This is a genomic window from Pedobacter xixiisoli (genome assembly GCF_900215335.1).
Taxonomy (GTDB): domain Bacteria; phylum Bacteroidota; class Bacteroidia; order Sphingobacteriales; family Sphingobacteriaceae; genus Pedobacter; species Pedobacter xixiisoli.
This window is the reverse complement of the sequence record NZ_OCMT01000002.1, coordinates 1-115,343: the sequence shown is the minus strand read 5'-3', so window position 1 is coordinate 115,343 and position 115,343 is coordinate 1. Positions and strand designations below refer to the sequence as shown.

The 115,343-nt window shown below is 41.8% G+C and carries 98 protein-coding genes, 4 pseudogenes and 1 riboswitch (1 of these 103 running past the window's edge); of the genes and pseudogenes, 72 read left to right on the top strand and 30 right to left on the bottom strand.

Annotated elements, in window-relative coordinates:
- Positions 1-312: the 5' portion of a DUF1810 domain-containing protein gene (locus CRO54_RS06510; RefSeq protein WP_097130144.1), read on the bottom strand. It extends 108 nt beyond the left edge of the window; the window shows 312 of its 420 coding nt (coding positions 1-312); the start codon lies at positions 310-312; its stop codon lies beyond the left edge, outside the window.
- A 48-nt stretch (positions 313-360) separates the two neighbouring features.
- Positions 361-657 carry a hypothetical protein gene (locus tag CRO54_RS21035; protein WP_138765769.1) on the bottom strand — a complete coding sequence of 99 codons (297 nt, stop codon included), beginning with the start codon at positions 655-657 and terminating at the stop codon, positions 361-363.
- A gap of 123 nt (positions 658-780) precedes the next feature.
- Between CRO54_RS21035 and CRO54_RS06500 the strand changes: the two genes are divergently transcribed.
- A complete protein-coding gene (locus CRO54_RS06500; RefSeq protein ID WP_097132291.1) occupies positions 781-1,182 on the top strand; it encodes a DUF4385 family protein in 402 nt (133 codons plus the stop codon).
- A gap of 599 nt (positions 1,183-1,781) precedes the next feature.
- On the opposite strand, the gene CRO54_RS06490 is transcribed toward CRO54_RS06500, so the two are convergent.
- The 7 genes from CRO54_RS06490 to CRO54_RS06460 all read right to left on the bottom strand — a co-directional run bounded on the left by CRO54_RS06490 (position 1,782) and on the right by CRO54_RS06460 (position 7,592).
- Positions 1,782-2,141, bottom strand: coding sequence for a response regulator transcription factor (locus CRO54_RS06490; protein WP_097130138.1), 360 nt, complete (start codon positions 2,139-2,141; stop codon positions 1,782-1,784).
- Between the two features lie 107 nt (positions 2,142-2,248).
- Positions 2,249-3,442 (bottom strand): sensor histidine kinase, encoded by a 1,194-nt coding sequence (locus tag CRO54_RS06485; RefSeq protein WP_097130134.1) that lies wholly within the window; start codon positions 3,440-3,442, stop codon positions 2,249-2,251.
- A gap of 2 nt (positions 3,443-3,444) precedes the next feature.
- On the bottom strand, positions 3,445-4,452 hold the full coding sequence (locus tag CRO54_RS06480; RefSeq protein WP_097130132.1) for an ATP-binding protein: 1,008 nt from the start codon (positions 4,450-4,452) through the stop codon (positions 3,445-3,447).
- Positions 4,445-4,858, bottom strand: a complete 414-nt coding sequence (locus CRO54_RS06475) for an anti-sigma regulatory factor (protein ID WP_097130130.1) — start codon at positions 4,856-4,858, stop codon at positions 4,445-4,447. Before CRO54_RS06475 ends, CRO54_RS06480 begins: the two co-directional genes overlap by 8 nt.
- Positions 4,839-5,249 carry an STAS domain-containing protein gene (locus CRO54_RS06470; protein ID WP_097130128.1) on the bottom strand — a complete coding sequence of 137 codons (411 nt, stop codon included), beginning with the start codon at positions 5,247-5,249 and terminating at the stop codon, positions 4,839-4,841. Before CRO54_RS06470 ends, CRO54_RS06475 begins: the two co-directional genes overlap by 20 nt.
- Positions 5,242-6,117 (bottom strand): STAS domain-containing protein, encoded by an 876-nt coding sequence (locus CRO54_RS06465; protein WP_097130126.1) that lies wholly within the window; start codon positions 6,115-6,117, stop codon positions 5,242-5,244. Before CRO54_RS06465 ends, CRO54_RS06470 begins: the two co-directional genes overlap by 8 nt.
- Before the next feature lie 779 nt (positions 6,118-6,896).
- Positions 6,897-7,592 (bottom strand): CPBP family intramembrane glutamic endopeptidase, encoded by a 696-nt coding sequence (locus CRO54_RS06460; protein ID WP_097130124.1) that lies wholly within the window; start codon positions 7,590-7,592, stop codon positions 6,897-6,899.
- Positions 7,593-7,685: 93 nt separating this feature from the next.
- On the opposite strand from CRO54_RS06460, the gene CRO54_RS06455 reads away from it, so the two are divergent.
- Positions 7,686-8,168 (top strand): helix-turn-helix domain-containing protein, encoded by a 483-nt coding sequence (locus CRO54_RS06455; protein WP_097130122.1) that lies wholly within the window; start codon positions 7,686-7,688, stop codon positions 8,166-8,168.
- A gap of 128 nt (positions 8,169-8,296) precedes the next feature.
- On the opposite strand, the gene CRO54_RS06450 is transcribed toward CRO54_RS06455, so the two are convergent.
- On the bottom strand, positions 8,297-8,611 hold the full coding sequence (locus tag CRO54_RS06450) for a hypothetical protein (protein WP_097130120.1): 315 nt from the start codon (positions 8,609-8,611) through the stop codon (positions 8,297-8,299).
- A 464-nt stretch (positions 8,612-9,075) separates the two neighbouring features.
- On the opposite strand from CRO54_RS06450, the gene CRO54_RS06445 reads away from it, so the two are divergent.
- Positions 9,076-9,645, top strand: coding sequence for an RNA polymerase sigma factor (locus CRO54_RS06445; protein ID WP_097132290.1), 570 nt, complete (start codon positions 9,076-9,078; stop codon positions 9,643-9,645).
- 26 nt (positions 9,646-9,671) lie between these two features.
- Here CRO54_RS06445 and CRO54_RS06440 read toward each other — a convergent pair whose 3' ends face one another.
- Complete coding sequence (locus tag CRO54_RS06440; protein ID WP_138765768.1) at positions 9,672-11,435, bottom strand: SEFIR domain-containing protein; 1,764 nt, start codon at positions 11,433-11,435, stop codon at positions 9,672-9,674.
- 141 nt (positions 11,436-11,576) lie between these two features.
- On the opposite strand from CRO54_RS06440, the gene CRO54_RS06435 reads away from it, so the two are divergent.
- The 4 genes from CRO54_RS06435 to CRO54_RS06420 all read left to right on the top strand — a co-directional run bounded on the left by CRO54_RS06435 (position 11,577) and on the right by CRO54_RS06420 (position 19,278).
- Positions 11,577-12,686, top strand: a complete 1,110-nt coding sequence (locus CRO54_RS06435; RefSeq protein WP_171047848.1) for a FecR family protein — start codon at positions 11,577-11,579, stop codon at positions 12,684-12,686.
- Positions 12,687-12,867: 181 nt separating this feature from the next.
- On the top strand, positions 12,868-16,422 hold the full coding sequence (locus tag CRO54_RS06430; protein WP_097130114.1) for a SusC/RagA family TonB-linked outer membrane protein: 3,555 nt from the start codon (positions 12,868-12,870) through the stop codon (positions 16,420-16,422).
- Positions 16,423-16,433: 11 nt separating this feature from the next.
- Positions 16,434-17,813, top strand: coding sequence for a RagB/SusD family nutrient uptake outer membrane protein (locus CRO54_RS06425; RefSeq protein WP_179747339.1), 1,380 nt, complete (start codon positions 16,434-16,436; stop codon positions 17,811-17,813).
- A gap of 43 nt (positions 17,814-17,856) precedes the next feature.
- Positions 17,857-19,278, top strand: a complete 1,422-nt coding sequence (locus CRO54_RS06420) for a TlpA family protein disulfide reductase (protein WP_171047847.1) — start codon at positions 17,857-17,859, stop codon at positions 19,276-19,278.
- Positions 19,279-19,321: 43 nt separating this feature from the next.
- On the opposite strand, the gene CRO54_RS06415 is transcribed toward CRO54_RS06420, so the two are convergent.
- The 5 genes from CRO54_RS06415 to CRO54_RS06395 all read right to left on the bottom strand — a co-directional run bounded on the left by CRO54_RS06415 (position 19,322) and on the right by CRO54_RS06395 (position 21,919).
- A complete protein-coding gene (locus CRO54_RS06415) occupies positions 19,322-19,627 on the bottom strand; it encodes a hypothetical protein (RefSeq protein WP_097130108.1) in 306 nt (101 codons plus the stop codon).
- 27 nt (positions 19,628-19,654) lie between these two features.
- Complete coding sequence (locus tag CRO54_RS21700; protein ID WP_420812675.1) at positions 19,655-20,122, bottom strand: MauE/DoxX family redox-associated membrane protein; 468 nt, start codon at positions 20,120-20,122, stop codon at positions 19,655-19,657.
- A gap of 189 nt (positions 20,123-20,311) precedes the next feature.
- Positions 20,312-20,803 carry a cyclic nucleotide-binding domain-containing protein gene (locus tag CRO54_RS06405; RefSeq protein WP_144371958.1) on the bottom strand — a complete coding sequence of 164 codons (492 nt, stop codon included), beginning with the start codon at positions 20,801-20,803 and terminating at the stop codon, positions 20,312-20,314.
- Positions 20,804-20,903: 100 nt separating this feature from the next.
- On the bottom strand, positions 20,904-21,527 hold the full coding sequence (locus CRO54_RS06400) for a Crp/Fnr family transcriptional regulator (protein ID WP_097130102.1): 624 nt from the start codon (positions 21,525-21,527) through the stop codon (positions 20,904-20,906).
- 8 nt (positions 21,528-21,535) lie between these two features.
- Positions 21,536-21,919, bottom strand: a complete 384-nt coding sequence (locus CRO54_RS06395; protein ID WP_097130100.1) for a hypothetical protein — start codon at positions 21,917-21,919, stop codon at positions 21,536-21,538.
- A 184-nt stretch (positions 21,920-22,103) separates the two neighbouring features.
- Here CRO54_RS06395 and CRO54_RS06390 point away from each other — a divergent pair, with 184 nt between their 5' ends.
- Positions 22,104-22,937 carry a hypothetical protein gene (locus tag CRO54_RS06390; protein ID WP_097130098.1) on the top strand — a complete coding sequence of 278 codons (834 nt, stop codon included), beginning with the start codon at positions 22,104-22,106 and terminating at the stop codon, positions 22,935-22,937.
- 23 nt (positions 22,938-22,960) lie between these two features.
- On the opposite strand, the gene CRO54_RS06385 is transcribed toward CRO54_RS06390, so the two are convergent.
- A complete protein-coding gene (locus CRO54_RS06385; RefSeq protein WP_171047846.1) occupies positions 22,961-23,644 on the bottom strand; it encodes a Crp/Fnr family transcriptional regulator in 684 nt (227 codons plus the stop codon).
- Between the two features lie 292 nt (positions 23,645-23,936).
- On the opposite strand from CRO54_RS06385, the gene CRO54_RS06380 reads away from it, so the two are divergent.
- From CRO54_RS06380 to CRO54_RS06290, 18 genes are all read left to right on the top strand, one after another.
- Positions 23,937-24,509: an RteC domain-containing protein gene (locus CRO54_RS06380; RefSeq protein WP_179747338.1), complete on the top strand. Its 573-nt coding sequence runs from the start codon at positions 23,937-23,939 to the stop codon at positions 24,507-24,509.
- 207 nt (positions 24,510-24,716) lie between these two features.
- Positions 24,717-25,577, top strand: a complete 861-nt coding sequence (locus CRO54_RS06375) for an RteC domain-containing protein (protein WP_171047844.1) — start codon at positions 24,717-24,719, stop codon at positions 25,575-25,577.
- Between the two features lie 166 nt (positions 25,578-25,743).
- On the top strand, positions 25,744-26,214 hold the full coding sequence (locus CRO54_RS06370; RefSeq protein WP_097130091.1) for a hypothetical protein: 471 nt from the start codon (positions 25,744-25,746) through the stop codon (positions 26,212-26,214).
- 134 nt (positions 26,215-26,348) lie between these two features.
- Positions 26,349-26,639 (top strand): DUF4134 domain-containing protein, encoded by a 291-nt coding sequence (locus tag CRO54_RS06365; protein WP_205943976.1) that lies wholly within the window; start codon positions 26,349-26,351, stop codon positions 26,637-26,639.
- 61 nt (positions 26,640-26,700) lie between these two features.
- Positions 26,701-27,060, top strand: coding sequence for a DUF4133 domain-containing protein (locus CRO54_RS06360; protein WP_097130089.1), 360 nt, complete (start codon positions 26,701-26,703; stop codon positions 27,058-27,060).
- Positions 27,053-29,542: a TraG family conjugative transposon ATPase gene (locus CRO54_RS06355; protein WP_097130087.1), complete on the top strand. Its 2,490-nt coding sequence runs from the start codon at positions 27,053-27,055 to the stop codon at positions 29,540-29,542. Before CRO54_RS06360 ends, CRO54_RS06355 begins: the two co-directional genes overlap by 8 nt.
- A 20-nt stretch (positions 29,543-29,562) precedes the next feature.
- Complete coding sequence (locus tag CRO54_RS06350; RefSeq protein ID WP_097130085.1) at positions 29,563-29,982, top strand: hypothetical protein; 420 nt, start codon at positions 29,563-29,565, stop codon at positions 29,980-29,982.
- A gap of 29 nt (positions 29,983-30,011) precedes the next feature.
- Complete coding sequence (locus tag CRO54_RS06345) at positions 30,012-30,701, top strand: conjugal transfer protein TraI (RefSeq protein ID WP_097130083.1); 690 nt, start codon at positions 30,012-30,014, stop codon at positions 30,699-30,701.
- Positions 30,688-31,338, top strand: coding sequence for a hypothetical protein (locus CRO54_RS06340; RefSeq protein ID WP_097130081.1), 651 nt, complete (start codon positions 30,688-30,690; stop codon positions 31,336-31,338). Before CRO54_RS06345 ends, CRO54_RS06340 begins: the two co-directional genes overlap by 14 nt.
- Before the next feature lie 22 nt (positions 31,339-31,360).
- On the top strand, positions 31,361-31,963 hold the full coding sequence (locus CRO54_RS06335; RefSeq protein ID WP_476704030.1) for a TerB family tellurite resistance protein: 603 nt from the start codon (positions 31,361-31,363) through the stop codon (positions 31,961-31,963).
- Between the two features lie 16 nt (positions 31,964-31,979).
- Positions 31,980-33,158 carry a conjugative transposon protein TraJ gene (gene traJ / locus CRO54_RS06330; RefSeq protein ID WP_097130078.1) on the top strand — a complete coding sequence of 393 codons (1,179 nt, stop codon included), beginning with the start codon at positions 31,980-31,982 and terminating at the stop codon, positions 33,156-33,158.
- A 5-nt stretch (positions 33,159-33,163) separates the two neighbouring features.
- Entirely contained in the window at positions 33,164-33,787 is a 624-nt protein-coding gene (gene traK, locus CRO54_RS06325) for a conjugative transposon protein TraK (RefSeq protein WP_097130076.1), read from the top strand.
- Positions 33,788-34,045: 258 nt separating this feature from the next.
- On the top strand, positions 34,046-35,095 hold the full coding sequence (gene traM / locus CRO54_RS06315) for a conjugative transposon protein TraM (protein ID WP_097130071.1): 1,050 nt from the start codon (positions 34,046-34,048) through the stop codon (positions 35,093-35,095).
- 1 nt (position 35,096) lies between these two features.
- Entirely contained in the window at positions 35,097-36,695 is a 1,599-nt protein-coding gene (locus CRO54_RS06310) for a hypothetical protein (RefSeq protein WP_097130070.1), read from the top strand.
- Between the two features lie 54 nt (positions 36,696-36,749).
- Positions 36,750-36,932 carry a histone H1 gene (locus tag CRO54_RS06305; RefSeq protein WP_097130069.1) on the top strand — a complete coding sequence of 61 codons (183 nt, stop codon included), beginning with the start codon at positions 36,750-36,752 and terminating at the stop codon, positions 36,930-36,932.
- A gap of 114 nt (positions 36,933-37,046) precedes the next feature.
- Positions 37,047-37,643 carry a hypothetical protein gene (locus CRO54_RS06300; protein ID WP_097130067.1) on the top strand — a complete coding sequence of 199 codons (597 nt, stop codon included), beginning with the start codon at positions 37,047-37,049 and terminating at the stop codon, positions 37,641-37,643.
- Positions 37,588-37,812 (top strand): hypothetical protein, encoded by a 225-nt coding sequence (locus CRO54_RS06295; protein ID WP_138765767.1) that lies wholly within the window; start codon positions 37,588-37,590, stop codon positions 37,810-37,812. The genes CRO54_RS06300 and CRO54_RS06295 overlap by 56 nt, the downstream gene beginning before the upstream one ends.
- Before the next feature lie 3 nt (positions 37,813-37,815).
- On the top strand, positions 37,816-38,121 hold the full coding sequence (locus tag CRO54_RS06290; protein ID WP_097130062.1) for a helix-turn-helix domain-containing protein: 306 nt from the start codon (positions 37,816-37,818) through the stop codon (positions 38,119-38,121).
- Between the two features lie 38 nt (positions 38,122-38,159).
- Here CRO54_RS06290 and CRO54_RS06285 read toward each other — a convergent pair whose 3' ends face one another.
- Complete coding sequence (locus CRO54_RS06285; protein ID WP_097130060.1) at positions 38,160-39,248, bottom strand: hypothetical protein; 1,089 nt, start codon at positions 39,246-39,248, stop codon at positions 38,160-38,162.
- On the bottom strand, positions 39,241-40,110 hold the full coding sequence (locus tag CRO54_RS06280; protein WP_097130058.1) for a toll/interleukin-1 receptor domain-containing protein: 870 nt from the start codon (positions 40,108-40,110) through the stop codon (positions 39,241-39,243). The genes CRO54_RS06285 and CRO54_RS06280 overlap by 8 nt, the downstream gene beginning before the upstream one ends.
- Positions 40,111-40,751: 641 nt before the next feature.
- Here CRO54_RS06280 and CRO54_RS06275 point away from each other — a divergent pair.
- The 23 genes from CRO54_RS06275 (at position 40,752) to CRO54_RS06160 (ending at position 75,341) form a co-directional block, all read left to right on the top strand.
- Positions 40,752-41,141: a DUF7829 domain-containing protein gene (locus CRO54_RS06275; RefSeq protein ID WP_476704029.1), complete on the top strand. Its 390-nt coding sequence runs from the start codon at positions 40,752-40,754 to the stop codon at positions 41,139-41,141.
- Positions 41,142-42,214: 1,073 nt separating this feature from the next.
- Entirely contained in the window at positions 42,215-44,947 is a 2,733-nt protein-coding gene (locus CRO54_RS06265) for a TonB-dependent receptor (RefSeq protein WP_097130050.1), read from the top strand.
- A 25-nt stretch (positions 44,948-44,972) separates the two neighbouring features.
- Positions 44,973-46,172 (top strand): DUF4876 domain-containing protein, encoded by a 1,200-nt coding sequence (locus tag CRO54_RS06260; RefSeq protein ID WP_097130048.1) that lies wholly within the window; start codon positions 44,973-44,975, stop codon positions 46,170-46,172.
- Positions 46,173-46,300: 128 nt separating this feature from the next.
- Positions 46,301-47,794 (top strand): DUF6850 family outer membrane beta-barrel protein, encoded by a 1,494-nt coding sequence (locus tag CRO54_RS06255; RefSeq protein ID WP_138765766.1) that lies wholly within the window; start codon positions 46,301-46,303, stop codon positions 47,792-47,794.
- Between the two features lie 14 nt (positions 47,795-47,808).
- Complete coding sequence (locus CRO54_RS06250) at positions 47,809-48,693, top strand: hypothetical protein (RefSeq protein WP_097130044.1); 885 nt, start codon at positions 47,809-47,811, stop codon at positions 48,691-48,693.
- Entirely contained in the window at positions 48,680-49,870 is a 1,191-nt protein-coding gene (locus CRO54_RS06245) for an APC family permease (RefSeq protein ID WP_097130042.1), read from the top strand. The genes CRO54_RS06250 and CRO54_RS06245 overlap by 14 nt, the downstream gene beginning before the upstream one ends.
- Positions 49,871-50,004: 134 nt before the next feature.
- Positions 50,005-51,201 carry a GTP-binding protein gene (locus tag CRO54_RS06240; RefSeq protein WP_097132288.1) on the top strand — a complete coding sequence of 399 codons (1,197 nt, stop codon included), beginning with the start codon at positions 50,005-50,007 and terminating at the stop codon, positions 51,199-51,201.
- 45 nt (positions 51,202-51,246) lie between these two features.
- On the top strand, positions 51,247-51,690 hold the full coding sequence (locus CRO54_RS06235; RefSeq protein ID WP_240775045.1) for a hypothetical protein: 444 nt from the start codon (positions 51,247-51,249) through the stop codon (positions 51,688-51,690).
- 615 nt (positions 51,691-52,305) lie between these two features.
- Positions 52,306-53,742, top strand: coding sequence for an ABC transporter permease (locus CRO54_RS06230; protein ID WP_171047843.1), 1,437 nt, complete (start codon positions 52,306-52,308; stop codon positions 53,740-53,742).
- Positions 53,742-55,088 carry a DUF3526 domain-containing protein gene (locus CRO54_RS06225; protein ID WP_097130038.1) on the top strand — a complete coding sequence of 449 codons (1,347 nt, stop codon included), beginning with the start codon at positions 53,742-53,744 and terminating at the stop codon, positions 55,086-55,088. The genes CRO54_RS06230 and CRO54_RS06225 overlap by 1 nt, the downstream gene beginning before the upstream one ends.
- A complete protein-coding gene (locus CRO54_RS06220) occupies positions 55,082-55,777 on the top strand; it encodes an ABC transporter ATP-binding protein (RefSeq protein ID WP_097130035.1) in 696 nt (231 codons plus the stop codon). The genes CRO54_RS06225 and CRO54_RS06220 overlap by 7 nt, the downstream gene beginning before the upstream one ends.
- Positions 55,778-56,704: 927 nt before the next feature.
- Entirely contained in the window at positions 56,705-58,075 is a 1,371-nt protein-coding gene (locus tag CRO54_RS06215) for a PAS domain-containing protein (RefSeq protein ID WP_138765765.1), read from the top strand.
- 203 nt (positions 58,076-58,278) lie between these two features.
- Complete coding sequence (locus tag CRO54_RS06210) at positions 58,279-58,866, top strand: RNA polymerase sigma factor (RefSeq protein ID WP_097130029.1); 588 nt, start codon at positions 58,279-58,281, stop codon at positions 58,864-58,866.
- A gap of 133 nt (positions 58,867-58,999) precedes the next feature.
- Positions 59,000-60,202, top strand: coding sequence for a FecR family protein (locus tag CRO54_RS06205; RefSeq protein WP_097130026.1), 1,203 nt, complete (start codon positions 59,000-59,002; stop codon positions 60,200-60,202).
- A 194-nt stretch (positions 60,203-60,396) separates the two neighbouring features.
- Complete coding sequence (locus CRO54_RS06200) at positions 60,397-63,786, top strand: SusC/RagA family TonB-linked outer membrane protein (protein WP_097132286.1); 3,390 nt, start codon at positions 60,397-60,399, stop codon at positions 63,784-63,786.
- A gap of 12 nt (positions 63,787-63,798) precedes the next feature.
- Positions 63,799-65,232: a SusD/RagB family nutrient-binding outer membrane lipoprotein gene (locus tag CRO54_RS06195; RefSeq protein WP_097130024.1), complete on the top strand. Its 1,434-nt coding sequence runs from the start codon at positions 63,799-63,801 to the stop codon at positions 65,230-65,232.
- 12 nt (positions 65,233-65,244) lie between these two features.
- Positions 65,245-66,543, top strand: a complete 1,299-nt coding sequence (locus CRO54_RS06190) for a DUF5689 domain-containing protein (RefSeq protein WP_097130023.1) — start codon at positions 65,245-65,247, stop codon at positions 66,541-66,543.
- 19 nt (positions 66,544-66,562) lie between these two features.
- On the top strand, positions 66,563-67,930 hold the full coding sequence (locus CRO54_RS06185; RefSeq protein WP_171047842.1) for an IPT/TIG domain-containing protein: 1,368 nt from the start codon (positions 66,563-66,565) through the stop codon (positions 67,928-67,930).
- 187 nt (positions 67,931-68,117) lie between these two features.
- A complete protein-coding gene (locus CRO54_RS06180) occupies positions 68,118-71,045 on the top strand; it encodes a phospholipase D-like domain-containing protein (RefSeq protein WP_097130019.1) in 2,928 nt (975 codons plus the stop codon).
- A gap of 8 nt (positions 71,046-71,053) precedes the next feature.
- Complete coding sequence (locus CRO54_RS06175) at positions 71,054-71,965, top strand: phosphodiester glycosidase family protein (RefSeq protein ID WP_171047841.1); 912 nt, start codon at positions 71,054-71,056, stop codon at positions 71,963-71,965.
- Positions 71,966-72,049: 84 nt separating this feature from the next.
- On the top strand, positions 72,050-73,447 hold the full coding sequence (locus CRO54_RS06170) for a Gfo/Idh/MocA family protein (protein ID WP_097130015.1): 1,398 nt from the start codon (positions 72,050-72,052) through the stop codon (positions 73,445-73,447).
- Positions 73,448-73,452: 5 nt separating this feature from the next.
- Positions 73,453-74,394, top strand: a complete 942-nt coding sequence (locus tag CRO54_RS06165) for a phosphodiester glycosidase family protein (RefSeq protein ID WP_097130013.1) — start codon at positions 73,453-73,455, stop codon at positions 74,392-74,394.
- A 23-nt stretch (positions 74,395-74,417) separates the two neighbouring features.
- Positions 74,418-75,341, top strand: a complete 924-nt coding sequence (locus tag CRO54_RS06160) for a sugar phosphate isomerase/epimerase family protein (protein ID WP_097130011.1) — start codon at positions 74,418-74,420, stop codon at positions 75,339-75,341.
- A gap of 748 nt (positions 75,342-76,089) precedes the next feature.
- Here CRO54_RS06160 and CRO54_RS06155 read toward each other — a convergent pair.
- Positions 76,090-76,764: pseudogene (locus tag CRO54_RS06155) on the bottom strand (arsenic resistance protein); the annotation flags it as partial.
- A 45-nt stretch (positions 76,765-76,809) separates the two neighbouring features.
- Here CRO54_RS06155 and CRO54_RS06150 point away from each other — a divergent pair.
- The 3 genes from CRO54_RS06150 (at position 76,810) to nhaA (ending at position 80,230) form a co-directional block, all read left to right on the top strand.
- The gene (locus CRO54_RS06150) at positions 76,810-77,241 is read left to right on the top strand and encodes a sensor histidine kinase (RefSeq protein WP_240775044.1); all 432 of its coding nucleotides are present in this window, start codon (positions 76,810-76,812) and stop codon (positions 77,239-77,241) included.
- Complete coding sequence (locus tag CRO54_RS06145; protein ID WP_097130009.1) at positions 77,238-77,933, top strand: LytR/AlgR family response regulator transcription factor; 696 nt, start codon at positions 77,238-77,240, stop codon at positions 77,931-77,933. Before CRO54_RS06150 ends, CRO54_RS06145 begins: the two co-directional genes overlap by 4 nt.
- A gap of 941 nt (positions 77,934-78,874) precedes the next feature.
- A complete protein-coding gene (nhaA, locus tag CRO54_RS06140; protein ID WP_097132285.1) occupies positions 78,875-80,230 on the top strand; it encodes a Na+/H+ antiporter NhaA in 1,356 nt (451 codons plus the stop codon).
- Between the two features lie 166 nt (positions 80,231-80,396).
- Here the strand turns inward: nhaA and CRO54_RS06135 are convergent, their stop codons facing one another.
- The gene (locus CRO54_RS06135) at positions 80,397-80,762 is read right to left on the bottom strand and encodes a response regulator transcription factor (RefSeq protein WP_097130006.1); all 366 of its coding nucleotides are present in this window, start codon (positions 80,760-80,762) and stop codon (positions 80,397-80,399) included.
- Between the two features lie 382 nt (positions 80,763-81,144).
- Positions 81,145-81,209, top strand: a riboswitch (Fluoride riboswitch).
- Between the two features lie 30 nt (positions 81,210-81,239).
- Here CRO54_RS06135 and CRO54_RS06130 point away from each other — a divergent pair.
- The 8 genes and pseudogenes from CRO54_RS06130 to CRO54_RS06105 all read left to right on the top strand — a co-directional run bounded on the left by CRO54_RS06130 (position 81,240) and on the right by CRO54_RS06105 (position 85,949).
- Positions 81,240-82,547, top strand: a complete 1,308-nt coding sequence (locus tag CRO54_RS06130; RefSeq protein ID WP_097130004.1) for a voltage-gated chloride channel family protein — start codon at positions 81,240-81,242, stop codon at positions 82,545-82,547.
- 188 nt (positions 82,548-82,735) lie between these two features.
- A complete protein-coding gene (locus CRO54_RS21795) occupies positions 82,736-82,969 on the top strand; it encodes a hypothetical protein (RefSeq protein WP_476704028.1) in 234 nt (77 codons plus the stop codon).
- A pseudogene (locus tag CRO54_RS21790) lies at positions 82,887-83,364 on the top strand (hypothetical protein). Before CRO54_RS21795 ends, CRO54_RS21790 begins: the two are co-directional and overlap by 83 nt.
- Positions 83,365-83,434: 70 nt before the next feature.
- Positions 83,435-83,698, top strand: a pseudogene (locus tag CRO54_RS21785) (hypothetical protein).
- A gap of 284 nt (positions 83,699-83,982) precedes the next feature.
- The gene (locus CRO54_RS06120) at positions 83,983-84,192 is read left to right on the top strand and encodes a hypothetical protein (RefSeq protein ID WP_097130001.1); all 210 of its coding nucleotides are present in this window, start codon (positions 83,983-83,985) and stop codon (positions 84,190-84,192) included.
- 146 nt (positions 84,193-84,338) lie between these two features.
- A complete protein-coding gene (locus tag CRO54_RS06115; RefSeq protein ID WP_097129999.1) occupies positions 84,339-84,704 on the top strand; it encodes a response regulator transcription factor in 366 nt (121 codons plus the stop codon).
- A 6-nt stretch (positions 84,705-84,710) separates the two neighbouring features.
- A complete protein-coding gene (locus tag CRO54_RS06110) occupies positions 84,711-85,241 on the top strand; it encodes a DUF892 family protein (RefSeq protein ID WP_097129997.1) in 531 nt (176 codons plus the stop codon).
- A gap of 516 nt (positions 85,242-85,757) precedes the next feature.
- A complete protein-coding gene (locus tag CRO54_RS06105) occupies positions 85,758-85,949 on the top strand; it encodes a cold-shock protein (RefSeq protein ID WP_097129995.1) in 192 nt (63 codons plus the stop codon).
- Between the two features lie 67 nt (positions 85,950-86,016).
- Here CRO54_RS06105 and CRO54_RS21780 read toward each other — a convergent pair whose 3' ends face one another.
- On the bottom strand, positions 86,017-86,778 hold the full coding sequence (locus CRO54_RS21780; RefSeq protein ID WP_476704026.1) for a hypothetical protein: 762 nt from the start codon (positions 86,776-86,778) through the stop codon (positions 86,017-86,019).
- A gap of 159 nt (positions 86,779-86,937) precedes the next feature.
- On the opposite strand from CRO54_RS21780, the pseudogene CRO54_RS21690 reads away from it, so the two are divergent.
- From CRO54_RS21690 to CRO54_RS06045, 11 genes and pseudogenes are all read left to right on the top strand, one after another.
- A pseudogene (locus CRO54_RS21690) lies at positions 86,938-87,246 on the top strand (sensor histidine kinase); the annotation flags it as partial.
- Positions 87,247-87,476: 230 nt separating this feature from the next.
- Positions 87,477-87,920: an Hsp20/alpha crystallin family protein gene (locus tag CRO54_RS06090; RefSeq protein WP_097129993.1), complete on the top strand. Its 444-nt coding sequence runs from the start codon at positions 87,477-87,479 to the stop codon at positions 87,918-87,920.
- A 57-nt stretch (positions 87,921-87,977) separates the two neighbouring features.
- The gene (locus tag CRO54_RS06085; RefSeq protein ID WP_097129991.1) at positions 87,978-88,265 is read left to right on the top strand and encodes a hypothetical protein; all 288 of its coding nucleotides are present in this window, start codon (positions 87,978-87,980) and stop codon (positions 88,263-88,265) included.
- A gap of 417 nt (positions 88,266-88,682) precedes the next feature.
- Positions 88,683-89,273, top strand: a complete 591-nt coding sequence (locus tag CRO54_RS06080; protein WP_097129989.1) for an RNA polymerase sigma-70 factor — start codon at positions 88,683-88,685, stop codon at positions 89,271-89,273.
- Positions 89,274-89,414: 141 nt separating this feature from the next.
- Positions 89,415-90,530: a FecR family protein gene (locus CRO54_RS06075; RefSeq protein ID WP_179747337.1), complete on the top strand. Its 1,116-nt coding sequence runs from the start codon at positions 89,415-89,417 to the stop codon at positions 90,528-90,530.
- 207 nt (positions 90,531-90,737) lie between these two features.
- Positions 90,738-93,920, top strand: coding sequence for a SusC/RagA family TonB-linked outer membrane protein (locus CRO54_RS06070; RefSeq protein ID WP_097129985.1), 3,183 nt, complete (start codon positions 90,738-90,740; stop codon positions 93,918-93,920).
- 10 nt (positions 93,921-93,930) lie between these two features.
- Entirely contained in the window at positions 93,931-95,409 is a 1,479-nt protein-coding gene (locus CRO54_RS06065; protein ID WP_240775042.1) for a RagB/SusD family nutrient uptake outer membrane protein, read from the top strand.
- A 23-nt stretch (positions 95,410-95,432) separates the two neighbouring features.
- A complete protein-coding gene (locus CRO54_RS06060) occupies positions 95,433-97,955 on the top strand; it encodes a family 20 glycosylhydrolase (protein WP_097129984.1) in 2,523 nt (840 codons plus the stop codon).
- A gap of 12 nt (positions 97,956-97,967) precedes the next feature.
- Positions 97,968-99,617, top strand: a complete 1,650-nt coding sequence (locus tag CRO54_RS06055) for a beta-N-acetylhexosaminidase (protein WP_097129982.1) — start codon at positions 97,968-97,970, stop codon at positions 99,615-99,617.
- Between the two features lie 82 nt (positions 99,618-99,699).
- Positions 99,700-100,458, top strand: a complete 759-nt coding sequence (locus tag CRO54_RS06050; protein ID WP_138765763.1) for a hypothetical protein — start codon at positions 99,700-99,702, stop codon at positions 100,456-100,458.
- 39 nt (positions 100,459-100,497) lie between these two features.
- A complete protein-coding gene (locus CRO54_RS06045; RefSeq protein ID WP_097129979.1) occupies positions 100,498-101,523 on the top strand; it encodes a TolB family protein in 1,026 nt (341 codons plus the stop codon).
- Between the two features lie 268 nt (positions 101,524-101,791).
- Here CRO54_RS06045 and CRO54_RS21135 read toward each other — a convergent pair whose 3' ends face one another.
- Both CRO54_RS21135 and CRO54_RS06040 read right to left on the bottom strand, forming a co-directional pair.
- Positions 101,792-101,941, bottom strand: a complete 150-nt coding sequence (locus tag CRO54_RS21135; RefSeq protein ID WP_171047839.1) for a hypothetical protein — start codon at positions 101,939-101,941, stop codon at positions 101,792-101,794.
- A 394-nt stretch (positions 101,942-102,335) separates the two neighbouring features.
- Positions 102,336-102,860 carry a hypothetical protein gene (locus tag CRO54_RS06040; RefSeq protein WP_138765762.1) on the bottom strand — a complete coding sequence of 175 codons (525 nt, stop codon included), beginning with the start codon at positions 102,858-102,860 and terminating at the stop codon, positions 102,336-102,338.
- A 153-nt stretch (positions 102,861-103,013) separates the two neighbouring features.
- Here CRO54_RS06040 and CRO54_RS06035 point away from each other — a divergent pair, with 153 nt between their 5' ends.
- A complete protein-coding gene (locus CRO54_RS06035) occupies positions 103,014-103,985 on the top strand; it encodes a type IV secretory system conjugative DNA transfer family protein (protein ID WP_338065623.1) in 972 nt (323 codons plus the stop codon).
- An 825-nt stretch (positions 103,986-104,810) separates the two neighbouring features.
- Here the strand turns inward: CRO54_RS06035 and CRO54_RS06030 are convergent.
- The 6 genes from CRO54_RS06030 to CRO54_RS06005 form a co-directional block, all read right to left on the bottom strand.
- Positions 104,811-107,738: an ATP-binding protein gene (locus CRO54_RS06030; protein WP_097129975.1), complete on the bottom strand. Its 2,928-nt coding sequence runs from the start codon at positions 107,736-107,738 to the stop codon at positions 104,811-104,813.
- 169 nt (positions 107,739-107,907) lie between these two features.
- The gene (locus tag CRO54_RS06025; protein WP_097129972.1) at positions 107,908-108,327 is read right to left on the bottom strand and encodes a lipocalin-like domain-containing protein; all 420 of its coding nucleotides are present in this window, start codon (positions 108,325-108,327) and stop codon (positions 107,908-107,910) included.
- A 503-nt stretch (positions 108,328-108,830) separates the two neighbouring features.
- Positions 108,831-109,214 carry an STAS domain-containing protein gene (locus CRO54_RS06020; RefSeq protein WP_240775040.1) on the bottom strand — a complete coding sequence of 128 codons (384 nt, stop codon included), beginning with the start codon at positions 109,212-109,214 and terminating at the stop codon, positions 108,831-108,833.
- 159 nt (positions 109,215-109,373) lie between these two features.
- Complete coding sequence (locus CRO54_RS06015; protein ID WP_097129971.1) at positions 109,374-111,539, bottom strand: OmpA family protein; 2,166 nt, start codon at positions 111,537-111,539, stop codon at positions 109,374-109,376.
- Between the two features lie 18 nt (positions 111,540-111,557).
- Positions 111,558-112,487 carry a PorP/SprF family type IX secretion system membrane protein gene (locus CRO54_RS06010; protein WP_097129968.1) on the bottom strand — a complete coding sequence of 310 codons (930 nt, stop codon included), beginning with the start codon at positions 112,485-112,487 and terminating at the stop codon, positions 111,558-111,560.
- A gap of 3 nt (positions 112,488-112,490) precedes the next feature.
- The coding region (locus tag CRO54_RS06005; RefSeq protein ID WP_144371956.1) for a DUF7507 domain-containing protein at positions 112,491-115,343 on the bottom strand (2,853 nt) is incomplete at its 5' end.

Genomic DNA, 115,343 nt, shown 5'->3' with positions numbered 1-115,343 from the left:
CATGCTCGAGCGTAGCTTGAGGTCGTCAGGGGTTCCGAAAATCTCTCGGGCTGTCTTCCGCTCTAGTTCAAATACCGCTTTGGAAATCCCGACCAGGTTTTTGCCAAGGATCGGGTGGTTGAGGTAAGCGGTGGCTTCGGCAAGGTCCTCAATGGCATAGTGTTTTGCGGTTTGACTGTAGCCCAATCCCTTGAGCTGTGGAAAGATGTACCACATCCAATGGGAATGTTTCCGTCCCGATCTGATTTCCGAAAGGGCGGTGTCATAGCTTTTGTTTTGCGCTGCAATAAATCTAACGAGGTCTTTATTCATGGCTCAAAATTTTCGTGTCAGGATCAGAAATTGCGGTGTGGGGACTATTTAAGATGCCTTTTCAATGGTGCCAAATGATGGGTGGGGTGCAATATTGATTTCACCTTTGCCCAGCTTGAGTTGGCAGGGGAGGTAAACCATGCTAGGGGTGTAAATACTTACAATGTAGCTGCAGTCTATTTCAGCAAGCTCACAGAGTGGCATAAGGATAAAACGGAGGGCGTCAGTGCCGTTTTCGATATTAAGTTCCTGGTCGAACCTGATCGAAACGTTTTGCCCTTCGGCACTGATCTGCGCTGAAGCGTAGCAATAGCGCAATTGATTTAAAAAAGGACATCTGTTCATATCTGGTAAGTTTTTATGCTAAACAAAAAATTTTGCGGGGTTGTTTGGTCTGGCTGGAATATTGGGTCAGAGGGATTGTGTACCGCAACAGAACATAATTCCTTTCCCAATTGTTCCAAACCCATGCGTTCAACTAGAAAACCGTCTTATCTAAACTTTGACCTGGAAAGCTATCCTTGGAAAGCGGGCGTTGATTATAAGAAGCATCCTGAGCAATACAGGGTCGGCAAGGTTGAGCAGGGCGTGCTGATTTGCGAACCCTACAAGTCCAAAATCGGCCGATACTGGCGGTTCAGGACAGAGGTGATCGCCAGGGAAAGCAGTGAGCGGATCTTTGGGATGTTCAAAAGCTATATCCGGCAGAACGATTTCGTCGGAGCGGACATGTCAAGGAAGTATCTTCAGATGGGCTATACCGTGCCAGGCGATATGCCAACTAAGGGCGGTAAGAAATTCGACAGGGAGGCAGGCTACAGTCCGCTGGAACGCGGGACTGGCGAAGAGGAAAAGCAACTGAACAAGTAGTGTGATATATTCCTTAAACTATGGATTTTATTAATGGAGATGAACAATAGTTGAAATATATTTTTGCTAATTTTTTTAGTATTTTAAGGTTTTGTTTTACCTTTATGCAAAATGTATAAAAATGAGTAGACGATCAAAGAGACATTTTAGTGATTTGGATAGCGCCGAGTTTCTGAAAGAAATAAAGGACTTTCGAGAAGTTTGTATAAGAGTTTGCACGAAAGCTCCGATTAGGAGTGAGGAATATAGATTAGCTGATAAATTCATTGACGAAATATTAAATGCTGGCGAGCGGTTGACTGGAGATCCTCGCTATTTTATATTGCGCTAGTGGGAGGGGGGGTAACACAATTTCCGCGATATTCCAAAACAAGATTTTGCATATCTAAGAATAAAATCAAGGACGATCGGGTGCTCATGGGAATGAGCTTCATTAGAACATGGTCTGATTTTCGCTTTCACTTGTAATGATGACATTTCAGGCAATTAACGAAATATTGGATATAAATCATTGGTCAGATTTGGCTGGACACATCGACCCTTAGCACTTCCTTTTAGCTAAAGCTTTGGTGTGCTCCCCTGGGTCGTTCATCGGGTACCTAACCTATATAGTGATTGATACGCTCTAACAGGTAATCTACGTCGAAAGGTTTGGCAATAAATTCTTCCGCAGGAGAATTGCCTTTGTCCTGGTTAAAATTACGATGTGCCGACATCATGATGATAGGGATACCGCTGGTTCTTTGGTCCGCTCTAATTGCTATCGACACTTCCAGGCCATTCCCGTCCGGTAGCATCACATCCATGATGATTAAGTCTGGCTGCTGCTGAGCTAGCCCAATTCTGAAACTTTCGACGGTAGGAAAGGTATCGACTTTGAATGATTCTGCTTCGAGCAATAGCGTAAAAAGCTCTCTTAGACCATCATCATCCTCAAGTACAAAAACATGTTTTTTCATAAGATAGGAATATAGGGGTACAACGGGTTGTGGTAGGCTTTGTTTGAGTCTGTCTAATTTCAGGTATTTTACCCGATACTTTGGAATCAATATACTGGCTTACCGTTCTAATCAACTACAAGTGGCAGGCTGACATAAAAAATAGAACCGATATTTCGCTGGCTTTCAGCCCAGATTTTGCCTCCATGGTCGACGACGATTTTGGAAGTGATATATAGACCCATTCCAAGACCGGGGTGAGTGGCTTCCACTTCCGCATTGCGATAGAACTTTTGAAAAATGGCTTCTAACGAATCTTTTTCCATGCCCTGCCCCTGATCTTTGATAGCGATGACCAGTTCGTGATCCATGACCTGATAAGAAACGGTGATTTGGGTGTCAATCGGGGAATATTTGGCCGCATTGCCTAATAAGTTGGTCAGTACCTGCTCAAGTCTCAAACGGTCTGCATGGACGAAATGCGGCTCAGCGAGTTCCAACTTGATATGGTAGTTGCTGTGCACATGGCTCAGCATAGCGACAACGTCGGTGAGAAATTCATGAATATTTAACTTTTTCATGCTGTACACTAGGGAGCCGTTCTCGATTTGGGAGACATCCATCAGCTGTTGGACAAGCGTGGATAATTTGGTTGTCTGTTGGTCAAGTTTATCCAGGATTGGGATTACCTTTGGGTCGCATTTGAATTTGAGCTTTTGTAGCATCTGGGTATAGGCCTTGATCACCGTGATGGGCGTTTTAATCTCATGACTGGCGATTGATATGAACTCGCTTTTCTTTTCATTGATCAATTTTTCCTGCCGGATTTCCATTTCCTGTTCGTTGGTTACCTTACTGAGGTAGTTATTACGGTTCTTTATCTCCTCATAAGCATTGATTGGGGGCTCGCTCTTAAAAAAATCCTGCAGGCTCCTGATCTTGGTTTGGTCTACCTTCAGTGAACGGGGCAAGCCCGTGGCTAATTCAATGATACATTTGCCCTGGGCAATATTGAAACTGAATTCTGGCACGAGTTTTTGCGCATAGAAAAAGCCTTCATGATTTCTTGATAGGTCTGTAATGCTCTCAAAAACAATGGAAGCCGAAAGACTGTATCTTGGGTTTTCGCCTCCAATGCCTACTTTCAGAACGCCTAGATGGGTATGTTCAATGACTATTCGGGCTACTTCTGATACCGCAGTGGCGAATACCGTTTGGGTAGCGGTAGTCAGTCCAATTTTTTCGGCGACTTTCATGGTCCGTTTATGGGCCAGGATGAGGTCCATTTCATTTTCCAGTGTGATACTTACAACATCTTTCATGCTCATCTATATTTGATAACTACTACAGACATATCATCTGTATGTCTGGCGTGGTCTTTATAAATTGCGGCAGCCAATATGGAAGGGTCGCATTTTTGTATCATAGGGTATTTGGCAATGTCCCACCTGGTTTTGATCCCATCGGAAGCCAGTACCACTTGATTGTATAATTCTGCGGGATACTGTTGTGTGTTCATCGTATTGGGGATATTGTGTCCAACGATACCGTTATAGGACATGTGGTTCTTAGAGACGTTTGGTCCGAGCCAGCGTACGCCAATATTGCCAATTCCAATGGCGCTCCACAGCTTGGATTTGAGGTTAAAACAGACAACATTGGCTACCATGCCTCTAGTGCGTTTGATCGATTGGTGCAAAAACCGTAAGGTCTCGACAGGGTCCTCATCTGGAAATGCCCTAAAATATTTCTCCGCCTCATTGATGGCGGCATTGGCTTCAGGGCCATGTCCAAGTCCATCAGCGAGCATAAATTTATAGCCAACTTTGGTTTCTTTCATCATGAAACCATCACCGGAGGTGGTTTCTCCTGGTTTGGCAATTACAATGGATTTGATATCCAAAGGTGAGGTGGGTTTGCCCGGTATCTTGAGATATACGCGACTCAACAAAACCGTGCCCCAGCCATTCAGGGAATAAATATCAAAAACATCTGAGAGCCTTTTAATGCTACCGAGGCCATGGCCTAAGGTGTTAGTGGTAGACAGTCCATCTTGCAGCATCCGGTTCGTGTTGATGATACCAGGACCACTGTCAATGCAGATAATCTCTATATATGGATTGCCAGCACCGTTGAATGTACCCACTAAGATTTCTCCATCGATGGCATATTTGTATAGATTACTGGTAATTTCTGCAACGATGAGATCTATTTCGGCGGTACGTTTTTCGCTGATGCCTATTTCAATAGCTTTACGGCGTATCTCTTTTTTTACCAGTGAAAAATAGCTACGGTCACTTGCCGCCAGCCTTATATGTGTTGAATCAACCATTTGCCCATTTTAAGATCATCACTGTTGTTCCTTCTCCCACTTTACTTTTAATGTCAAATTCATTAACCAAACGTTTGGAACCAGGCAGACCAAGACCTAAACTTTTCCCGGTAGAAAAGCCATCACGCATGGCTTGGCCAATGTCTGCTATTCCGGGACCTTGGTCGCTAAAGGTCAGGCGAACTCCGTTATCGCGGCCACGGGATACCACTTCTATAAGGCAGGTTCCGCCATTTCCGTAGCGTAGCATATTTCGAACAAGCTCGCTTGCAGCTGTGATGAGTTTTGTCTGGTTCAACAAGCCCATTTTAATCTTTACGGCCACCTCTTTCACGCGGTTGCGGAGCAGGACAACATCCTGTTCCCTGACCACTTCGATGTTATCCTTACTGAGCGAAAGGATCATCTTCTGGGTATTCCTGTTCGTCCTCTATTGGCGATTCATCAATCATTGTTTTCAGCAAATCCATCCCACGTTCTACATTTAATGCCGTTTGTACACCTTTCAATGGAAGGCCTAGTTCGATCAGGGTAATGGCAACAGCGGGCTGCATGCCTACCACAACGGTTTCAGCATCTAAAATTTTAGACATACTCGCGATATTTCCGATGATACGTCCCATAAAAGAGTCTACAATAGACACTGCCGAGATATCAATGAGTACTCCTTTTGCACCAGTTTTGTTCACCATTTGTACCAAGTCAGCTTCTAGATTCAGTGCTAAACGATCATACAGGTCAACTTGGATTGTAACCAGTAAAAAGTTTCCCATCCGAAGAATAGGAATTTTATCCATGTTGTCTATGATTGGTGTTTAACGATTGTTTTCTGACTTCTAATTTCAAGCTTTTAAAGGCATAGGCTAAAGCACTAGCTAAACTTGCTTTTGTAATGATACTCGAAAGATCAATGCCCAAATGTACAACGGTCTGCGCAATTTCTGGTCTGATGCCACTAATGATACATTCAGCCCCCATTAACCTAGTTGCACTTACCGTTTTAATAAGGTGTTGGGCAACGAGAGAATCTACTGCAGGTACGCCAGAAATATCGAGAATGGCAATACTAGACCCTGTTTCTACAATTTCCTGTAAAAGGTTTTCCATCACGATCTGTGTGCGTTGGCTGTCAAGCGTGCCGATGATCGGCAACGCCAGAATACCGTCCCAGACTCTGATGACTGGTGTAGAAATTTCAGCAATTTCGTCAGTCTGTCGTAGAATAACTTCCTCACGTCCTTTGATAAATGTTTCAAAAGTAACGATGGAAAGGTTGTCCATCAGCTTGTTTATTTTAACACTTTCTTGAAAAAGTAATGCGGGGTCATTCGTAATCTCCTTCTGGAGGACTTCTAATAAGGCTTCTTTTAAAGAAAACACGAACCTACCGGTTTCACGTGGGCTAAAGCCTTGGCGTGCTCTAGTGATAGCAATGCCGCCTAAAATCTCGATCACTGGACTCCAGCTTTCGTCATCAAGGTTGCTCACATCAGACTTGCCGAGGTTAGCTACAATTGAACTGACCAATTCCTCAGATTGACTACGGAGCTCTTCGTTGCTGATCAGGTCTTCGCGAAGACCTTCATCAGATAGTTGGTTTTTCATCCAAAGCTCTAGGATGTTTTTTTTTTGTTTTTCTAGCAATTTTGCAAGATTAAATGACATGTGGATTGATCAGTTTAAGTTTTTAGGTTATACCTATCAGATGTTTGAATTTGTGAATTAGCGGGGAAGTTACTAATGTTAATCTATAAACGGAAATCTTTAAGGTGTTCTTGAACTACTTCCTGAAATCTATTATGGAAACATCAATCGTTAAGTTTTGTTTTGGTAATAAAGTATTTTATTTTGAAAGATGTAATGTAGAAATTTTTCTAGGCTTGAAAGGTGTCGAGAACGACGGTAATTATGAAATAGCATCTTACAGCAATTTAGTGCTGGCATTTTAGCTACAAGTTTGTGGTTGGAGTGCTATTATGACGCCAATAAGCTGGTTGTCTGGTAGCCTTCGCAGGTAAATAGGGGTGAAGATCTCCATAAGATCATGGGTATCTTATAAGATGTTTATTCCTTTTGCCATGATGTTTTCTGGTGTGCCGATGGGGACGTATACCCATTACCATTTTCGAAAGTCTTTGGTTAATTAGCTAGTGCATGCCTAGCTCATTCGATGGTGTACAAATCCTAATTTAGTTATTGTTTATGCGAAGAAGATAATTGATCGGTATTTCAATCCTGTCGTATCTCCCAACCCTGCAACATATGAAGCAATTCGTAGGATATGGGAAAATGTGAGCGATGTGGGGCTTGACGAATAAACAATGGAGGTAGTAGGTTGCTATGTAGGGCAGCTATTCCTGAACTATGTAATCATGATATTTAACACAGGCTAAAGGGATTAAACACTTCACAACGCATTTGCCGGATTAATTGATCGGAATACTTTAAGGTTGCTTTCGATAGGTAAGCCACCGGGTCAATAAGAAAGTAAATATTTGATAGCCCGTAAAATGCAATGCGATCATGGCCAGTCCGATCATCGGGTGTGGGACCACTGGTTCGTTGGCAAATCTTTTGAACAGCAATTGTAGGCCAATGTGCTTATCTTTAGAAAATATCAGCATATTAGTGAAATTAGCTCCGAAATGTAGCGCGATCGGCAGGTACATGCCCTTCGTTCTGACAAAGGCGTAGGCATAGACCATGCCTACTGAACCTGTCATCAGGAAGATGGTTGCCATTTGCATAGGACTGCCAAATGCCTGCCAGGCGAACCAGTGATACACGCCAAAGCAGGACGAGGAAATCAAAATGGCTGGTCTAGATCCCAGCTTTTTCCAAACTGCCAAAAATATGGCGCCCCTAAAAATCAGCTCCTCATAAATTACCGAACGAAGGATATAGAGTACCGTTGCAATTCCCTGTGAGAGTGTGAATGTGCTGTTGAGTACGTACGGATTGGCTACCAGCCAGCCTAAAAGTAATTCATAGCTACAAAAATAGATTATGGGCCAGGCAAGTCCAATTGCCAATGTTGTGAATGTTTTGCTGGTATGAAGGAGTGTCGAAAGGCTCAGTTGCTTGTTGGTAAAGTGCAACAGTATATAGGACAGCGCCATCAGGATAAGGATTCCTAGCATGTTTTTTTTTTAAGGGTTTAAGCACCGAAAATATTATTTTTGCAATTACGAATTTGACGCAGATGGCAAATGGCGTAAGAATGTCGCATTGCAATGGAAGATCCTAAACAAAAAATAGCACACCTGATCAAGCAGGCCAGGCTTGCTAAGAACTACACACAGCTCGAACTGGCCGAACTTGCCCATTTGAGCCTACGCTCAGTCCAGCGTATCGAAAGCGGCGAGGTTTGCCCACGAGCCTTTACCCTACGATCTTTGGCCACTGCATTGGAATTCGAAATTCCACCGACGGACTTGAGGATGGAACCTTCCTTAATTATGGACCGACGTGCATTTCAAAATGGAAAGACGGGGACATCTAAATTCTTCGTGGTCGTGATTTTGCTTGGCATATGTGCTGTGCTTTTTGCCAGTGCGTTTTTGGCCCAAAGTCCCACCTTTCCGGAGACAACTTTTGAGCTATTGATGTTTTGGGCAGTGGTTACCTGTGTTTACACTTATTTAGTGTTGCGGTATATAAAAGTTAAAATAGTTCACAGGTTTGACCTGAAAATTGACAAAGAAGTCAGCGAATAGCAAGGGTCGCTTCAATGGGGTCAAAAAAACGTCTTTGATTATTGCTAAAGATAACAACGAAATCTATATTTGGAAAGAAATAATAATTGGTATCCTTTTGCTGAGCTTTTTAGGTTTTGGAATCAGCTTTATGCAGAGGTAGATTTTTGCTTTATCTTTTTACTTACCAGAGTTTCTGTTTCAATCTGAATTACATCTAGAATTAAATTAGGATCAAGTCCTAGAATATAAGCGAGCTTTAAGATTTCGAAAACAGAGAATTTCTCGGGATTAGATAATTTTACAGAATATCTATCTGAATTTATGCCTAGCAGTCGAGAAATCTTTGTGGGAAATAATCCAGCAATATCGTACATGCGTTTAACTTTTTTTGCTTCAAATAACAAAGCAATAGAAGCTAATTCAGTAGATATTTCAAAATCATTATTTTTCCAATTCCCCATGTATGTAATGCTGTACACCTAAGGTCGGGTTGAAATAACTTTTTTTAAACTAAAAAATACGATACGTAATTTTAAAAATACAAATCGTTTGTTTTTTGACCTGTTAATACTTATATTTGAATAACTCGTTGTCTCACAGGTGAGAAGAAATTGAGTTGTATTATATTGACAAATAGAGTAAAAAAATAAATAGATTTGTAATTCTTATCTAAACGTAAGGATTGCTTACGAGCCTCACACCGTAAATCTGGTAAATTTCCATGTGAGTGTAAGTAGAGTATCCGCACCCTATATAACTGTAGGGCCGGTGCTCGCTTATGCAAATGTATGGAAACCTCTTCGAAAGGAGAGGTGGCTTACCAGAGCCAACGGTACATTTTGACTTTGCGGGTTACCGGCCCTATTGTATTTACAATTGCTGTTTCCCTTTGTTTTTTGAGGCTCATTATAACCAGATAATGAGCATGCCTGTTTATCAAAACCTTTCGGATAATGAATTGATTGCCTTTTTAAGGGAAGGGGATGCTGCGGCGTATACCGAAATCTATGATCGGTATTTCCAATTGATGTTTGTGTTTGCCTATAAGAAGTTGCGGGATGAGGAGTTGGCGAAGGATTTTGTACAAGAGCAGTTTACTGGTATTTGGCATCGTAGGGAAAGCTTATCGGTTGAGGGCAATTTTTCATCGTTTATGTTTACATCAATGAGAAATAGGATGCTTGATTATTTTGCCCATCAAAAAGTGAGAAATAGGTATGTTGATTTTTTGGCAAGCTATAGCCTGCAAAGTTCAAAAAGCACTGATTTTTTAATTAGGGAGAAGCAGATGTCAGATTATATAGAAAGACAGATAGTGACTTTACCTTCAAAAATGAGGCATATTTTTGAGCTTTCAAGAAAGCAACATCTATCTCACAAGGAGATTGCGGCGGTACTGGAAACATCGGAACATAACGTCTCCAAACAAATTACAAATGCGCTTAGAATTTTGAAAGTCAAGCTTGGAAGATCTATTATCCTTATGTTTTTTTGATTTGTCAGATGCGTTAAACGCATCAATCATTCTTGGTCAGTTCTGTTCGAAGTATCGAATCTCATATAAGGCTTTTTGCTATTGATATAATAAATGTCTTTCCATGGTAGTCCATTAGTAAAATTGACATAAAAATGGGGGCAATTGTATATGCCGTCGCCTTCCATATCCCAAGCAATGATATCGTCGTAAACGATTGTTTTAATGACAGAAACATTGATCTCCTCAAAATTACTTGCTGGCTCTAAACGCCACTTATTTTTATCATTGACATAAATCTGAGTGTTTTCATTGCAGAATTCCATGCCCAGATGGCTTGCACCGTGTATCTCCGCACCAAACCAAGTAGGGGGAACATTTTCGATCATTGGCTGTTCAGGATAGGTATCATTCTCAGAAGAATGGATAATCATCCTAAAACGTCTCTTAACGTCTTCTTTTTTGTAATGTAACCATTTGGCGAAGTCCTTTTTGAGCTTGTTTTTCTTTTGTATACGCTCGGCAATCAAGCTGGATTTTTCAGCCTCTGAGCTTGGTTTTGAGGAAAATTGCTTTTGGAACTGTTCAAATGGGAGAATAGCTCTTTGAGTAAGAATAGGCTTCTGTTTAGACACTGATGAAAGTACAAACTCATGTTGATCTGTTAATTTCCGGAATAGGGGCTCCATGCCGTTGCTGTTGATGTCAATGATGTCTCTCCCGTCTAATCCCAATGGTATAATATCGGCATCCCGACCATTAAAACTAACTAGAATGTATTTCTTGGGATGTCTGTCGATTTCGCCAAGGATCAAACGGTATTCAATTCCGACCCCACCTTTGAAAGTATCCGCCTTTTCTTTATATCCTTTGGATAGGACAACAATGATAAATTCACTGGTGAGAAAAGCTTCATGCATCATCTGATTAAAATTTGTTGCAGTTTTCCTCTGGCTAATTATTTTATCGATATCTACATGGAACCCGTTCTTTCTAAGTTCGTTTGCAAAACTGATAACATGTTCTTCGTGGTTCCTAGAATCCCAGCTATAAGATATAAATATTGGATTATCGGTGCTAGCCTCAGTCTCGGCTTCTGAGTGGTTAGCAACTGGCAGTGTGCCCATGTCTAGCTGAACTGATGTGCTTCCTTTTTTTCTTCCCGATCCTGGTTGTGCATTCCCTATGACCGAATAGGTCAAATCTTCCCCAAACTCTTCAAGATCTTCTGAGTTAAAAAACCGGCCTCTAAATCCTTGTTTGCTACCATTGGTCAGTCCTATTTCCTTAAGCTCCCTTGTAGATTTACCTGAGTTGTTGGCAAATATTTTCAGGCTATGGAATTTTTTGGGGTGGTATGTCTGTCCAACAATCGTGAAGTCGGGTTTTGCCTCCAAATATGCGTCAACCACAATCTGGAGCTGCTGCGCATCCACATCTAGCAGGTTAAAACCTCCATTGCTTCCACCAATATAAACGTTGAATTTTTGTGGTTCGCTGTTTTCTTCTTCGGTTCTTTCGGTTCCCGAGAAATTGGATAAGGAGAAAAATCTTATTCCAGCGCTAGTAATTCCAACGTAGTGGTTGTCGGTGGGATACTCTAACGCACCTTTGTGTTCGATCTGTAAATAATCAAAGGCAAAGCCTATCTTGAAAAGGTGATCAGCACGGGCTTTGTCAAGTTTTAAGCTTGTATATATATTGTACCAAGCACTTGAGCTACCCTTATACAGGAAGCTCAATATACGGTCTAAATCTTTTTTGTCCTTTGCATCCATCTCAAAGCGTCTTTTGTTTTTAAAATTAAGCAAAACGTTTCATTTTTAAAGGGATTTCCCGAATACTGGATATTTAGCGGCTACGTGTTTTGTTAGATCTAAAATAAAATATTCAAATAAATCTTCCTGTATCTATTTAGGTGTTCGTGTATGTCGGTAGGTAATCCAAAAAGAATGACTACAGAGGAAGCAAATCAGCTCTTAAAAAAGTATCATGAAGGAAAATGCACTGAAGCTGAAAAAGCTTTGGTAGAAAGCTCGTTTTTAGATTATAATGAAAATGAAGCTGGCTTATCGAAGGAACTATTAGACCAGTTAAAAGCTGAAGTTTATGTTGCACTTCCAATTCATAAAAGAAACAAGTTGAGGATTTACGGATGGAGCAGTGCTGCGGCAGTTTTGGTGGTTTCTATTTTGGCAATTGCACATTGGCGATTGGAGGAAAATCTCCAACTTTTTAAACAGGCAAAAGTAATAGAAGATGTGGCGCCTATAGGAAATCAGGCTACGCTGACTTATGAGGATGGAGAGTCTGTTGCGTTAAATGGTAGCAAGGATGGACTTGTTATCAAAGGAAATACGATGAGATATCTGGACGGCTCAAGAATAGAAAATGAACTAACATCACAAATGACGCAGACGCTTTCGACCCCTAGGGGAGGGCAGTATCAAGTGGTATTGCAGGATGGAACAAAGGTTTGGTTAAATGCCGCTTCGTCCATTAGCTATCCGTCTTCCTTTGAGGGGGCGAAAGAGCGTCGGGTTTCGATTACAGGAGAGGTTTATTTTGAAGTGGCGAAGGATAGGTCAAAGCCTTTTTTAGTAGCATCTAAAGATCAATTGATCAGGGTGTTGGGTACCCATTTCAATGTAAATGCTTATGGAGATAATGGGGCTACTACTACCACTTTATTGGAGGGTATTGTTAGCGTTTCGTTAGCCGGTAAGAATGAGGGAGCTAAGCTATTGAAGCCGATGCAGCAATTGATTGCTGGAAATGGGAGGACTGTAATTCGGGCGGCTGATTTGGAACTGGCCATGGCCTGGAAAAACGGCGTGTTTGAATTCAGGGATGCCTCATTGAAAACTATTCTGAATGAAGTGGCACGGTGGTACGACCTTGAAGTCGAATATCGGGGGGAAGTCCCCAATCGTGTATTCAACGGTAGCGTTTCCCGTCATTCCAATTTGTCGGTACTATTAAAGATATTATCCTATTCCGATATCAGGTTCCGTATCGAAACGGATGGCTCTCCGACCAAAAAACTAATTGTTGAACCTTAAATATAGATGCATTTGCCAATGAAGTAAAAACGGAAAATTTAGTACTAGTTAATTAATTCCCCACTAAATAAAAAAGCCGGAGGTGTTCGAAGCACTTCCGGCGGTTTTAGGGGGATCAAAAGAAGGTGTCTAGGACACCGGTTCAACAATTCAATTAATCTTTAACCTAAACTACAAACTTATGATTTTTTTTGATAACTGCTGTTCCCATTCTGGGGATAAGCAGCCGCTGTCTATTTTTAGACAGTTAGGCCGTCTCTTTAGGCCACCTACATTATTCCGTATTTTATTACTTTTTACATTTCTGTTTATATCTATTGTTACTCATGCGGTACAAGTGACACTTAACCTCAAATCTGTTCCGTTAGAGACCGCTTTCGCCGAGATCAAAAAACAGAGTGGTTATGGCTTCTGGTATGAAAAGAAAGATATCGCTGATCTGCCTCGTGTAACCATCGATGTGAAGAATGTTGATTTGACGACAGTGCTGGAAGCTTGTCTGAAAGGCCAGCCTTTGACTTACCAGGTATTTGATAGAACTGTTGTCGTTAAAAGGAAATTGGCGACTCCGCCTGCTGTCGTTCCAGTTAGGAAAGCTCTACAGGAGAAGGTAAGGGGAAAGGTGGTGGATGCGCAGACCAAGGAGCCTCTTGCTGGTGTGCTGGTGAAAGTGAAATCTCCCCCTATGTCTGTCGTCACCAATGATAAAGGGGAGTTTGAGTTGAATTTGCCGAATGGTAGATATGAATTGACCATACAGTATCTTGGCTATGCTGTTCTTGAGGTTGACCTGGTTACTCCGTCAGCTGAAGAACGATTATTTACGCTCACTCCGAGCGAAAATACATTGGAAGAGGTACATTTTGTAAGTACGGGATATCAACAATTACAAAAGGAGCGAGTAACTGGGAGCTTTACACTAATTGATAGTACTTTAATTAATAGAAGTGTAGGAAGTAATATTATTGAACGTCTGGATGGAGTTACTAGTGGTTTGGTATTCAATAGAAATCGTACACAAAACTCCCAGAGCGAATTCAACATCAGGGGGAGAAGTACCATTTTCGGAGAAGATAAACCACTCGTCGTACTGGACAACTTTCCATTTGAAGGCGATCTCAATAGTATCAACCCTAATGATATAAAGAATATAGCCATATTAAGAGATGCCGCCGCCGCATCAATATGGGGTACACGAGCTGGTAATGGTGTAATAGTGATAACAACCTATTCTGGGAGTTTTAGTTCTAAACCGTCCGTTTCAATCAATGTGAACACAACCGTTTTTGGCAAACCTGATCTATACCAAGCTCCGTGGTTTTCCAATGAAGAGTGGCTGGATATAGAACAGTTTCTTTTTGGTAGGGGTGCCTATAATACAACATTGAACAATCGCTTTGGCTATGTTTCGGAAGGTGTAGCTATTATGGATAAGCGGAGGCGAAATTTAATTTCAAGTGCAGATTCATTGCGAATGATCAACGAGCTGAAGGGTAATGATATCCGATCACAGATGCTTGATCATTTATATCGTAATAATTTTAGTCAACAGTATGCGGTGAACATTAACGGTGGTGGCGAAAATCACAAATATGTGATCTCTGGCGGCTATGATGGAAATCTGGGATCGAGAACAACAGACTATAGTGACAGGATCACGCTGACGGTGAACAATATATTTCGGGCAATAAAGAATAAGCTTGAAATAACTTCTCGAATTAATTTCAGTACAATGAAAGCTGGAAATAATCCTAACGCCTATGTTAGCCCTGCTTCCCCGTACGAACGGCTTGTGGATGGCAGTGGTCATGTTTTGCCGGTTCAAAGAGATCTTAGGTTTTCATATATTGATACCATCGGTGGTGGAAAATTATTGGATTGGCGTTACTACCCGCTAGGGGAGAATATAACTTCAAGTAAGAGAGGACAACTAAATTACGTGGTAAACACAGGTGTCAATTATGCTTTTACTAACTGGTTTAAACTGAATATCCTTTACCAGCATCAGCGACAGAACAGCGAAAATATCGGTATCTATGGGGGTGAATCGTATTATGTACGGGATTTGATAAACCGCTATTCGGTGATCAATTATTCCGCTGGTACTGTAAACAGTCCAATACCTGTAGGAGAGATCCGATTGAATAATCAATCAAGCTATGTCGCCGACTATGGTCGTGCCCAACTTAATTTCAGTGAAAACTTTAACGAAGTGCACTCCTTATCTGTAATGGGCGGATTCGAAATAAGAAGTTCTCGAAATGAAACGGCAGCGAACAGACTGTATGGTTTTAACCCTGAAACATTTACTAATGGAAACGCGGGGATTGATTTTACCAGGAACTATCCTGTAATTTACAACGGGGGAACTGGGCGTATTGATATGGGGTTTGCCAATGGCTATCAGGTCGACCGTTATCTTTCATATTTCGGTAATCTATCCTATGAGTTTTCAGATAGGTATGTGTTGACACTTAGTGCCAGAAAAGATGAGTCAAATCTTTTTGGGGTAAAGTCTAATCAGAAAGGCGTTCCGCTTTGGTCTGCCGGTGCGTTATGGAATATCTCAAAAGAAAGTTTTTATAGGTCTGGGTGGCTTCCGTTTATTTCATTTAAGGCTAGTTATGGTTATTCTGGGAATGTAAGCAAAGATCTTTCCGCTTACCTTACCGCTTCGCCTCAGGTGACTAATAATTATGGGATTGTATACAGCGCCATAATCAATCCTCCAAACCCATCCCTCAGGTGGGAAAAAATAAAAATTATTAACCTTGGGCTGTCCTTCGCTACGATTGGAAATAGGGTTTCTGGTACTATCGAACCTTATTTAAAAGATGGTTTAGATCTTTTTGGAGAAAGTGCGCTTGCCCCGCAGACCGGTATGGCAACCTACTTTGGTAATACGGCAAGTACTAGAACAAAGGGGATAGATATCTCGCTTAACACTATAAATCTTAAGTCGCCGCTGCAATGGTCTACTAACCTTAATTTCAGTGTTACGAAAGATAAGGTTATTGAATACGATAGGGATCAAGGTGTAAATTCAAATTTCATCACTCAGACGTACAATAACCCAATGGTGGGCAATCCTTATTTTTCGATATATAGCTACCGTTGGGCGGGATTGGATAACATTGGCGATCCTCAGCTATACTTAAATGGTCAGGTTTCGAAATCCTACAGTGCAGTAGCTAATAGTACAAACCGTTCAAATATCAGGTATATAGGTTCTACGGTACCGACAACTTATGGTAACATCATTAATAATTTTAACTATAAGGAATTCGAAATATCATTCAATGTTACCTATCGACTAGGATATTACTTCCGTCGCAATTCCTTGAATAACGCACTAATATATTCCACAGGTGGTTTTGCCCAGAATATCGATTATGCGAACCGTTGGAAACAAGCTGGAGATGAGTTGATTACGAGCGTACCGGCATTAGTCTACCCCAATGTGACGCAACGTACCAACGCATATATGAATGCTGATGTTTTAATTGAAAAGGGAGATAATATAAGGTTGCAGGATATACGTCTTTTATGGAATGCCAATAAAATTGCCTTTCTTAAAAAACATGGCGTTCGTCTAAAATTGTATTCTAACATTTCAAACCTAGGATATTTATGGGTTGCAAATGATCTGGGGCTGGACCCCGACGTTCCAAGAAAAGCTCTTGGGACTGTGTCGCCCCGAACTAATTTTTCTTTTGGTTTAAAAGCTGATTTCTAAAGAAGATAATGATGAAAAAAATAACTGAATACCTACTTGTGGTTTTGACGATGCTTTCAGTGGGGGGTTGTAAGAAAGATTTTCTGGAAAAAAAACCATCCTCGAGCATTCTGTCCCCAACTTCCATACAGGAACTAAATGCACTTTTGGAGAACACGAATATCATGAACAAGACAGCGGCTCTGCCACAGATTTCGGCGGATGAATACAAGATAGTTTCTGAGCAAAACTATCTGGCGCTCCCTTCTGTCACAGAGCGTAATGCCTACATATGGGCAAAAGATATTTATGAGGGAGAAGTTAATGCGGATTGGAATAAGTTATATGCCCAGATCTTCTATTGTAATAATGTGCTGAAAACATTAAATGATCTACAGCTAGATTTACTTTCGGATGGAAAAAAAACAAAAGGTTGGGCACTTTTTGACAGGGCTTATACTTATTTCGACCTTATGCGAAACTTTTCTAGCGGGTTTCAAAAGTCAACAGCAGATGTTGTCCTTGGTGTGCCATTAAGACTTGGTCCAAACGTGGATGAGACTTTGCAAAGATCATCACTTAAAGAGACCTTGGAACAAATTATTTTGGACGTTGATGAAGCTGTAGGCCTTCTTGAGGCGAAGGTTCCAGAAAATAACCGTAACAGACCGTCTAAGGCAGCGGCATATGCGCTAAAAGCGAGAATTGGTATCTATATAAGAGATTACGATATGGCTGAGAGGTCTGCCGACAGTTCACTTAAATATCATGATAAAATTGTTGACTACAATTCTATAAGCAGAACATCGTCAACGCCATTTTCATATAATACTGCCGAAATAATATATCATTCTTCCCAGATTGTCAATTATTCCTCGTTGACATCCTACGATAATCTGCCAGCGATTGAAGTTAACCCTATTTTAATTCAAGAATACGCTGCGAATGATCTCCGTAAATCCATATTTTATCTGGTAAATTCCCAGGGAAGATATAATGTAAAGCGAGGATATGCTGGAGGTGGTTTTTATGCATTCACAGGATTGGCATGTGACGAAATATACTTGATAAAAGCCGAATGCCTAGCGAGGCGGGGGGAAAAGGATTTATCATTACAATTTTTAGATAGATTGTTGATCAATCGATATTTAAAGGGAAGTTACACGTCTTCCACAGCGAGCAGTGCAGAGAATGCGCTTGACATGATTCTAAAAGAACGCTGGAAAGAACTCGTTTGGAGGGGGATTAGATGGTCTGACTTAAAGCGTTTGAATATGGAAAGCCGAAATATAATGCTATCAAGACAGATAGGGCAGGCTACTTATACATTGCCTGCTAATGACTTACGATATGTATTTCCAATTCCAGACAACGAAATCGCTATGAGTGGAATCATACAGAATAATCGCTAAAATCTAATTAGTAAACAATATGAAATTGCTTAAAACATCCATAATGGCAATATTAATTGCCATTCCAATATATGCTGGATGCTCGTCCATTCCGACTATACCTGGAAAAAATGGGTTCGAGATATCCGTAACTAACCATGATTTGAACGCCACTGCATTAAAAGATTTTGTGCAGCTTACTGTTCATGAGTTTTTTTCTAATTTCGATTTTATTATTAATGCCCAAACAATTAAAATGTCATTGGGATATGAAAGCAAAGATAGCTGGAAGATCAAATTGCCCTCCAGATTTGCTTACCTAAATATTTCCTATCGTAAGTCGGGAAGGTCTCAATCATTCTTCAAGTATAGGTATACATATTTGATAGCTGAAGGTGATAGATTACAATGTGAAATTTTTAAAGATTTTGTTAGGTTTACTGGGGATGGTTCGGCAAAGATGAACTTGCAGGCTCAACTTTTTCATTTAATGGAAACGCCTATAGATTCCACAGTTCCTTTTGAAGAATATATCGTTGCAAGGAACGATATCTACCTTAGACAATTAGATTTATTAGACGACAACAAAAAGCTGATCTCAACGGATGAGCTCGCTTATCTGAGGGACCAGTGCTATGGACTCAGAAACTGGGACATACTTCGGCTACTTCGATTCAGGTTGAAATTCAGAAAAGACGACAAGTCATTTCAAACTAAAGATGTTTTAGCTTGGTTGGAAGCTGGGGATGCTAAATATATTTCTACACAGGATATTGTTGCGCCCTACCTGATGGATTATTTATATCAAAAAGAAAAATTTACTACAGAGTTAAGTGTTAATGGTAAACAACTGGCACGTAAACTTCTTGAAAATATTACTAGCAAGTTTGAACCCCGGATTTCCTATCATCTCAAAATGCTGATGCTTACACATTTTTATAGTTATAATGAAGAAGTTTTACAGGATTTTAAGGAGACGACCCCTGTAGTGGATGATAGACAATATGCTGCAATATTTAAGCATTTTGATTCATCCTTCAGTAAAGGTAAAAGGGCCTATGACTTCGCTTATCCAGATACTTCAGGTAGGATAAATAGATTAGATGATTTCAAGGGAAAAATCGTGGTGATCGATTTCTGGTTTGTAGGCTGCATTCCTTGTTTGGAATTGGCAAAACAAATGAAAAAGATTGGTCATGGGCTAAAGGGGCGGGACGTTGTATTCATCACAGCTAATGTAGATCAAAATCAGGCAAAATGGAAGAATGCAGTCAAAGAGGGAAACTACACGCATCAGGGCACAATTAATCTTTTCTTGGGGGGAATGAAATCTCCTATCCTTAGACACTACAACATTACTGCCTATCCTAGGTTGATCATTATTGATAAACATGGTTTAATAGTAACTTCGACACCTGTGGTGCCGATAGATGAAGCATCTCGGGCAAATTTTATAGACATTATTGAGCAACATTTGTCAAAATAATAAACTGGCTGGTTAGTGACCAGCCAGTTCAAATACTATAACATTAATCAAATCTGTATTGGCTATCTTCAGGCGTGTTCATTGGCGAAGGAAGGTTTTCTGCATCTTGTTGCGAAATCGTCGCTGGAGGAGTATCTGTATCTAGGATTTTTACACACAGTTCGTCTCCAGAAATACATCTTTCCGAGTCGTATGTAGTCCCTATCAACTGATATTCTGTACCATTCCATCCATAATAGTGATTTACAAATTTTGCTGTCGGTTCAGTTTCACTGTTTTTGAACGCTTGTGTTGAGATAGCAAGAACTGCAACTAGCAGTCCAAATGCTAAATTTTTTAAATTTTTCATTTCTTAATTCTTTAAGTTTTTTAATTTTTACGGCTTTCGGTTGCTGTTTTTGTGGAGGTAGATTCCGAAGATGGAAATCAAGATAAAACCGATGTTGAACACCAGATGCTGTCCCCAAGTGAGCGTTTCTATTGCTCCCCCGCAATGGCAGGGTTTGTTTTCTGCCCAAAGTAACATCGACGAGATGTGTAGCGTGAATATACTCATCATGATCGTGAAGAGATATAATCCTAATTTTTGGGTTTGTGGGATGATCAGTATTAATGCAATGGCCAGTTCACTGATGGGTACCAGCCAACTGATGGTAAGGGCACGGTCGTTCAGAAATTGAATTCTCTGTAAGCCTCTGAGAAATCTCTCGTGGTCAACTATCTTTTCCTTTGCAGTATAGATTAGGAGAAATATACATAGGGCCTTGATGCCGTATATCAGGATCTGCTTGATCTGGTATCTTTGTAAAAGTGGCTGTTTGCTTGAAATACTGGTGCTGTTCATGGTTCTATTTCTATTTTTGGTTCTTCGATTGGGTGGTGTCGGTCACCTTGGGCGCTTGGCCCAATTTCTTTAGTGTCTGATCGTTGTCACTGACCTCCTTTCTATTTGATTATGTTTTAGTTACCCAAAGTTCCGTAGCATTTTTCGTTTAAAAAATATCCGAAAGGATAATAATGCATTGGTTTTGAGTTACTTGTTCTTGTTGAACTGCAGTCTGGCGCCGCTGAAACGGGAAGGTGTCATTCGAAGGAAAGAGGAGCTGACCTTGGCAGGTAGGTCATTGATAGGATATTTTTGTGCATAATGGTTTACCTTCTGATAGTCAGAATAGGTCATCAGTTCCGAATGCCATTTGTCCAATTCCCATTGCTTTAGCATGTAATGCTCTAATAGAAGGGCCGTTTCCCTAAATTTACGTAGGATGTGAAAATTGTTTCGCTCAATACTTAACAGTCTCGAGCCACTGATGATCATGAATTTGTGATTAGAGGCCGTTTCTTTTAGAAAACTGTCTATGTCCGTAAAGATTTGTTTGGGTCCGTAAATGGCATAGACTTCCTCTTTTCCTGTGGTAAGTGTGCGATATTCTGCTATCCAGCAGTCAACACTGTACCAGGCATAATGGATGTCTTTAGAAAGGATGATCAATTCCTTTTTTGCACGGACGATTTGTAGATCCAAAGCCCGGGCAAGCGATTTTTCAAATTTGCTTGTTAGAGGTACATTACTTGCCAATATCGCGAGCAATTCATTGATGTTCTTTGTTTTGAATTCCATACGACTACTTAGTTTTTAACAATTGCCGGTTTAACCTTCCAAGGTGTTTTCTGCTGATGTGTAGGTAGCTGGCGATAAATTTCATGGGTATCTGGTTGGCACTTTGTTGCCGTTCCCTAAATTTTTGGTAGCGGAGCAACGCTGGTTCCTGATGCTGTAGGATAATTTCATCAGTTAGTCTTTTGGTCCAGTTATCCTGTAGGTGCAAGAAGAGTTCGGCAATGCTGTGATCGGTTTGATAGAGCTCGATAATGTTTTCGTAGTTACACTGGTAGATGGTACTGTCGCTGAGGGCACAGAGATGATAGGGTGAGAATTTGTTGTCATCGATGGGGTGTCTTTGGAAGAAGGAACCCGATTCATAGAACCTGATGGTGTTGCTGGACTGCTCTACTGGTGTTGCTGGACTGGGTTCAATGGAAGATAGGGGTTCTACAGATGCCTGATAGTATTTATGCAGCAGGCCCTGCGACAGAAAATAGAGCATTCTCTTTTTTCTCTCTTGAGGGACCAATTGTCCCTTTTTGATTTTTTGTAGGGTAAAGCAGCTGCCAAACAAAATTTTTGTGTCCGTTTGGCAGCTAGAGATCGGAGCCAATGCATCTATGATTTGCTTGATATCGATCATTTTTAAGATTAGGAATTTAAGTACGTGATGTCTATGGACATGCTTCCTCCTACGGAGATGTGCCCTTGGCTATCGGTTTCTATAGTCAAGTTGCTCTTTGGTTTAAAGAGTTTGTCTTCGTCTCCGGGGGTATCACCTTCTTTGTGCAACACTATTGGTAATCGGTTACCAATGGCAAAACTGCCCTGTTCGCCGAGAAAGTGGGAAATGGGAGCTGGCATCTGATCGAGATAGTCCAGCTGCTCGGAGGTCAGTTCGAAATGTCCGTTGATCCATAGCTTTGGTTGAAGTTTAAGCGCTGCCGCTTCTTCGTTAAGTTGTTGGTCAGTTAGTGCGTAAAGCGCTTGTAGGAGGGACTGAAGACCAGTTTCATCAAAAGGTTGTTTTTGCATTTTTTCAAAGTTTTAAATGAGACCATTTGTTGTTTTTAGCAAGATAGTGGCGCTTTTCTTAAGTTAAAAGCTTTTCGTTGGGACATTTGCTGAGTGGTACCCATAAATTTTGCTGAGTGGTCAGTTTCGGAAATTTTTGCTATCTTAGTTTTATTCAGCCATTGTTCACCTAACGCTTTGCTCTATGCTGAAGAGAATCCTCAAACATATTTGTACCAAATTTTTTCTGATCAATCTGTTATTGATAACTATAATTTCGCTACTGGCAGGACACTTTATTGTTACGCATGGGCGGAAGGAGACCTTAGCTCAATTATGGAAGATGCCTGCCTATTATCGGTCGGTAGGATATAGTGCGACGATTGCCTTGTTCCTTCAGTTAGCTGTTTACGCGGTAAGTTATAAGCTCTCCCGGAAACATCGTGGAAAGGGCTTGACGAAAAAGTGGGCAATGGACCAATTTACTTATGGTTTTGTAGTGGTTATTGTCTTGGAACTGCTGCTAGCTGCTGCCCTGTTCGGAATGCATGGACTATGGTTGCCAGAGACTGCTTTTTTTAGGAAGCTGTTTGGCCCTATCGTCCTTTTTATTTTGATCATTAACCTCTGTTACGTGATTTACTACATGAATAAAAATCCGGTAGTGAAACATACGGTGAAACGCCTGATCCCTAAAAAGGTGGAGCCGAGGATGATAGTTGTATCCGAGCCCGAATTGCCCGCCCTGGTTTATGCCACTGAGGCAGGGGTGTTAGCCTATGATTTTCTGGGCAAGCAAATGGTTTGGATGGAGCCGGTCAAAACCTCTATTGAAAGATTGGGAGACGAAGATTATTATAGCGGACAAAGACATTGGGTCATCCATCGCTTGGCTATTGCCGATCTGGAAAACATTTCTGGAAAGCGGATTTTGTTGAAGCTTCATTTCGACTTCGAGTATGAGATGATCGTTTCTCGTAGACGTTCACCAGAATTCAGAAAATGGTTTGATGAGGAGAAAGAGGAGTTGAACGGCTAAACGGTATTTTTAGGTAATCAAACTTATTTGTTGCGGATTAGCTCTGCCTTCAATCGGGATAACGTTTCCCTGGTGATTCCCAAGTACGAAGCGATATTTCCTTGCGTAGTCAATTGTTCTATATTTGGATGTTGTCTGAGCAGGTTGGCATATCTGCTCATGATCTTTGGTGTATTTCGTTGCATATTGATTGCTGCGATGATGACCAGATATTTTTCGGCCATCACTCTTCCGATGAGGTTAGCTTCGTTGAAATCAGCATAAAGAGCGTTCAACTGGTTCCAAGTGATGGAAACAAGCACGCTATCCTGTAACAATTCGATGTTTTCCAGAGAGGGTTTCTGCTCGAAGAAGCTGGTTGCGGCGCATGCCAGATCTCCTTCTCCCATGAACCAGTTCGTACATTCATTTCCATAATCGTCAATATGATAGGATCGTACGATTCCCGATTCTATGAAATATAACCTGCGGCAGATTTCGCCAGCCCGGGTCAGGTGGGATTTTGCAGGTAAGCTCTCTGTCAGTAGCTGATCAGCCAGTCGTTGTTGATATTCAGCAGAGGTGGGCACAACACTCCCCAACATTTGTAGCAGGGATGTCGTTTCAGTTTCATGGGTTTCCATAATATATTGCTTGTGCGTGATTTGATTATATTTTGGTAACGTCGAATTATTTAGGATGTTTTTTCTGAGGTCATTTTGGGACATTTGCTCCCTTTTTTTGGGAGTAGTGCTAACGTTTTGCATTTAGTGCTGAAATCGACACGTTTTGTGAGAATTATCACAGCAGTTTTCAAAACTTTATGTATTGTGCGCGTTGGAGCCGTATTTATCACTGGAATTATTTTAACAATTGTCAAAGGGTTTTTTAAAAACTTGAAAGAAATTTGTGTCTGCTAACCAATGAATTGGCTTATGGATAAATGTTACGTTTCAACATCCTGAGTATGAGTTAATGCCAGTCAACGGGCTAGGGATGTTATATTTAGTTTTCTCTATGATGTTAGATGCAATAAGGGATGGGCTGAAAGGTCTTGAAGGTGAACTAGGAAGGATAGCCTTTGAAGATTTTGGGCCCTTTGAAAAATTTGTGCAGACGATAGCAGCTGCAGAGTCTGCATTGAAACACTTGCGAAAGTTGGTAGGTGCTAATCAATTTGATAATGCCGCGGATGAAATCCTCTTTTTTAAAAAGATCAAGCCCCAATTTGAATGCTGGAAATTGTATGCCGTTGAACGCTATCGAATTGAGACCTGGTGCGTAGGTGGAGATTACCAAACCTCTTTTGATTACTTTTTCAACGAGATAAGGCGTATCGAACGCTTTTTCTGTAATTACGGTTTCTATTATCGATACTATAGGCAGGATGATTCGGCACTCGACGAGCTTTTGTTTCTCCGTGAATGTTTTACCAACGACCGAAGGCTAATTGCTTCCACTGAAGCAAGTCACCGAGATTTCTGCACCAATGGAGATCATCTTTTTACACGCTTCATAGCTTCAGAAAAGATGGTTTCCTTTCTCCAGCAACAAATCTTTGCGCTGGACGGATTGGTTCCGATCAATAGGTGATCATAAATTATTTGTCAGCAGCTTGTTGCTGAGCTTTTCCTGGGGATTTGATTCGCTGGGCTCCGCCTTGATAATTCATTAATTCCCTCATTCTAGATTTTAACAAGATGAATGCGTATGAATAAAATGCTACCCATTTTCCCGTGGTGTGTAAGTAATCAGCCAGTCAACAGGTGCCCCGGGGATTTACTTAATTACTTTAATCACATGAGAAGAAAAACGTTAAAGGTCGCCTTCCGGGAAATGCATTCGGAAGTGGAATCCTTGTTAGCCAATGAGGCCTTGTCCTTGATGCAGCGCTTTAATCAGGCCATGCCGCTAGTGGCAACATTCTTGGATTATGCTAGGTTGGAGCGTCTCGACGTAGGCTTTAGTGATCAGATGGAGGAGATTTATTTTTTTAAGTTTGAAAAGCCTGAATACTATGCCATGAAGATCTATGTGGCCGGATGGTACACGCTGATGAATGGTAGGCCCAAGGGGACGGCGCAACAGCAGCGTGAATATTTTACCGAGGAACTGCGTTTCATCTATCGCTTTTTTTCACAACATGCCTTTCATTACCAATATTTCCGCTCTGGTATGACCGAATTGGACGAACTGCTTTTTGTTCGGGGCGTCGAAGTAGCTCCAGTGTTCATATTGGAGGTGCCCGAATTGGATGCTTCCTTTTGTACTTCTGGAGATTATATGTTTGCCAAGTTTATCGCCTATGAGCGTCTGCAGGAACTGATCCTTGCGGAAATAGATCAGCTCGATCAGGGGACGCGTTTGGTAATTCCGGCTGGCAGTCCTGTCATAGGTGGCGGAAAGGTGATGGAATGGACTGGGGAGGTGATCAATCTGGTGGAACTCGGCTATGCACTATATGTTTCAGGCCAGATTGGTGGGGGCAAAGCTGGACTGGGGGAGATCTTCCGTTGGTTGGAAAGTTCCTTTGGCTTAGAGATTGGTATTCCCGCTAATCGTCTCCGTGAAATCAAGCGACGCAAACGGATGGAAAAACTCCATTTTATTCGTTTGTTGCAGGAAATGTTGACGGAATATATTGATAAGAGTGAGGCCTAACCTAGCACTTCAAGGTTTGTTGGGTTTTATTTTCCGCTTATTTACGATTTCAGGACACTTTCCATTATTTATTTTTCTCTACTAGTGACAAAGGATTTTCAGGGTTTTGGAATTTTGTCCCTGTCTTCCATTGGCAATGGAGCCAGTGGAATCTAAATCTTAGTTTATGTTGTTTCAGAATTTTTCGTGGCAGGATTTCCTGTTGGTAGCGGTGCTGTTGAGTGTGCTATGGTATGGACTGGTGTGGCTGTTTTTCTTTAGGAAGAAACCTGTTGTTGTTGGGGATGCAAATCGGTATGATGAAGAGGAAAGGTCGGCCCTGGTGGAAGAGGAACTGCTGGGTAAGCCTGTTCTGGCAGAAGGGGAAAAGGTAGTCTCATCCAATGATTTTGGTTTTTCGGAACCAGACCAAGTGGAACAATTGGGGGTAGTGGCAGATGTGCAGGAGCAGATCAAGGTTTCCTGTCGTGAGCTGGAAAGTAACCTGGCTAAAAAGGAAGAGTTTCTTTCGGTATTGGCAGGGGTGCTGGCCAGTTATCCTGTATCGCTTGCTGCCAGGTTGCCATTGGAGGATTTTATCCGTGAGCAGCTGCCGTTTTTTATCAGTGAAGAAGAACTGGATGGGCTCTGGCTTTAGTCGCTTTGGGTATTTCGATGGTTTCTTGGAGAAGATTTTCTTACGCTTTGTTCAGCGGTAATTACCGCAATTGGGAAAAATCAAATCAAGGGGAGTTGAAAATGAAAGAAAAAAAGAGAGGCTGTTTTAAAGTAATGGCAGTATGGTTAGGCATACTACAGCTGTTTTGGACCGCAGTGGCCATGGCACAGGATGGCGCATCAGGGATCAATCAGGCCACCAGTCAGGTCAGGAGCTATTTTGATGCGGGCTGTAACCTGATGTATGCCATCGGTGCAGTGCTAGGACTGATTGGTGCGGTGAAAGTGTTTTCGAAATGGAATTCGGGGGAGCCCGATACCAATAAGGTGGCGGCGGCCTGGTTCGGTTCCTGTGTGTTTTTGGTCATCGTGGCCACGGTGCTGAAGTCATTCTTTGGTATTTAGTTTTTATTCTGGTCTGCACTTGGTGCCAGATCTGTAAGGTGTTAATTTTTTAGGATTGTTTATGAGCGCAATATTTCAGATCAATAAGGGGGTGAACAGGCCTATGGTTTTTCAGGGTTTGCAGGGGCAGTACATCGCATGGTTGGCCATTGGATTAGTGCTACTGTTGGTGGGTTTTGCAGTGGGCTATGTTTCGGGACTATCGGTGTATGTGTTGTTGCCATTAGTCCTGGGACTGGGTGCATTTTTGTTCTGGTCGGTGGGATGGATGTCGAAACGCTTTGGTGTGCACGGGATGGAGAAGTTTCTGGCCAGACGTGGATTGCCCAACTATTTGGTGTTCCGCTCGCGAAGGGTGTTTACAGGTCTTCGCCGATTTCCTTCTGACAATGCCTTGGTAAGAAGGAGGGCGCATGATTGATATCAATAATATCATGCCGATCTGGAAGGTGGAAAGCAATGCAATGGTATCTATGCAGGGAGACTTGACTATCGGCTTTAAGGTGATGCTGCCGGAAACGGGTACGTTGTCTGGCGAACAGTTCGATGCCTTTCATCAGGCTTTTGTCCGTGCCGTTAGGGTATTGCCTGCGGGCAGTATTGTGCACAAGATGGACTGGTTCTTGCGCTCGAAAGTGAAGGCAGATTTTAGTGGTGATGTGGCTGCTGGGTCGGGTATTTCTAGCGTATTGTCGAGGGCATCGGAACAACATTTCAACGAAAGGCCTTTCCTGTCCCACGAATGCTATATCTTTTTGACGCAGAAGCCTATCGGGCGGAGAAATTCGAGTTCGTCCTATTCGGGGATATTGCGCAAATCCGTGGCACCGGTTCGGGTGGCAGATGAACGGTTGTTTTCCACTTTCCTTTCGGCCTGCGGCCAGTTTGAAAGGATACTGCTGGATAGTGGACTAATGGAAATGCTTCGATTGACCGATGATGAGCTTTGCGGGACGGCCAATTCCGCAGGGATCATTGAGCGTTACCTGTTCCTGTTGGGCAGGTCGCAACAACCGATGATCAGCGATGTGCATGTGGCGGGAGGTATCCGAGTGGGAGATCAGCCAGTGGAACTCTATACGCTTTCGGATGTGCAGGAGCTACCAGCTTACTGTGGGCAAAGGATCAATTATGACAGGTATTCTACGGATAAGAGCAAGTATTCGATTGGCTTTGCCTCTCCATTGGGCGGATTTCTGGATTGTAACCATATCTACTCGCAATTCTTGTTTGTGGAGGATTCAGCGCTGACTTTGAAAAAGCTGGAAGCTAGAAAACTACGCTTGCAATCCTTGTCTGGCTATTCTAGGGAAAATGCCATTAGTCGGGATGCGGTAAATGATTTTCTGAACGAGGCGATCGCTACCCAGAAGCTGCCGATCAAGGCACATTTCAATGTGTTGTGCTGGGCGGATAATGAGGTAGAGGCATCCGAACTGAAGAACAAGGTGGCCTCGTCCATGTCCGCCATGGATGCGGTCTGTAAGCAGGAGACCGATGGGGCGGCGCAGATCTGGTTTGCCGGCATTCCGGGAAATGCGGGTGATTTTCCGATGAACGATACCTTCGATACCTTTGCCGAGCAGGCCTGCTGTTTTCTGAATATGGAAACTTCCTACAGGTCATCTTTGTCACCCTTCGGGATGCGTTTGGCGGAACGAGGCGCCGGCTATCCGGTACATGTGGACCTCTCGGACGAGCCGATGAGAAGGGGCTGGACGACCAACAGGAACAAGTTCATTATCGGACCTTCGGGTTCGGGGAAAAGTTTCTTTACCAACCACATGCTGCGCAGTTATTATGAACAGGGAACACATGTGGTCATTGTCGATGTCGGCCATAGTTACAAAGGTTTATGTGATTTGGTGGGTGGTTATTATTTCACCTATTCGGAGGAAAGTCCGATCCAGTTCAACCCATTCTATCTTTCGCCTGGAGATGTGTTGGATACCGAGAAGAAGGAGAGTATCAAGACCTTGCTGTTGGCTTTATGGAAAAAGGATGATGAGACGTATTCAAGGGCGGAATATGTGGCCATTTCCAATGCCCTGACGATGTACTACGCCTATCTGGAAAAGAACCCCGGGGTCTTCCCCTGTTTCAACTCTTTTTATGAGTTTTTGATGGACGAATACCTAGAGGTACTCAAGGATGGCAAGGTACAGGAGCGGGATTTCAATATCCAGAGTTTCCTTTATGTGTTGAACCCCTATTACAAGGGAGGAGAGTTCGACTATCTGTTGAATGCCCAGGAAAATCTGGATTTGTTGCACGAGCGTTTCATCGTCTTTGAGATTGATACGATCAAGTCACATCCAATTCTGTTTCCGGTAGTGACGCTGATCATTATGGAACTTTTTATTTCCAAGATGCGGAAACTGAAGGGAGTGCGCAAGCTGATCTGTATCGAAGAGGCCTGGAAGGCGATTTCGGGAGCTGGGATGGCAGATTATCTGAGGTTTTTGTTCAAGACGGTGCGTAAGTTCTTTGGGGAGGCGGTCGTGGTCACCCAGGAGATCGAGGATATCATTTCCTCGCCGATTGTCAAGCAGGCCATTATCAATAATGCCGATTGCAAGATCCTGTTGGACCAGCGTAAGTATCAGAACAAGTTCGATGCCGTGCAGGAACTATTGGGACTGACCGATAAGGAACGGGCGCAGGTGCTATCGATGAACCGGAATAATGATCCCAAATTAAATTACAAGGAGGTATTTATTTCCTTGGGCGGCCAGATGAGCAAGGTCTATCGTACGGAACTGAGTATTGCAGAATACCTGACCTATACGACAGAGGAGAAGGAGAAGCTGAAGGTAGCGGCATACGCCGCCAGGTACGGCGACTTCGCCCGTGGGGTCGCCGCACTGGCGTCCAAGATTGCCAGTGGCGAGGAAGATTTATAAACCTTTTAAATGTTAACGAAATGGGAACAATTGAAATTTTAACAGGGTCGAGTTTTTCGGTAAGGAAAAACGAGTGGAAAACGCTTTGGTCTGGAATGGTACTTCTTTGGATGATGGTTTTGGCGGGCTGTAATCCTAAGCCAGCGCCCAGCTTTGAAGGCACCTTTGTGAATGCTGCCAGTTCCGAGTTCAGTGAGGCTTTCGATACGTTACGTGTGGAAAAGGTGGGTGAGCTGGATTACCTTATCTATCGCAGTACGGGTATTGTAATCATTGACGAGCAGGGCAAAAAGGCAAAGCCCGTGATCCAAAGGGAAAGCTGGAAACTGCAATTCGATCAGGAGAGAAAGCTGCTGTTGGAACGTAGCAAGGGCAGGGAACTAAAGATGCTGGATGATGCGCTGGTCTTGGAAAAAGCGGTGTATCAACGTTTGCACTAATTAATGGAGTAATGTGATAAGGAGAAGATATGAGTATACTGAAAACATACAGGATCGTGCTGCCGCTGAGTGCGGCACTGATCCTGTTTACGATGCCCGATGGGGCTAATGCCCAGCTCGCCATTGCCGAGGTGATCAAGGCTGGGGTCAAAAAAGTGATCAGGGCGGTAGACCTGAAGGTACAGCGGCTGCAGAACAAGACCATCTGGCTACAGAATGCCCAAAAGGTGATCGAAAATGAACTGTCCAAATTCAAGTTGGGCGAAATCTCGGATTGGACGGAAAGGCAGCGCAAGCTGTACTCGGGCTATTATGAGGAACTGCACAAGGTCAAATCGGTCATTGCCACCTATCAGCGCATCAGCGAGCTTGCCCGTGTGCAGGGCGATATCCTGTCTGAATATAAATGGGCCATTGGAAAATTTAGGAGGGACAGCCATTTTACCCCTGATGAGCTCGGGCACATCGAAGACGTTTACGGCGGGATGTTGGAGCAGAGCTTGAAAAATCTTGACCAGATCTTTGTAGTGGTGAATTCCTTCAAAACGCAGATGTCGGATGCCGCCCGCCTAGAGCTGATCGATGCGGCAGCGGAAAAGATGGAGGGGAACTATAACGATCTGCGCCAGTTTGGCCAGCAGAACATTAGCCTTTCCATCCAAAGGGCAAAATCGGAACTGGAAGTGAAGACCTTAAAATTGGTATATGAGATCAGGTAAAAGTATTTGGCTATTCTGGTTGGTGTTTCTCTCTGGATGTATCGGTTTTCAGGCGAATGCCCAGACCTGGGGCGAATGGTTCCGACAGCGGCATACACAAAAGAAGTATTTGTTGGAACAGATTGCGGCCCTACAGGTGTACACAGGCTATGTCAAAAAAGGCTATGGTATTGCCCGTGACGGATTGGGCATGGTCAGGGATATTGCCGATGGCGAGTTCAAATTGCATGAGTTCTTTATTTCCGGACTAAAAAAGGTATCGCCTGCTATTCGTAATGATGCACGTATCGCGGACATTGTAGCAATGGAAATCGGAATGGTCCGTTCCTTTGGACGACTGCTAGATTTGGAGGGACTTCCGCCTGATCGATTAGCTTATCTGCGATCGGTAAAAGCTGCCGTGATGGAAGCGTGCCTTGACGATCTGGCCGAACTGCTGTTGGTCTTGACCTCGGGCAAAGTGGAGATGGGCGATAGTGAAAGGCTGACAAGATTGGAGGGGATCTATCGGCGGATGCAGGACAGATCGGCTTTTGTACAGGATTTTTCGGCAAAGGTGCTGCAGTTGTCCAAACAGATAGATGGTGAAAGTAAGGGGATTAAACACTTAGGAGGATTTTATGAAATCAATGAATAAAAAGTTCTGGTACGTTTTTGTCATGCTTTTAGGCGGTGTTGCTATCAAGGTCTGTGCGCAGAGCAATGAAGTGCAGCAACTGCTATTGAATGTCGAGAAGCTTAGCCAAATGAAAAATATACTCTCGGACATGAAGCAGGGGTATACCATACTCCATAATGGCTACAATACAGTCAAAAATATAGCGCAGGGCAATTTTAATCTACATGAGGTATTCTTGGACGGGCTGATGATCGTCTCGCCAGAGGTCAGGAAATACCATAAGGTGGCCGATATTGTTCGTTTGCAATCAGCAATACTTTCCGACTATAGGTCCGCTTTTAAGAGGTTGTCTGCTTCGAACGTTTTTTCCTCTTCCGATCTGGGCTATCTGGAGCAGGTGTATGGCAGGCTCAATCGGGAGAGTCTGCAGAACCTGGATCGGCTGTTAATGGTCATCACTACTTCCAAACTGCACATGAACGATGAGGAACGGCTGAAGGCCATCGACCGTATCCATGCTGATATGGCTGACAAACTCGTGTTTTTAAGGTCGTTCAATCGGGATACAAATTTGCTTGGATTGCAGCGGGCGAAGGAGAAGGCTGAAGTCAATGGTGTATCCGGATATTTCGGGCAGAGATAATTAATTTACAGATTTTATGAAAAGGATTTTTTTGACTGCCGTTTTGGTGGTTACAGGGATAGTATTGCCCGTTGTTTCGTATGCCGAGGGAGGTGTTGCCGGAAGTATCAGTGGCCTGCAGCCGGTTTTGGATAGGGTGTATGCGGAAATGATGCCGCTGTGTTCGGGACTGATCGGTGCCGCTCGTGGACTGGCAGGATTTGGGGCTTTATGGTACATCGCTTCTAGGGTATGGAAGCATTTGGCAGCCGCCGAGCCCGTGGATTTTTATCCGCTATTGAGGCCCTTTGCTTTGGGATTGGCCATTCTGTTGTTCCCGATGGTCATCGGTGTGATCAATGGGGTGCTTCAGCCCGTGTCTTCTGCCACAGGAAATATGGTGAGGAATAGCAATCGGGCAATCGAGGCTTTATTGAAGCAGAAGGAGCAGGCTATTAAGCGTTCTGCCCATTGGCAGATGTATGTTGGGGAAACGGGGACGGGCAACCAGGATCGTTGGTACAAGTACACCCATCCAGATGATCCCAATAGGGAAAAGGAGGGAATGTTTGAAGGGATTGGAAATAGCATGAAGTTCTGGTTGGATCGAAATTTCTATAACATGAAAAACTCGATCAAACAATGGATGTCGGAGGTGCTGCAGGTGCTGTTTGCCGCCGCTTCGCTGTGCATCAATACCATCCGTACCTTCTATCTGATCGTGCTGGCCATATTAGGTCCGTTGGTGTTCGGCTTTGCCGTCTATGATGGTTTCCAGCACACCCTGACGGTATGGCTCGCCCGCTATGTGAACATTTTCATGTGGCTGCCGGTGGCCAATATCTTCGGCAGCATCCTGGGCAAAATCCAGGAGCAGATGCTGAAAATTGATATCTCGCAGATTGGTCAGGCGGGGGATACCTTCTTTTCACCAAGTGATTTTGCCTACCTCGTTTTTCTCTGTATCGGGATCGTCGGCTATCTGACCGTACCGAATGTCGCCAATTATATCGTACATGCCGGTGGTGGGAATGCGATGCTGCAAAAGGTGAATACGCTGGTTGTATCGGGAGGAAGTTCAACTGTTGGCGCTTTGAAATCTGGTGCGGGGATGGTAGCCGATAGATTTGGCGATACCAAAAGGGAAACGGGACAGGGTATGGCGGAAGCTGCCGGTAATGATTATTTCAAGAACAAGATTGGAGGTGAAAAGTAAAGCTTATGTTGACACAATTAAAAAATATAGATACCGCATTCCAGCACATTAAGCGCTTTAGCCTATTTCTGGTAGCAGCTTGTATACTGATCTCAGGTTTTGCGGTCTATACCAGTTTCCAGATGGTCAAACAGGTGCAGGGAACCGTCTACATCCTTTCCAGTGGAAAGGTATTGGAAGCCATAGCTGCTTCCCGAAAAGACAATATAGCCGTAGAGGCTCGTGACCACATCTCCACGTTCCATCATTGGTTCTTTACGCTTGATCCCGATGACAAGGTGATCAAGGCTAATGTGGCCAAAGCACTGAATCTGGCCGATGAGACGGCAAGGAAAAACTATGAAAGCTTGAAGGAACGCGGCTTTTACAACAATATCATTTCGGCCAATATCTCCCAAGAGATAGCCATAGATAGTATTCGGTTGGATATCAGTGAGCATCCCTATAATTTCAGGTGCTATGCTACCCAGAAGCTGGTGCGATCCAGTTCTTCTGCTGTTAGGAAGCTGGTCACACAGGGCGAACTACGGAATGTGAGCCGGTCTGACAATAATCCACATGGTTTTCTGATCCAAAAATGGGAGACGATTTCCAATGAGGATGTAGGTCATCAAACCGAGCTGCGATGAGGGTATTTGGAAGAAGGAAAAAACTGGAGTTGAGCAGCTCACAGGATAAGCTAGCGCAACGGATGGCGGATCGCATTTGCAGATTACAGCGCAAAATCGCGGATGATCTCAATGTTAGGACGGCCGGATGGGGTAGACGGAGTTGGCTAGTATTACTGGTACTACTGTGCCTGCTGATGGGCGGTTATTGTGCCTATCTGGTCATCGATGCATTGAATTAATAGAAGGTTGAACAATAATTAAAAACAAAAAAGAAGCATGAAAAGAAAGAGGATTGAAGCGAGAAAAGTGTTGCTGCTATTGCCCCTTTTGGCATGGCCGATACTGGCAGGGGCATTCTATTATCTGGGTGGCGGCCGCAAGTTGGAGACTCAGAAAGTCACTGGGAGTGCGGGACTAAACGTATCGTTACCTGATGCAAAGTTCGCCACCGATACGTTGCAGGGGAAGATGTCGGTATATGATAGCCAGCAAAAATCTGGTTTTGAAATCGATAGCCCAGAAAATGGTATGGATGAAGTGGCCCGAAGATTGGGCTTTGACGGATTGGGGGAGGATCCAAAGGTGGTGGCCATCAACGAACGTTTGGCTATGCTCAACACCGAGATGGCCAAGGGATATGAAGAGCCCAAGACGGAAAGTTCAAGGTCTAGCGGTAGGGATTTAGGTTCAGGGCGTGAGGTGGAAAAGTTGGAACGCCTGATGCAGGGGATGCAGCAAGGTAGTGGGGAGGATGTAGAGATGAAACAGCTGTCTACGATACTTGAACGTATCCAGGAAATTGGTGACCCTGAATTGGCCAGGCTAAAGTATAAGACAGAGCATGGTGGTAAGGTGTCCATAGATAGCGTATTTGGTGCTATTCCGGCAGTGGTCGATGGTAACCAAAAAGCGGTTCAGGGTTCGGTAGTGAAACTGAAATTGTTGGATACCATGGTTGTTGGAGGCTATGTTATTCCCAAGGGCTATAATGTGTATGCCCTTGGGAATTTTTCTAACCAAAGGCTCAATCTGGAGATCAGGAATATACGAATGGGCAATTCGATCATACCTGTTCGGTTGACTGTTTTTGATAGGAAGGATGCCATGGTTGGGGTCAATGCACCGGAGGCGATGTTGGCAGATGCCGCTCGTGGCGGTGGGGTGGATGCCATGGGTAGTTTTGGGATGATGGGTATGGACCTGACCACCCAGCTAGCAGGGGCGGGTATCGATGCGGCGAGGGGATTGCTTACCAAAAAACTGAAGCGTATCCGACAGCCTCTAAAGAACGGTTATCCGGTGCTATTGAGGATAGAGCAACGCTAGGATGGAAACTGCGGAGGCTATTATTGCCAAAATCGAGGCAACTGGATTTCAGTTAGATGATGTTCTGAAAGAAAGGTTGTTGGAATTTGGTACAAGTGATCGCCATTACCTTAGGGTGAACATTTCATTTGACCAAGTTGAGAAAAGACTATACGCCGAATTTGACATTTGGAATACTCCCAGTAAGGGTATGGTATGGCATATGTATTACCTGATCCAGCCACACCCAGCCGTCGATCTGGCGCATTTTATCAATAATGGGATCGATAGTCGCGAACTGGAAGGACGTTTTGCTAAACAGGATTGGTCGGGTGAAATGACAGCGGAGAAGTGGGGAGTAGTCGATGCTGTTTCGACGTTTACCACGAATTATGAAGAGCTGACCACCGAGTATCAGTTCCGTATGGATGATATTGTAGAGACCTTGTTCAGCAAATATCTGGGTGGAACAGATTCGGAAAGTCCAGTAATAGGCCGTATACCCGATTATTATGGCCTTTTTTATAAACGTCATTACCTTACTTCGGAAGTGACCTTGCAACAGGCACTAGAAAATATTTATGGATCGAAACAGGTGATGACGCCTGTTTCTAAATTATTAGAGATGAATATCAATAAAACAAATTTGGAAAATCTTCAAGCGGAGATGAAAGTATTGAAATTTAACGAGGCGCTGATTAAGGAAATGGAGAAAGAGATGGGCCGAGGTAGGCCACTATTCGAGCTGCGTGCAGCTGTAATGATAGACAAGGGGCAGATGGACCTGACCCTGCACTTCAAGCAGTCGGGTTCCAGTGAATACTATTACCTGAACAAATATGAGCTTTCGATGACGAGTGCCAAACCTTTGGAAGCAGGTAGGCAGTACTTTGTGCTTTCAGCTGAGAAGAACGAAAAGGGTGAAACTCCGGTAAAATCTTTTGTCAATGCAGCTGAGGCCATGGAGTATTTCAAGACTACGCCAGGAGCAAAAGAACTTGCGGTAGGAAAGACAGCGGCGGATAAGTTTACGCTGGCAACCCGTGATGCGGTGAAAGTGGACTATGTAGAGAAAGATTTCAAAATGGCCTATTATGGAACCATCCGAACCAATACCTTTTATGTGGATAGGGGCAAGGGGATCAATGTAGAACAGGGCATCAACCTGATGCAGGGGCGAGCGGTGTTCCGTGATGACCTGGTGAATAGAGGAACGGGTGAAGCCTATAAAGCTTGGAACACCTTTGAGTTCAACGAGGCAAAGGACAAGTATGGCAATTTTAAGGTCAAACAATATGGCGAGAACTACGGTGTGGATGTTCTTAAAGAACTGGCGGGCTATAATATCAAGGAGCTGGCCGATCCCAAAAAAGAGGCTGAGGTGATTGCGCAGCTGAAAGATGGCCACAGACCTGTAGTGACGGTGAAAGATGCCGAGGGGGTAGAGCAGCAGATGCGTATCGAGGCAATGCCTAGGTACGGCAATTTCAATTTTTATAAGATGGACGGAAAAATGGAAAAACGTGAACAGTTCCAGAAACAGAACGTGTTTTCTTCGGAAAATGAGAAAGGCAAGGGCAGGGATAAAAAGGCCGATCAACAGCAGGGACTTTCGGTGTAATTTGTGCTTTCTGTCGTTAATCCATATTTTAGAACTTTAAAAAATCAAAATAATATGAATTCATTTGAAAAATTGAAAGAACTGATTGCTGCTACTGAAGCAGATGCTACCGCTTTTTATGCAAAAGGTAACAAGGCTGCCGGCACACGTTTGAGAAAAGCCTATATGGAAATCAAGAACTTGGCTTCTGCTGGCCGTAACGAAGTGACCGAGCTGAAGAACAAGGAAAGTAAATAATATTGAGTTAATTTGGGAAAGGGCCACCGATTTATCGGTGGCTTTTTTTTATTTTTTATATAAAATTTGTGTTAACCTATAATTTTTATTAAGTTTGGGTAATAATTTATATCAATGAGCAATTCTCTTTTTTCTAAATCTAAGATCGATGGACTGAAAAAGTTCCAAGAGTCAACGCTATGGGAGTGGGAAAACAGCTTTGTCGATAATTTTAAGCCTAGACAAAAAATAACTTACAGTGAAGGCACAGATTGGATAGATGCGACAATACTTACTAGCAGGCTATGGGATTATCTGAATAAGTACACTGGACCTTTTACCAAGCAGGTGGTTTGGGATTGGGATAAAGGTTTCTACAGCATCGTCGACATTCCGTTATCGGAGCAAGGCGGAGTCTTAGAAGTAAAAAGGCTGACCTTCCTGGAAGTACTGGCCCTAGTGGCAGCACTTTATTCCCGTCTAAGCAAGAGGTTAAGATCTATCTCGAGGCAGATTGGCCAGGAAGAGCGCAAGCTTGAAAGCTTGGTCAGGGACAAAAGGGCCTGTTTCCGTGCGATCGTAAGGATGCTCTTTAAGAATTTGGACGATGAACATGATACCGTAAATAACTTTCAAGACAACGCTCGAGCAGGTTATTTAAAATTAAAACAATATCATGGACATCAAATATATCGTGGAGCTGCGTTCAAAATTGGAGGAATTGCAGCATGAAAATAAAAAACTAAGTAAGCAACAGAAAACGCTGATCGTAGAAGCAAAAGAAATCCTTTCGCTTGCCGAGCAGCGGTATGAGAATAAAACGGATTGGTCGGCAGTTGCCAATCTGGTGGTCCAAGGGGCGACGCTGGTAATGCAGTTGTTCCGACAGGACGGAGGTTAAAAGATGAATGTAGGCAGAGCCATTAAGAAACTAAGAAAACAACAGTCGCTGAACCAGTCGGAACTGGCCGAAAGGGTAGGGATGACACAGACTTCGCTATCTCAGATTGAATCTGGGGTAAAGAAACCTAACAGTGGTAGTCTGAAGAAGATCTGTGATTATTTCGGGGTGCCCGAACTGGTCATCTATCTGCTGGCTACCGATGTGGAGGATATTCCTGAGCGTAACCGGGAAATGTTCGAAAAGATATTTCCGAGCGTGTCGGGCCTATTGTTGGATGTTTTTAATGTGCCCAAGGAACTCAGATAAAAAGAGAGCGGCCGATTTGGCCGCTTTTTTGGTTGATGTTAGCAAAAGTGTTCCAGATGATGCCCTAACATCTTGTGGTAGAAAATGACCGAGACTTTCAATCCCCTGTCTTCGGGCTGAAAGTCAAGCCGTAGGTTGTAGAGATAATTTTGGCTGTCGTCATGATAATCTATCAGCTGATGATTATTGTTAAAATCCCAGGTACGTCCAGTCCATGATTCTCCGTTTTCGATCATTTCTACCTCGTGTGGCTTCAGTTCTTTATCGTTGTGGTTGTCTGTTCCATAAATTCTGGCAAGTTGGTCCACCAATAAGATTACGTCTTCCACCTCTACTGATTTTGTACTCCAATAGGTGATGTTCGCATGATGCTCTTCGTCCATAAATTTACTTTCGGAAAATAGCCGAATATCTACCCTATCAAAAATGTTCAATTCTATGGGCTGTAATCGGTAGGTATAGTCTATGAATTTGATTCTACCTTTTTCTTCAGTAGGTATGGCACAGATTTCAGACTCTAGTATCAAGAGCCGAAGATCATTTTTCATCATTCCTATCAATGTTCCCTTGTTCCGGACAGTAGTGCTTTTCTTTTTTTCTGGATAGAAATTGAATGACAATACTAGTCGTCGAAGTGGTTCAAGCTGGTAGTTCAACTTTACGGTAGTTTTTGAGTTTTGCCATAAATGCAGGATTTCATCACCTTTACTACTGTATTTGCCCATTGATAAGGCTTTTATTTTGTCTAATTGATTAAATGTGGCAAATTTTTCATCATGTATCATTCCTGCCCCTAGTTCTTTTTTGATATCATTGAAAATCTTAATCACAATGTTGGCGTCTGTGATGTTGTCGTAGAACATCCATCTCGACATTCCGTCATCATAGGTTTTGATGACAAGGTCACCGAAATAAGTAAAATAAGTGTTTGAGAAATCCATCTGGACTTTATTAACTCCCTCAGCGATGTCTCCGGGATTATCCAGAAGTTGTTCAAAGGAAGCTTTTCGAAGCTTCTCGGTATTGATGCCCAAGGTTGAAAATGGGTCTTTCTGGTTATGGAAGACCTCCTGTAGGAATTGGGACAGTTTCGTTGGTTTGGCTTGCTTGAAAAGTTTATTAAACATTGGATAGGTCTTTGAGGTGGGCGATGATTTCTTCTATTGAGTTGATGCTGGTGTTAAGTGCCATTTTATCGGCAAGGGAAGGGCTAAAGGAAAGCACTTCGTCCTTGGTGACCTTGTGCCAGATCGGTAGGATTACCTTTTGACCGTTCATTTCCCTAGCAATCATACCATTGAATTCATATTCTGTCCAGTTTTTCTTCATAAAATCGGGAGAAATCACAACGATTCCATATTTTGATTTGGAAAGCCCCTGATCTATCTTTTTCCTAAGACTATCTCCAATTTTCAACTCGAATTCATCATACCATACGTTAAATCCTTCATTCTTTAGTCCGTCGGCGAATATGCGAACAAATGCTTCCTTGTCCTCAGAGGCGTGGGAGATAAAGAAATCGTATTCCTTCTCAGTGGTTTCTTGTTCATCTGGAGCTATGTTGGTCCCTTGGCTAAGGTAATTTTGGTTAAAAAGGTTATCCATCGCATTTTTTTTGCGTTGGTAATCCTGTTGTAGCTTTTTCTGAAAATCTGATTGCTCCCTTTGTTGTTTTTTTATTGCGCTTTCCTCCGCTTTTCTGAGTTCCTGTTTCTTTCTTCCCAGTTCAGTGGTCTTGGTCGCAATCTGTTTTTGATAGTCGGCAATCTTTTTTTTACAGCTAAGGATGTCGTTCATGTAACCTTGTATCTGCCGTTGCTTGCTTTGTAAGGTCGAGATACTGGTGTTTTTGGTGATCGAGTTTTGAGTTGAATTTATCTGTTTGTTTTTGTCCAGTTCCTTTTTGGTTTCGTCTGCAATTTTTTTGTGCAGTGCGGCGATATCGCTCTCGATGCGATTGACCTGGTTTTGATAATAGTTAGCGTTCATTTGTATATAAGGTTATCAGCTTAAATATCCATATAAAACTCAGGGGATTAAAATAAAGTTATTGACAAGTTGTTACGCATGGAAACATAATTAATAAGGTTAATCTTCGTAACTTAGGCTTCTTATCTAATTTAATGAAATTAATCAGTGAAATAACTGTATATTACGGAGAAAGTAGTCACTCCATTTCGGGGCAAAGTGGCCACCCCCTTAGCTGCCATGGGTAGCAGCGAATGGCTGAACAGCCAGATCAAATAAGTAATTCTCTGCAGGTACTTTCCAAGCCCGGCCAATTTCCAAGCCTTTGAGTTTTGTACCCTTTTCCAATCCCAACCCCCATACACCTGTCTTTCTTTGTTCACCAGCGTAAAACGATGGTCTGCTATGTCATTTTTCGATAGTCGGAAACAGGCGTTCAGTCAGGGGGACAAATATCTTTTTTGTTAGCCCGTATAAACACCCACAAAGGGCGTTCACCCCCTGTCCCGATAAAGACATTACCCAATATTTAGAAGTGTTTAAAAGCCTCGAAAATCAGCCAACTGGACAGTTTTAGGCGTGAAAAGTGGTCACTTTGGAGCGTAATTAGTGACCAATATTAATACAGGCTAGATGGCCATTATTGACGGAACCCCCAATATATTCAGAAAGCAATTGATAATAAAGAAGATTTTTCTTCAGAAGAGTTCGAGAGCATTCTGCTTGGGTATTGTTTTTTGAAAATAAAGTTAAAAGAAGATTTTAAAAAAATGTCGAAGATTTATCGAGAATTATGTGTTTTATTAAGCGCCAAATTTGGCAAAATTGTCGCTTTCCGTTTCAACAACTTTGTGCAGGTAGCCAATAATGCACTAGAGCATTACAAATCATTTGGAAATTTGTTTTTATATGCCTTCACACAATATGGACAGATTGAAGACCTTAATAAAAAAGAATCTTTTATAAAGAAGCTTAATACGCTGGATAGGAATCAAGAGCCATCGAAGGAATATCATAGTTTGTTGTCAACTTTGTTTCCAGAATTATTTTAAGCCTTTAAAAGTTCTATTCAGTTTCAAACCAATTTCTACTTTTTAATTTATAGGTCTATGTTCAAATAGGGATAGAATTCTCGACTATTCTTAAAATATCTTACCGCCTATTAAATAACTACTAGTGAAGTATCTGAAATAAATGTCCCTAGTAGTGATTTTAAATCTGCTCCTAGGGATATTTTTGTTATATTTTGAAGTCAGACTACTCCTGCCAATTTTTTCAAATCATGAATGAAATATTTTGAAAATTGTATAGGAAAGTCCACCTAACCGTATAAATATTCTATTTTCAAATATTTAGGAATTTATGATTGTCCTGAAAGCCAAAGATTTGTCAGTGACATTAAGTGTTGGCCTCAGAATGGTGTTTCTGAATGCAAATGAGGCACAGTGTGGAGAATATTGCATTTAATGCTTTTATGCTCTTTTCTTATCAGAATAAATTGTAAAACCTTTACTCAGCCAAAAATCAGCCATTAGGAAGATTGACTTGGTTGGTTTATGTTCCAAAATGTCCGACATAACCCCACTCAAATGTTTTTAGCAGTCTGCGGGCTTTTACGAGTGGCAATGGAATACCTAAAATTTAATTTAATCATGAAAATATTTGCATTGTACTACCTAAACTTTGATAAAAATAATGCAACTTTGTTGCGATGTTGAAAAAGGGCTATAGACCACAGGTTAGAAACGGCAATGTGCTATTGGCGATCGCCATACTGTGGTCGATCTGCTTTGTGCAGTTTGCCGAGCTGGCCCATCAGTTCCATCACGCTGCTGAACATTCGCATCATTATAGCGGGGAAAATGTAGGGAAGGATACCAAGTGTGACGTATGTAGCTATTATCAATTTGTACACTCGCAACACTTATTACTAGATAAAGGGCAGGTACAGTGGTCAGCCTGGCTCAACGTGTCAGCGTTTTGCTTTTTGGACCAGGTTGTTGGTGTGTTAGATGTTACGATCTGTTTGACAACGAACAGGGGACCACCTAAAAATATAGCCTAGCTAGGCTTTTCTCCAATATGCCCGTTTCCGGGCAAATAGTTTTACCCATATTTTATTTTCATGTATCAGAACAGGATCATTTCGTTTGGAATTGGCCTGTTGGTTAGTCTTTGCTGTGGCGTGGCCATGGCACAGGAAGGTGTGGTGGTATCTGGTCGGGTGGTAGGTGAAGACGACAATCTTCCGCTTGCCGACGTCATTGTACAGGTGGCTTCCTCTGGAAGCTTCGCACGCACCAACCAACAGGGCTATTATGTATTGCCGGCCCAGCAGAAGGGCCAACTACAGCTTTCTTTCAGTCTTTTGGGGATGTTGCCCGCTACCTATCAGCTTACCTTGGTCAGGGATTCGGCGTTTAATGTAAAAATGAAGGTGCAGTCCCTATCGCTGAAAGAGATTTCAGTGGCCACCAGGCCGAAAAGGATCGGCTCTTCCGTTGTTATTGACCGTACGGCCATCAGCCATTTACAGCCTAGCAGCTTGGGCGATGTGCTACAGTTATTGCCGGGGCAATTGGCCAGAAGCCCAGATATGTCCAGTGCCCAACAGATCAATTTGAGGCAGGTACCGAGCGGTAGCGAAGCAGGTAGGGCGAATGCCTTGGGTACCTCCATCATCCTGGATGGTATTCCGGTAAGCAACAATGCTAATATGCAGTACAATGTAAACATCCTCAACAGTAGTCCAGGGGCATTGCCCGAGTTCTCTTCTGTGGCCGGAAGGGGGATAGACCTCAGGCAGATACCGGCCGACCAGATCGAGAGCGTGGAGGTGGTTACCGGTGTGCCATCGGTACGACATGGCGACCTGACTGCGGGAGGGGTTTTGGTCAAACGAAGGGCCGGAGCGTTTCGTCCCCAGCTGACCACACGACTGAACCCCTTACTGTTCCAGCAAGCGGTGGGGATGGGCTTTAAGTTGGGTAAAAGTGGCGGCATACTCAGTATGGATCATGATTATACACATTCCATCGAAGATCCTCGGATTATCCTGAGCCAATACACCCGCTTGGGTAGCCAGTTTGCCTGGAGCAAAGGTTTTGCGGGCGATAAAATCTATAGCACTACCCGCTTGGGATGGAGCAATACACTCGACAACCAGAAACAGGATCCCGATGACCTGCGCTATCAGAGCCGCATCTACAGTAAGGATCAGTCTTTCAATCTCGGAAGCAATTGGCAGCTGAATACGGGAAATAGCTGGTTCTCCTCATTGATCATGGATTTTGGAGTGACTTATGGCAGACAGGACAGTTATGTGCAAGAGCTGGTAACCAGAGATCTTTTTCCGGTCACCGATGCAACAGCGGAGGGGATGCATATCGCCCGTTACGGTGAAAGTGAATACCTTTCCAAGGTTACCGTTTCCGGTAGGCCGCTTTCGATCTATCACCGGTTGGAAGGGGTACTGCTTTCGGGCAAGCAATTATGGAAATGGCAACACAAGGTGCTGGCGGGACTAGAGTACCGTTTCGACGGCAACAAAGGCGAGGGTAGGATGTTCGACGCTACCCGTCCGCCCAGACAGAACTATGCCGTGGGCGATAGGCCAAGATCATTTGCGGAAGTGCCGGCGTTACAACAATTGGCCTATTATATCGAAGACCAGACCAGTATTGGTTTTGGTGAAAGAACCTTGGACTTTCATTTCGGTCTGAGGTATGATAATATCCAGCCAAACGGTCCCTTTAGCGGTAGGTTTGGTAACCAGTTGCTGCCAAGAATGAATTTGGCGATGGATATTGTAAAGGGATTACGCATCAAAGGTGGTTATGGCATGACGGCCAAGTCGCCAACGCTGAGTTTCATGTACCCGGGTAAACGTTACGTCGACCTGGTGAACTATAATTATTACGCCCAAAATCCTGCAGAAAGATTGGTGGTGATGACCACAAAAATCTTTGAAACTGATAATACGCAACTGAAGAGCTACGTGGCAAAAAAAGGAGAGTTTGGCCTAGATTATGAAATTGCTGGTTTCCGTGGTTATGTTACCTTTTATCGTGATGCCACCAATAATGCTTTTGGTACCAATAGAGAAGTAGTGGTATTGCCGGTAGCACGTCTGGCTGCGGCAAGTTTCCCGGTAGGACAGCCACCTGTGTTGGTGCCGGAACCTGTAAGTTATACGCCATTCTATGCTGGGTATGACCGTTCGGTAAACAACCGTCGTATCGTGAATAAGGGAATAGAGTTCCAGTTGGTAACACCCAGATTGGAAAAGATCAACACCCGCTTTGATCTGAATGGGGCCTGGGCACAGACCATCGGCTACGATAATGGCGAAGCGGCAGATTACCAGAAAGCAATCTTTAGCAGTGTAACCCCAGATCGGGTTGCGATATACCGTTCTGGTTTCGGTAATATCGGCCGTCGTTTCAGTACCAAGCTTTCCTTTGAGACCCATTTTCCGGAACTACGTTTCCTGTTGACGGGACTGGTACAAACGGTCTGGTCGGTAAGTAACCGGAATATGGACCTAAGTCCCTACCCAATAGGATATATCGACAACAATGGGCAAACCGTCTACCTGTCGCCATCACAGGCGATGCAGTCGGAATATGAGCCATTACGGAGAAATTTGAGCAGTACGCTCTCTGGCACGGACCAGGCGCCACCACTATGGCTTTTTAACCTAAGGCTCAGCAAAGAATTTAAAAATAACAGCCGCCTGGCATTCTACATCGATAACATCATTGCCGATAGGGGGCTTTATCATAATACGCTTTCCAACCAATTGGTTGCCCGTAACCAGAAGCTGTTTTTCGGGGCAGAATTTACGCTCAGACTTTAATGAATTTTATAAACAATAACAGATAATGAAAACAACAAAAGTAATCCTGGCCTTGATGCTGGGTACGGCAGCTATCTTTGGCTGTAAAAAAAGAGAGGGAAGTATCCAGACAGCTACCGTGCAGGTCAAGGTAGAATATCCTGTTGGGTATACACAGACCGTAGCAACTGCTACCGAAGTGAAACTGGTGAGTAGGACCGATGGTACCACACTTACCGCGACCACCAATGAAAGTGGTGTGGCTACCCTTAACAATGTAGTGCCAGGTACCTATAACGTATCTACCACCAAGGCTTTAACTGCGGCCCAGGCACAACAGTTGACCGGTGTTTCACAGGCCCTGCAATTGAATGCTGCGGCCAATGATTTTCAGGTAAATGGCGGCACTGGCAGTTTGACACTTAAATTGAACGGTTCTGCTGCGGGCAACATCTTGATCAAGGAAGTTTATTACACGGGGTCTAAAACCGCATCGGGCAGTACCTATTTTTCAGACCAGTTTGTAGAGATCTATAACAATTCTGCCGAAACCATCTATTTGGATGGACTTTGTATTGCCGATCTTTATGGTAACTCCGGTCTGATCAATCCTACAAGCCCAGCAACTCCGTTTCAGGGCGATCAAGAAAATTCCTACGCAAGTAACGTATGGCGTATTCCAGGAACTGGCAGGCAACATCCTTTGGCGGCGGGAGCCAGTATTGTGATTGCACAAGATGGCGTAAACCACAAGGACGCTACTTTAAACCCCAATAGCCCGGTCGATCTTTCCAATGCGGATTGGGAAACCTATAACGAGCGTCCCGATAACCGTGACGCCGATGCACCGAATGTACCGAACTTGGAGAAGTTATACTTTACTGGCGGATTTGATTGGTTGTTAACCGTTTTTGGACCAGGCATCGTCATCTTTAGAACGGATGATTTTAGCAAATTAGAAAAGGTAGCTATTTCTAACAGTACCCTTCCAGAGCGTATCAAGATCCCGAACAGCTTGGTGATAGATGCTTTTGAGGGCCTAAAGGATGCCTCTAGCGCAAGCTACAAGAGGGTACCTGTGGCTCTGGATGCTGGCTTTGTTTACGCCTCTGATACTTATACTGCGGAAAGTTTCAGAAGGAAAGTATCCAATACCGTAGGTGGACGCATTGTTTTACAGGATACCAATAACAGCGGAAACGACTTTGTGAAGTTGGCCACGCCTACACCTAAGAAATTTAACTAGTTTTTGAAAGAACTTACCTGCACCAAGCTTAACGGTTTGGTGCAGGTTTAACATTATAAAAGTAAAATATTGTGGTTTCGTTAAAATTAACTCCTGTTTTTTCAGTTTGTTTGATCTTGTTAGGCCTTGTGATATTTGATAGTCAGAGAATAGCTGCGCAAGAAACAGCCCCTATTAATTCATATACGGAAAAACACCTAAAGGCGGATAGCTTGGTAGAATGGAAACATAGGCCCTCCGTATTCCCTTGGCTTCTTACCGGGGAACTGGGACCATTGGATGGAAAACAGGGGGGTAATTACGGAAGTGTTGGGCTAGGCTATGAAAATATTTCCGGAGACTTTAAACGCCCACAGGAAGCCCGGCGCATACAGCAATATGGTCTCCGTGCACAAGGTTACCGTAGTTTACGCAAGTGGCGTTTCTATGGGGAATTCGCTTATCAGAAACTAAAAAGGGACAGTATCAACTTCAGTAATGTGGCACGTCCCTATGAGGGCAGTCCGTTCATTACCGCCGACTCTATAGGTGGCAACTGGAAAGCTGACCAGCTAAAGGGGATGCTACAGGTTGCCTATCCGGCTGTTGGCAGGTGGTCCTTCGCTACTTCCCTGGATTACCTCACCGAACAGGGAAGCAGGGGGAATGATCCACGTCCGATATACCGTTATCTGGATATGGAGATCTCGCAGTCACTTAGTTATCAGTTAGGTAAACAGTCTAGGTTAACCTTAAGAGGTGGTTATCGAAGGTTGACCGAAACTATCGAGACTGGGCAGGTTTCCAGGAACAACAGCAAATTGTATAGTTTAAGAGGATATGGAACCTATGATTTTGTTCCGGTAGTGAGTGCCAGTAGGTATAACCATGGCTCGGCTATGAAGGGAGGTTTGCTCTTTATGCAGCAAAACGAGATAGATGTTTGGTTATTAGGTGGTGATGTTTCCTTTTTGGCACAGGATGCCGAAGAGGGGATATCGGAAGACCCGGTAACCAAGGTGTTAAGTCCATTGCTGGTGGGAGGGTACGATGAAATGCAGTTTCACGCCTATGGAGGTTATCAGCGTTCAAAACCCTCGGGCGGCTGGTCATTCAACTTTGATGCCACATTGAAAGACGGAAAAGCATTTGATCCAAGGTTTAATGGAGTCAATGCCGAACGTTTTTTATGGAATATTGTTACCCAGGCTGCCTATTGGAAACCGAGGGCAAATGGCGGGCAGTGGCGTTTGGCCTATCACACACATACCGGCTACCTGAACCATTACGAATTTATGACCGGTACAGACTGGGATGCCCTCAATTTTGAGCAGCTGCTTGAACTTGATTGGCGGTTTGGGCTACGTAAGAGTGCTAGTGTTTCTGTTGTACCGAGCATGGGCTATAGCTTTCCGCTAAAAGATGCCCTGTCTATAGCGAGGCCAACTGTAATTTCAAACCTGTTGGAAGTTCCGGACCATGCCATCATGTCCAGTTCCTACCTGCTTGCGGGAATGGGAACAAGTGTTACTTTCCCTGTAAACAAACAATGGTACCGTTTGACGGCAAGTTATGAACTGCGATCTACTAAAAACGCTCTACAAAGAAACCATGCGAAGATTTCCCTTAACATGGTGTTTTAAAACTTAGATGAAAAATGAAAATCAATCAAAATCAAAAAATAAATTTGGTGCTAGGCCTATTAATCCTAATCTTTTTAAGTGCCTGTAGCAGTACTAAACAGCTGAAGTTAAATGACAAGCGTTCAGCTTATGACCAGCTTTCTGTCAATGACAAACAATTGGCCGATACATTGTTAAAATATGCGATGGAAAATGAGGGGCTTTTTACCTTGTCCGGACGGATCAAGCCAATGAGCAGTGTGTACGATCTTAGGTTCCTGTTAGCCCAAAAGGATAGTACCGCCAAAGGTAGGGCTAGGGTTGCCGATGTGGACAGTAAAGATTATCAGAGCGTAATACAGTATCAAAGGGTGGTAAATGCGCTACAGTTCGGCGATGTGAATTTTGTGTTTCATCCATTCAAGATCACCTACGATGGCTATCGAAATGCATCTATCAATGTCTACCGTCAAAGTTTGGTGGATTCTTTGGTAAAGGCCAATGCTTCGTTTTACGGACAGTTTGGCTTTGTACCGGGAACTCCTGCGCCTATGCTGATCGCTGTTACCGAATATGAAAAGAACTACGACCGTTTTCGATCTTATGGGAATCTGTTCGGCTATCCGGCACATGCCGTTGATTTTTTTGTGCAGGCGGCTATACAAAATGAAGAAAAAAAGGAATTCGTCAAGCGTGACTTCTTCAATATGCCGGTATTTTCAAGGGAAACAGGAAGATTTGTATACGCCATTCCAAAGGATAGTAAACCTGGAACCTTAGACCTGGCCATTAAAGAAAGGGCGGCGGTGGCTTTGGCAAACTATAAACTGTTAAGGGAGAAATTTACGGATCAACAGGGCAAGGTTGCCTATTATCCACTTTTTGTACGTTTGTTAGCGTTGGCAGATGCAAAACCATAAAATAGGTTTATGGCCGGCAACGGCATTGGTCGTTGCCAGTATGATTGGTACCGGTGTATTTACGAGTCTGGGGTTCCAGGTCGCTGGTCTGCCTTCAGTGGCGATTTTACTATTGTTATGGGCCATAGGTGGTTTGGTTGCGTTTTGTGGTGCTTTAAGTTACATCCATTTGGCCAAATTAGTGCCGGGAACAGGTGGCGAATATCATTACATCAATAGTTGTTACCCAAATTGGCTCGCAACCGGGGTAGGGCCAATTTCGGTGCTATCTGGATTTATAGGGCCTATAGCTTTGAGCTGCATGACGGTTGCTGCCTATGCCGGTGCCATCTTTCCAGCGCTGCCACGCCAGCTATTTGCATTTTTTGTAGTGTTGCTGGTTTCCCTGCCACATCTTTTCAATATCAAATGGGGCAGTCGTTTCCAGATGATGCTTACCGCGATAAAAGTATTGCTTATTTTGGTGCTGATTATCTTTGGGCTACAGGCAGTTCCAAAAGGTAATCCTATCCTATTTTCTGAGGATGATAAGAAGCTGTTGTTTTCAAACAGTTTTGCCATCTCATTAGTCTATGTATCCTTTGCCTATTCGGGTTGGAATGCTTGTGTGTACATTTTCTCCGAGATTTCGGATGCCGAACGTACCATTAAGCGGAGCATATTATTGGGCTGTTTATTGGTCGTGGTACTGTATCTTTTGCTTAACTACATTTTTTTAAGGGTATTGCCTTTTAAGGTAATGGATGGTAAGCTCGAGATTGGTGTACTTGCCGCAAAGCAGCTATTTGGTGCCAATGTAGGGAGTTGGCTTGGTGGATTGATGGCCGCATTGCTGTTGGCTACCATTAGTGCCATGGTCTGGATTGGCCCCCGGATCATCGCCAGGTTTGCCCGCGATTGGAAATTGCATGTGATGGCCAGGAACAATGGTAAAGGTATACCTTTCAATGCAAGCCTGCTCCAGTTGGTTTTGGTTTCTTTGATGATCTTTACCGGTACATTCAAACAGGTGATGTTCTGTTCTGCTTTATTGATGAACCTGATTGCCTTGCTGGCTGTCCTGATCCTTTTCCGTAAGAATATGGGACTTAGTATTGCGCAAAAAATAGCGCCCTGTGTTTTTGTACTGTTCAACCTGTGGAGCTTGACCACTATAATTCGATTTTTCTTTACATAAGCTATTTTTCTTTAAAAGCGAAATCAAGATTTTTAATGCAACTATGTTGCGTTAAAAAAAATAATGTTTATCTTTATTCCGATTGGACTGAAGTAGATTTGACCAATTTGGAAATGACAACAAAACATACCTTAATGAGTAGATTACCAGTTACCGTACTAAGTGGATTTCTTGGGAGCGGAAAAACCACTTTGTTGAACCATATTTTACATAACAAGCAGGAGCTGAAAGTAGCTGTCATTGTAAATGATATGAGTGAAGTGAATATTGATGCGCAGACGATAAAAAAGGAGGGTGGTCTGTCCAGGACCGAAGAGAAGCTGGTAGAGCTGAGCAATGGCTGTATCTGCTGTACCCTGCGTGAAGACTTGATGATAGAGGTAGAAAAATTGGCCAAGGAAAATAGGTTTGATTATTTGGTCATTGAAAGTACCGGTATTTCGGAACCGGTACCGGTGGCACAAACCTTCTCTTTTATAGATGAAGAGCAGGGGATTGATCTCTCACGTTTTAGTTATGTAGACACGATGGTTACCGTGGTAGACTGTTTTAACTTTTTCAAAGATTTCAGTACGGCAGAAAGATTGGTAGACAGGGACCTGACCGATATGGAAGGAGACGAGCGAACCATCGTCAACCTGTTGACCGACCAGATTGAGTTTGCCAATGTGATTATCCTCAATAAAACAGATTTGATCAAACCGGTTGATTTAGGTTTGATCAAGGCTTTGATGAAAAAGCTGAATCCAGATGCGAGGCTGATCGAAAGCGAGTTTGGTAGGGTGGATCCAAAGCAAATACTGAATACGGGCTTATTCGATTTTGATAAGGCATCGGCTTCGGCAGGCTGGATCAAAGAACTGGACAGTGTACACAAACCGGAAACTGAAGCGTATGGTATAAGTTCTATGGTTTTCAGGGACCGAAGACCTTTTCACCCGCAACGCTTCATGAGGTTTTTGCAGCAGGATTTTCCAAGTAAAATCATCCGTTCAAAAGGGCTGTTCTGGATGGCCGATCGACCCAACGAAGCACTGAATTTCTCACAAGCAGGGGGATCTTCCAGATTGGAAGGCGCAGGTGTTTGGTGGTGCAGCATGCCGTACCAAGAGCGCACCATGTATGCCGATTTTGTGGAGAATAAAGCAGCGATAGAGGCTAAGTGGCACAGGGATTTTGGCGATAGGATGAATGAAATCGTGTTTATTGCCCAAGACCTTGATAAAAAAGAATTGCAGGCCGCTTTGGAAAGATGTCTGTTAGACGAAGTTGAAATCTGTGATTTTAAAAATGGTACGCTTAAAGTGCCTTTGGAAATAATTAGAAATTAAACATTATCGATAGCAATGACCGCTTGGCTTCATCCTACCTCCCTTATGTATAAAAAATCTTTTGTTTTACTATTGGTTGTTTTCTTCAGCGTTGCCGCAATGGCACAGCAGAGGGCGCATAAATCCACAGACCAGATCAACTCACTCAACTGGTCTATATTAGCTACGATCAATTATGTACTCAACGATAAAAATCAGTTTTCTCCTGTTTATAGCGAATCAGTAAAAAGATTTAAGGATAAGCCTTTTGATCTGGAGGGCTATCTAATTCCGGTAAAGGCCAGAAAAACGCACCATACCTTTTTGCTGTCGCCATTGCCCGTTAACCAATGCAATTTTTGTGGGGCTAATGGCATACCAGCGATGATTTACGTAGAGTCTAAGCAACCAATTGCCTTTACCGGTAAAACTATACATCTTACAGGTATTTTAAGATTAGACGATACAGGAGACGTGCCGGTAAGATTGGTGGAAGCAGAATTTTTCTAAGCTATTGATTTAAAAAAGCAATTCATCTTTGATTTAAAAGATGACAAAAACTTAACCCTAAAATAAGGACCGGCTTATTTACAATAGATAACTTTGTGGATTGATATGCAGAAGTCGTTAAAGCTATTTTCCGTATTTTCATTACTCCTTGTATTTGTGCTGCACAGTACGGGTCTGGTAGTGGGGCTGCTGCATGAAGGACATCATAGCGAAATTTCCGTTCACCATAAAGAGCTGTCGAACTCTAACAAGCTGTCGGGAGGGCACTGTGATTGCTCACAGCTGTTGGGATTTAACAATGGCGTTTTACCAGAAATCTCAAGCTTGTGTTTCCTGCAGCTTTCGGTGCCGTTTGATTTGGCTCTTAAGAAGTATCATTTTTATCTTCGTTCTTCCGTATTGGAACATTTGACCTTTCGAGGCCCTCCAAGTCTATCAACTTTCCATTTTTTTGCATAAGCTTTTCGGTATTGATTTAAGCTTTTGTAATCAATCCAAAGAATTATTCGGCCATGTAATGCTTCATTAAGAGCATTGCACTGGTTTGTGCTATGTGTCTTTGTCCATTCTGGTAAGAGCTACATGGACATCTTTATTATCATAAAATTATATACTATGGCTATTTCAAACTTAGGTTTGGTCATTAAAAAAACAAGGCAGGAGCTGTTGAAGGAAAAACGCAGTCTGTCCATTCTCATCGCTGTGCTATTGTTCGCTATTTTAAGTATTGCAGTTGGTTTTACCCGATATGCCGATACCCAAAAAACAGTACAGCAATATCGGGAAGAAACCAGAAAAAACTGGGAAAAGCGACCAGATAAACACCCGCACCGTATGGCGCACTACGGCTATATGGTGTTTCGCAATGCGCATCCGCTGCAAATCTTTGATGGTGGAATTGATGATTTTCTGGGCAATGTTATCTTCTTGGAGGCGCATAAGCAAAATACCGCTAATCTTTCCGAAGCGGGAAGTTCGGGTACGCTGGTCCGTTTCGGAACTTTTAGCAGTGCCTTTATCCTGCAGACTATTGTACCGCTAATTCTCATATTCCTGGGCTTTGGCCTGGTGGCAAGGGAGCGCGAAGATGCGACCCTGAAACTGCTCCACGTACAGGGGCTCTCTGCGAGGACAATAATTTGGGGCAAGGTCTTGGGGCTTTGGCAATTTTCATTGCTCTTTGTATTGCCCCTAATTCCTATTGTATTTGTGGCGGCCTTGTTATTGGATGTAGCAAGTTGGAGCGATGTACTGCTTAGATTGGTATTGCTGTTTCCTGCTTATATGGTTTTTTATTTTTTCATCAGCACGTTGACCGTGATCATTTCTGCACGTAGCCGAAGTGCTGCAACGGCCTTGGTTGGGCTAATAGGCTGCTGGTTATTTATGGTACTGTTTTTACCAAAAGGGATTCAGTTTTTAGCGCAGCATACCTATCCAACGCCATCCAGGATTGCTTTTGAAACCAAAGTAGAGGAAGAAGTACTTAAAGTAGGTGACAGCCATAATCCAGATGATCCCCATTTTAAGCATCTGAAAGACTCACTATTGTCGCATTATAAGGTAAAGACCACCCAGGAACTGCCAATTAACTATAGTGGCGTTGTAATGAAGGAAGGGGAAAGGATCAGCTCAAAAATATACGCGGACCACTTGAAGGCTTTGGAAGATCAATATCACCACCAGCAACAGCTGACGACAATTTCTGGCTTTGTAAATCCCGTGGTAGCCATTAAGAACCTATCTATGTTGGCTTCGGGAACCGATTACTTTGCCTACGACCGCTTCAAACAGCAGGCCGAGACCTATCGCTATGAACTGGCCCAGCACATGAACGAGCTGCAGATCCAACATATTGCTAACGTAAAGGGCGACAAACCAGCGGTTGTTAACAAATCCTATTGGAAGCAGTTTCCCGAGTTTAGGTACCAATTTGTGCAATTGGACGAAAGCATTAAAAGCCAATGGCTTCCTCTTTTGGCTACCGCTTTCTGGCTGCTATTGTCCGTAGGGTTAATCGAAACTTCTTCTAAGAAACTAAAACTGATCTAATGAACAATTACTTATATAAACAATTTTTTAGAAATAGGGGCAACCTGGCGGCACTGCTGCTGTTGTGGTTGGCCGGAACTGTAGGTATCTATACCGGAAAGAGATTTTTGGAGAGGAACGAAGATATCATTGCAAAAAGTGCTTCCTATCAGCAGCAGAGCATTGCAAAGAATGTTGCCCTGCACCAGGATAATATGGGGCTGTTGCTTTACTATCTGAAGTTCAATTTTGTAAATGAAACTCCTAAGCTTGCCGCGTTGAACATAGGAATGCGGGACCTTAATCCATCTATACAAGGGGTAACCATACGGAATTTGGAAGAGCAGAAGCACAATTCGGATTTTTATAATCCCGCCAATGCCGCTGCCGGAAATTTTGATTTCAGTTTTGTGCTGGTGTTTCTTTTTCCGCTCGTGATTATTGCCTTTTGTTATAACCTGATTTCCGAAGACCAGGAGAAAGGGACTTGGAAATTACTCTCCGTACAGAGTGGGAATCTACGTCGTCTTATCGATGCGAAGATACTGCTTAGATTGCTAGCGATAAGTGTGGTTTACTTGATATTGCTGCTCACGGCGGTAATTTGGATAGGCATCCCTTTGGATACTCACCTGCTTATTTATACTAGCATCGGTTGGCTGTACCTGGTTTTTTGGTTCGTATTATGCCGATGGATCATTTCTTTCCAAGGTTCTTCTGCACAGAATGCACTTGTTTTGGTGGTCTGTTGGGTAGCGATGAATTTCATCATCCCTATGAGTGCAAACCTGATCTTCCAGAAAATCTACCCTGTAAAAGAGGGATTGGAAGCGCAGATGGCGCAACGTGAGGGTTATCATAACAAATGGGATGAGGCTAAGGCACCTACCATGCAGCAGTTCTACAAGGCATATCCACAGTTCAGTCAGTACAAGGTAGGTGAAAATGTGGGTTCGTCTTATGTTTGGTATTATGCCATGCAGCATGCTGGAGATATGGAAGCTGCTGGAGCTGCCAAAGCTTATGATCAACAGTTGAAACACCGTAATGATGCCGCTATTCTTCTAGGTTATATTTTGCCAAATGTACAAACACAGTTGATGGGCGGAAGAGAGGCCGGCACAGGTATGGAAAACTACCTGGCCTACGGGGAAGCTTTGCAGCAATTCCATGAGGCGCAAAGACTTTTCTTCTACCCCTTAATTTTTTCAGAGCAACGGGCAGGTTTGGTAGACTGGAGCAGACAAACGGTAAAGGTTTTCAGCGATAGCAGAAAGTCTGATCCCTTACAGTTGTTCCTACCTTATCTATTTTTCATCACGCTGTTGTTTGTTTTATCTAATCAAAAATTCAAAAAGTTATGCTAAAGACCGTTAATCTCCATAAAAAATACAATGAATATTCTGCGCTAAAATCCCTTAACCTGGAAGTGGGCAAAGGTGAGATTTTCGCTTTGCTGGGACAGAATGGTGCAGGAAAAAGTACAACGATCAATATCCTGTTGGGCTTAATGAAGGCCACTTCTGGTGATGCCTATATCAACGGTATTTCAGTGAGCGAGCATCCACAAGAGATTAAACAGCATTTGGCCTATATACCAGAAACGGTATTGTTATATCCCAACCTTACGGGTATCGAAAACTTGGATTTCTTTTCCAAGATAGCTGGATTTAATTATACTAAAAGCGAGCTTTCTGAGCTACTTTTGCGTACTGGTTTGCAAGAGCTTGCGCATGAAAAGGATCTGGGAGGCTATTCTAAAGGGATGCGCCAGAAAGTGGGCATTGCCATTGCCCTGGCAAAGGATGCCAAGGTGCTCTTGTTGGATGAACCAACCAGTGGACTGGATCCGATCGCTACGGCCGATTTTACGGAAATTGTTCGTCAGTTGGGACAGGAGGGGCGTACGATACTAATGGCGACGCATGACATTTTCAATGCCGTTAGCGTGGCTACCAATATCGGCATCATGAAGCAGGGTGAGCTGGTACAGCACCTTCCTTCGAAATCTTTTACGGCGGAAGAGGTACAGGATTTGTATTTGAAAACAATTTAGTTTCGAATGCTAAATAATGTTCACTACTAGTGAGTTTTTTGCTACGATTTACACTAGTAGAGGTATGCTTTAAAGAACTGTTGAATATTTAGATTTATCAGACATTTTAAAACATCAGTTGCATAATTTCGGGAGCGGTTCGATGTAAAATAACACGCGGAAGAATTTTGGATAATTTTCTGTTTTTTATTGTTGTTCTGTCAAAATGGAATGCGAGGTTAAGGTCGGGATATTACATCCCGACCTTAAGTAGATTATTTTTTCGAATTACGCTTTTTGCCCTTTAAAACTATTTTTTGGGGCTCTAAGTGCCTATGGAAAACAGGTTCGTCGAGCTTTGAAATTTTTGTTAGACTCTCTAACAAGCGCTTCGGTCTACTATATCATTGGGATACATAGTAAAATTTCTTAAAATCAATCTCTACTAGAGATTGATTTTTTTTGTTCATGGCAATATTTATTTTCCAAATTAAAGGAGTGTTGGCAACTACTTTATTTACATATATCGGTCCGCTGGGCAAATAAAAAAAGCCTTCGCTTAATGCTAAGACACCACATGGTTTTTACGAGGTTTTCTGGAGTTATACTATTTCTTATTATAATTTGATACTGCTGTAAATTCGTTATCGCTGAGATTTAGCGTTGTTTGATAAGTTCATTTACTTTCAGTAACAATTGATTAATATCAAAAGCGTACACACGCATTCGCCCCAGATTGCCAGCCAGTACCAGGAGGTCTCTTTCCGCTGACATTAGCATTAATGCTAGATGTCTGGTCTGATGATATGCCTTGAGTTCCTCATAAAATTGAGTGCCTGTTTTATAAAGCCGCGGATGCGCACATGAAAAACAAGTTGTGATAATTGTACTATATTTACGATGGTACGATGATTCCGGTAGTACCGTAAATTGGATATACGAAACACAATGGACACAGGGGAAATATTAGCAGGTGGTGGTGGATATGAAGCCTATCAGCGCAGGATAGCGAATATCTTGGAAAGCTTTACCGATGGTTTTTTTGAGGTCGACCTGCAATGGAAGGTGACCTATTGGAACCGTCAGGCCGAAGTACTGCTGGACCAGCCTAGGTCTGGTGTTTTGGGTCGTAACCTATGGGAAGTCTACCAAGATGCGGTGCCGCTGAAGTTCCATACCGAATATCACCGAGCTGTGGAGGAGAACATTTCAGTCAGGTTTGAAGAATACTTTCCTGCCAGGGATAGCTGGTTCGAGGTGGCTGCATTTCCTTCGGGCGAGGGACTTTCGGTATATTTTAAGGACATCACTATGCGGATACGGTCGATGGAACAATTAGAGCTAGAGCGGCAGAAATACAGGGACCTGTTTAATTTCAGTCCGGTACCGCAGTGGGTATATGACCAGCAGACTTTCCGCTTTTTGGATGTTAACAGGGCCGCCATCAGCACCTACGGCTTCTCCAGAGAGGAATTTATGCGGATGGGGCTGGCGGATATCAGACCGGAAGAGGAGATGGCTAGACTTGTAGAATTGTTGGCCGATCGGCCGGTATCCGATGTTCCGCACTGCTCTTTAGCGCGCCATAGGAAAAAGAATGGGGAGATTATGGAGGTGTGTGTACAGGGAACTTCGATTGATTTTCAGGGAACTAGTGCCCGTTTGGTCACTGTGGTCGACCGTACAGGGGAAATCGCAGCCCAGCGCACCATCCGCGAAAGCGTGGCCAGGTTTGATATGGTTTCTAGGGCCACTAGTGATGTGGTCTGCGACTGGCACATGTCCACTGATGAGATACTTTGGAATAGGGGAATTACTGGTATCTTCGGCTATGATGTGCAGACGACGAACCTAAAGTGGAGGATCGATCGCATCCATCCAGAGGATCTTTTCAGGGTAAGATTGTCCATTGCAAGGGCGGTTCGGAAACGCGAAGCCCGATTGCAGCTAGAATATAGGTTCAGGCATGCCGATGGCAGCTATCGTACGGTGCTTGAAAGGGCACTGATCAGCTTTTCGTTGCAGGGGGAAGCCTATAGGTTAATCGGCTCGATGCAGGATATCAGCGAACGGATATCCCACATCAGGAAGATCGAGGCACAGAACGAGAGGTTGAAGGAGATTTCCTGGATCCAGTCCCATAGGGCAAGGGCGCCGCTGTCGAATATCATGGCACTGGTCGAGCTGATCGATTGCGATATTCTTAATGATCCCGAAAACCTGGAGGTTGTCGCTAAACTAAAGGCAGAGGCAGTGGAGCTGGACATCGTTCTGAAGGCAATCATCAACCATACTTCCTCGGGTGAAAGGGGTTCTTAGCTATGGGGTGATTTGCTAACATTCATTTAATGCCTGCTTAACATGTGATCAGCTATTTTTGTACAGACGCATTTTATTTTGATTTTTAAATAGTTGCAGCTTATTGTTGATTGGTTTTCTTTTTATTACTTTTACTTAAGTGTTTTGTCTAAAAAGAAAGTAAACATAACAATTAATCAGTAAGTGTAATCGATAGCAGAGCGATGTATTCTTTTCAGACTTTATCTATAGAACAAATTAAAGGTTTTCGGGAAGGAAGTGAAACTGCATTTCGAGAAATATATGTACATTTTAGTCCCAGAATTTACCGTTTTGCCTTCAGCTATTTAAAAGGAAAACAACAAAGCGAAGAAATCGTACAGGAAACATTCCTTGCCCTTTTGGAAAACCGTCTAAAATTTGAACAAAGCAGAGCGCTTGAACCTTATCTATTCACCATTGCGAAGCGCCTAATTCTCGACCAGTTGAGGAAGGTAGTTAATACTAAAGCCTTTAAAGAGAAGTTGTTAAATACCATTTCTGATCAGCACAATGAAACCGAAGAGCGGATTGTTTTTTCTGATCTGTTGGTTTTTGCAGAAAGTGCCATTGATGAACTACCGCTACAGCAACAGACAGTGTTTAGATTGAGCCGTGTAGAAGGACTTTCTTATGATGAGATAGCCGAACGCTTAAATCTATCGAGGAATACGGTTAAAAACCATCTTATGGTAGCTGTTAAAAAACTAAAAAATCGCTTCAATAATCAAGAAATGATCTATCTGGTATTTCTAATGAGTATTTATTTTTAAAATTATTTATCTGATTATCAGTGTTTTGAAATGTATTTGTCAAATAGGTGTCAAGCCGACTAGTACTATTCTTCTCCAAGAACGTATTCCTTGCATAACACCGTAATTTGCGGAACTAAAAACCAAATCAAACTTGAAAAATAACAGACTGCAATTTCTTTTAAAATTGCTGGTTGATCATGAGATTAATGAGCAGGAGCTCGAAGAGCTTGCTAGTTTGTTGTCGCAACCTGATAATGAAGAGGCAATTGATGCCCAATTCAAAAATACTTGGGATAATGTGGGTGCTCAAGAAGAGCTAAGCGAAAGTTTGTATAGCAAAATCACTGATCATCCTCGTTTTTCAGTAGCTCTCCATCAGGAAAAAGTGCCGAAAATCAAACCGAACCGTATACTTAACTTATGGTACTATGCTGCCGCAACAGTTTTAGTCTGCTGTAGTGTTGGATTAGGGATCTACTTCTATCAGTCTGGCGTTGGTCATCCACAAAAGGCTATACGCATGCAGCATGCGCAGCTCTCAGGTAAATCAAAAAAGGAAAAGGCTTATGTTACCTTAACCCTTTCTAGTGGTAAAGAACTAGCTCTAGATGAGGCTGCTGTTGGTAAAATTGTGACGGAAGATCACGTAGTGATCACAAAAAGCAAAGATGGTCAATTGGTTTACGATCTCAGTAAGACGGTAGATGATGGCAACTTGGCCTACAATACGATTACCACGCCAGTAGGCAGCAATTATCAAGTGGTATTGTCAGACGGGACCAAAGTATGGCTTAATGCAAAATCATCTCTAAAGTTTCCGGTTGTATTCAAAGGTGCCGAAAGACGGGTAGAGCTTTCAGGAGAAGCCTATTTTGAAGTAGCCCATAATAAAAAGCAGCCCTTTTTACTGACAGCTAAAGAGATGAACGTACAGGTGTTGGGCACACATTTTAATGTATCAGCTTATGATGATGACCAAACCGTCAAAGCAAGTTTATTGGAAGGGACAATCAAAGCTAATTACAACAACGCATCATTGTTACTTAAACCTGGACAACAGGCCTTACTTAAAAATCAAGTTGGCTCCTTAACGCAACATAGCTTCGATGCAGATGAAGTGATGGATTGGAGAAATGGTTATTTCATCTTCAGAAATGAACCTATTAATGAAATTATGAAGAAAATAAGCAGATGGTACCATATTGAAGTAAATTATCAAGGCCAATTAAGTAAAGAGGCATTTGGTGGAAAATATTTAAAGAGCAATTCGCTCACCGAGCTATTGAGTAGTTTAGAATTAACGGGAACAGTGAAATTTAGAATCGAAGGAAGGAGGGTAACCGTAATGCAATAATCATCCTATCCAAAACGGTTACAAAAAATCAGGAGAGCTTGGACCCTCTCCCGATTATAAAGCAAAAGATGCTTTCCGGTAACTAAACTGAAACGAGAAGAGACAGATTAATTAAACCCGTATTTCAAATGTATAAAAATTATACTTCTTTACTGCGTAGAGTTTTCTACGAGCCCAAAAAAATATTGCTAGTAATGAAACTCATAATTGTTTTATTGACCGCTTTAGGTTTACAAATGGCCAGTGCAAGCACTTTTGCCCAAGTAAGCCTAATTAAAAATAATGCCAAATTGGAAACGGTGCTGGCCGAGCTGGAAAAGCAAACGGGTTATAATTTTATTTATAACTCTGGCATGATCGCAAAGATCAACAACATTAGCGTGTCTGTTAAGAACGTAACGCTAACCGAAGCGCTTAATAAGGCATTGGAAAACCAACCCCTAAGTTTTACCTTGAACGGAAATACAGTGGTAATTGTAGAACGGAAACAAAACCAGCAGTTACGTATAACGGGTACGGTAGTAGATAAGGATAATTTGGCCATTCCAAATGTATCGGTAACTGTTAAGGATACGAAAGTGGCTGAAATGACCAATGCCGATGGAAAATTTGCGATTACTGTACCCAATGGCAATGCTATTTTAGTGTTTAATTTCTTAGGCTTTCAGTCTACGGAGGTAAAAGTGGGTAGCCAGACCAACTTAAAAGTTTTGTTAAAGGAAAATATCGAAGCACTTAATGAGGTAGTGGTAACCGCACTGGGTATCAAAAGGGAAGAAAAATCTCTAGGTTATTCGGTTACACAAGTTAAAGGCGAAGAGTTAACAGATGCTTTGTCTAACAACTGGACCGACGCCTTAACTGGAAAAGTGGCAGGTTTAAACATGATCAAATCTGGCGGTGGCCCGGCAGGTTCTAACAAAATTATTTTAAGGGGTGAGAGTTCTTTAAGTGGCGATAACTCTGCACTCATCGTAGTAGATGGCGTGGTGGTAAGTTCTAAGATTTCCGAAGGGAATGGCTCTTATCTGGGTTCCGAAAATCCGATAGACCACGGTAACGGTATTAGCGATCTAAATCCTGAGGATATCGAGAGCGTATCGGTACTGAAGGGTCCTGGTGCGGCAGCGCTCTATGGTTCTAGGGGATCTAACGGTGCCATCATTATCACTACAAAATCAGGTAAGGAGAACCAGAAAGGTTTGGGGATAACTTTTAACTCCAATGCCGTTTTTGGTACCATTAATCGTTGGCCAGATTTTCAGTACGAATATGGCCAAGGCGCCATTGGTAGCGATCAATATTATTCTTGGGGAGCTACAGAAGATGGGCCAAACACCAAAAATACTGGAGGCGCTTGGGGTCCCAAATTTGATGGACAGGAATATTACCAATGGGATCCTAATTTGTTAACTAGAGGCACCGAAAGAACACCTTGGGTACCTTACAAAAACAATAGAAAAGATTATTTCGAGGTTTCGCAAACGTTAACTAATAGTCTTTCGGTAAGTGGAGGTAATGCAAAGACCACCGCTCGTTTAAGTTTTACCAACCTGACCAATAAATGGATTGTGCCCAATACCGGCTACGATAGAAATACCATTGCCTTAAATGTATCGCAAAAAGTGAACGATAAGTTGATGATATCAACTAAATTAAGTTATAACAACAAATTTAGTGACAACTTGCCATCTACAGGATACAATAACCAAACCGTAATGTACAGTATGATTGGGATGGTGCCCAATGCCGATATCAATTGGTATAAACAGTATTGGATACCAGGTAGTGAAGGCTTAAAGCAAATCAGACCGTTCGCAAACGGATTGGACAACGTTTATTTGGCTGTTTACGAAATGCTGAACAAAAGCAACAGAAACCAATTAATAGGTACCATTAGCGCAAATTATGAGTTCACAAAAAACCTTAACTTGATGGTAAGGAGCTCCATAGATTGGGCAGCGGAAGGTCGGTCACAGCAAAAACCTAAAGATGCTGCAAGGTTTCCAGAAGGGATGTTCCGTACACAAGATATTGACCAAAAGGAAACCAATACGGATTTCTTGTTAAATTACAAACATAAAATCGGCAAAGATATTGAAGTTTCTTATTCGGCGGGCGGATCTTTGATGATCAATAAATACAAAATGGTATCTTTAAGTGCCGATAGGTTAAGGTATCCGGGTATTTATACTTTTGCCAATGTACAAGATAGGGTAGAAGCCAATTCAAGAACTATCGAATATGCCGTAAATAGTTTATATGGTTTGGCACAATTTGCCTATAAGGACTATCTTTTTTTAGACGTAACAGGTCGTAACGACTGGGCTTCTGTATTAGCATCAGAATTTTCTACAGAAAACGTTTCGTTTTTCTACCCATCGGTAAATTTAAGTGGTTTGGTTTCTGAAATGTTCAGTTTGCCAAAGGCAATCTCGTTTTTCAAGTTAAGAGCATCTTGGTCGCAGGTTGGAGGCGGTGGGGTAACCCCTTATTTAACAGGATACAATTATATTTCTAAGGCAGCTTACTCATCAGGTATGGCTAACCCAACTTTTATCGCTAATGAAGATCTACAAAATGAGCTGTCTTCGACGCTAGAGTTCGGTGCAGATATTCGTTTATTTAAAAGTAGGTTAGGTTTAGATGCCACGTATTACAGAAGTAATATTAAAAATCAAATCTTAAACGTGCCATTAGATAGGGCTACAGGTTACAACTATAGCGTAATGAACTCGGGTTTGGTGCAAAATAAGGGGATAGAATTGGCATTAAACGGCGTGCCGCTAAAATCTACAAAAGGGCTAAATTGGGATGTTGCTATCACTTTTGCCGCTAACAGAAATAAAATCGTTTCGCTTGCAGATAGTGTTGATAATTATGTGATGCAAACTGGTCCTCGTGGATCTATGGAAGCCCGTGTGGGTGGTAGAATGGGCGATTTGTATGGCTTAGGTTATTTGCGTAGTCCTGATGGGCAAATTATCTACAACTCACAAGGTTATCCAGTATTAACTGAAGAAGCTTTTTACTTAGGTAGAGCAACACCAGGCTTCAATTGGGGCTTTTCTAATAATTTTAGATATAAGCAATGGCGTTTAAAAGTGCTGGTAGATGGGCAGTATGGAGCTGTAGCTTATTCTCATACACACGCTGCAGCATCTGTAGCGGGTAAATTAACCAATAGTTTGCCAGGTAGATATACGGGCATCATTGGTAAAGGTGTACAACAAAATCCGGATGGAACATTTAGACCTAACGATGTAGTTGCCCAACAAATAGGTACGTATTACAACGAGCATTTTAAAGCAGACAACGTAGAGGCCAATACCTTCAGTACCGATTTTATCAAATTGAGAGAGCTGAGGTTAGATTATACCTTGCCAGCCAAGTGGATGAAAAAAATTAAATTTCAAAAAGCAGTTGTCGGTGTTTACGGTAGAGATTTATTCGTTTGGAGCGATTGGCCAGCTTACGATCCCGAGTTTGGTACACTTGGCAATAGCGATATCCAACGTGGGTTTGAGGTGGGACAGTTTCCATCGACCAGAAATTTTGGAGCAAACCTATCATTTACCTTTTAAAGAGTATTAGCGATGAAAAAAATTATATCAGCATTAGCAATTACAGTAAGTTTAGCGTCTTGTACTAAAGATTTTAAGGAACTAAACACCAGTAAAGATGGCGCAAAATATACCACTCCCGAAACCTTATTGGGACCGGCAGTACACGATGTGCTGAAGAGAAACCTCAATAGGTGTTTGAGGTTAACACACGAGTTAATGCAGGTACATGTAACCCTTAACGACGGAGACGAGATACACCGCTATGTGATAAGACCACAGGAATCTGATTACATGTGGAACAATTGGTACCTGCAGTTAACTAATATTAGAGATATCTACAAAGGTGGGGATGCGATAAACAATAATGCTTTTATGGGCATTTCTTTAGTGTTAGATGCTTGGGTATCTTCTTTAATAACAGATGTTTACGGAGATGTGCCTTATTTTGATGCCAACAAGGGCAGAGAGGGGTTTTTGCAGCCGCGTTTCGACAAACAAAAGGATATTTATGAAGATTTGTTCAAAAAGTTAGAAGAAGCCAACGAACTGTTTAAAACAGCCACACTAAATGAAACAGAGGCTAAATTAGATCCTATTTATGCCGGTGATTTGGCTAAATGGAGAAAGTTTGGTAACAGTCTTTACTTAAGATTGTTGTTGAGGGTTTCGGGTACGGGAGAGTTAGGTGCAGCAGGTAAGATATTGGACATAGTTGAAACACGTAAAACTAATTACCCAATTTTTACCAGCAATAACGACTCTGCTATTTTAAAATTCCAAACTACGGCACCATATTTATCAGAATTTGCCGAATACCGTGATTTAGATTTTTGGGTTAACAACAGCTTGGGCGAATTTTTTATTGATAACCTCAACGAATGGAATGATCCCCGTCGCGACAAGTGGGCCACCAAAAAAGACAATGCCTTTGTAGGTATACAGAGTGGTTATCCGGTTGGGCAGATCCCTGCACCTCAGTCACAGTACAACAAAAACCTGATGACAGAGCCACTTTTGGGTAACATTATCAATTACCCAGAGCTCCAATTTATCTTAGCAGAGTGTGCCCTAAAAGGATATATTCCAAGTGGCGATCCAAAAGCTTATTACGAAGCTGGCGTAACTGCCGCTATAACCATGTGGGGACTTACTGTACCTACTGGCTATTTAACAGACTCAAGTGCACAGTGGTATAGCGACGATGATAATGATCTAAAGTTGCAAAAAATTATTCTGCAAAAGTATTACACCTTATTCTTTACCGATTTCCAATCATGGATAGAGCATCGCAGGACAAGCTTTCCGAAGTTGCCTCAAGGTTTCGGCTTACAGAACGATCGAATCATGCCAACCAGATTGAAATACCCAGTGAATGTACAAAGGGTAAACCAACAAAATTATTTAGCAGCAGTGGCCAATATGGGCGGTGACGATATGAAAACTAAAGTGTGGTGGAATAAATAGGTTAAATTGAAAATGAAAAAGAACTTGAAAATATTTATAGGCATAGCTTTAGTAGCGCTGTTTTTGGTATCATGTAAAAAGAACGAAAATGAAGCACTAGGAACGGTAAGTCCAATAGTTGGCATTGGTTTCGTTAAAGCGTTGCACAACGGGGATGATGTAAACCTCGTTAAAGAAAAAATAATGGGAGCTACCCAGGTTGCAGGTCTAGTAATTTCAGATAGAAATAGCGGGAATTTCGACGATAAGGAATTTGTGTTACAGAATACCGATAAAGGCACTACAACTGGTTTGGTAATTAAGCTTAACGATGTAAATACGACGATTAGCTATGGAGATTCGGTTAAAGTGAATATCGAAAACGCCGTATTAACGAGAGAGAAGGGTGTAATGAAGATTAGAGGGGAAGGTTTAAATCTTGCAAAAGTAACTAAGGTTTCTTCAAATAATACGCTTAAGCCCATAGTGCTAACGGCCACACAGCTATTTTCGCAGTTTTATACTATAGAGAGTACGTTAATACAGTTAGATAATGTTACCATTCCCAATTTAATTGGCGGCGAAGTTTTTGGCGGTGAATACAGGTTAAGTGAAAACTTAAGCATCTCCTTATTCTTAAATACAAGCGCCAATGCAAACTTTTCACAAAAATTTGTTCCCATGGTAGCTTCTTTTATCGGAGTTCCAACATATTACAATGCAACGTCTGATTATTATAACACCGCAAAATTACTTTTTAAAATGCCTAATGAAGATGCTGTATTCAATCAGACAGGTTCGGTGTATTTGAATTTTCCTGAAGATTTTGAATTAGCACCTGCCAGTTCTAAATCGCAGTTTATAATGCCGGCGATAAACGATAAAGTAACTTTTAAGACTGGAACTTGGAGACTTTATCAAGGCGTAATTGGCGATAGGGTTAATCTAGATAAATTTAATCCCTTAGGTAAACAAGCAATTAGGTTACAAGAACAGCTGTCTGAAGCTGCCTATTTGGAAATGGATTTTGATTTGCCCAACGGCGCATCGCAATTAACCTTTTCTTATGCTGCTGCAAGTCCGCAATCGGGTACAGCTGTGGCTAGTAGTTTCAACCTAGAGTATTCTCAAGATGGCGGTGCTACTTGGATTCAGGTTGGTGACAACATGAACAGCGATGCTGTACTTGCCAAAGAAGCATCTTTCAGTCTAAACCTTACAGGGGCCGTTAGGTTTAGGATCAATAAACTAGGCTTAGGGCTTAATGGGGCCGTGATAAAAAATGGTTTATTAAACATAGATGATTTTAAAGTTTATCAAAATGTCGATTAACAATATTAATTCAATACACATGAAAAAGGTATTATATATTTTCTTGGCAATTGCCTTAGTGTTTACCGCCTGCAAGAAAAACGAATCGGATAGTGCACCTACAAATCCTTCTATTTCGAGTATTGTGCCTGCTGTGGCTATGGCAAATCAAAGGGTAACGATAAAAGGTAAACGCTTTTCAACAACTACAACAGACAATATCATCAAATTCTCAGGAGTTAGCGCCGAAATAGTTTCGGCAACAGAAAGCGAGTTGGTAGTGGTAGTGCCTGCCAATGGTAGCACAGGTAATGTAACTATTACCGTGAATAACAAGACTTCTAAGGGGCCAATATTTACCTATGGATCAGCTGATGCCGCAGCAGAATTTGAATACATTACTTCAACTTATGCTGGCTCTGGAATAGCGGGCAACACTTTGGGGCCATTGCTAGAAGCTCAATTTACCACTTTAGAGGGCGTAGCACTTGATGAAAGTACTGGTGATTTAATCTTGGCTGATAGGGGTAATCAAATCATTAAAAGAATTAAGAAAAATGGCACAAAAGTAGAATTGGTGTCGGGTATCAAGGGAGTTGGCACGGTAAATGGAACTTTAGATATCGCTAAGTTCAACAATCCATACAAAGTGGCCGTAGATAAATTTGGTAATATTTATAGTGTGGACAATGGTGGGGCAAGAATTAGAAAAATTGATATTGCAGCAAATTTGGTTTCAACATTTGCTGGGCCGACTGGTGCTACCGTAACTACCGGATTTCTTGACGGTGCTAGTACTGCTGCTAGATTTAATGTCCCTATAGATGCCGTAGTGGACAACAATGGCAATGTGTATGTAGCAGATGCCAACAACAGCGCTATTAGAAAAATTCAGCCCGACGGAACGGTTAGCACCCTAGTTGGTGCTGGACCATCCCAAAATGCATTGATAGACGGCTTTTGGCCTAACGTACGATTGAACAGGCCATCGGGGATATGTTTAGATATAGATGGTATGTTGTTGGTGGCCGATAGATATAACAATGCTATTAGAAAAATTAACCCAAATACAGGTAAGACAACTACAGTTGCTGGCACAGGTACTGCCGGGTTTAAAGATGATGAAGCTTTGAAAGCAACTTTTAATCATCCATTTGGAATACACGCAGATAAGCATAATAACATTTACGTTACCGAGTTAAACAACAGTGCTGTGAGAATGATTACGCCACAGGGAAGTGTGATTACGATTGCGGGAAATGGTACAACTGGATTTGCGGAAGGTAAACCTGGTACATCTCAATTCAATAACCCTACAGATGTGACGGTAGATGATGATGGAAACATCTTTATTGCCGATATGAGTAATAACCGAATACGAAAAATCGTAAAAGTACCCAAACCTTAAGAGATCAAAAATCACTAGCGGCTGAATTTACTTTGGCCCTAGTGATTAAAATTACCAACAAATAATGTCATCCTTATTTAAGGCAACGCAATCGCTTTGTCTAAAAAAACTCGAAAATCAAATCTTAAAACACAACCAAATCGGTCTTTTAGATAGCTAATAGCCCTAAAACAAAAAGCAAACATATATGAAAAAAAATCTACTAAAACTTAGCAGTTTGCTGCTGCTGCTAGTGTTGCAACTCGTTGGCACTAAAGGTAGCGCCCAAGTAAATATTTCGTTCCCAGAGGTGGCTTTTACCGATGTAAAAAGTATTGCGAAGGGTAGCTCGTCGTCGGTAATTATGAATAGGTTAATTGCATTGGTAGACAATACACCTGCTGGCGAAAGCATCTATATTTCTATTTACATGATCAATTATCAGCCTTTAATGGATGCTTTAAAAAATGCAGAAACCAGGGGGGTAAACCTTCACATTATCGTAGATATGAGCCGCTCTGATCCGCAGGTAACTAATGCAACTTCTTTGCCCTGGTTGCAAAGTAATCTCGCCAACTCTGAGATTATAGTAACCACTAATGATGTGAGTACAAATGCCATCAACCATCACAAACATGCTTTATTTTCTGGTGTAAATACTACTTCCGGATTAGTTTCCAATGTTACTTTCCAAACCTCACATAACTTTACCAACTCAGATATGGGCAAAATTCAGGATGCCCTTATTTTTAACGAAGCTGATATTTATCAAGTATTTTTGGCGAATTGGAACGTGATGAAACAAAACGCCAGTTCGGGCATGCGCCTCAATTTTGTCTATACTGCGCATGATTTTGCTGCAATCAACACCAAATTAGCATTTTTTCCTCGCATTGTTGCTGGTGTATACGATGGGGGTGACAATATTCTTGAAAATTTAAATGCCATCACGGATGTGCCCAATGCAAAGATCAGAATAGCCATGTCAGACTGGACAGACTCCCGCCCAGCCATTGTAGATAAATTAATTGCTTTGCGTAACCAAGGTGCCACCATTGAGGTTTATGCCAAAGATGCTGCAGGTACACAAACCAAGGCCAAACTTAACCAACTCAAAACTTTAGGGGCAACGGTACGCATCTTCAACCTATCTACTGATGGGCAGGCGGTGTTTAATATCCATGCTAAAATGATGCTGATTGAAGGTACTTGGAATGGCCAGCCTAATGTCAAGGTGATCCTAACGGGATCACACAATTATACTGATGGCGCTTTAAAAACCAATAACGAGGTTTTGGTGACCTTAATCAATTCTCCACTATTTAACACTTACGATGCGTATTTCAATTCGCTAAGTGAAGTACTGCCTACTTTGCAATTGCTGGCATGGAACTTTAATACACTTAACACCACGGGTAGCGAGATAAGTAACTTATCCACGCAAACTTCTGGCGGGTTATTTAACGCAACTTTGCTAAGGGGTACAGGCTTTAAAGTTAACGGTTTGTCAAAAGGCATGGGGTCTGTTAAAGATCAGGTAAAAAATACCACCATCAGTACTACTCGAGCCATGGCCGTGGCCAATGAAGATTATTTTGAGTTCAATGTAAGCCCAAAACCTGGTAAGAAACTTATTTTGAATAATTTAGAATATGTAGTGAGAAGGTCGTCTACGGCATCGCCTAAGACGGGTGCTTGGATGTACGTGGTAGAAGAAAATGGCGTTAAAGGCGCCTTGCAAACCATTAGTACTGCCGATATTACCTTTACTAACGGGCCAACTTTAAGTGCTGGTTTTCAACAAGCACCTATAGATTTGTCGCAAGTTCAAGAACTCCAAAACATCGGCTTCGGAAAAAAAGTATATTTAAGATTGTATTTCTGGGGCGCAACAACCCTAACTTCAACTTTTGGTTTGGGCCCTTACGGTGTAAATAACAATAGTAGCGTAATATTAAATGGCGATGTAATGGAAGACGATGCCAGCGCTGGAAAGATATTGGCGGGTTGGCAGTTTGCTACATCTAATAACGGAAGCAATGCAGCAGGCAACGAGCTCGCTTATGCCGCTAGCACTACGGTTGGTATAGAAAATACAACAATGAGTAGAGGTGCTGGTCTGAAAGAATATGAATTGGTAAGAGGTTTTTCTTCAGTTCCAGAAGTACTAACTCCTGATAAGCAAGCGGCAGTTGATGGGAATAGTTACCTAGAATTTAAGCTAAAGCCAAAGGCAAATTACACTTTAACGCTAGCTACATTGTATGCAAAAATGAGAAGGAGCGCTAACGGAGGCGCAAAATCGGCATTCAGGTGGATGTACAGTGTAGACGGAACCAATTTTACGCCACTAGGCACTAGCGATGACGAATTTGTAAACAACTATACTGAAGGCTTAGATCAGCCAAGTATCGATCTATCTGGCGTTGCTGCATTGCAGCAGTTGCAAAACAATCAAGAGGTTACATTTAGGCTATACGTCTGGGGTTTTACCGCTGGGGTGGGTACAGGCACTTTCGCCATTGGTAGGTCTAAAAACGGTTTTGACGACGCATTATTCATCACTGGAACTGCTACTTATAATGACCCTTTGCCAGTAACGCTCACCAAATTTGAAGCAAAGAAAACCAACAGTGCAGTAACCTTAAGTTGGACAACGGCATCAGAGCAAAACAATTCGCATTTCGAAGTGCTAAAATTGGCAGATGGAATTGGTTGGAACGTGTTAACCACTGTTAAAGGAATCGGCAATAGCAATCAAGTTCATCGTTATGCGGCTCATGATACCCAACCATTTTTAGGAACTAATTATTATCAGCTTAAACAGGTAGATGTAGACGGTAAAAGTACGCTTTCTAAGGTATTGGTTGTAGATTTTAAATTGGCTGACGTTACCAAGCTTGCTGCAAGTTATCGCTCTTCGGTATTGACGGTTAACACCAACGGTTTTAGCAAAGGCAATGCTAAAATTACGCTATATGATATTACTGGAAAAACGCTAGCGGCACAGTCGCACTGGTTTGAAAATGGCAGCAATACCATTTCAATTCCAGCTAGTTTGCAAAGTGGAGTTTATGTGTTAACGGTTAGCACGCCAACCGAAAGAGAAGCTATAAAAATCTTAGTTCAGTATTAATGATTGACATGAAAAAATGCCATTGGCTTTTCGCAATTTTATTTGTACTTATTGCTTGCAAGGGAGAAGTTACCGTCCCACAAAGCGAACAAAAGCCTGCTGTAAATCCGGTTGTTACCGAAGAAAATAACCTTCAAACCGTTCTCACCAAAAAGACTACCCTTATTGGGAGGGTAGTTCTTTTTCAAGAAAACGAATTGGTAAAAGGGGTTACAGCGGTAAAGTTAGCTTACGTCGATAAAAATGATTTGCCTATGGCATTGTTTTTCTTTAAGGTTGATTTAAACCAAAAGCAATTGGTTTTAAAACCCTTAACCCCTAACGGAAGCGAAAAATATGACATGCAGCGCATCCCCGATATGATAAACACCAGCGCATTTGCTGGGCTTAAAGTGGTGGGTGCGGTAAATTCCGACTTTTTTAACACCAGCACTGGCGAACCTAGAAGTATTGTTTACCTTAATGGTAAGCCGGTGAGAACCATTCTGCCCGAAATTAGAAGTTACTTTGGCCTAACACAGGGCGGAAAACCTTTAATTGGAGATCATTCAGTATTTACACAGCAGCGATCCACCATCTATGATGCCCTTGGGGGTTATCATCGGCTCATTAAACAGAGCTTACCGATAAAGCAAACCGATGTAAGCGTACATCCACGTACGGCAGTAGGTTTTACCGCAAACCACATCGTTTATTTTGTAGTGGCCGATGGTAGGAACAGTAGCTATTCTAATGGTTTAACGCTAACACAATTAGCAGAAATAATGGTTGCACTAGAGGTAAAGGAAGCCATTAACCTAGATGGCGGTGGATCTTCCACTTTTGTCGTTAACCTCCCAAAAACTGAAGTACAAAATAAGCCTGCTGATGGAAGTCCTAGAAAAGTAGCTAATGGCTGGGCAATTTGCGTAAAAGATTAAGTTAGGTACGCTCGTGGCATAAAAACAACAAAATTTACGCTACGCCCTAGCTTTAAACGATATACTTATAGTTAATTAAATACAATGAATAGGAGAAATTTATTAAAGACCCTGAGCATCACTTTAGGGTCAACTATGATTACCACTAAAGTAATTGGGCAAATTGCCGAAGATACTTTTGTTATTGATGATGCCCCTGCTAAAAAATATCAGCCAATTAAAAAGGCCATTACTGTAATTACCATAGGGGCGGGCAACCGTGGCACCGTTTATGGTACTTACGCAGCAAACAACCCTAGCGAAATGCAAATTATTGGCCTTGCAGAACCAAATAAGTACCGAAACGATAAGTACGCTGCACAGCACGACATTATAGCCGAAAATAGATTTAATACTTGGGAAGAGGTTTTTGAACGCCCTAAGTTTGCAGATGCCGTGATCATTTCTACACCAGATAACCTGCACTTTAAGCCATGTATGAAGGCGTTAGAAATGGGCTACGATGTGTTGCTCGAAAAACCCATAGCACCTACAGAAAAAGAGTGCCGGGCTATTTTGGAAATGGCAAAAAAAACCAATCGCATTGTTGCTGTTTGCCATGTATTAAGGTATGCTCCCTATTTTGTAAAGATGAAGGAATTGATAGCTAAGGGAGCCATTGGAGAAATAGCAAGTGTACAACATCTTGAGCCTATTGAGCATTTGCACATGGCGCATTCTTATGTAAGAGGAAACTGGCACAACGCTAAAACTACCACACCCATTATTTTAGCAAAGTCCTGCCACGATTTAGATATTATCAGATGGGTAATTGATAAACCGAGCGAACGTATCGTAGCTATGGGTAATTTAAAGTGGTTTCGTAGCGAAAATGCACCAAAAGGTAGCACCAACAGGTGTACCGATGGGTGTGAGGTGGAAAAAGAATGTCCGTACTCTGCGATAAGGCATTATCACGATCAAAGAAAAAGAATAAATTATCTCGATATTCCGCTAAACGGCATCAGTAAAGTAGAGCAAGGAAAGCTAATTTTGGAAAAACTGAAAACCAGCAATTACGGGCGTTGTGTGTATAAAATGGATAATGACCAACCAGATCACTATGTAACCAGTATTCAATTTGCAGATGGTGTTACAGCAAGCCTTTCTATGGAAGCCTTCACGTCTTATGCTGGTAGAAGAACCCGTATAATGGGGGCTATGGGCGATTTAGTGGGAGATATGAACGAATTGACGTATACAGATTTTAAAACAGGAAAAAAAACAACTTTCATACCTAAAGCGGTAGACGTGGAGGGCTATAAAAATGCAGGTCATGGTGGCGGCGATATGTTAATGGTAAAGGATTTTGTACAGGCTGTTGCACTGCAGGATCCATCTCAGCTTTCTTCAGATATAAGCGTTTCTATTGAAAGTCACGTAATGGGCTTTATGGCTGAAAAAAGTAGGTTAAATAACAAAATAGTTGATATTAAACTTTAAACATCATGCTTAAATCAAAGATAAAAATTGTGGCGATGTTCATTGCTTTTGCTGTAGTCTCTTGTCAAACGTACCAGAGCGTAACCCGCAAAACCAGCGGTAAGAACGAGTTGTTAGACCAAAAAGACTGGAAAATAGACACCTTGCGAAAAGATGTAATTTGGTATCACTATGCCTCTACAACCGACCCCGAATTTGCCAACCAAAATGTAAATGTGGTTAGTTTTGATCCAAAAGCTAGACTTGGCCATGCAGTGCTAGCTTACGAAAAAGAGAAAGATTCGCTTTCCGTTTTTACTAGTAAAATACCAGGTTTGCTTGCCGGTATCAATGCCACTTATTTTATTGAAAAAAAAGACTCCGCAGATTATATGCACCTGCGGTTGAAAGGAAAAGATTTACAGCAAGTAAAAGTGCCGAAATCAAGCATCTACTGGTGGAAACACCAAGGCATGATGACTTTTAATAATGACGGGACACAATTTGATATTCAGTTCTCTCCGGAAGACTTTGCTACAGTGAAGTCGGAGAATATTATTACCGGCGCACCTATGCTGATTGCTAATTACAAACCCATAGGCTTAACGTTTGCTGACACCAGTGGCTTAAATTTAGATTTAAAAAAACTGCATTATGAGCATTATTTAAAGCATCAAGGGGTACGCCATCCACGTACGGCTATTTCGGTAACCGAAGCTGGGAAATTGCTATTGATTACCGTCGATGGTAGAAATGCTGCAGCCAAAGGCATGTCGGCCAAAGAACTGACAAAGTTCTTGGTACGCTATTTCAATCCAAAATCGGCGATGAACATTGATGGCGGAGGTTCTACCATGATGTGGATTAAAGGACAATTGCCTAACGGTATTGTCAATTATCCTACCGATAACAAAAAGTTTGACCACTACGGGCAGCGTAAAGTAGAAACAGCCTTATTCATTAAATAATAATAATATTAATCGATAAAATCATGTTCAAAACGACAATAAGTATCTCAAAAATTTTAGTTCTTGTCTTCATCGTCACCTTTAGTATCCCAGTTCGGGCACAGCAAAAACATCGAATTGGCTTTTCTATTGGTGCCAGTGCGCTTACCAAGAAGAAATTGCAACAAATTAGCGATGCTGGTATCGATTGTATTGAAACTGGCCTTACCGCCTACATCAACAAAGAATCACTAACATTTACCTTGCCAGAGGGCGAAATGATGAAAAAGATGAGGGAGCTCAAACAGGCTGCAAAAGAAACCGGCGTAGAAATTTGGTCTATCCACATGCCTTACGGTAAAGAAATCGATATTTCTTTTGTGGAAGAAGCTCGTCGGCAAAAGGTCGTGGCATTTCATCAGCAAGTATTAAAGTATGTGGCAGTTTTAAAGCCTAAAATCATTTTATTCCATCCTAGTTATTATCTAGGATTAAATGAAAGGGAAATGCGCATCCAACAATTGATAAAATCGGTGCAAGAATTGAATACCGCTGTAAAAAGTATGAAAGCAACCATGGTATTAGAAAATATGTTGGGGCCAGCATTATTGGTAAGCAAAGGCAATCAGGAACGACCATTATTGAGAACTGTAGAAGAGTACCTTACAATATTTAAACTGTTGCCTGATGATGTTTATGCTGCGGTAGATTTAAATCATATTGCCCAACCAGAACAATTGTTACTGGCGCTGGGTGCAAGGGTAAAAACGTTACACGTGGCTGATGGCGACGGCAAAGCAGAAAGACATTACTTTCCTTGTGATGGTAAAGGTGAAAATGATTGGAAAGCAATTTTTAAAGCATTGCAAACCATTAACTACAAAGGCCCTTTTATGTATGAGAGTACAACAAGGGGGTTGGGGAGTTATCGAGATTGCTATCATGAATTGAGCAAATTGAATAAATAAGCCAGACCTAGCTATTAACAATGGTAAAAGAAATTTGGTGTCGTAAAGCCTCCTCTTAATGCTAAGACACCACATGTTTTTTTACTGGATTTTCTGGAGTTATACTATTTCTTATTATAATTTGATGCTGTTGTAAATTTGTTATCGCTTAGGGTTAGTGGACAAACCAAAAAGTTAGACCCCAAGTTGCCAATTGAAATACTGATTGTAAATTTCTGATGATGAGATTTATATAGGTCGTTCTATTTTTGGTAAGACGGAGTCAACCGGTCGTGGTTATCCATCATCAAGTCTGATTCTAATTTAAAAAGGCTTTTCCAAGTATCTACATCCATGAGTGGAATCGGAACTGTTACGGCAATTGAAGTCATATTTCCACCAACTAGTTCAAAAATATTCGTGACGCCAAGAAATTTGCGTGCTACGCTTGTATGGTACCTTTTGAACACTAATCAGGGACCAGTCTTCGTGGAAGACTGCGAGTGTCCCACAAAGCTAATAAAAGGGTAAAGGCGCTATTGCACATGGCTGCTATTGCTTCATCGATAAGTGGCGATATGAAGCGGTATTTTGAACGAAAGACAACTCAGGGCAAAAATAAAATGAGTGTGGTCAATGCCGTAACGAACAAACTGATCCAGCGCCTATTCAGCTGTATAAAAGAGGATGGGCTCTACTGACCAAGGGATGAAATGCAAGTTGTTTCGCTAATTGTAGGAGAGCCAAACCAGCCATTTTCAGTAATTGTTTAACCATAATACTTTTTTCTGAACCAGAAAGCGAGGTTTACCAATGCAATAAGTGCAGGTACCTCGACCAATGGCCCGATTACCCCCACGAATGCCTGACCGGAATTGATACCAAAAACTCCGATACCTACCGCTATGGCCAGTTCAAAGTTATTACCAGCAGCAGTAAAGGCAATGGATGTGCTCTGCGAATAGTCAGCGCCCATTTTTTTCCCTGCAAAAAAGCTGACGATAAACATAATTGCGAAATAGATGACCAGCGGAACAGCTATGCGGACTACATCCATTGGTATCTGTAAAATAAGTTCGCCTTTAAGACTGAACATTACTACGATGGTAAACAATAGGGCAATCAGGGTTATTGGCGAAATAAATGGCACATATTTTTGCTGGAACCATTGCTCGCCCACAAGTTTGATCAGCGCATAACGGCTGATTATCCCTGCGGCAAAGGGAACACCCAGGTAAAGCCCTACACTTTTTGCAATTTCGGCAATGGTAATGTTTACCGCCAGTCCATCAATACCAAATAGCGGTGGAAGTACGGTAATAAAAACATAGGCATAAACGCTATACAGCAATACCTGAAATATACTGTTTAGTGCAATCAGACCAGCTGCGTATTCCCTGTTACCCTCTGCCAGTTCATTCCATACCACCACCATTGCGATGCAAAAGACCCTAAAAAATCCCAAGAATTAATATTGAAACTTTCGGATATGATGCGTTACAGCATTTATGAAGGAGAAAAAGATACGGTTACCATTCAGGAAGAAATTGATTTTTTGAAAAACTATATCGAACTCCACAAAATGCGTTACCACAAAGAGATATCCGTTGATTTTATTTGTGCTGTTGATGAAAACCGAAAAGTTGTTCCTTTGCCGTTTATCATCCTTTTGGAAAACGCTTTCAAACACGGCGTAGAAAATTTGAGGAGGAACACTTATATAAAAATGAGTTTAGTTTCTTCTAAAAAAGAAATTTGTTTTACAATTGAAAATAATTATGAAAAAGTAGAAAACCAATCAGGCATTGGCTTGAAAAATCTGAAAAGAAGATTAGAATTAATTTATCCAAATCAACACGAATTGACTTTTTCAATCACAGAAAATGTATATCAAGCTCAACTAATTTTGAAAAAATTATGATTAGATATTTAATCATTGATGATGAACATGTTGCTCACGACATCATAAAAGGATATTGTGATTTATTGCCGAATATGCAGTTAATGAAAAACTGTTATGATGCTTTGGAAGCATTTGAATATTTGAATAAAAATGAGGTAGATTTAATTTTTTTGGATTTGAATATGCCCGTTCTAAAAGGTTTTGAATTTTTAAAGACTTTGAAAAATCCCCCAAAAGTAATCGTAACAACTGCCTATCAGGAATTTGCCTTGGAAGGATATGAGCTGAATATTTCGGATTACCTACTTAAACCCTTTGGTTTTGAACGTTTTTTAAAAGCCATCAATAAGGCGTTTGATAGTTCTGTTAATCACAAAATCGTTTCTTCTGAAAATAGTAGGGTTTCAAATCGGATTTTTGTTCAAAGCAACAAAAAGCACATTCAACTGGAAGTTGAAAGCCTACTTTATATTGAAGCAACCGGAAATTATACCAAAATAGTAACCACAGCTGAAACCATTACAATTCGTGAAAAATTCTCGTCATTTTTGGGAAAATTGCCTAAAGATGAATTCGTACAAGTTCATAAATCTTTTGCGGTTGGTAGGAAACATATTCAAAGCATTGAGGGCAATTTAATATTTATCGCAGATTTTAAGATACCTATTGGCAAAATCTACAAATTAAATATTGCCCAGTTGTTGAAGTAGTTTCTATATTATAGTCTTTATTGCCCTTGCTGCTTAAGTTCAACAAGACCAATGAATGCAATAATGATGATTTCAATTAAAAAATAGGTTGCTCCTAATATTGTAAGGAAAGAAAAATATCTAATCAACAGTCCTAATATCAAGAGGCAATAAAGTAAGTTCGCAATACCGATAATCCTCATAAAAAGTGCCCAATTTTGTTTTAAAGAAAATAGCAAGTGATGGAATAAATACAAAGAATACTTGCTGTTACAGAAAGATAAGTTAATACAGATTTGGGCATTCCAAAATATCGGTCCAGATTTCGTATGACTACGAATAGGAAAAACGCGTTCAAAAATGCGCCAAAACTATCAATAAGAAAATTGTCCTTTGTTTTTCAGATAAATTATTGATTAACTTATTTATTTTTACTGTATTTACTCTGCAAAGTTTATTTTCACTCTTTCTCGTTAAATTTAATAATATCAAGTGTCGTTAAACTATCTATTCAATTAAAAACATATGGCTAATACTTAAATATTTACAAAAGCTTTTAAAATCCGTTCTTCTTTGATGATTCATTTGTTAAAGATTTGAAATTATAATTTGCACCATTAATACTGACTTTCAAATATAAGCTACACCATAATTCGACAATATCTTTCATCACAGATTGTCCAGCAAACTACCTTGTTGATAAAACCTCTCACCTAATCGTCTAAGGTAGTTATTGGTTTATTAATGGTGATTTAGATTTGCGGCATAGGTGCAATAATTAATTGCCTACTCGCTATGTTCAATGACCTCTTTTACGTACATTAATGTCTTTCCTTTTCTTCAAAAAATCAATAGCCTATAATCAAATTGGCATTCTAGTAGATTTATTGGAATCAAAGGGGTATAACATATGTATTCTGTATATTTGGCGAGTAAGTCAATGCATCAAAACGTTAATATCTATGTCAGTAATTAAGCCGTCGCCTATAGAAAAAGTAGCTCGCCCAATACAAAAATTCATACAAAATGAGAAAGCGGGAGGTATAGTATTAGGAATAAGCGTACTTATTGCTTTGTTCTTGGCTAACTCTCCCTGGTCTAAACAATATCACCACTTGTTTGAACATAAATTGGGCTTTCAGTTTGATGGCAGGGATTATTTAAATTATAGCCTACATCATTGGATCAACGACGGGCTAATGGCTATCTTCTTTTTTGTGGTTGGTCTGGAGCTTAAAAGGGAGATCGTAGCAGGCGAACTATCCAATCCCCGCAAAGCAATGCTGCCGATTTTTGCTGCCATTGGCGGAATGATCATCCCGGCACTTATTTATCTGATGTTCAATGGCAAGGGGGAGGTACAAAATGGCTGGGGTATTCCCATGGCTACGGATATCGCATTTGCTTTGGGCGTACTTTATCTCCTAGGTGACAAAATTCCTTTGAAGTTGAAAATATTTTTGACGGCATTGGCGATCGTGGATGATCTGGGAGCGGTCTTGGTCATCGCATTTTTCTACACTTCGGATATTTCCATGATCAATTTGGTTGTTGGCGTATTATTTCTTATTTCAATGTACGTTGGCAATAAATTGGGAATAAGAAATACTTTATTTTATGCTGTTCTAGGGATCTGTGGCGTTTGGACATCATTTTTGTTATCTGGCGTACATGCAACAATCGCAGCTGTATTGGCGGCATTTACCATTCCTGCCGATGTTAGGTTGGGTGAGAGCTTCTACGTACAGAAAATACAGAAATACCTGGGGCTGTTCGAAAATGCCGATAGCAACAATCAGATTGCAACGCTCACCAACGAACAATTACACGTGCTGGATAATATCAGTGAAAGTACCGATCAGGTCATCCCGCCCTTGCAAAAATTGGAACATGCGATGCATCCGTTCGTCTCTTTCATTGTCATCCCAATTTTTGCACTGGCAAATGCTGGTGTTGCTGTACTGGATATTGATATTGCTGAACTTTTCAATACGAATGTCGCCATTGGGGTGGCATTGGGCTTATTGATCGGTAAGGTTATAGGTGTGGTAGGCTTCACGGTTATTGCCGTAAAATTAAGAATTGCCCCATTTCCCGAAGGGATGAGTATCAGAAATCTTCTTGGGCTCGGGCTATTGGCTTCGATCGGTTTCACCATGTCGTTATTTGTAACTTCACTTGCATTTGTGCACGAGGAATATGTTACGCAAGCTAAGATTGGGATTTTCGCAGCTTCTATCATTGGAGGAGTACTCGGATATGTAGTATTGGCTAGGCAAAGCAAAAGGAAAAAATCAAAACCATATAATGAAAATTGATAGGGAAGACATAACTCCTTTAAAAAGCGGGCTTGATCTTTTCCGACAAAAGTTGTATATCATTATATACGGTGTAAACACACCTGCTGGAAAAGCATTTGATATCAGTCTGTTGGTCGTGATCCTGTTGAGTGTTTTTACGATCATGCTCGAAACGGTAGAAGGGTTAAGCATTTGGGTTGATGAGTCCCTCAACGCGGGACAGCAGTACATTGATGTCAAAAGGTTTCTCCATGAAGTCGTCCGCATTACAGTTTTCCATGATATGGCTTCTATCTGCATGCGCCGATATCATTAGGATGGGTATTGTGGCATAACGTGGGTCGTTTTTTAGTTTTCGACAGATGTCCAGTCCACTGCCATCGGGCAAGCTGATGTCAAGTAGGAATAGCTGGGGACTGGTGGGGCTTTCCGAAAATGCGGAGACACTGGCAAATCCGTTGACCTTGTAGCCTTCGCTGGTGAACAGGTAGATGAAAATCTCCCTGATGTCTTGGTCATCCTCCAATATGGTGATTTCTGGTCGAATCATATAATGATATACGTTCCCGGATGCAAAGTGGTTGCCGCTTTTTTTAACTGATCGGCCATTTAGGTATTATGCCCGCTGGTAGGGGTATTTATGTCGGCACATTCGTAACAAATTTAGCGGTATAAGAGCAATGCTTTAGTCGGTTTTCTCTTTCAGTAACTGTTGGATGGAAGCCAGGCCATTTTCATATAATTAGTTTATAATCAGTTCTTAAGGGGTTGTTAAATTGTGAACTCAGCCATAAATCAGTCATCTAAATAAGAGGTAGCTCTATCCACACTTATACTGTCGACCTGAATACAACATGGCTATGATTGTTGAACAGGCAAAATAAAGTACTTTAAGGTTGCATTGCTGAAATAGAATCATTAAGTTTGTTCTATACAAAAAAGGAAATGGTGTCTTCCTACTCAACCGCCCTAAGAAGCTGATGGCGCCTGATTAATTTAATGTTAAACACATTTAATCAGGTTTGCTATGTCAACAAGACACGAAAATTCATCAGGCAAGAAAATCAACATTCAGTTTCGTATCTTTTTTAGGCGCTATCCTGCATTGCCCTATGTCCTAAAATGGCTGTGCATCAGTTCGGTTATAGGGGCGTGTATTGGATCGGCATCTGCGGGCTTTCTCCGGTCGCTGGACTGGGTTACAAACTTCCGTGAAAACCACCTGTGGCTGATTGCGTTGTTGCCTGTTGGAGGGCTAGCTATTGGGATGCTCTATCATTATCTGGGTAAGGATATCGAACCTGGAAACAACCTGCTGATCGATACCATCCATAATCCTAAAGAAATTATTCCATTTCGTATGGCACCCTTTGTTTATATTGGAACTATGGCAACGCACTTGTTTGGTGGTTCGGCGGGGCGGGAAGGTACGGCCCTGCAAATGGCAGGTGCAATTGCCGATCAGTTCTGCAAGCCCTTTCGGCTCTCTGCAGGGGAACGAAAGATTTTAATGATTTCGGCTATCGCAGCTGGCTTTGGTTCGGTATTCGGCACGCCGCTAGCGGGTGCCATTTTTGGTTTGGAGGTTTTCCTGATAGGACGTTTAAGGTACGATGCAATTTTCCCCGCATTTGCAGCGGCAATCATTGCAGATCTGGTCACCAAGACGTGGAAAACGCACCATACCCATTATCACATCGACTTTACCCCGGATATTTCAATTCCAAACATCATGTATGCCGTTATTGCAGGCATTGCATTCGGGCTTTGTGCAGCAACATTCAGTAAAGCGATTCACCACACCAGTTCAATTTTCAGATCCGAGATAAAATTTCCGCCATTTCGCCCGTTGATCGGGGGAATAATAGTAGCCCTAGCAGTTTTTGCGATCGGAACTACAAAATATATCGGTCTGGGCATCCCAATAATCGTTGCGTCATTTGAAGGCCAATTGCCACCATATGACTTTGCGCTAAAAATGGCATTTACAATTTTGACCTTGGCCACAGGATTTAAGGGTGGCGAGGTAACCCCTTTGTTTTTCATTGGAGCGGTACTGGGCAATGCGTTATCCTATTTTCTGCCGCTACCTACAGCGCTTCTGGCTGGGATGGGCTTTGTTGCGGTGTTTGCCGGAGCAACAAATACGCCTTTGGCATGTTCTATAATGGCCATGGAACTATTCGGTAGCGAATGTGGTGTATATGTTGCCATTGCCTGTGTGGTGTCCTATCTGTTTTCTGGGCACAACAGCATTTATGGAAAACAAGTAATTGGCGAGCCCAAGAATAACAGGTTTACCAACTATCAGGGTAAAAATATTAGGGACTTATAAAACTAGAAACCAATAAAATAACCAAAGTACACGCAAGAGCGGTGTTGGATTCACCGGGAAACCCCGACAGTAAAGGCAGAAGTGACGATTGATGACCATTTTCTTGGTCGGGGTGATTTTTACGTTGGGTGCGGTGCGAGCAGGGGAGAAAAGGAAGCCGCAGAACTGCGGGATGTTAATGCAAAACGATACCATGGAGGGGCGTCAGCAAAGCGGTCGACAATGTAAACGGTATTATTTCCGGTGAACTTGTAGGCAGGGAGCTTATCCAGCAGACCGAAGTTGATGAGATCATGATCGCGTTGGACGGTACGCCCAATAAATCAAGTCTTGGAGCTAATGGGATTCTGGCCGTTTCCATCGCTTATGCCAAAGCTTCGGCCATCTATAAAAAACCCGTTGTACAGACAGTTAAACAATAGGGAACGTTATATTATGCCCGTACCGTGCATGAACGTGATCAATAGCGGTAGGCATGCGGACAACAATATCGACTTTCAGGAATTCATGATTGCACGCACAACGCAATTTCATTTAAAGAGTCCATCGGAATGGGTGACGAGATTTTCCATACCTTCAAGGACATATTAAACGAAAAGGGGTATTATACAGGAGTGGGCGACGAAGGTAGATTGCCCCAAATCTAAAATCCAATGCCGAAGCGGTCGAGGTCATACCGGAAGCCATCTCAAAGGCGGGCTATTCACCGTGCAAGGATATGTCGCTCTGTCTGATTCAGCCACCAGCGAAATGTGGCAGGATGGAAAATATGTATTTTTCAAAAGCACGAAGTAAGAGAAAACCAGTGAACAAATAATCGAACTTTGGGGAAGTTAGCTAGCTAATATCCTATAGTTCTTTTAAAAGACGGTCTGGGAGAGAACGATGTGGATGGCTGGCAACAATTGACCGAGCGATTAGGTGACCGAACAGAGCTTGTAGGTGATGATATCTTCTGTACTAATCCGGTTATTCTTAAAAACGGTATTGATCAAAAGATAGGGAATTCCTTCTTGATCAAACTAAATTAGATCGGCACCGTATCTGAAACGCTGCAAACCATCGATCTTGCCTATAAGAATAACTACAATTGCTTTAGTTCCCACTGGAGTGGCGAAACAGAAGATACCACGATTACTGCCTTACCGTAGCTACCAATGCCGGGCATCTAAAAACAGGGAGTGGCTGCCGTAGTGAGCGTGGGTTTCTAAGTTTAACCAACTGCTACGCATAGAAGAAGAGTTGGGTAGTGCTGCCTAGTTTGCAGTATCGGTACCTTTAAAAACATTAGTTTTAAATATTAATCTGATACAACACTGCGATCATGAAAATTGATTTGAGAGAAATATCAACAGTGAAAATCTACTTTAGGTATGGACAGTAGGCTAGCGGGCAGGGCCTTTGGGGGAGGTTATAGAATAATAACATAGGACAATTGCTATTAAAAAAGGCTAAGCAACTGGGCATTGAGCAAGCTGTGATTTTCACAGCCAAGTCGGTTTACCTCTCCAGTGGTAGGATAATTGCCAACATATCGGAAATACCCTCTACGCAAAACCCCGTCTACTTGGAGCTAGTCGATGACTACGATAAAGTGATGACTTACCTCAGGATGAACAAATACCTATTAGCCGATGCTCGTTAATGATAGCAACTCTCAAGTGATACCCTATCAATAGACCTTTAATATTTGTTGGTAAAACCAGACCTCAACATATTATTTTAAAGTTGGAACAATTTCTATATTAAAGTGTTTGATAGCCAGTTCCTCTATCTTTATTAACTACATTTATGGCCAAACGTATACTAATTATAGAGGATGATCCAGATATTTTGGATATACTGGATATTATATTTCAAGACGAAGGCTATGACATCATTTCTAGGCGAAATGGAATGTCTGCCAATGAAATTGGGTTATTGCATCCAGATCTTGTCCTGCTTGATGTTAGAATCAGTGGCTTTGAAAAAACAGGTTCACAGATATGCAAAGAACTTAAGGCACTTACGGATACCAATAATTTGCCAGTTTTGCTATTATCGGCCGAAAAAAATCTTAATTTGATTGCCAATGGCTGTGGAGCTGACGGATACATCTCCAAACCATTCGACATCATAGGGCTGACAAGGAAGGTTAGGGAAATGATAAAATATTAGATCAAAATGAACAAAACGAATAATCACGATAGTCAAAATATCAATTTTGATGGAGATAAGCTTAAAGCTTTTTTTATAGAACATTTGGATAAAATATATTGCGCCAAAGTTCATTTAATCACTCGGCTTCCTAAATTATTAGAACAGGCACATTTTGCTGATTTGAAATCGGCAATCCTAGAGACTATAATTCATGTAGAAAATGAAATTTCCAGAATGGAGATGATATATACAGTTTTAGATTCAAATTATTCTGATTGTAATGCTAAAGGGCTTACTGGTTTGGTGGAAGATGCCTTTGAAGCTATGCAAAAACAAGGTAAAGATAGAGAACTACGTGACCTTTCCATACTATTTTACCTTCAGAATATAGAAAGCGTTGAAATGGCTTCGTTCCAAATTCTCCAGATGGCAGCCGTTAAGCTGAAAAACAATCAAATAGTAACGCTGCTAAAGGAAAATTATGAAGAAGCAAAAGCAAACCGTACCCTATTTCTTTTGATTGCCAGTAAATACATTACCGCTGACCCTAAATAGAATATGAAGGTGTTAAAAGTGTCTGTAAGAATTTATTGATGAGGTGATTACGGTTTATAAATTAGAGTTGTACAAAGCCAAATGTCCGATCAACTTAAGATAGCAGTTATATTTAGAACAACGCTACGATTTTTAGTGATGATAATCTTAGAATCAGACCATAAAAATATTGGAATAAGTTAAAGAAATTTACTGAACCTAGCGTTTGATGGCTCTTTTCTGTCAAGAAATGCTAAAAATTTTCTGTGTTGTTGGGCAATTAATTAAGAATAGGCATGCTAATGTAAAATGTTGAACTGCTTCCTGTTTCACTTTCCACCCAAACCTTTCCGTTATACCGCTGAATGATTTCAATAGAACTGGATTAGCATAAACAAGAAAATCCTCTAATCTCCGCCATAACCCATGCTTAAATATTCTTAAATTTAAATTTTTCGAATCTACTGTTCTGTGTAAATAATTAATTGAATTTCAATAAATTATACTATCTTTATGCTTTATTTAAAATATAGCATAATGCAACAAGGAACAGTAAAATTTTTCAATGAGACAAAAGGTTTTGGATTTATCGTGCCATCAAATGGAGATAGCGAAATCTTTGTACACACATCAGGGTTGATCGATAGCATTCGTGAGAATGATTCGGTAAGCTATGATATCGAGCAAGGCAAAAAAGGCCTGAACGCAGTTAATGTTAAGATAGACTAATAGTTTTCCCTTCATACATTGTAGATCCCGGTTTTTATCGGGATTTTTTTTGACTTATTTTTTAGGATTAGTATGTTAGACTAAGTCCTTGGCCAAAGGATACAACGTAAGTGTTATCAATTTTGCCGACAATTATGCACCACACGAGATCTGTCAATTGACTGTCTTTCATGTAGATACGTGACAAGCTGATTTTACGTGCCTTGCACAAGCAGGCAGATTGCAATCCGGCAGGAGAGAGATGGATAATAAGAATCAGCAAATCAAAGAATTGATCGAGCTTAATGACGAGCTCGAAAACTATTTTCGCAATACGATCATTCCGCAACTGTTCGTAGATGCACACCTTATCCTCCGAAAATTCACGCCCCCGGCAATGAAACAGTTCAGCCTGAATGTCGATGATGTTGGAAGGTCGATTAGCGATAACAAGGATAACATCCGATTCCCAAGTATCGTCGAGAATATCCAATAGGTGATAGATTCTGGTATTTTGCTTGAAAAAGAAATCCAGACCACTGATCTGCGATGGTTCCAGATGAATATCCTTCCCTATATTGTCGGCAAAGTCAAAGAAGACTGATGGGGTAATCATTACCTTTGTGGAGATTACCATCCATATCCGCAATCTGAAGGAACAGGAAAGACTCTTGGCATAACATGAGATTTTGCTGGAGATGAGTTCGCATGACATCAAAAAGCCATTGACGAGCTTGAGACTAACCATATAGAGATGCTCAGGAAGATACCCGAAAAGGAGTTGGAAAAATTTCAGATGCTGTTGGAAAAAGTTGAAATCAGCCTGCTCAAGATGAAGGATATCACCCATGAACTTACAGAATCAAGGCAATAGAAGAACTGCTCGACTTTGGACATACCCTGGAGGATGTATGTCTGACACTTGCTGAACATCTTTGAATCCAGGGCAAAGATTAAATGTGAGGTCTGCCAAAGTGAGATCTTCTTTGTGTGAAGAAAGCTTCGGAACGTAATCTATAACCTGGTGAGCAATGCCATCAAATACCGCCAGTCCAGAAAAAAAACCGACAGTAGATATCAATATTCCAAAGAGGGTGACATTACAATTATTTACGTTAGTGATAATGGCTGGGGCATTGCAGTAGATGATATAGGAAAAATCTTTCAAAGACGAACGCGTCTCCAAAGACGTAGAGGACACTGGTGTCGGCCTATATCTGGTAAAAGAAATCGTGACTTTGGCAGGGGAAAAATCGAGGTGGAAAGCGAGCTCGGCAAAAGTTCAACGTTCATGGTATTTCTTAAGAACCAGGTATAATTGTGACTTCATATTATGTATAATCGGTTAGTGCCAATACCCTTCAATCGTCGATTCGACTGAATTTTTGACATTTGCCACTGCAATTTTTTCATTTTTTCTGAAAAATTTTCACCTGTTAGAAGAAAATCTGGTGCTGGCATAGCAGTTGTTAGATTTACGGCGAACAAAATTCAAGTTTAATTAATTATTTAGTTTTAATCATTAAATCAAATTAAGGAGGAAAATCTATGACACTGGTTAAATTTAATTCTGAAAACAACAAAAAGAATGCGGCTGTTCCAAGTTTGAACAGTGTGTTTGACTCTATCTTCAACGACACGTTCTTCTCGGACAGGATGGTGACACGCGTTCCTGCCACGAACATCAGTGAATCGACAGATCACTATCATGTAGAATTGGCCGCTCCTGGTCTAAAAAAGGAAGATTTTAAATTGAAGCTTGAAGGAGATGTGCTATCTATATCGGTAGATCAGCTTAACCAAGACGATGCACAAGATAGGACCTATGCGAAAAAAGAGTATAGCTATAGTTCGTTTGTGAGGTCGTTTACTTTACCGGAGAGCGTAAATGCTGATCAGATAGAGGCAAAATATCAGGACGGTGTGCTTTGCATCAATATCCCCAAACGTGAAGAGGCCAAAATGGTTACCCGTCAGATTGAGATTAAATAGTACATTGTTATTTACTTACTTGATAGAGCTGCCCACGGGCGGCTCTTTTATTTCGCCATGGAAACCAGATACGAAATTTCATTAAAAATGAAGATGTTTAAAGGAATAGTGGAATATGGATGTTTTCCTATCGGATCTGACGGGGGATTTGCGGTCAAGATATTTTCATTGCTGGAGGGGACGAGTGAGATCTCTGAAGGATCTATGATTACCATGGACCTGGTGAAATGGGAAGACGGGATACCTTACCCAATGATTTTGATCCACTGTACCTATGAACAACTCGCAGTTAACGTAAAGTTGATTACAAAGGAACTTTTTAAATATTTCAACTTGGAAAACTAAGTTAAGTCAAATTTTTCTCAAATTAAACAAATCATTTATGCCGTTAGGCAATTAATACTGTCGACTAATCATATTCGTGTACGTAAACATTGTGTGTCAAATGTATAAAAAAAGCGTTAATCATATTTTTTAACCTACATTAATAATAACGATTGTCAGTCCCAAACTGTCCAAATAAACTAGACCGGTCCAACATCCTAAAATCTTTTACGCTTAAACCGGTCTTGGCTATCTGGCCGCAGCTGCCTTATGGCCAGAAAATCGATTTTTTACCTGAATTATTCTGCTGATCTGAATATTTTTATTTCAGTTATTTAAATATTATTTGGTAATTAGCTTTTTATAAAAGCAATTATATTTTGCAAATTGGGCTAATGCTAGATTTTATACGAATAACTTTCCCCTTTCTTCAAATTTATGAATAAGTTTTCAGCTGATTATCGTCATCAAGTTTTGTTGGATGCTTCAGAAGGAGATGAGAAGGCCTTTGCCGAGTTGTTTTATGAATATAGTTCCAATTTGTTGGCATTCGCCAGAAAGCTTTCAAACAATCCATCGGAAGCCGAGGAAATTATTCAGAATGTTTTCATTAGGGTCTGGATTCACAGGGATAAGCTATCAGAAATAGAGAACATTAAAAGTTGGCTCTATAAATTTGTTGTCAATGAAAGTTTGACCTACATCAGAAAAAGAGGGGTGAGGGATAGGGCAGATTTACAATTCAGGACGAAGGCAGCTATTGCCGATAACAATATCGATAAAATGGTAGACCTTAACGAGTTGAAACGCATCGTGGCCAAAGCTGTGGATTGTTTGCCAGAGCAGAGGAAGAACATCTATAACCTAAGTAGAAATGAGGGGCTAAGTATTTCCCAGATCAGTGAACTGCTGAATATATCTCCACATACGGTAAAAAATACTTTGGTTACCTCGCTAAAGTTCATTAGGGACTATCTCAAAAAATATGGCTATTCATCTTATGTTTTTATTTTACTTGTAATCAGTTAGTTATAATTATTTTTATTTTTCGATAGTCCTATTCTTCGCCCCAAGCTTCTTACTATTAACAACCGCAATTTGCCGGTCTGGAAAGTAACTATTAGTAAGAAAATGGATAAGCAAAGGCTAAAGTATTTATTTGGGCGCTTCATGGATAAGACCATATTGCCGGAAGAGCAGGATGAACTGCTGCAGGTGATCGATGATAACCACGAAGAAAATTTTTCTGATATTTTATATGATATTATAGACTCTTCGGGGAATGAGAAGGTTTCTCTTGAAGAGTGGACAGATATATTGTCTAAATCATTTTTGGCAGATAGGCCAGCTAAAACCGTAAGGTCATTGGGGTTTGCCTATCGTTGGGCCGCCGCCGCGGCGATCCTGTTATTGGTGGGTGTTGTTTCCTATGTATCGTTAGATAAAAATAAAAAGGTAGAACAGGTTGCTTCGGTCATCGCACCTGGTACCGATAAGGCCGTTCTGTTTTTGGAAGATGGATCTTCAATAAAATTAGATGGGGTCGAACTGGAAAAGGCGATAGCTTTTAACCCCGATATCCAATCGGTCTCCAACGGTGAGATCGTTTACAACAAAGTCGAAGATGAAGAAACGAAAGTCCATATAAATACACTTAGGATTCCCAAAGGCGGTCAATTCCGTGTAGTCCTGCCTGATGCTACCGTCGCTTGGTTAAATTCAGACTCCGAGCTGAAATTTCCTTCTGCTTTCGATCAAAACTCAAGGGAAGTCGAATTGAAGGGAGAAGCTTATTTCGAGGTAACCAGTTATGATAAAAAATGGCCTTTTATAGTAAAGAGTTCAGGACAGAAAGTGGAGGTCTTGGGAACAAAATTTAATGTCAGCGCCTATCAGGAAGACAGCTTCATTAAAACTTCACTGCTGGAAGGTAAAGTAAAAGTGACCAATGAAGGTTCTTCGCAGACGGTAATCCTGAAGCCAGGACAAGAAGCAGCCTTGAACATCAATGCTAATCGGCTAACAACATATCCTTCTGAAGTTGAGGAATCCATCGCATGGAAAGAGGGGCTTTTTGTTTTTAATAATGAAGATATCCATGTAGCCATGGGCAAGATTGCCAGATGGTATGATGTAGAAGTGGTCTATAAGGGAGATTTTAAAGCGAAAGCGCTATGGGGAACAGCTTCAAGAAGTGATAAACTAGAAAGCCTGCTCAACACGCTCCAAGCTACCCGTGTCGCAAAATTCAAGATTGAGGGAAGGAGGATCTTGGTGATGCATTGACCCATACCCGATATCAGCTACCGATATAAATTTAGCTGAGAGCAGTACCAGTGCTCTCAGCATTACTGAAAAACAGTAAGCCAGGCTTACTCAGACTAATCGTTAACCAATCCAATAGTAACCTAACCAAACAAAAGTATGTTTTTTTCTCCTCTGTTGTCTTTTACAGGACTTTCTGTAATATTTAGTAAGCGTAACTTGCTGATTATGAAGTTGATATTTTTTCTTGTTGCTGTCGCGATCCTCCAAGCTAATGCTAACGGATTCGCCCAAACTGTTTCCCTAACAAAAGACAGGGCATCTTTGGTGGATGTCTTCCGTGAAATCCGGAAGCAAACAAAGTATAATGTGATCTGTGATGCTTCGATTCTGTCGCAAGGCTACAAAGTGTCGGTAAACCTGAAAAGTGCTAGCCTGGAAGATGCGATGGGACAATGTCTGAAAGACCTGCCCCTGACATTTTCAGTACGCGACAAGAATATTATAGTCAATGCTAAAAATCTGGGCGAAGCCCAAGTACCTAACGTCAAAGGTATCGTTGCCGATCAAAACGGCCGTCCTATACCAGGCGTAGCGGTTACAGTAAAATCCACTGGCAAGGTAACCCAAACTACTAGCGATGGAACTTTCGTCGTTAGCGTTTCCGAGCAGGCCGACGAACTGATGTTCAGTCATATCAGTTATGTTACCCAGACCTTAAAGGTTGTTGCGGGCCAATCTGTAAAAGTATCGCTGACCGAGGCCACGGAAGTGTTAAAGGATGTCGTGGTAACGGGATACGGAACGCAAAAGAAGAAAGATATCCTTGGAGCGGTAAGTGTGATCAAATCGGAGGATTTTGAAGATAGGCCGTCTACCAACCTGGGCTATTCTATGCAGGGTAAGGCTGCGGGTGTGCAGATCATCAGGCCTTCGGGAAAACCACAGGGAGGTTTCAGTTTAAGGGTAAGGGGAACGACCTCCATTACTGCGGGGAGCGAGCCTTTGTATATTATCGATGGCGTACCAACGCAATTGTTGTTTGATATTAATCCCAATGATATAGAAAGCATCTCCGTTTTAAAGGATGCTTCTTCTGCAGCTATTTACGGTGCTTCTGGTGCTAATGGTGTGGTCCTGATCACCACAAAAAGGGGGAATACCGGTAAAGCAAAGCTGAGTCTGTCAGCTTACACTGGATTAAGCAAATCTGCCAACAAACTTAATGTTCTGGACAGGACACAATATCTGTCCTTGATGGATGAATTAGGTCAAGTGGCCAACTGGAACAACTTCACTGCGAATACCGATTGGCAGGAAGAAGTTTTTAGAACCGCAAGCCTACAAAATTATCAGTTAGCGGTAGCCGGCGGAAACGAACAAACCAAATATTACATCTCTGGAGCTTTTTCTCAAGAGCAGGGCATTGTGAAATCTAACGAGGTTAAGAGAGGAACGTTCAAAACCAATATTGATCAAAAAGTTACAGATAGAATTACGATCGGTGCGAGCTTAAGTTATGCCCGTTGGTTTGACCGAAATATTGTTTCGGACGTAGGTTCTGGTAATTCAGGTGTAATCATGAACGCCTTAACAGCTTCTCCAGTTATTGGTATTTACAATGCCGATGGAACCTTTACGGCTAATCCACTTAGATTATCCTTTAACAACCCGGTAGCTTATATTGATGGTTCTGAGAATGCGTATAATAATAGCCGTTTTTATGGAAATATCTATGCCAATGTAGATATCATTAAAGGTTTAAGATTTAGGAGTATGTTTGGCTACGATAATTATAACAGTAAGTATAACTATTTTCTAGATCCATTCTCTACAGATTGGGGACGTGTAAATGCTGGTGTTGCCAATTTCAATACTGGCCAAAGTGAATATTGGTTGTCCGAAAATACATTGGAATATAAGACCATTTTAAAGGAAAAGCATGTCTTTGAAGCTTTAATTGGCTTTACTTCACAGAAGAAATATGGTGAATCATCTTCTATTGAGGCCAAAGGATTTAGTAGTACCGGTGTGAAGACTGTGAATGGTGGGTCTATATTTGGAAGACCATCAGCCACAAGAAGCGAAAGGAGTAATGTTTCTGCCATTGCAAGAATCAGGTATGCTTATGATGATAAGTATCTGGTATCTGCCAATTTTAGGGCAGATGCGGCATCTCCATTTGGCGAAGAACACAGGAGAGGATATTTTCCGTCGTTCTCTGTAGGTTGGAGAATATCAAAAGAAGATTTCCTGAAGGATGTTGAGCAGATCAATGATATTAAAATCCGTTACGCTTGGGGAAGTGTGGGTAACGATGGCCTTGTGGACAGTTATGCTTATGCAGCCTATGGTTTAGTAGGAACGGGGTATAACTATGTGCAAGGCGGCCAGGTCTATGCTGGAACTGCACCTTCAACACCAGAAAATAAAAGCTTACAATGGGAAGCTACTATTCAAAATAACATAGGTTTGGATATTGCCATGTTTAACAGCAGGGTGAACCTTACAATTGATGCCTACCAGAAAAAAACAACTCAGCTATTGCTGGATAAACCGGTTGCTCTTTCAAGCGGTTTTAGTGGCGCCCTCCAGAACATTGGGAAATTAGAAAATAAAGGACTAGAATTTTTATTGAGTACAAGAAACACCATCAGGACTGTTAAATGGAGTACTGATCTGAATTTATCTATTAATAGAAATAAAGTGGGATATATTGGCGGTACAGATATTTTAGATGGCTTTATCAATCTTCGCCAGGAAGCATCTTTAATTAGAGAAGGTTTGCCTTTAGCTGTTTTTTACGGTTATGTTGCCAACGGAGTGGATCCACAAACAGGTATGATGATCTACCAGGATATCAACAAGGACAACATTATCGACGAGAAAGACAAGACAGTTATCGGTAATCCAAATCCGAAATTTACCTGTGGAGTAACCAATAATGTAAGTTATAAAAGCTGGAATCTTACTGTTTTTGTGCAAGGAGTACAGGGAAATGATGTTTTCAATGCGACCAGGATAGAAACGGAGGGAATGAACGATTTTAGGAACCAATCTACGGCGGTATTAGAAAGATGGAAAACACCAGGACAAATAACCAACATTCCCAAGGCTATTTATGCTAACGTTTCCAATTCAGATATCTCTTCACGTTTTGTAGAAAATGGTTCCTACCTAAGGTTAAAATCTGTAACGTTGGGCTATTCGCTACCTAAAGGGATCTTGGGTAAACTAGGACTAAGCAGTGCCGGCCTTTACGTCACAGGGGAAAACCTGTTCACATTCACTGATTATTCTGGGTATGACCCAGAGGCCAGTGCTTATAGCGGAAATGGGGCTTTCGGAATAGATTTCGGTAGCTATCCACAAGCTCGTCAGGTAATTTTTGGTTTAAACGTATCATTCTAAGTCGATTTTTATGAAAAGGAATTTAAAAACAATGATCATCACGATGATCGTTTCAATATTATCTATAACATCTTGTACCAAATTTGTAGATATAGCCCCAGAGTCTGACCTGACTACGGGAAATGCTTATCAAACTGCTGCTGATTTAGAGGCGGCCTTGATAGGGGTCTATAAGACGCTGAATTCGGATTATTTTATCTGGGAGAACTTTGTGATGTCTGATGTAAGATCTGATAATGCTTATGCTGGAGGCGACGATCCTGAGATTTATCAATATGACGAGTTACAGATTTCTGCGTTAAACTCTAGGATTCTCTTGACTTGGAGACAATTATATAATGGAATTGCTAGGGCAAATCTAGTCATAGAAAAAGCGCCTTTGGTAAATGATGTCAAGTTGGAAGTTGGTAATAAAAGAGCAAATATTATCAACGAAGCCCGCTTTTTAAGAGCATTCTATTATTTCGAGCTGGTAAAAGCATTTGGTGGGTTGCCAATTGTAAGGGAATTCGGAAAAGTAAATCCGGAAGATGCCAATATATCCAGATCTACTGTTACGGATGTGTATAATTTTATAGTAGAGGATTTGGAAGCGGCAGCTGCATTACCTAGCGACTACGGCAATAATCTATCATTGAATAAATCGAAAATTACTAGAGGTGCAGTTTATGCTTTATTGGCAAAGGTGCATGCACAAAGGCCAGACAGAGATTACAGCAAAGTTTTGCAATATTGCATTGAGGTAGAAAAGCTTGGCTATGGTTTGCACGATAGTTATGACCAGTTATTCGACGGACTAAATTACAATAACAAAGAGACCATATTGCTGGTACAATATATTGCCAGTAGTCCAGAAAGCAACTGGGGACCTCAGTTGCTTTTACCTCCTTCGCTATCAGGAGATGATTGGAGAAAATATGTTACACCTTCCAAAAATCTAATCACTGCCTATGACAATGCAGGAGATACGCAGAGGAAATCAGCCTCTGTCTATTATGACAATGCGGAATGGTCTGATGAGTTCTGGAAACCTTGTGCCGTAGCGGGATCAATTCCTTTCCCTTACAAATTTAGACATGCAAGTGCTTGGGAAAGTGGTGACAATGTTTATTTATTGAGGTTTGATGACATCTTATTACTTAAAGCAGAGGCTTTAAATGAATTGAGCAGGGGTTCGGAGGCGTTGGTTCCTTTAAATGCTGTTCGTGATCGCGTAGATCTTGGAGGTATTGCCACTACTGATAAAATTGCGTTACGTGATATTATTTTAAATGAAAGAAGGTTAGAGTTTGCCTTTGAAGGATACCGTTGGGACGATTTGGTAAGAACGGGCAAACTGGTCAGTACGATGACGAGCCTGGCAGAATATTCATTGACCTGCGCAGGGGGAAGTACAAAGATGAACTATAACATCAATCCGAACAAGGCACTGATGCCAATTCCACAGGGAGAACGTAACCGTAATCCGAATCTGACCCCGAATCCTTAATACTATTGATCATAAATTAAGCTATGTCGTATAATTTTCTTAAAAGTAGCATGTCTACAGTGATGGTTTTGGTTCTCACCGTTTTTGGAGCAATATCGGTCGATGCCCAAGAAATTCATCGTAAGATAGAGGTGAAATGGACAATGGAAGATGGAAATCTGGGGAAGGAAAATCCAGTTTCTAAATTTGTGATTTACAACACTTCTAAGGAGGATGTTTCCTGTAAAAATTGGAGTCTTTGGTTCAATTTTATGCGTGGCATAAATGTGAACTCGGTTGACAAGAAGTTTAAAATAGCACACAGAAATGGAGATTTATATCAGCTAAGTTTTGTAGATGGAAATTTAACGCTACCAGCCAGCGGATCCATAGAAGTTAGTTTTAGGACGAATGGTACACTTCCCAATTTTACAGATGCACCGGCAGGTCTATATATCACTTACGATGATTCCACTCAAATCAATGCACATCCCGTAATATATAATACTATCAACAAGGAATATACATTAGGTGAGAAATTAAATATATTGGCAGCTCAGTATGATCTTAACCGTTTACACGAATCTTCCGATGTTCAAAAAATAATTCCTTCTCCTTCAGCTTTACAGCAGGGAGAAGGATTTTATACCATCAGCTCTAAATCTACATTATGGACTAACCCTTCTTTTGAAAAGGAGGGGATTTACCTCCGCAAATTTCTAAAGGAAACATCAGGTATAACACTTTCTCCAAAAAAACAGGATAAAAAATCCGCAGGTATTAAAATTCTGCAAAATGTATCATTGAGAGAAGAAGCGTATGAATTATTAATAGACAATAAAGGCATTACCATTTTTGCTGCTGCAGCTAAAGGTGCTTTTTATGCCATCCAAAGTCTAAAGTCATTATTGCCTGCCCAATATTGGAATGCAGATCTAGAAAAAATTGAAATTCCTGCTGTAGGCATCAAGGATCAACCAAGATATGGGTATAGGGGACTAATGTTGGATGTTGCCCGTAATTTTCATAGTAAGGAAACGGTAAAAAGAATTATTGATTTGATGGCAATGTATAAACTGAATACATTACATCTGCACCTTAATGATGACGAGGGCTGGAGGTTGGAGATTCCCTCGTTGCCAGAATTAACCGAAGTAGGAAGTGTGAGGAATGCATTTTATGCAGATGGAAATTCGCTGCAGCCGTCCTATGGATCTGGGGCAAATCCTCAAACTAAATTGTATTACTCGGTCAATGATTTTAAGGAAATCTTGGAGCATGCTCAGAAAAATCATATTCAAGTTATTCCCGAGTTGGAAACTCCTGGACATGCAAGAGCTGCCATTAAGTCTATGGAAGCCCGTTACCGCAAGTTTATGAAATTAGGGAATAGAGAAGAAGCTGAAAAATATCTGTTGAACGATAAAGCTGACCAGTCCGAATATTTTTCTGCGCAGAGTTGGAACGATAATGTTATGAATGTAGCCAAGCCTTCCGTATATCGTTTTATTTCAAAGGTTTTGGACGAGTTGAAAGGAATGTACCAAGAGGCTGGGATTCCCTTGGAAAAAGTTCATTTGGGAGGTGACGAGGTACCTAGAGGTGCTTGGGAAAAGTCTCCAGAAATTACTCGTTTAAGGGACAGTTTAAACTTTTCTTCCGTAAATCAGTTATGGCCATATTACATCAATAAGATTGCGGACTTATGTAAGCTTAAGGGATTGAAGCTTGCGGGCTGGGAAGAAATGGGAATGGTGAATAATGGAAATGGTATGGTAACCAATCCTGCATTGGTTAATCAGGATATTCAGGTTGATGTTTGGAATAACCTTATTGGAGGTGGGCAGGAAGACCTGGCTTATCATCTGGCTAATGCCGGATATAAAGTGGTGTATACCAGTGCTAGCAATTTTTATTTTGATATCGCCTGGAAGAATACATTCAATGAACCTGGACACACTTGGGCAGGTTTTACAAATGTCAAAAAGTCTTATTCTTTTCTGCCTGAAAATTATTTCCTGAATGTTTTTACCAATAATTTCGGCGATAAACTTACCGATGGATTGTTAGCTAATAAAGTTAAGCTTACCGACGAAGGTAAACGTAATATCATTGGTGTCAAGGGAGCGGCCTGGACTGAAAAAATCTTGAATAATGAGCGATTGGAACATATGTTGTTCCCGAGGGTTATTGCATTGGCCGAAAGGGCATGGGCTCCGAAACCAATTTGGGAAACAGGCACTAACTTTAATGAGACTGCATTCTTGAAGGATTATGCCGGCTTTATGAAAAAGTTGGGTATACAAGAGCTTCAGAAGCTCAATACATTAAACGGCGGCTATCTATACAGGTTACCAGCTTTAGGATTGAGGGTCTACGAGGAGTCGCTGATATGCAACGTCGAATATCCTGGATTTGACATCTATTACACCAGCGATGGCACTGTTCCAAATTTACAATCTAAAAAGTATACCCAAATCATTCCCTTAGATAGAGCGAAAACTTACCGATTCAGTGTGATTACTAAAGACGGAAAAGTAGGCGATATAATTACTTTAAAATTCTAAAAGCACAATTTTATGAAAGTTAATAAGAAGATATTATTGTTACTGCTGATGCTATCTGCAGCACAGACATTTTCATGTAAAAAAGCTGATAGTGGAACTAATGATGGTGGTAGCACCACCCTGCCCGTCCTATCTGCAATTCATTCAATTATACCTTTGCCCCAATCGGTCATTTTCAACGATGATGAATTTTTATTGGATAACAGTGTTAAAATAGTGGCAGGCAGTCAACATGCTGCTGGGATAGAATTGTTAAATAAGGACTTGACCAGTTTGGCTGGAATTACCTTATCGAACGGTAGTACCTCTGATGCGAAAACGATTGTAATTTCGGAAAATAGCAATCTGAATGTGACGTATGAAATCAGTATCAGGAAAGACAAAATAAATGTTGTTGCTAAAGATGCTGCTGCTGTTTTTTATGCGCTACAGAGTTTTAGACAGTACCTATGGGATGCTAGAATAGAAAAAAGTGCTAAAAAAATCACGATAAAAGGTGTCACTGTTCAGGATAAGGCATTTTATGAATGGCGTGTTTTTGCCTTAGATGTAGCCAGAAATTTTTATACCAAGGATTATATCAAAAAGCTGATAGACTGGATGGCCCTCTACAAGTTGAACAAGCTACACCTGCATCTGACCGATGACCAGGGATGGCGTATTCCAATTCCAGGATATCCAGAGTTAATAGAGCAGGGCAGCTGGCGAGAGTTCAATAAATATGATTTAGAGAATATCGAAAGGTCTAAATCAAATCCGATTTACAATATCGATAATCGGTTCTTGACTACTATCAACGGTGTTAAAGCCTATAAAGCATCCTATACGAAAGCAGATTTAAAAGAGATCGTAGCATATGCGGCCCAAAACTATATAGAAGTCATACCGGAAGTTGATATGCCTGGACACATGTTTTCGGCGATTAAAGCTTATCCATGGCTGTCTGCAACCGGTGCCGCTGGATGGGGAGCAGAGTTTTCGTATCCTATCTGTCCGTGTAAGCCTAATGTCAAGCAATTTGCCTTTGCCGTTCTGGATGAACTGATGGATATATTTCCTTCAACGTATATCCACATTGGCAACGATGAGGTAGATAAAACAACTTGGGGAGCTTCTGCAATCTGTCAGCAGTACATGACGGAAAATAACCTTACTGATGTTAAACAGATCCAGAAATTATTCATAAGTGACCTGCAGTCCTATCTGAAAGGGAAAGGGAGAAAAGCGATAGTTTGGGACGATGCCAATGAAGTAGGAATAAACGCTGAGGCCATCGTTACCTATTGGAGAGACTGGATTACGCCCAGCAATGCGCTTGCCAACGGGAATAGGTTTATCATGACACCTTGGACCTGGTTCTATCTGAGTAGTTCTTCTACTGATGAAAGTATTACAACGCTCTATAATTTCACCCCGAACCAACTGTTTGGTAATGCTTTCAATAACAATATTGATGGCTATCAAGCGAGTGTATTTACAGAAAATATCCCATCTGAAGCAGCACTCGAATATTTTATCTATCCAAGATTACAGGCTTTCGCGGAATTTACCTGGTCTAATGACCGGAGAGATCTGGATTCTTTTACTAGACGATTAAAACCGCATTTAACAGCAATGGACAACAAAGGGATCAGATACAGAATGCCAGGTTTTGTGAAATAAATAAGTGCTGTTCCGCTTTGTACCAGAAAGCTGATCAGTAACCGAAATCAACTAATAATAAACGTTAACCAATCCAATAATTATGAAAAAATCAATTAAATTTTTGTTGATGCTGTTCTTGGCGTCAATCATTTTCACGTCCTGTAAAAAAGGAGGTGATGGGGAATCGGAGGAAGTCGTAACCGAAAAGGAACTCCGGACCAAAGTACCAACGGTAGCACCACAAACACTTTATCTAATCCTTTCTGCAGGTACCAGCGTAGAATTGGTTAAAAGGGGAGATGCATTTATTTCTACCAACTATGTTCCTTTGGAAGTGGAAAAATCATATTCCTTTAATACCAAGGCAGATGGTTCTGGGACATCCTATATTATCAAAGATCCATTGTCTGCTTATGACTATGCAAATGATGATAAAGTGATATGGGATGATCCATTGCTGGAAGTCGTACAAGGCAAGGGGAAGTTCAGTGTGGCGAGAAGCCAGGCTTATCAGCTCTCGGTAAATTTCGGCGTTGCCCAACTTACTTGGCAATATCATAATATAAAGTTGTTCCATTATACCGATTGGGCCACCAGGACGGAAGTATTGTTAAGCTATAAACACCCCTTGACTTTTGAGAGGACCTTGGCTCTACCAGCGAATAATTACCTGAAGTTTTACTCGGTTAATCCCGATTGGCTGGAGTGGGGCGGAACGGAAGAGAATAATCTTACCGGTAATCTGACAGGTACAGGGGGTAAAGACATCATTGCTGTAAAAGATGCTGGGAATTATAAAGTGAGTATTACTTTAAACGGGGATTTAAAGGCTGGTACCTATGCTTTTACAAAGCAATAGCTTATAAATTAGTTATTAATCAATCTAAAATTACTTATTATGAGAATGCAAAAATTAAACTTTAGACTTGTCTATCTGGGAATTTCTATTCTGATATTTTTTGGCAGTTGTGATAAAGGAAATCTTGTAGATAATTTGGGTGACCAAAATAACCGCGATATTGCTATTGCCAACGTTTCGGGTAAAAATGCAACAACTATTGCAAGCCTGCCAGTTCTTGGTGGCAAATTAGTTTACCATAAGTACGATTGCTACGGATGCTCCGATACCCGCATCTATATCTATAATTTCGCCACGAACGCCTTAACTTGGGTTAGCCAGTACTGGAATATTGATTTTCCGATGAATGCCCATTTCAATGAGGATGCGAGTAAGATTGTTTTTATGGGACAGCCTGCGGGTTCTGGAGATTGGGATATCTACATCTGGACGGTTGGGTCAACTAGTGCGCCGGTAAATCTTACGGCAGGCAATGGAAAACGAGATGAAGATCCCAAATTCTCGCCTAATGGTTACCGTATAGCTTTTAAGCAGGATAATGACTTGAAGATAATGGAGACAAATGGGACCATTACGGATGTAGTAACCTCTACTTCATCTCTTGAAGAAGGAATGCCCTATTATTCCGATGATGCCACACAGTTGATATTTGCACAGGGAGCAGGAAGTGCCTCTGATATCTATAAAATCAATATCGATGGCACGGGGAAAACAGCCATTGCCAACGCTTCAGGTATCCAAGAGTACTATCCCATTGTTTGGGGGCCAACCAAATACCTATATTCAAGATGGTATAGTACAACCAATGGTCATGATCAGGTATATATGGGGTATTTTAGTGGGGCAACGCCAACCAGATTACCCTTCAACACTACAACGGCCGACTATTCCGATGCCTTCCCATGCGGAACAGACCACGTGATCTTATCCAGTACAAAATCTGGGGGATCGGGTGGCTACGACCTTTACGTTGCGAATATTACCACTGGAGATATTTACTCCCTGAATTCTTACAACACAGGTATCAATAGTACCCTGAATGAACTCGGTGCATGTTATAAATAATCTTTGAATCTAAACATGAGCAACAACAAAGGCATTCTAATATAGAATGCCTTTGTTTATTATAAAGTTTTGTTAGTCATTGTGATACGCAGAGGGTAACTGGGATATGAATTAGGTTATGGAATTCAGACAGGAGCCATCGACTGTACAGACGTTTCTAAAGCTAGTGAAAAAACCGGACGCTCCGATATTGGCCGTTTTTTCAGCTATCTTAGCTTTTTGCCAAGAAACTGCACCTTGACTGGTGAACAGTTACTCGTAGCATTTCCTAGTTCCCATAGCTTATTTCCAATTCTTCGCTATAGTCAATAGCTTTTTGTGCAAAGTTCCCATCTGGAGACTTTTGGCTCATGATCTGTTGTAGATGATGCAGGGCATCTATAAAATGCGGACGCCTTGTTTTGTCGATGCCCTGCATATACTTTTATTACGGGTTATAATTGGTATTTGACCAGCTTCAAATAGTGATCTGAAGCAAGGTTTGTTATTGGAAAAACTGCACTAGCTCGTTGATCTGTAATTATTTTAAAAACGTAAGCTGAAGTAATATATATTCTATTTTAAAAGATTTATTATACCTTTTTTAATAATTTTCTAACAATGCCAACAGTATTTTTATTTAGGTAGCCGATGTTTATGCTAGTTGGTAATCCTCAGGGTATCCTAATCTGTCAAAATGCACGACCGACGATGGCGGTTCGATGTAAAATTTAAAAAATTAGAAATTTCAAAATATCATGAAGGCTCTTGTCATCTTAGCCAACTGTCATGTGGAAAACTGGTCGGGATTTTCTGTCCCGACCAGATATACATTAATTTTTAGAATTCCGCTTTTTACCCTTTAAAACTATTTTTTGAGGCTCTAAGTGCCTATGGAATACAGGTTCGTCGAGCTTTGAAATTTTTGTTAGACTCTCTAACAAGCGGTTCGGGTCTACTGTTTCATTGGGTACCATACCGGGAATAGAATTTTTTAAAATTTTATTCCCGGTTTTTTTGTTTTGTAACTCCTTGTTTCTCATATAGATTAGCTCTGCGCCCTCGCTCATTCTGCCGGTTCGATGTTTTTTGCCGTCAAACAGCCATTTATTGGAAAAAAGGGTCGCAATGATCGTTCGCTTGTGATCGACGTCAGAATCCTCATACAGCCGAATAATGTTCCTAAGGTTCTCCAAGGCCTTTTTTATGGTTTTTTCAATTTCTTTACGTTCCTCGTTGGTTCGAGTATGCTGTGTCTGGCGCATTCGGTGACTAGCTGCATTTGCTTCACATTCATTTTTTATTTCTTGGTATTCACTAATATCGATCTTTGTGGAAAGTCCTATCAATTTTCTCACAGCGATTATCTGGTACCTACGCTGTTATGAGGATGGAAGGTATTGTACACTTCCACATGTGATCGAACTGATGCAGGTGGACTACGATTATTTGTTTGCCGTACTGAATGAGCAACCGGAGATACAGGTGCTCATCAATCCATTTATTTCGGCATGGCGGAACAATGCCAGCGCCCAATTGGAGGGACAGATTGCCAGTGCAAAGATCGGACTGGCCAGACTTTCTTAAGCTTCGCTATACTATTTTGCTCTCCGGCAATGATTTATACCTTGGATGTAAATAATCCCAAAGAGCCAAAGATCATCTGTGTAGGAAATAATGCGCAAAAGCTACAGACTTACGGTGCCTTACTGTCACTTTATATTTCTAGGATGATCAAACTGGTGAACCGTAAGGGACAGCATAAAAGTAGTTTGGTCTTCGACGAGTTTCCCACCATCTACTTTAATAAAATGGACAGCCTGATAGCTACGGTGAGGAGTAACAAGGTAGCTACCACTTTGGCCGTTCAGGATTTTAGTCAACTCAAAAAGGATTATGGTGCCGAACAGGCGGAGGTCATTACGGGGATTGTGGGCAATGTGATTAGTGGAAAAGTAACGGGCGATACTGCAAAGAAGCTTTCTGAAACCTTTGGAAAGATCTCCCAGCAAAAAGAGAGTAAAAATATCAGTAGTGCGGATGTCTCGATTTCCAGATCTACACAAATGGATTATGCCATACCGGCCAGTAAAATCGCGACCCTTTCCTCAGGTGAATTTGTTGGTTTTGTAGCAGACAATCCTGAGCAGAAGATTGCATTAAAGATGTTCCATAGCGAGATCCAGAATAACCATGATGCTATCGCTGCTGAAGAAAAGAGGTATGTCGATATTCCTGTGATTGCCAAGATTTACAAAGACGAGATCGCTGAAAACTATGATAAGATCAAAAGACAGGTAGCGAAGTTGGTCGAATTGGAATTCAAACGGATTTCTGCAAGAACTGCCGCGGCAGCTGATAATGAATCTGGTATTATGCAGCAGTCGGAGGCTAAGACAATGAAAGCCAAGGCAGGGAAGGTGGTGAAGGGCAAAAAGAAAGATAAGGGTACGGACGTTGGAGGGGCGCCTGTTTCCTTTTAGCATAGACGTTTTCTATAATTGAAATGTGAAGGGTGCGGAAATTATTAGGGATAGGTTCACTGATATTGAATTGGAAAATATCGGTCGTGCTTTCTGGCGGATGTTGCCCCGCCTTTCTCTATATCCGATAAATCGGGATGCTGCTTCAGTCGGGTTTGGTTGACAACGGTTTGTTGCTATAATTTTGCGCAATTATCCCGATAGTCTTGATCCATATAAAATCAGCTGTTGTAAATAGGATATCAGAATTCTAGGACGATATGATTGAGGTATTCCTCTAATAGCCTATTGGTCTGGGGAGGACTAAAACCTATGAGCTCGTTCTCAGAGGCTCGATAGGTACCTTCTACAAAGAAATTTTCGACCGAGTAAAGGGCGTATTTGATCCTTTTCCCTATGGGCAAGAAATGTCCCCTTCCATGTCTTGCCTGCTTTTTCTTCCCTGTTTAGTTTGGCGAATTCGTAAATGTTCATTGGTAAAATCTGCCGCTGTAGAAACTTGATGTAACATTTGTTCCGATAAGTTGGCTTTGTTAACATTTAAAGATAACAAACGGCCCGATATCCGAAAAGAGATTGTTTTGCGACTGCTCTTTTTTTCAGCTTTTTATTTTTGATCAATCATGATAGGTGATCGCGCCTTAGAATTTATCGTAGCCTATAACGAAAGGCTACATTATGTGCGATTTTCTTTAACAATCCAGGCTCATCATCAATGGTACGCTCCAATACATCCCATTCGCCCAAACTATTGCGGGATACGGTTAGATTGGACTTTCCTAAACTTACCTGTTCGAAATCAACTTGTACCGTTGGCTTACCGTTCTAGCGGGCCAAAGGTAGCTCAAACCAAAATGTACTTCCCTTACCGTGCACACTTTCGACCCCCAAACGTCCGTCGTGACGGTCAATGATTTCCTTGCAGAGGTAAAGTCCTATTCCAAATCCCGTAATATTCTCCATATGGGATCCCAATACGCGATAGAAACGGTCAAATATATGTGGTTGGTCCTGCTTTGGAATGCCCATGCCTTCGTCTGTCACACTAACCTTTGCCGAGCCATTGTCTGTAATGCAGTCAACACTAATGGTAGTTCCTGCCGGAGAATATTTTACCGCATTATTGATGAAGTTAGCCAAAACCTGTTCCAGCTTTTCCTGGTCGCCGTTCAACTGTACATTTCCCACTGGATGGAATACTACCTGGTGGGTAGCTACCGTAGTCATTAATTCTTTTTTGGCCAGCTCAAATATGTCCGACAGGTCAAAACTTTTTTTGTTTAGGTAGATCTTACCTTCTCCAGCCCGTGCCATATCAAGGAAGCCCGTAACCATACCGGTCATCCTTTCCACCTGCCGCCTTGCTTTAACAGCGATTTCCGCTGCGAGCTGGTCACCGGTTTTTCTTGCCTTTGTTTCTAGTATCTGAATATAACCATTGATTGAGGTAATTGGCGTACGCATTTCGTGGCTTACGATACTAAAGAAGTCCTGTTTGCGCTGATCTTCCATCTTTGGCTCGGTAATGTCCATTATAGTTCCAGAAAAATGCTCAACGGCAGTACCTGCTATAGCTGAATACTTTTTGCCCACCGCCCTTAGCCACCTTGTTTCGTCGTCATGAAATCGGATAATTGGATATTCTATATCGTAGGATGCACCATTTTTGATGGCGTCTTCCATCGCAAGCCTTACCTCGTCTCGGTGGGTATCCATGATCTGCGCCATGGTCTGTTCCAGTGAGATTTCCTGTTCTGGATGGAAGCCATAGATTTCCTTGGTACGCGGTGTAATGATAAACTCATCAGAGGTGATACCGATGAACCATGTGCCCAGCTGTGCTGCCGTTACGGCAAGTTTCATCCGCTCCTCACTATGTATGGCCTGGGCAAGGGCGGTCTGTAGTTCCTTATTGAGCCTTTCGATATTTTGTTGGGCCTTCACCTGTTCGGTCACCTCCGATACCATCCCTACCATCCGGTCGGCATTGCCTTCCTTATCATAACGGCCCCTGCCATACGCATTGATCCAGTGGCTCGAACCATCTGACCATTTGATCTCATATAGCGCATGGTAAAGCGACCGTTCTTCCCGTGCTTTAATAGCCTTGGCACGCACCATCTCACGGTGTTCGGGAACCATCATCTCAAACATTTGGGGATAGGTCAGCTCCTCATTGGGTTTTCGGCCATAAAAGCTTTTAAAGGTGTCATTGCAGCGCATTTTTCCAGTGACCAGGTCGACTTCTGTATAGCCAAGACCTCCCGCATCGATTGCTATGTTTATCCGTTCGTTGAGTTCCTGTAGGTGCTCTTCGGCATTAAGCAGCTGTTCATTGGCAGCCATAAGCTCCTCGTTGATCGCCATGTACTCCTCATTGACCGTACCAAGCTCCGCATTTGCCGTCTGCAGTTCATCCTTGCTCTGCTCCAGCAGTTTGCGGGCCTTCACCGTCTCGGTGATATCGATCACCGTGGCAATGATCGCTTCGGGATTTCCCTGGGAGTTCCGTAAAGGTTTATAGGTAAAATCGATATATATCCTATTGATGGTGCCGTCTGTTTCGGCGATGTCGGCAGTCAGTTCCGGTATGGACAACGTTTCCCCTGTTCTTAGCACATTGCGGAGCATATCGGGATAAGGCTGGTCGATCACTTCGGGGAAGACCTCCGTGAGTTGCTTGCCCAAGATCTGCTCGGCGGTACGCGTCCATATCTTCAACATGGGCGCATTGGCGATCTCTATAACCAGTTCCTCTCCCCTGAGAATGCACATGCCCATTGGAGCGCTCATGACCATTTGATGCAGTTGTTGGGCACTAACTTCGATAGATTTCTGAGCATTCACCTGCTCGGTCACCTCAACGGCCATATCAATGATACCTATTACTACGCCATTTTCGATCAAAGGCGTGTAGGTAAAATCGAAATAGCCAGTCTCCATATTGCCATTCCGTTCTAGCGCTACCGGAGTGTTGCGGCGATGTAGGGTCTCTCCGGTTAGGTAGGTCTGTCTCAAAAGGTCATACGCAGGCTGTCCCTCCAACGCTGGGATTACTTTCAGCAATTCCTTCCCTTGGATGCTGGCGGGTTGGTCAAGAAGAGCGAGCATCGCCGGATTGACCGCATCGATGACCAGCTGCTCTCCGCGGAACACCATGATAGCTGCCGGTGACTGTGCAATGATTTGTTCAAGATGGCTTTCCCGTTCCTGGCTTTGTTGATTTAGCCTCATATTGTCCAGGTGTGCAGTCTCAAGCTCTATCAACTTCCTTCGTAGCCTCAACTTATCAACTACCTGTTTTGATAAGGTTTTCATCGCCTTCTGCTGTGAATCATTTAGTTTTCGGGGTTGGGTATCGATTACGCAGAGCGAGCCTAATGCATATCCTTCTGCATCCACCAAAGGCATTCCTGCATAGAATACGATGTTCGGGCTTCCAGTAACCAATGGGTTAGCCTTGAAACGTTCGTCCAGATTTGCATCTTCCACCTGCATCAGCCCTTTTGGATCCATTATGGCGTGTGCGCAGAAGGATTGTGACCTTTCCGTTTCCCTCACACTAATGCCCGTATGCGATTTGAACCATTGCCGCTTTTCGTCAACGAGACTGATCAGGGCAATTGGTGTCCCACAGATCGCCGCTGCCAGTTCGGTCAGCTCATCATAGTCCTGCTCTGGAGCGGTATCAAGAATTTGGTAAGCTTTTAGGGCAGCTAAACGCTGCTGCTCTAGGGAACTGTTATCTAGCATATAGTGTTTGTCAATGATGGGTAGGAAAAACGTGGCAATCTACAAAAATATTGACTTTTTTACTGTTGGGATTAACTATATATCATATCGCTAATCCTTACTGATGTGCCGAAGAGTGGTTGTCAGCTTATTATTAAGCTGATCCTTTTCCTGCTCCGAAGCACCTTTTTTACTTCCGAAGATTAAACTCAATGGCATCCGTATAGGTAATACCATCGACTACTTTGGCACGGTCTTCAAAAACGATATGAATGGTGTTCTTGGTAAGTGAACTGATCTTAAAGTCTAGTCGTCGGTCATCATCATTCCGAATAATCTGGAGCCTATCGTCAGTGGACGTCCATCGGACTGTTTCTTTATCGCTATCAAAGTTGACGGTGGCGGTTCCATCACTTCTGAATTCCCATACTAAGTCAAGATTTGAATATTGCTCCCGTTCTGTCTCTTTGCCATTTTCGGTTTCGACGTAGGCTACGGATTCGACGTTCCATCTGCCTATCAGTCGGTCCGAATTGCGCTCGACACCATCTTTTTTGCACGCAGAAAATAGGATGATCGCGAAAAGAAACAGTAATATGATTTTTTTCATGTTTAGGGATTTTGAGGTGGCTTGTTCAAAGGATATGCGTCTATGCTATGTTACAATGCATAACAAGATTTAAGTTCTTCGGTTTTAAACATTTTAAAATGATCATTTTCCAAGGGCAATCTTGTTGGCTCATTCGAAGATGCACTAATAAGACGGTGTTCAGTGTAGCACCTTAAGCCTTCGATTGTCCAATTGTAGTTGCCATAGCCACTCGAGTGGAAATAGATTGTTAGCTGCAGGAAGGATATGGAAATGCTAGTTGATGATCACTTGGTGATATCGGACGAAGGGTTTATATCTTTGGTGAAACAAGTTATATGTAATCCCATTATATACAGATCATAGGCCACAGTGAGTGGGAAATCGTATTTTTCAGGTCATTTTCTTTCCTACACTGGTTGAACTTTCATGTGTTGTATTCTTGCCAAAAACAACTAAATTTGTGCCATTCCGCTCAGTATTCTAAAAATGGATTTAAAAAGTTCATTTTTTACTTATAAGGGTTATAAATTGCGGCAGCCAATATCGAAGGGTCGCATTTTTGTTTCTGGTCTTATACCGCTAATGATGCACTCAGCACCCATTAACCTAGTGGCAATTACCGTTTTAATAAGGTGTTGGGCAACAAGAGAATCTACTGCTGGTACGCCAGAAATATCGAGAATAGCAATGCTTGATCCTGTTTCTACTATTTCCTGTAACAGATTTTCCATCACGATTTGCGTGCGTTGGCTGTCAAGCGTGCCAATGATCGGCAACGCTAAAATACCGTCCCATACTCTGATGACTGGTGTAGAAATTTCAGCAATTTCGTCAGTCTGTCGTAGGATAACTTCCTCACGGCCTTTGATAAATGTTTCAAAAGTAACGATAGAAAGGTTGTCCATCAACTTGTTGATTTTAACGAAAACCCGACCATTGGCCGGGTTTTCTGTGTTTCTTGGACTCTAGTGGAGTATCCATAAATTTAACTGCTCTCTACCGTTCTTTAAGTGCTGGAACTAATGGATAGTGTCAGTATTAATCTATACTCTGATTTGGTTGTGCTATTTTATTGCCGAGGTTAATGTGCCACAATCGATATCTTGAATGTTTTGCCCTTTATAGATAATGTAAAACTGGGTACGACGGTTCAACTGTTGTTGTGCTTCGCTACAGTTCACCCCATCTTTACAGCTATTCACCAAGTTTTGTTCTCCAAAATGGCGTATTTTAATTTTGCTGGCATCAATACCTCTAGCAACTAAGTATTGCTTGGCTGATTGTGACCTCCTTAAAGATAAGGCCATGTTGTAGGCATTGGAAGCCCTACTGTCGCAATAACTAGAGGCAACTAGGTCAAATTCTGGATGTTGCTTAAGGAAAATCGCTACCTGATCGGCAACTAAGGCGGCATCTTTTCTAATGAAAGACTTATCTAAATCATAATAGATGATAAATTGGCTAATCAGTTTTCTAATCGCATCACACTCTTGGACTGGGATTTTACTGATCGCCGTTTCCATCATTTTTTCCAATGCGATATCTCTGGTTAATACCGTATCACTATGAATATCTTGTGTTCCTATTTCTAAATTTGCAGTTTTAAAATGAGGAATATTAAAGTCTAACCTCGTGCTGGCATCTTTAGGTAATTCGTAAATAAAGTTGCCTTTGTTATCAGTTTTTATTGTGAATTGCTGGTTAAGATTATTTACGACGATGTTAATATTGGCAATGCCCTGCCCAGTCGCTTTTTCTGTAAGTATACCTTTGAGTATGATTTTGTAATCTTGATAACCAAAAGCATAGATGTCGTCATTTCCTTTGCGGTTAGAAGTGAAGAAACCATTAAGCCCGCTTTCATCCCTGATCAATGAAAAATCATCTACCGAAGAGTTGATTGGTGCACCCAAATTGATTGGGCTACCTGTTGGGAGGTTGCCCTCCAATTGGATTTGGAAAATGTCAAGTCCTCCTAGACCTACATGTCCTGTCGAAGAGAAAAATAATATATTGTTTTGGTGAAGAGTAGGGAAGAGCTCGTCGCCTTCGGTATTCACTCTTTTTCCCATGTTTATTGGCTTACTCCACTCATCCTTAATGCTTGTTCTGGTGCAAAAATACAGGTCGGTGCCACCAAAGCCTCCAGGCATGTCCGAGGCGAAAATAAGTAGGGTGCCTTGTTGGTTTAATGCAGGGTGTCCGGTAGAATATTCATCACTGTTATGTATAAAAGGTTTGAGGTCGTCAAAACCTGGTGCTGCAGCGGTAAACATTTTTAGTTTGGTAATGCCCTGAGTACTTTTTCTTGCCTTTCCTTTAAAGTAGTTGTTGCGGGTGAACATCAGTGAACCATCAGGCAATAATGCCGCCGGACCTTCGTGATATTTGGTATTTACAAACCCAGAAAGCTTAGTGGCCAATCCCAGGTTGCCCAGTGCTTTGGAAAGTGTGTCGTTGATCACCAATGAGTGGTCGATGAATGTTCTGCTGTCGTTACTGGTCCTATAGGTGTCATCGTTGTTGGCACGATAAAATCTGGATGTATTCTTATCGTTTTTAGCAGCCAGCATCACGCTATCTACGTTTATAGGTTTAATCTTGTTTAAGTGATCTATGTAATATAGGTCGGAAAATGGTGTCTGGTCCCAGCCAAAAACATTTTTAGTAAGTACTTCGGTCTTCCTGTTGCTTACGAAAAGAAGCCCGTCTTTATAGTACATCGGAGCATATTCTGCCAGCGAAGTATTCAGGTTAGTGAAGCCAATTTTCCACCGTGTTTTATTTTTCATAAAACTGTCAATGCTTGGGTATGACTCGGCAAAAGCCGAAGCTCTAGAATCATTGTTTGCCAGTCCCAAGTATTTTTTATACCAAATTTCCGAAGCCTCATATTGGCCAAGGTTGGCAAGAACTTCGGCATAAGACAGCGCCCATTCTAATTTGGGAGGTGAGAGTTCTACCAATTTGCTATACCACTTTGCGGCAGATTGATATTGCTTTGTTTTGCGATAGGAATTGGCCAATAGTTCTATGGATTTTGTGTGTTGCGGTTGCGCTGTTAATGCTTTTTCTAAAAGTGGTATGGCATAAGCATATTTTAGTGCCTGATAATGTTTTTCCGCATTTGCGATATGTGCATCTGTTTTTCCCTTTTGTGCCAACGAGATACTAGGGAAAGTAAATGCAATGAATACGGCGTAAATGATATATTTAGTGTTTTTCTTCATTTCTTACAAGACTAAGCGTTAAAAGTATCTAGGTGAAATGGTTCTTCCTCTCTCGAAACCAAACTCGTAGCGTAACATAATTTCGTGGCTTCCCGAATTGAACTGCACTAATTTGGTAGTACTACGGTCGTAGGAATATCCTAGCCTTAGCTGTGGGGAGGCCTGCACTTCAAACATGGCGGCAATGTCGGCATTGGTACGATATTGTACACCGATAGAAAAGGTTTGTTTGATCCATAGATTCGCATTTAAGTCTGCCTGTATAGGTGCTCCCTTTACGCCCTTGACCAGCACAGAAGGTTTTAAATCAAAATCCTGCGAAAGAGGAAATACATAGCCCGATGCTAGAAAAAGGTGTAGCCTTTGGCCGGCGTAAGCAACTTCATTGGAAGCAGAAAAACCATTTAACTGATTATTTAGTAACTGGGGAGCTGAAAGGCCTACATAAAATCTATCTGAATTATAATAAACGCCAGTTCCAATGTTGAGAAGGCCCTTGTGTATCAGATCCTGAAATTCCAAATCATTGTTGACGCCACTTGAATTTAATGGCACAGTGCTAAATGCACCCCTGAACTGACTGTAACCTGCTTGAAGCCCAAATGATAATGTGCCTGTTTCCATCCTTATCCTGTAGGCATAGCTGGCCAAGGCACCAGTATTTTGGGTCACTCCAATCTTGTCGCTAAACACCTGTAGACCTAAGCCTACTTTTTTGTTGTTCAAAGGTGCGTCTATGGTGAACGTCAATGTTTCTGGTGCACCGTCTATGCCAACCCATTGGCTACGGTATAAAGCCGTTGCCGAGGTTACATTCCTGCTGCCTGCATAAGCCGGATTGATGGCTAATGTATTAAACATGTACTGCGAGTACATTGCCTCTTGCTGGGCATTTGCTTTACCAACCAACAATGAGGCTATAAAAATTAATATGAAGTATCTTTTCATTTCTTATCGTTTTAAGGTAATGTTACCAACGTGTTTTTCTTTTCCGTCTAAGATCACGATGTAGAAGTAGGTACCTTCGGGTAGTTGTTGCCCTATCGATATGCCTTCTGTACATCGCCCATCCCAATCATTCTTGTAATCATTACTTCTGTAGACTCTATTTCCCCAACGGTTGAAGACTTCTAGATAAAGTCGTTTAAAGCCATTGTTCTCAATAACGAATACGTCGTTTACACCATCCCCGTTAGGAGAGAAGCCGCCAGGGATAAACTCTTTAGGTTTTTCTAAGTCTATCGGCGTTGGTTCGGCAGGGCTTACATTTCCGTCGTTGTTAGGATCTGGTTTCAAACCATTGGTGGATTCGTCAGTGGTTTTTAATCCAGTTACACTCTCACCTTCGGCGGTAGCTTTGTTATTGTAAGTTGTTTTGGTAATGCTCATCAAGCTTACGTTAACTACCAGTTCTATTTGTTGTGTTTGGTTGATGCCTAAGCTATTGCCGTTCTGCAACAACTCAATATCCGTAGTTCCATTGAATGCTGTGTTGACATTCAGCGTGCCTAAAGTTCGTACCTTCTTTACTTGGAAACTCGTACCGCTAAAGGTCTGTCTCAAATCATCCTTGATACTAACGTTCTTGAACGGCGCAGAGCCATAGTTTCCAACGGTAAACCTATAGGTAATGTCATAAGAGCCATTGGTCGTTTTAATTGAAGAGATTAATGCTTTGGCCAAACCAATCTTAGGAACATCTTTTACCTCGATGGTTACCGTAGCGATATTGGAGACAAAGCCATTGGCATCTTTAATCGTATAAGTGAAGCTATCTGTTCCCTGATAATTTGCGTTTGGTGTGTAGATTACTCGACCAGTCGCGGGATCAATACTTAAAGTTCCATGCTGTGGCTGTTGTACAATCACCAATGTGCTTGGTACCAGATTGGAGCCTCCTTTTGTATCATTATCCAAAACAGCAATGTTGATGGATGTGTTTGGCGGAGTAACGGTATTATCATTATTCGCCATAGGAGGTGCAGGCAAGGTAAGTACCGTTGGACTGTCGTTAGCCTCGGTAGTGCCAGATTTATCGGAAATTTCGGTACTGCTCGGTGTGTTACCCTTAATGGTTGCTGTATTGCTCACTGTACCATTGGTAACGTCGGCTTGCGTTAATGTGTAATTCGCAGTAGTTGTTACAGTATTTCCAGGTAATAATCCTCCAATTGGAACGGCAACCGCTTGACTATTTAGGCCTAGTTTTTCATCTGTTAATCGAATATTGGTTAACGTTACGTTGCCTGTGTTTTTTATTGTGAAAGTATAGACTACTTGTGAAGCATTCCTGACAGCAGTTTTTACTAACGTGATTTTTGGATTAGCTGGTACTATTGTCTCGGTAGGAGTATCGTTATAGCCATCTGTTCCCGACTTATCAGTGGTTTTCGTTCCCGAAGGATCTTCCGCATTCACATCTGCCGAGTTGGTTACCTTGCCAGCATCTTTGTCTGCTTGGGTAATGGTATAGGTGGCAGTTTCCGTTCTGTCTTTTCCTGGTGCGAGGCTGATGCCCGTTAACGTACGGTTTAGCGACAGTTTAGTATCTGTAAGAATAATACTGTTCAGTGTTACGTTACCGATATTTTTAATCACGAAGCTGTAGTTGATGGTATTGCCATCGCTGCTTATTATTCCGGTTTTCACTAAGGCGATTTTCGGAGTGGAGATAATAGTTACTACAGTTGGATCGTTCGGTGTCGATGTTTCAGGGTCATCTGATTTTTCATCCTCTACATCATTTCCAAGAGGATCTTTACCTTTTGCACTAGCCTGATTACTGAAGCTCCCAGCGTCTACTTCGCTTTGTGTAAGCGTATGTTTAGCCGTTACGGTTGCTTTCGCACCTCCAGCTAATGTGGTGATGTTTGCAGGACTAATGCTTCCGGCGTCAGCTCCAGCATCTTTTACCACAATATTGTTTAAAGCTGAAGTACCTGTGTTGCTTACTTCAATCGTATAATTGATGATATCTCCAACTTTGGTTACTGTGCTTGTATTAATAGCTTTTTTAGTTAAACTAACACTAGCGCTATAAACAGTAATTGTTACCGTAATAGGATTAGAGGTAATACCGTTTTTGGTGATGGTATAATTATATGTATCTGTGCCTACAAAACCTGGATTAGGTGTATAGGTTACTGAACCATCTATATTCACAATTGTTGAACCATTTGTACCATCTGTCGCAGTTACGGTCGCTCCAGCTCCACTGGTTCCATCATTGGTAAGTACATTGGTTTTTACTGCTGTATTTAGCGGAGTAAGGTCGCTGTCTGCCGTTCCCGCTGGTCTAATTGTAGCTGGTGCTGAATTTGTACAGCCCGATGCATTCTTCACTGTGATAGTATAATTTCCAGGAGCGAGATTACTGAAGATATTAGACGTTTGGAAATTCGCTCCATCTATCGAGTATCCAGTTACTCCAGAAATGATGTCTACAGTTATAGTACCCGAGTTAAGGCCATTTGTTGCTACAAAAGTAGGAGCAAGTGGCTTAGCATTGACGGTGATGGTATAGTTTACCGTTGTGGCACATCCGGTGTTGTTATCGGTTACGGTATATGAGATTACCGATGTACCGCTTGTTTTTCCTGTCACCACTCCCGAAGCGCTGATGGTCGCCACGGCAGGGGTCGCACTGCTCCATGTTCCGCCTGTTGTGGCGTTGGTGAGTGTCCTTGTGCCGTCCACGCATACCTCACCGGTACCTGCTATCGCAGCTACCGTTGGCAGCGGGTTGACGGTGATGGTATAGTTTACCGTTGTGGCACATCCGGTGTTGTTATCGGTTACGGTATA

Bases quoted from the DNA above. Each gene is read 5' to 3' on its own strand.
- CRO54_RS06340 (WP_097130081.1), top strand. From the start codon at position 30,688: ATGAGATCAGGTAAAAGTATTTGGCTATTCTGGTTGGTGTTTCTCTCT.
- CRO54_RS06065 (WP_240775042.1), top strand. From the start codon at position 93,931: ATGAAAAGGAATTTAAAAACAATGATCATCACGATGATCGTTTCAATA.
- CRO54_RS06090 (WP_097129993.1), top strand. From the start codon at position 87,477: ATGACACTGGTTAAATTTAATTCTGAAAACAACAAAAAGAATGCGGCT.
- CRO54_RS06170 (WP_097130015.1), top strand. From the start codon at position 72,050: ATGAATAGGAGAAATTTATTAAAGACCCTGAGCATCACTTTAGGGTCA.
- CRO54_RS06075 (WP_179747337.1), top strand. From the start codon at position 89,415: ATGGATAAGACCATATTGCCGGAAGAGCAGGATGAACTGCTGCAGGTG.
- CRO54_RS06195 (WP_097130024.1), top strand. From the start codon at position 63,799: ATGAAAAAAATTATATCAGCATTAGCAATTACAGTAAGTTTAGCGTCT.
- CRO54_RS06295 (WP_138765767.1), top strand. From the start codon at position 37,588: ATGGACATCAAATATATCGTGGAGCTGCGTTCAAAATTGGAGGAATTG.
- CRO54_RS06030 (WP_097129975.1), bottom strand. From the start codon at position 107,738: ATGCTAGATAACAGTTCCCTAGAGCAGCAGCGTTTAGCTGCCCTAAAA.
- CRO54_RS06485 (WP_097130134.1), bottom strand. From the start codon at position 3,442: ATGAAAGATGTTGTAAGTATCACACTGGAAAATGAAATGGACCTCATC.
- CRO54_RS06360 (WP_097130089.1), top strand. From the start codon at position 26,701: ATGAGCGCAATATTTCAGATCAATAAGGGGGTGAACAGGCCTATGGTT.
- CRO54_RS06375 (WP_171047844.1), top strand. From the start codon at position 24,717: ATGAGAAGAAAAACGTTAAAGGTCGCCTTCCGGGAAATGCATTCGGAA.
- CRO54_RS06250 (WP_097130044.1), top strand. From the start codon at position 47,809: ATGAAAATCAATCAAAATCAAAAAATAAATTTGGTGCTAGGCCTATTA.
- CRO54_RS06160 (WP_097130011.1), top strand. From the start codon at position 74,418: ATGTTCAAAACGACAATAAGTATCTCAAAAATTTTAGTTCTTGTCTTC.
- traJ (WP_097130078.1), top strand. From the start codon at position 31,980: ATGAAAAGGATTTTTTTGACTGCCGTTTTGGTGGTTACAGGGATAGTA.
- CRO54_RS06455 (WP_097130122.1), top strand. From the start codon at position 7,686: ATGGAAGATCCTAAACAAAAAATAGCACACCTGATCAAGCAGGCCAGG.
- CRO54_RS06500 (WP_097132291.1), top strand. From the start codon at position 781: ATGCGTTCAACTAGAAAACCGTCTTATCTAAACTTTGACCTGGAAAGC.
- CRO54_RS06200 (WP_097132286.1), top strand. From the start codon at position 60,397: ATGAAACTCATAATTGTTTTATTGACCGCTTTAGGTTTACAAATGGCC.
- CRO54_RS21780 (WP_476704026.1), bottom strand. From the start codon at position 86,778: ATGGGTGATATCCTTCATCTTGAGCAGGCTGATTTCAACTTTTTCCAA.
- CRO54_RS06145 (WP_097130009.1), top strand. From the start codon at position 77,238: ATGATTAGATATTTAATCATTGATGATGAACATGTTGCTCACGACATC.
- CRO54_RS06130 (WP_097130004.1), top strand. From the start codon at position 81,240: ATGTCAACAAGACACGAAAATTCATCAGGCAAGAAAATCAACATTCAG.
- CRO54_RS06165 (WP_097130013.1), top strand. From the start codon at position 73,453: ATGCTTAAATCAAAGATAAAAATTGTGGCGATGTTCATTGCTTTTGCT.
- CRO54_RS06180 (WP_097130019.1), top strand. From the start codon at position 68,118: ATGAAAAAAAATCTACTAAAACTTAGCAGTTTGCTGCTGCTGCTAGTG.
- CRO54_RS06190 (WP_097130023.1), top strand. From the start codon at position 65,245: ATGAAAAAGAACTTGAAAATATTTATAGGCATAGCTTTAGTAGCGCTG.
- CRO54_RS06475 (WP_097130130.1), bottom strand. From the start codon at position 4,858: ATGATCCTTTCGCTCAGTAAGGATAACATCGAAGTGGTCAGGGAACAG.
- CRO54_RS06445 (WP_097132290.1), top strand. From the start codon at position 9,076: ATGCCTGTTTATCAAAACCTTTCGGATAATGAATTGATTGCCTTTTTA.
- CRO54_RS06035 (WP_338065623.1), top strand. From the start codon at position 103,014: ATGGCGGAACAATGCCAGCGCCCAATTGGAGGGACAGATTGCCAGTGC.
- CRO54_RS06400 (WP_097130102.1), bottom strand. From the start codon at position 21,527: ATGATCGATATCAAGCAAATCATAGATGCATTGGCTCCGATCTCTAGC.
- CRO54_RS06080 (WP_097129989.1), top strand. From the start codon at position 88,683: ATGAATAAGTTTTCAGCTGATTATCGTCATCAAGTTTTGTTGGATGCT.
- CRO54_RS06420 (WP_171047847.1), top strand. From the start codon at position 17,857: ATGGCAATATTAATTGCCATTCCAATATATGCTGGATGCTCGTCCATT.
- CRO54_RS06370 (WP_097130091.1), top strand. From the start codon at position 25,744: ATGTTGTTTCAGAATTTTTCGTGGCAGGATTTCCTGTTGGTAGCGGTG.
- CRO54_RS06150 (WP_240775044.1), top strand. From the start codon at position 76,810: ATGATGCGTTACAGCATTTATGAAGGAGAAAAAGATACGGTTACCATT.
- CRO54_RS06235 (WP_240775045.1), top strand. From the start codon at position 51,247: ATGTATAAAAAATCTTTTGTTTTACTATTGGTTGTTTTCTTCAGCGTT.
- CRO54_RS06245 (WP_097130042.1), top strand. From the start codon at position 48,680: ATGCAAAACCATAAAATAGGTTTATGGCCGGCAACGGCATTGGTCGTT.
- CRO54_RS06015 (WP_097129971.1), bottom strand. From the start codon at position 111,539: ATGAAGAAAAACACTAAATATATCATTTACGCCGTATTCATTGCATTT.
- CRO54_RS06365 (WP_205943976.1), top strand. From the start codon at position 26,349: ATGGCAGTATGGTTAGGCATACTACAGCTGTTTTGGACCGCAGTGGCC.
- CRO54_RS06465 (WP_097130126.1), bottom strand. From the start codon at position 6,117: ATGTCATTTAATCTTGCAAAATTGCTAGAAAAACAAAAAAAAAACATC.
- CRO54_RS06045 (WP_097129979.1), top strand. From the start codon at position 100,498: ATGAGAATGCAAAAATTAAACTTTAGACTTGTCTATCTGGGAATTTCT.
- CRO54_RS06085 (WP_097129991.1), top strand. From the start codon at position 87,978: ATGGAAACCAGATACGAAATTTCATTAAAAATGAAGATGTTTAAAGGA.
- CRO54_RS06175 (WP_171047841.1), top strand. From the start codon at position 71,054: ATGAAAAAATGCCATTGGCTTTTCGCAATTTTATTTGTACTTATTGCT.
- CRO54_RS06305 (WP_097130069.1), top strand. From the start codon at position 36,750: ATGAATTCATTTGAAAAATTGAAAGAACTGATTGCTGCTACTGAAGCA.
- CRO54_RS06110 (WP_097129997.1), top strand. From the start codon at position 84,711: ATGAACAAAACGAATAATCACGATAGTCAAAATATCAATTTTGATGGA.
- CRO54_RS06355 (WP_097130087.1), top strand. From the start codon at position 27,053: ATGATTGATATCAATAATATCATGCCGATCTGGAAGGTGGAAAGCAAT.
- CRO54_RS06020 (WP_240775040.1), bottom strand. From the start codon at position 109,214: ATGGACAACCTTTCTATCGTTACTTTTGAAACATTTATCAAAGGCCGT.
- CRO54_RS06285 (WP_097130060.1), bottom strand. From the start codon at position 39,248: ATGTTTAATAAACTTTTCAAGCAAGCCAAACCAACGAAACTGTCCCAA.
- CRO54_RS06425 (WP_179747339.1), top strand. From the start codon at position 16,434: ATGAAAAAAATAACTGAATACCTACTTGTGGTTTTGACGATGCTTTCA.
- CRO54_RS06415 (WP_097130108.1), bottom strand. From the start codon at position 19,627: ATGAAAAATTTAAAAAATTTAGCATTTGGACTGCTAGTTGCAGTTCTT.
- CRO54_RS06260 (WP_097130048.1), top strand. From the start codon at position 44,973: ATGAAAACAACAAAAGTAATCCTGGCCTTGATGCTGGGTACGGCAGCT.
- CRO54_RS06435 (WP_171047848.1), top strand. From the start codon at position 11,577: ATGACTACAGAGGAAGCAAATCAGCTCTTAAAAAAGTATCATGAAGGA.
- CRO54_RS06310 (WP_097130070.1), top strand. From the start codon at position 35,097: ATGGAAACTGCGGAGGCTATTATTGCCAAAATCGAGGCAACTGGATTT.
- CRO54_RS06480 (WP_097130132.1), bottom strand. From the start codon at position 4,452: ATGGTTGATTCAACACATATAAGGCTGGCGGCAAGTGACCGTAGCTAT.
- CRO54_RS06185 (WP_171047842.1), top strand. From the start codon at position 66,563: ATGAAAAAGGTATTATATATTTTCTTGGCAATTGCCTTAGTGTTTACC.
- CRO54_RS06430 (WP_097130114.1), top strand. From the start codon at position 12,868: ATGATTTTTTTTGATAACTGCTGTTCCCATTCTGGGGATAAGCAGCCG.
- nhaA (WP_097132285.1), top strand. From the start codon at position 78,875: ATGTCAGTAATTAAGCCGTCGCCTATAGAAAAAGTAGCTCGCCCAATA.
- CRO54_RS06280 (WP_097130058.1), bottom strand. From the start codon at position 40,110: ATGAACGCTAACTATTATCAAAACCAGGTCAATCGCATCGAGAGCGAT.
- CRO54_RS06050 (WP_138765763.1), top strand. From the start codon at position 99,700: ATGAAAAAATCAATTAAATTTTTGTTGATGCTGTTCTTGGCGTCAATC.
- CRO54_RS06230 (WP_171047843.1), top strand. From the start codon at position 52,306: ATGGCTATTTCAAACTTAGGTTTGGTCATTAAAAAAACAAGGCAGGAG.
- CRO54_RS06210 (WP_097130029.1), top strand. From the start codon at position 58,279: ATGTATTCTTTTCAGACTTTATCTATAGAACAAATTAAAGGTTTTCGG.
- CRO54_RS06490 (WP_097130138.1), bottom strand. From the start codon at position 2,141: ATGAAAAAACATGTTTTTGTACTTGAGGATGATGATGGTCTAAGAGAG.
- CRO54_RS06350 (WP_097130085.1), top strand. From the start codon at position 29,563: ATGGGAACAATTGAAATTTTAACAGGGTCGAGTTTTTCGGTAAGGAAA.
- CRO54_RS06290 (WP_097130062.1), top strand. From the start codon at position 37,816: ATGAATGTAGGCAGAGCCATTAAGAAACTAAGAAAACAACAGTCGCTG.
- CRO54_RS06025 (WP_097129972.1), bottom strand. From the start codon at position 108,327: ATGAAAAAAATCATATTACTGTTTCTTTTCGCGATCATCCTATTTTCT.
- CRO54_RS06010 (WP_097129968.1), bottom strand. From the start codon at position 112,487: ATGAAAAGATACTTCATATTAATTTTTATAGCCTCATTGTTGGTTGGT.
- CRO54_RS06105 (WP_097129995.1), top strand. From the start codon at position 85,758: ATGCAACAAGGAACAGTAAAATTTTTCAATGAGACAAAAGGTTTTGGA.
- CRO54_RS21035 (WP_138765769.1), bottom strand. From the start codon at position 657: ATGAACAGATGTCCTTTTTTAAATCAATTGCGCTATTGCTACGCTTCA.
- traK (WP_097130076.1), top strand. From the start codon at position 33,164: ATGTTGACACAATTAAAAAATATAGATACCGCATTCCAGCACATTAAG.
- CRO54_RS06460 (WP_097130124.1), bottom strand. From the start codon at position 7,592: ATGCTAGGAATCCTTATCCTGATGGCGCTGTCCTATATACTGTTGCAC.
- CRO54_RS06135 (WP_097130006.1), bottom strand. From the start codon at position 80,762: ATGATTCGACCAGAAATCACCATATTGGAGGATGACCAAGACATCAGG.
- CRO54_RS06335 (WP_476704030.1), top strand. From the start codon at position 31,361: ATGCTTTTAGGCGGTGTTGCTATCAAGGTCTGTGCGCAGAGCAATGAA.
- CRO54_RS06215 (WP_138765765.1), top strand. From the start codon at position 56,705: ATGGACACAGGGGAAATATTAGCAGGTGGTGGTGGATATGAAGCCTAT.
- CRO54_RS06225 (WP_097130038.1), top strand. From the start codon at position 53,742: ATGAACAATTACTTATATAAACAATTTTTTAGAAATAGGGGCAACCTG.
- CRO54_RS06220 (WP_097130035.1), top strand. From the start codon at position 55,082: ATGCTAAAGACCGTTAATCTCCATAAAAAATACAATGAATATTCTGCG.
- traM (WP_097130071.1), top strand. From the start codon at position 34,046: ATGAAAAGAAAGAGGATTGAAGCGAGAAAAGTGTTGCTGCTATTGCCC.
- CRO54_RS06265 (WP_097130050.1), top strand. From the start codon at position 42,215: ATGTATCAGAACAGGATCATTTCGTTTGGAATTGGCCTGTTGGTTAGT.
- CRO54_RS06380 (WP_179747338.1), top strand. From the start codon at position 23,937: ATGTTAGATGCAATAAGGGATGGGCTGAAAGGTCTTGAAGGTGAACTA.
- CRO54_RS06390 (WP_097130098.1), top strand. From the start codon at position 22,104: ATGCTGAAGAGAATCCTCAAACATATTTGTACCAAATTTTTTCTGATC.
- CRO54_RS06450 (WP_097130120.1), bottom strand. From the start codon at position 8,611: ATGGGGAATTGGAAAAATAATGATTTTGAAATATCTACTGAATTAGCT.
- CRO54_RS06070 (WP_097129985.1), top strand. From the start codon at position 90,738: ATGAAGTTGATATTTTTTCTTGTTGCTGTCGCGATCCTCCAAGCTAAT.
- CRO54_RS06240 (WP_097132288.1), top strand. From the start codon at position 50,005: ATGAGTAGATTACCAGTTACCGTACTAAGTGGATTTCTTGGGAGCGGA.
- CRO54_RS06055 (WP_097129982.1), top strand. From the start codon at position 97,968: ATGAAAGTTAATAAGAAGATATTATTGTTACTGCTGATGCTATCTGCA.
- CRO54_RS06060 (WP_097129984.1), top strand. From the start codon at position 95,433: ATGTCGTATAATTTTCTTAAAAGTAGCATGTCTACAGTGATGGTTTTG.
- CRO54_RS06470 (WP_097130128.1), bottom strand. From the start codon at position 5,249: ATGGATAAAATTCCTATTCTTCGGATGGGAAACTTTTTACTGGTTACA.
- CRO54_RS21700 (WP_420812675.1), bottom strand. From the start codon at position 20,122: ATGAACAGCACCAGTATTTCAAGCAAACAGCCACTTTTACAAAGATAC.
- CRO54_RS06385 (WP_171047846.1), bottom strand. From the start codon at position 23,644: ATGTCCCAAAATGACCTCAGAAAAAACATCCTAAATAATTCGACGTTA.
- CRO54_RS06300 (WP_097130067.1), top strand. From the start codon at position 37,047: ATGAGCAATTCTCTTTTTTCTAAATCTAAGATCGATGGACTGAAAAAG.
- CRO54_RS06395 (WP_097130100.1), bottom strand. From the start codon at position 21,919: ATGCAAAAACAACCTTTTGATGAAACTGGTCTTCAGTCCCTCCTACAA.
- CRO54_RS06115 (WP_097129999.1), top strand. From the start codon at position 84,339: ATGGCCAAACGTATACTAATTATAGAGGATGATCCAGATATTTTGGAT.
- CRO54_RS06345 (WP_097130083.1), top strand. From the start codon at position 30,012: ATGAGTATACTGAAAACATACAGGATCGTGCTGCCGCTGAGTGCGGCA.
- CRO54_RS21135 (WP_171047839.1), bottom strand. From the start codon at position 101,941: ATGCAGGGCATCGACAAAACAAGGCGTCCGCATTTTATAGATGCCCTG.